Annotated in this window: 95 protein-coding genes and 2 pseudogenes (1 of these 97 running past the window's edge); 62 read left to right on the top strand and 35 right to left on the bottom strand. The window is 43.4% G+C overall.

The genetic code is table 11. The annotated features are described in order from the left end of the window. The 15 genes from nspC to Q8W40_RS00410 all read left to right on the top strand — a co-directional run. Positions 1-810: the 3' portion of a carboxynorspermidine decarboxylase gene (nspC, locus tag Q8W40_RS00480; RefSeq protein WP_305395413.1), read on the top strand. It extends 324 nt beyond the left edge of the window; the window shows 810 of its 1,134 coding nt (coding positions 325-1,134); its start codon lies beyond the left edge, outside the window; its stop codon occupies positions 808-810. Between the two features lie 147 nt (positions 811-957). Next, positions 958-1,977: a LacI family DNA-binding transcriptional regulator gene (locus Q8W40_RS00475; RefSeq protein WP_305395412.1), complete on the top strand. Its 1,020-nt coding sequence runs from the start codon at positions 958-960 to the stop codon at positions 1,975-1,977. Positions 1,978-2,295: 318 nt separating this feature from the next. Beyond that, the gene (locus Q8W40_RS00470) at positions 2,296-3,273 is read left to right on the top strand and encodes an ABC transporter substrate-binding protein (protein ID WP_101115513.1); all 978 of its coding nucleotides are present in this window, start codon (positions 2,296-2,298) and stop codon (positions 3,271-3,273) included. Positions 3,274-3,431: 158 nt separating this feature from the next. Then, on the top strand, positions 3,432-4,469 hold the full coding sequence (locus tag Q8W40_RS00465; protein ID WP_305395411.1) for an ABC transporter permease subunit: 1,038 nt from the start codon (positions 3,432-3,434) through the stop codon (positions 4,467-4,469). Beyond that, positions 4,462-5,223: an ATP-binding cassette domain-containing protein gene (locus Q8W40_RS00460; RefSeq protein ID WP_224055372.1), complete on the top strand. Its 762-nt coding sequence runs from the start codon at positions 4,462-4,464 to the stop codon at positions 5,221-5,223. Before Q8W40_RS00465 ends, Q8W40_RS00460 begins: the two co-directional genes overlap by 8 nt. 10 nt (positions 5,224-5,233) lie before the next feature. After that, a complete protein-coding gene (locus Q8W40_RS00455; protein ID WP_305395410.1) occupies positions 5,234-6,070 on the top strand; it encodes a class I fructose-bisphosphate aldolase in 837 nt (278 codons plus the stop codon). Next, on the top strand, positions 6,067-7,203 hold the full coding sequence (locus tag Q8W40_RS00450; RefSeq protein WP_305395409.1) for a Gfo/Idh/MocA family protein: 1,137 nt from the start codon (positions 6,067-6,069) through the stop codon (positions 7,201-7,203). The genes Q8W40_RS00455 and Q8W40_RS00450 overlap by 4 nt, the downstream gene beginning before the upstream one ends. Then, the gene (locus tag Q8W40_RS00445) at positions 7,200-7,868 is read left to right on the top strand and encodes a D-lyxose/D-mannose family sugar isomerase (RefSeq protein ID WP_305395408.1); all 669 of its coding nucleotides are present in this window, start codon (positions 7,200-7,202) and stop codon (positions 7,866-7,868) included. Before Q8W40_RS00450 ends, Q8W40_RS00445 begins: the two co-directional genes overlap by 4 nt. Before the next feature lie 6 nt (positions 7,869-7,874). Next, entirely contained in the window at positions 7,875-8,873 is a 999-nt protein-coding gene (locus Q8W40_RS00440) for a carbohydrate kinase family protein (protein ID WP_305395407.1), read from the top strand. Between the two features lie 333 nt (positions 8,874-9,206). Then, a complete protein-coding gene (locus Q8W40_RS00435) occupies positions 9,207-9,587 on the top strand; it encodes a PAAR domain-containing protein (protein WP_305395406.1) in 381 nt (126 codons plus the stop codon). A 3-nt stretch (positions 9,588-9,590) separates the two neighbouring features. Then, entirely contained in the window at positions 9,591-10,364 is a 774-nt protein-coding gene (locus Q8W40_RS00430; protein WP_305395405.1) for a DUF4123 domain-containing protein, read from the top strand. Beyond that, positions 10,357-14,427: a hypothetical protein gene (locus Q8W40_RS00425; protein ID WP_305395404.1), complete on the top strand. Its 4,071-nt coding sequence runs from the start codon at positions 10,357-10,359 to the stop codon at positions 14,425-14,427. Before Q8W40_RS00430 ends, Q8W40_RS00425 begins: the two co-directional genes overlap by 8 nt. A gap of 1 nt (position 14,428) precedes the next feature. Continuing rightward, a complete protein-coding gene (locus Q8W40_RS00420) occupies positions 14,429-14,746 on the top strand; it encodes a hypothetical protein (protein WP_305395403.1) in 318 nt (105 codons plus the stop codon). A 104-nt stretch (positions 14,747-14,850) separates the two neighbouring features. Then, positions 14,851-15,390, top strand: coding sequence for a hypothetical protein (locus Q8W40_RS00415; RefSeq protein ID WP_305395402.1), 540 nt, complete (start codon positions 14,851-14,853; stop codon positions 15,388-15,390). A gap of 10 nt (positions 15,391-15,400) precedes the next feature. Beyond that, complete coding sequence (locus Q8W40_RS00410; RefSeq protein ID WP_305395401.1) at positions 15,401-16,372, top strand: hypothetical protein; 972 nt, start codon at positions 15,401-15,403, stop codon at positions 16,370-16,372. Between the two features lie 74 nt (positions 16,373-16,446). Here Q8W40_RS00410 and Q8W40_RS00405 read toward each other — a convergent pair whose 3' ends face one another. Further along, positions 16,447-16,959, bottom strand: a complete 513-nt coding sequence (locus tag Q8W40_RS00405) for a glycine cleavage system protein R (RefSeq protein WP_305395400.1) — start codon at positions 16,957-16,959, stop codon at positions 16,447-16,449. 236 nt (positions 16,960-17,195) lie between these two features. Then, positions 17,196-18,098 (bottom strand): DUF3943 domain-containing protein, encoded by a 903-nt coding sequence (locus Q8W40_RS00400; RefSeq protein ID WP_370693351.1) that lies wholly within the window; start codon positions 18,096-18,098, stop codon positions 17,196-17,198. A gap of 201 nt (positions 18,099-18,299) precedes the next feature. On the opposite strand from Q8W40_RS00400, the gene Q8W40_RS00395 reads away from it, so the two are divergent. Together Q8W40_RS00395 and Q8W40_RS00390 are read left to right on the top strand one after the other, a co-directional pair. Next, positions 18,300-19,535 carry a CinA family nicotinamide mononucleotide deamidase-related protein gene (locus tag Q8W40_RS00395; protein ID WP_305395398.1) on the top strand — a complete coding sequence of 412 codons (1,236 nt, stop codon included), beginning with the start codon at positions 18,300-18,302 and terminating at the stop codon, positions 19,533-19,535. 219 nt (positions 19,536-19,754) lie between these two features. Further along, positions 19,755-20,021, top strand: a complete 267-nt coding sequence (locus Q8W40_RS00390; protein WP_305395397.1) for a hypothetical protein — start codon at positions 19,755-19,757, stop codon at positions 20,019-20,021. Positions 20,022-20,064: 43 nt separating this feature from the next. Here Q8W40_RS00390 and yfaE read toward each other — a convergent pair whose 3' ends face one another. From yfaE to ubiG, 4 genes are all read right to left on the bottom strand, one after another. Next, positions 20,065-20,343 carry a class I ribonucleotide reductase maintenance protein YfaE gene (yfaE, locus tag Q8W40_RS00385; protein ID WP_305395396.1) on the bottom strand — a complete coding sequence of 93 codons (279 nt, stop codon included), beginning with the start codon at positions 20,341-20,343 and terminating at the stop codon, positions 20,065-20,067. Further along, positions 20,343-21,476: a class Ia ribonucleoside-diphosphate reductase subunit beta gene (gene nrdB / locus Q8W40_RS00380; protein ID WP_305395395.1), complete on the bottom strand. Its 1,134-nt coding sequence runs from the start codon at positions 21,474-21,476 to the stop codon at positions 20,343-20,345. The genes yfaE and nrdB overlap by 1 nt, the downstream gene beginning before the upstream one ends. Before the next feature lie 79 nt (positions 21,477-21,555). Continuing rightward, positions 21,556-23,838, bottom strand: a complete 2,283-nt coding sequence (gene nrdA / locus Q8W40_RS00375) for a class 1a ribonucleoside-diphosphate reductase subunit alpha (protein ID WP_305395394.1) — start codon at positions 23,836-23,838, stop codon at positions 21,556-21,558. An 862-nt stretch (positions 23,839-24,700) separates the two neighbouring features. Continuing rightward, positions 24,701-25,411, bottom strand: coding sequence for a bifunctional 2-polyprenyl-6-hydroxyphenol methylase/3-demethylubiquinol 3-O-methyltransferase UbiG (gene ubiG / locus Q8W40_RS00370; protein WP_305395393.1), 711 nt, complete (start codon positions 25,409-25,411; stop codon positions 24,701-24,703). 275 nt (positions 25,412-25,686) lie between these two features. Here ubiG and gyrA point away from each other — a divergent pair, with 275 nt between their 5' ends. After that, a complete protein-coding gene (gene gyrA / locus Q8W40_RS00365; RefSeq protein ID WP_305395392.1) occupies positions 25,687-28,326 on the top strand; it encodes a DNA topoisomerase (ATP-hydrolyzing) subunit A in 2,640 nt (879 codons plus the stop codon). A 258-nt stretch (positions 28,327-28,584) separates the two neighbouring features. Here gyrA and Q8W40_RS00360 read toward each other — a convergent pair whose 3' ends face one another. From Q8W40_RS00360 to Q8W40_RS00325, 8 genes are all read right to left on the bottom strand, one after another. Then, positions 28,585-29,157: a TetR/AcrR family transcriptional regulator gene (locus Q8W40_RS00360; protein ID WP_305395391.1), complete on the bottom strand. Its 573-nt coding sequence runs from the start codon at positions 29,155-29,157 to the stop codon at positions 28,585-28,587. 284 nt (positions 29,158-29,441) lie between these two features. After that, entirely contained in the window at positions 29,442-29,837 is a 396-nt protein-coding gene (locus tag Q8W40_RS00355) for a phosphate ABC transporter substrate-binding protein (protein ID WP_305395390.1), read from the bottom strand. Positions 29,838-29,846: 9 nt separating this feature from the next. Next, positions 29,847-31,226, bottom strand: coding sequence for a hypothetical protein (locus Q8W40_RS00350; RefSeq protein WP_305395389.1), 1,380 nt, complete (start codon positions 31,224-31,226; stop codon positions 29,847-29,849). Between the two features lie 19 nt (positions 31,227-31,245). Next, complete coding sequence (locus Q8W40_RS00345; RefSeq protein ID WP_305395388.1) at positions 31,246-32,865, bottom strand: methyl-accepting chemotaxis protein; 1,620 nt, start codon at positions 32,863-32,865, stop codon at positions 31,246-31,248. A 138-nt stretch (positions 32,866-33,003) separates the two neighbouring features. Continuing rightward, on the bottom strand, positions 33,004-34,197 hold the full coding sequence (locus Q8W40_RS00340) for an EAL domain-containing response regulator (RefSeq protein WP_305395387.1): 1,194 nt from the start codon (positions 34,195-34,197) through the stop codon (positions 33,004-33,006). Between the two features lie 14 nt (positions 34,198-34,211). Next, entirely contained in the window at positions 34,212-35,504 is a 1,293-nt protein-coding gene (locus Q8W40_RS00335; protein ID WP_305395386.1) for a response regulator, read from the bottom strand. An 8-nt stretch (positions 35,505-35,512) separates the two neighbouring features. Continuing rightward, positions 35,513-35,812: an Hpt domain-containing protein gene (locus tag Q8W40_RS00330; protein ID WP_305395385.1), complete on the bottom strand. Its 300-nt coding sequence runs from the start codon at positions 35,810-35,812 to the stop codon at positions 35,513-35,515. Positions 35,813-35,913: 101 nt separating this feature from the next. Beyond that, positions 35,914-39,915, bottom strand: a complete 4,002-nt coding sequence (locus tag Q8W40_RS00325) for an ATP-binding protein (protein WP_305395384.1) — start codon at positions 39,913-39,915, stop codon at positions 35,914-35,916. A gap of 433 nt (positions 39,916-40,348) precedes the next feature. Between Q8W40_RS00325 and Q8W40_RS00320 the strand changes: the two genes are divergently transcribed. From Q8W40_RS00320 to Q8W40_RS00280, 9 genes are all read left to right on the top strand, one after another. Next, the gene (locus tag Q8W40_RS00320; protein WP_101115543.1) at positions 40,349-40,528 is read left to right on the top strand and encodes a hypothetical protein; all 180 of its coding nucleotides are present in this window, start codon (positions 40,349-40,351) and stop codon (positions 40,526-40,528) included. 303 nt (positions 40,529-40,831) lie between these two features. Then, entirely contained in the window at positions 40,832-41,428 is a 597-nt protein-coding gene (locus Q8W40_RS00315) for a GTP cyclohydrolase II (RefSeq protein ID WP_305395383.1), read from the top strand. A 166-nt stretch (positions 41,429-41,594) separates the two neighbouring features. Further along, positions 41,595-42,854, top strand: coding sequence for an imelysin family protein (locus Q8W40_RS00310; RefSeq protein WP_305395382.1), 1,260 nt, complete (start codon positions 41,595-41,597; stop codon positions 42,852-42,854). Between the two features lie 330 nt (positions 42,855-43,184). Beyond that, on the top strand, positions 43,185-44,570 hold the full coding sequence (locus tag Q8W40_RS00305; protein WP_305395381.1) for a di-heme oxidoreductase family protein: 1,386 nt from the start codon (positions 43,185-43,187) through the stop codon (positions 44,568-44,570). A gap of 12 nt (positions 44,571-44,582) precedes the next feature. After that, positions 44,583-45,668 (top strand): imelysin family protein, encoded by a 1,086-nt coding sequence (locus Q8W40_RS00300; protein ID WP_305395380.1) that lies wholly within the window; start codon positions 44,583-44,585, stop codon positions 45,666-45,668. Continuing rightward, positions 45,658-46,776 carry a DUF1513 domain-containing protein gene (locus Q8W40_RS00295; RefSeq protein WP_305395379.1) on the top strand — a complete coding sequence of 373 codons (1,119 nt, stop codon included), beginning with the start codon at positions 45,658-45,660 and terminating at the stop codon, positions 46,774-46,776. Before Q8W40_RS00300 ends, Q8W40_RS00295 begins: the two co-directional genes overlap by 11 nt. A gap of 81 nt (positions 46,777-46,857) precedes the next feature. Further along, positions 46,858-48,486: a L,D-transpeptidase family protein gene (locus Q8W40_RS00290; protein ID WP_305395378.1), complete on the top strand. Its 1,629-nt coding sequence runs from the start codon at positions 46,858-46,860 to the stop codon at positions 48,484-48,486. A 111-nt stretch (positions 48,487-48,597) separates the two neighbouring features. Next, positions 48,598-49,149, top strand: a complete 552-nt coding sequence (locus Q8W40_RS00285; protein ID WP_305395377.1) for a DUF882 domain-containing protein — start codon at positions 48,598-48,600, stop codon at positions 49,147-49,149. 88 nt (positions 49,150-49,237) lie between these two features. Continuing rightward, the gene (locus Q8W40_RS00280) at positions 49,238-49,891 is read left to right on the top strand and encodes an MBL fold metallo-hydrolase (RefSeq protein ID WP_305395376.1); all 654 of its coding nucleotides are present in this window, start codon (positions 49,238-49,240) and stop codon (positions 49,889-49,891) included. Between the two features lie 13 nt (positions 49,892-49,904). On the opposite strand, the gene Q8W40_RS00275 is transcribed toward Q8W40_RS00280, so the two are convergent. Beyond that, positions 49,905-50,579 (bottom strand): DUF2982 domain-containing protein, encoded by a 675-nt coding sequence (locus tag Q8W40_RS00275; protein WP_305395375.1) that lies wholly within the window; start codon positions 50,577-50,579, stop codon positions 49,905-49,907. 197 nt (positions 50,580-50,776) lie between these two features. On the opposite strand from Q8W40_RS00275, the gene Q8W40_RS00270 reads away from it, so the two are divergent. From Q8W40_RS00270 to Q8W40_RS00245, 6 genes are all read left to right on the top strand, one after another. Next, complete coding sequence (locus Q8W40_RS00270; RefSeq protein WP_126607546.1) at positions 50,777-51,145, top strand: MarR family transcriptional regulator; 369 nt, start codon at positions 50,777-50,779, stop codon at positions 51,143-51,145. A 522-nt stretch (positions 51,146-51,667) separates the two neighbouring features. Next, positions 51,668-52,765 (top strand): TRAP transporter substrate-binding protein, encoded by a 1,098-nt coding sequence (locus tag Q8W40_RS00265; RefSeq protein WP_305395374.1) that lies wholly within the window; start codon positions 51,668-51,670, stop codon positions 52,763-52,765. Between the two features lie 236 nt (positions 52,766-53,001). After that, positions 53,002-53,526, top strand: a complete 525-nt coding sequence (locus Q8W40_RS00260) for a TRAP transporter small permease subunit (RefSeq protein WP_101114668.1) — start codon at positions 53,002-53,004, stop codon at positions 53,524-53,526. 15 nt (positions 53,527-53,541) lie between these two features. Then, positions 53,542-54,825 (top strand): TRAP transporter large permease, encoded by a 1,284-nt coding sequence (locus tag Q8W40_RS00255; protein WP_104398921.1) that lies wholly within the window; start codon positions 53,542-53,544, stop codon positions 54,823-54,825. A 128-nt stretch (positions 54,826-54,953) separates the two neighbouring features. Next, positions 54,954-56,309 (top strand): cache domain-containing protein, encoded by a 1,356-nt coding sequence (locus Q8W40_RS00250; protein ID WP_305395372.1) that lies wholly within the window; start codon positions 54,954-54,956, stop codon positions 56,307-56,309. A gap of 74 nt (positions 56,310-56,383) precedes the next feature. Next, positions 56,384-57,040, top strand: a complete 657-nt coding sequence (locus Q8W40_RS00245) for a response regulator transcription factor (protein WP_101114671.1) — start codon at positions 56,384-56,386, stop codon at positions 57,038-57,040. A 71-nt stretch (positions 57,041-57,111) separates the two neighbouring features. On the opposite strand, the gene Q8W40_RS00240 is transcribed toward Q8W40_RS00245, so the two are convergent. Continuing rightward, positions 57,112-57,600, bottom strand: coding sequence for a MarR family winged helix-turn-helix transcriptional regulator (locus tag Q8W40_RS00240; protein WP_101114716.1), 489 nt, complete (start codon positions 57,598-57,600; stop codon positions 57,112-57,114). 480 nt (positions 57,601-58,080) lie between these two features. Between Q8W40_RS00240 and Q8W40_RS00235 the strand changes: the two genes are divergently transcribed. Continuing rightward, the gene (locus Q8W40_RS00235) at positions 58,081-59,658 is read left to right on the top strand and encodes a BCCT family transporter (RefSeq protein ID WP_305395371.1); all 1,578 of its coding nucleotides are present in this window, start codon (positions 58,081-58,083) and stop codon (positions 59,656-59,658) included. A gap of 87 nt (positions 59,659-59,745) precedes the next feature. Here the strand turns inward: Q8W40_RS00235 and Q8W40_RS00230 are convergent, their stop codons facing one another. From Q8W40_RS00230 to Q8W40_RS00205, 6 genes are all read right to left on the bottom strand, one after another. Continuing rightward, positions 59,746-60,486 carry a 3'-5' exonuclease gene (locus Q8W40_RS00230; protein WP_370693350.1) on the bottom strand — a complete coding sequence of 247 codons (741 nt, stop codon included), beginning with the start codon at positions 60,484-60,486 and terminating at the stop codon, positions 59,746-59,748. Next, positions 60,483-62,366: a DUF294 nucleotidyltransferase-like domain-containing protein gene (locus tag Q8W40_RS00225; protein ID WP_305395369.1), complete on the bottom strand. Its 1,884-nt coding sequence runs from the start codon at positions 62,364-62,366 to the stop codon at positions 60,483-60,485. Before Q8W40_RS00225 ends, Q8W40_RS00230 begins: the two co-directional genes overlap by 4 nt. A gap of 239 nt (positions 62,367-62,605) precedes the next feature. Next, positions 62,606-63,796: an amino acid aminotransferase gene (locus tag Q8W40_RS00220; protein WP_305395368.1), complete on the bottom strand. Its 1,191-nt coding sequence runs from the start codon at positions 63,794-63,796 to the stop codon at positions 62,606-62,608. Positions 63,797-64,053: 257 nt separating this feature from the next. Further along, positions 64,054-65,556, bottom strand: coding sequence for an HD-GYP domain-containing protein (locus tag Q8W40_RS00215; protein ID WP_305395367.1), 1,503 nt, complete (start codon positions 65,554-65,556; stop codon positions 64,054-64,056). Positions 65,557-65,809: 253 nt separating this feature from the next. Then, positions 65,810-67,210 (bottom strand): asparagine--tRNA ligase, encoded by a 1,401-nt coding sequence (asnS, locus tag Q8W40_RS00210; RefSeq protein WP_305395846.1) that lies wholly within the window; start codon positions 67,208-67,210, stop codon positions 65,810-65,812. A gap of 122 nt (positions 67,211-67,332) precedes the next feature. Beyond that, positions 67,333-68,952: a methyl-accepting chemotaxis protein gene (locus Q8W40_RS00205; protein WP_305395366.1), complete on the bottom strand. Its 1,620-nt coding sequence runs from the start codon at positions 68,950-68,952 to the stop codon at positions 67,333-67,335. A 474-nt stretch (positions 68,953-69,426) separates the two neighbouring features. Here Q8W40_RS00205 and Q8W40_RS00200 point away from each other — a divergent pair, with 474 nt between their 5' ends. From Q8W40_RS00200 to queD, 3 genes are all read left to right on the top strand, one after another. Continuing rightward, positions 69,427-70,008 carry a hypothetical protein gene (locus Q8W40_RS00200; RefSeq protein ID WP_305395365.1) on the top strand — a complete coding sequence of 194 codons (582 nt, stop codon included), beginning with the start codon at positions 69,427-69,429 and terminating at the stop codon, positions 70,006-70,008. After that, positions 70,005-71,186: a hypothetical protein gene (locus tag Q8W40_RS00195; protein WP_370693349.1), complete on the top strand. Its 1,182-nt coding sequence runs from the start codon at positions 70,005-70,007 to the stop codon at positions 71,184-71,186. The genes Q8W40_RS00200 and Q8W40_RS00195 overlap by 4 nt, the downstream gene beginning before the upstream one ends. A 144-nt stretch (positions 71,187-71,330) precedes the next feature. Beyond that, positions 71,331-71,693, top strand: a complete 363-nt coding sequence (gene queD / locus Q8W40_RS00190) for a 6-carboxytetrahydropterin synthase QueD (RefSeq protein ID WP_305395364.1) — start codon at positions 71,331-71,333, stop codon at positions 71,691-71,693. A gap of 167 nt (positions 71,694-71,860) precedes the next feature. Here the strand turns inward: queD and Q8W40_RS00185 are convergent, their stop codons facing one another. From Q8W40_RS00185 to Q8W40_RS00170, 4 genes are all read right to left on the bottom strand, one after another. Then, positions 71,861-72,256, bottom strand: coding sequence for a GNAT family N-acetyltransferase (locus tag Q8W40_RS00185; RefSeq protein ID WP_180958473.1), 396 nt, complete (start codon positions 72,254-72,256; stop codon positions 71,861-71,863). A gap of 146 nt (positions 72,257-72,402) precedes the next feature. Beyond that, complete coding sequence (locus Q8W40_RS00180) at positions 72,403-73,764, bottom strand: L-serine ammonia-lyase (RefSeq protein ID WP_305395363.1); 1,362 nt, start codon at positions 73,762-73,764, stop codon at positions 72,403-72,405. 81 nt (positions 73,765-73,845) lie between these two features. Next, positions 73,846-75,099: an aromatic amino acid transport family protein gene (locus Q8W40_RS00175; protein WP_305395362.1), complete on the bottom strand. Its 1,254-nt coding sequence runs from the start codon at positions 75,097-75,099 to the stop codon at positions 73,846-73,848. Positions 75,100-75,434: 335 nt separating this feature from the next. Next, entirely contained in the window at positions 75,435-76,025 is a 591-nt protein-coding gene (locus tag Q8W40_RS00170) for a CoA pyrophosphatase (protein WP_305395361.1), read from the bottom strand. A 118-nt stretch (positions 76,026-76,143) separates the two neighbouring features. On the opposite strand from Q8W40_RS00170, the gene Q8W40_RS00165 reads away from it, so the two are divergent. Both Q8W40_RS00165 and Q8W40_RS00160 read left to right on the top strand, forming a co-directional pair. Next, positions 76,144-76,683, top strand: a complete 540-nt coding sequence (locus Q8W40_RS00165) for a heme NO-binding domain-containing protein (protein WP_305395360.1) — start codon at positions 76,144-76,146, stop codon at positions 76,681-76,683. 10 nt (positions 76,684-76,693) lie between these two features. Next, the gene (locus Q8W40_RS00160; RefSeq protein WP_305395359.1) at positions 76,694-78,409 is read left to right on the top strand and encodes an ATP-binding protein; all 1,716 of its coding nucleotides are present in this window, start codon (positions 76,694-76,696) and stop codon (positions 78,407-78,409) included. A gap of 43 nt (positions 78,410-78,452) precedes the next feature. Here Q8W40_RS00160 and pabB read toward each other — a convergent pair whose 3' ends face one another. Then, positions 78,453-79,820: an aminodeoxychorismate synthase component 1 gene (gene pabB, locus Q8W40_RS00155; protein WP_305395358.1), complete on the bottom strand. Its 1,368-nt coding sequence runs from the start codon at positions 79,818-79,820 to the stop codon at positions 78,453-78,455. A gap of 238 nt (positions 79,821-80,058) precedes the next feature. Here pabB and Q8W40_RS00150 point away from each other — a divergent pair, with 238 nt between their 5' ends. From Q8W40_RS00150 to Q8W40_RS00095, 12 genes are all read left to right on the top strand, one after another. Further along, the gene (locus tag Q8W40_RS00150) at positions 80,059-81,579 is read left to right on the top strand and encodes a fumarate hydratase (RefSeq protein ID WP_101114689.1); all 1,521 of its coding nucleotides are present in this window, start codon (positions 80,059-80,061) and stop codon (positions 81,577-81,579) included. A 167-nt stretch (positions 81,580-81,746) separates the two neighbouring features. Next, positions 81,747-81,932, top strand: a complete 186-nt coding sequence (locus tag Q8W40_RS00145) for a hypothetical protein (RefSeq protein ID WP_101114690.1) — start codon at positions 81,747-81,749, stop codon at positions 81,930-81,932. Between the two features lie 69 nt (positions 81,933-82,001). Continuing rightward, positions 82,002-83,381, top strand: coding sequence for a YcjX family protein (locus Q8W40_RS00140; protein WP_305395357.1), 1,380 nt, complete (start codon positions 82,002-82,004; stop codon positions 83,379-83,381). Continuing rightward, positions 83,378-84,400, top strand: a complete 1,023-nt coding sequence (locus Q8W40_RS00135; RefSeq protein WP_305395356.1) for a YcjF family protein — start codon at positions 83,378-83,380, stop codon at positions 84,398-84,400. The genes Q8W40_RS00140 and Q8W40_RS00135 overlap by 4 nt, the downstream gene beginning before the upstream one ends. A gap of 181 nt (positions 84,401-84,581) precedes the next feature. Continuing rightward, positions 84,582-86,123 (top strand): transcriptional regulator TyrR, encoded by a 1,542-nt coding sequence (gene tyrR / locus Q8W40_RS00130; RefSeq protein ID WP_101114693.1) that lies wholly within the window; start codon positions 84,582-84,584, stop codon positions 86,121-86,123. 2 nt (positions 86,124-86,125) lie between these two features. Continuing rightward, positions 86,126-86,707 (top strand): ribosomal protein S5-alanine N-acetyltransferase, encoded by a 582-nt coding sequence (gene rimJ / locus Q8W40_RS00125; protein ID WP_305395355.1) that lies wholly within the window; start codon positions 86,126-86,128, stop codon positions 86,705-86,707. A gap of 12 nt (positions 86,708-86,719) precedes the next feature. Next, the gene (locus Q8W40_RS00120; RefSeq protein WP_305395354.1) at positions 86,720-87,199 is read left to right on the top strand and encodes a DUF2947 domain-containing protein; all 480 of its coding nucleotides are present in this window, start codon (positions 86,720-86,722) and stop codon (positions 87,197-87,199) included. Positions 87,200-87,457: 258 nt separating this feature from the next. Beyond that, a complete protein-coding gene (locus tag Q8W40_RS00115) occupies positions 87,458-88,651 on the top strand; it encodes an ABC transporter substrate-binding protein (protein WP_305395353.1) in 1,194 nt (397 codons plus the stop codon). A gap of 19 nt (positions 88,652-88,670) precedes the next feature. Beyond that, positions 88,671-90,824 (top strand): methyl-accepting chemotaxis protein, encoded by a 2,154-nt coding sequence (locus Q8W40_RS00110; RefSeq protein WP_305395352.1) that lies wholly within the window; start codon positions 88,671-88,673, stop codon positions 90,822-90,824. Positions 90,825-91,204: 380 nt separating this feature from the next. After that, positions 91,205-91,450, top strand: a complete 246-nt coding sequence (locus Q8W40_RS00105) for a hypothetical protein (protein WP_305395351.1) — start codon at positions 91,205-91,207, stop codon at positions 91,448-91,450. Between the two features lie 212 nt (positions 91,451-91,662). Next, positions 91,663-92,877 carry an iron-containing alcohol dehydrogenase gene (locus Q8W40_RS00100; RefSeq protein WP_305395350.1) on the top strand — a complete coding sequence of 405 codons (1,215 nt, stop codon included), beginning with the start codon at positions 91,663-91,665 and terminating at the stop codon, positions 92,875-92,877. Between the two features lie 304 nt (positions 92,878-93,181). Then, positions 93,182-93,778 carry an NADPH-dependent FMN reductase gene (locus tag Q8W40_RS00095; protein ID WP_305395349.1) on the top strand — a complete coding sequence of 199 codons (597 nt, stop codon included), beginning with the start codon at positions 93,182-93,184 and terminating at the stop codon, positions 93,776-93,778. Between the two features lie 49 nt (positions 93,779-93,827). Here the strand turns inward: Q8W40_RS00095 and Q8W40_RS00090 are convergent, their stop codons facing one another. Beyond that, positions 93,828-94,361 carry a Crp/Fnr family transcriptional regulator gene (locus tag Q8W40_RS00090; RefSeq protein ID WP_305395348.1) on the bottom strand — a complete coding sequence of 178 codons (534 nt, stop codon included), beginning with the start codon at positions 94,359-94,361 and terminating at the stop codon, positions 93,828-93,830. Positions 94,362-94,452: 91 nt separating this feature from the next. Here Q8W40_RS00090 and Q8W40_RS00085 point away from each other — a divergent pair, with 91 nt between their 5' ends. The 3 genes from Q8W40_RS00085 to Q8W40_RS00075 are packed head-to-tail and all read left to right on the top strand — an operon-like array spanning position 94,453 to position 96,281. Further along, positions 94,453-95,181, top strand: a complete 729-nt coding sequence (locus Q8W40_RS00085) for an SDR family oxidoreductase (RefSeq protein ID WP_305395347.1) — start codon at positions 94,453-94,455, stop codon at positions 95,179-95,181. A 2-nt stretch (positions 95,182-95,183) separates the two neighbouring features. Further along, the gene (locus Q8W40_RS00080; RefSeq protein ID WP_305395346.1) at positions 95,184-95,612 is read left to right on the top strand and encodes a DUF2141 domain-containing protein; all 429 of its coding nucleotides are present in this window, start codon (positions 95,184-95,186) and stop codon (positions 95,610-95,612) included. Positions 95,613-95,621: 9 nt separating this feature from the next. Beyond that, the gene (locus tag Q8W40_RS00075; protein WP_305395345.1) at positions 95,622-96,281 is read left to right on the top strand and encodes a TVP38/TMEM64 family protein; all 660 of its coding nucleotides are present in this window, start codon (positions 95,622-95,624) and stop codon (positions 96,279-96,281) included. Positions 96,282-96,602: 321 nt separating this feature from the next. Here Q8W40_RS00075 and Q8W40_RS00070 read toward each other — a convergent pair whose 3' ends face one another. Continuing rightward, on the bottom strand, positions 96,603-97,292 hold the full coding sequence (locus tag Q8W40_RS00070) for a DNA-3-methyladenine glycosylase I (protein WP_101114703.1): 690 nt from the start codon (positions 97,290-97,292) through the stop codon (positions 96,603-96,605). A gap of 184 nt (positions 97,293-97,476) precedes the next feature. Here Q8W40_RS00070 and Q8W40_RS00065 point away from each other — a divergent pair, with 184 nt between their 5' ends. Then, on the top strand, positions 97,477-98,118 hold the full coding sequence (locus Q8W40_RS00065; protein ID WP_305395344.1) for a DUF6796 family protein: 642 nt from the start codon (positions 97,477-97,479) through the stop codon (positions 98,116-98,118). A 119-nt stretch (positions 98,119-98,237) separates the two neighbouring features. Here the strand turns inward: Q8W40_RS00065 and Q8W40_RS00060 are convergent, their stop codons facing one another. Further along, positions 98,238-100,136, bottom strand: a complete 1,899-nt coding sequence (locus tag Q8W40_RS00060; RefSeq protein WP_305395343.1) for a PhoX family protein — start codon at positions 100,134-100,136, stop codon at positions 98,238-98,240. A 415-nt stretch (positions 100,137-100,551) separates the two neighbouring features. Between Q8W40_RS00060 and Q8W40_RS00055 the strand changes: the two genes are divergently transcribed. After that, entirely contained in the window at positions 100,552-100,872 is a 321-nt protein-coding gene (locus Q8W40_RS00055; protein WP_101114706.1) for a heavy metal-binding domain-containing protein, read from the top strand. Between the two features lie 124 nt (positions 100,873-100,996). Here Q8W40_RS00055 and Q8W40_RS28075 read toward each other — a convergent pair. From Q8W40_RS28075 to Q8W40_RS00040, 4 genes and pseudogenes are all read right to left on the bottom strand, one after another. Then, positions 100,997-102,631: pseudogene (locus Q8W40_RS28075) on the bottom strand (Hsp70 family protein); the annotation flags it as partial. A gap of 98 nt (positions 102,632-102,729) precedes the next feature. Continuing rightward, a pseudogene (locus Q8W40_RS28070) lies at positions 102,730-103,915 on the bottom strand (Hsp70 family protein); the annotation flags it as partial. A 79-nt stretch (positions 103,916-103,994) separates the two neighbouring features. Continuing rightward, positions 103,995-105,938 carry an Hsp70 family protein gene (locus Q8W40_RS00045; protein ID WP_305395341.1) on the bottom strand — a complete coding sequence of 648 codons (1,944 nt, stop codon included), beginning with the start codon at positions 105,936-105,938 and terminating at the stop codon, positions 103,995-103,997. Continuing rightward, positions 105,938-106,570 carry a DUF2760 domain-containing protein gene (locus tag Q8W40_RS00040; RefSeq protein ID WP_126610015.1) on the bottom strand — a complete coding sequence of 211 codons (633 nt, stop codon included), beginning with the start codon at positions 106,568-106,570 and terminating at the stop codon, positions 105,938-105,940. The genes Q8W40_RS00045 and Q8W40_RS00040 overlap by 1 nt, the downstream gene beginning before the upstream one ends. A 451-nt stretch (positions 106,571-107,021) precedes the next feature. On the opposite strand from Q8W40_RS00040, the gene Q8W40_RS00035 reads away from it, so the two are divergent. Together Q8W40_RS00035 and Q8W40_RS00030 are read left to right on the top strand one after the other, a co-directional pair. Then, positions 107,022-108,569, top strand: coding sequence for a sensor domain-containing diguanylate cyclase (locus Q8W40_RS00035; protein WP_305395340.1), 1,548 nt, complete (start codon positions 107,022-107,024; stop codon positions 108,567-108,569). Between the two features lie 193 nt (positions 108,570-108,762). Continuing rightward, positions 108,763-109,293: a 3'-5' exonuclease gene (locus Q8W40_RS00030; protein ID WP_126610013.1), complete on the top strand. Its 531-nt coding sequence runs from the start codon at positions 108,763-108,765 to the stop codon at positions 109,291-109,293. Between the two features lie 141 nt (positions 109,294-109,434). On the opposite strand, the gene Q8W40_RS00025 is transcribed toward Q8W40_RS00030, so the two are convergent. Beyond that, positions 109,435-110,328: a bile acid:sodium symporter family protein gene (locus Q8W40_RS00025; protein ID WP_305395339.1), complete on the bottom strand. Its 894-nt coding sequence runs from the start codon at positions 110,326-110,328 to the stop codon at positions 109,435-109,437. Positions 110,329-110,887: 559 nt separating this feature from the next. Here Q8W40_RS00025 and Q8W40_RS00020 point away from each other — a divergent pair. The 4 genes from Q8W40_RS00020 to Q8W40_RS00005 all read left to right on the top strand — a co-directional run bounded on the left by Q8W40_RS00020 (position 110,888) and on the right by Q8W40_RS00005 (position 115,131). Then, positions 110,888-112,612, top strand: a complete 1,725-nt coding sequence (locus Q8W40_RS00020; RefSeq protein ID WP_305395338.1) for a vWA domain-containing protein — start codon at positions 110,888-110,890, stop codon at positions 112,610-112,612. A 55-nt stretch (positions 112,613-112,667) separates the two neighbouring features. After that, the gene (locus tag Q8W40_RS00015) at positions 112,668-113,222 is read left to right on the top strand and encodes a sigma-70 family RNA polymerase sigma factor (RefSeq protein ID WP_305395337.1); all 555 of its coding nucleotides are present in this window, start codon (positions 112,668-112,670) and stop codon (positions 113,220-113,222) included. Then, on the top strand, positions 113,219-113,779 hold the full coding sequence (locus tag Q8W40_RS00010) for a hypothetical protein (protein WP_305395336.1): 561 nt from the start codon (positions 113,219-113,221) through the stop codon (positions 113,777-113,779). The genes Q8W40_RS00015 and Q8W40_RS00010 overlap by 4 nt, the downstream gene beginning before the upstream one ends. Positions 113,780-114,546: 767 nt before the next feature. Continuing rightward, positions 114,547-115,131 (top strand): hypothetical protein, encoded by a 585-nt coding sequence (locus Q8W40_RS00005; RefSeq protein ID WP_305395335.1) that lies wholly within the window; start codon positions 114,547-114,549, stop codon positions 115,129-115,131. Positions 115,132-115,343: the final 212 nt, after the last annotated feature.

Genomic DNA, 115,343 nt, shown 5'->3' with positions numbered 1-115,343 from the left:
GCTGCCTATTGCCACATGGTTGAAGGCAAAGCCTCGATTGGTTTGCGCCTTAACCCTGGTGTAAGTTATGCGGGGCAAGACTTAGCAAATCCGGCACGAAAATTTTCTCGCTTAGGCGTTCAGGCCAATCATATTAACCCAGAAGTATTCGATTCAATTGACGGTGTAATGTTCCACATGAACTGTGAGAACAAAGACGTAGACGCTTTCATTGGTTTACTGGACTCCATATCAGAGCAGTTTGGTGATTACCTAAACAAACTGGATTGGGTCAGTATGGGTGGCGGTGTATTTTTTACTTGGCCGGGTTACGACATAGAAAAACTGGGGCTGGCGCTGAAAGTATTCTCTGAGAGGCACGGCGTTCAGATGTACCTAGAGCCAGGCGAAGCCATCATCACCAAAACGACCGATTTAGTGGTTACTGTCGTCGATGTGGTTGAAAACCAAATGAAAACGGCCATCGTCGATTCTGCAACGGAAGCGCATCGATTGGATACCCTTATCTACGATGAACCCGCATCGATCCTTGAAGCGAATGAAAGTGGCGAGCACCAATACGTGATTGGCTCATGCTCCTGTTTGGCTGGCGACCAATTCTGCGTAGCGAACTTTGATGCACCGTTAGAAATTGGACAGAAGCTACACATCTTAGACAGCGCAGGCTACACCATGGTTAAGCTAAATTGGTTCAATGGGCTTAAAATGCCATCCATTTACTGTGAGCGCTCCGACGGGGAAATTCAAAAGCTGAATGAATTTGATTACTCCGATTTCAAACGCTCACTGTCTCAGTGGTCGGTTTCGTAACATTCGAAAGAGAATCAATAACGGGCGAATACGTGGTGTGTTCGCCCTTTTCATATCTTATCTATTGACTCGTGTAGAGAATACTGAAAAATTCGTAGGAGTTAGGGGAAATAAACCCTAGAGAGTTCACACACAGAAAGGAAACCTATGTCCAGTAAGCCGTCCAATACCGTTACTATGTCTGATGTTGCCAAGTTGGCGGGTGTTTCTCGGGCGTCGGCTTCTAAGTATTTCAATGGTGATATGTCACTAAAACAAGCCACCATTGCGCGTATTCAAGCAGCGTGCGAAGCGTTGCAATATGTGCCGAATCAACACGCGGTAAACCTAGTGAAAGGGCAGAGTTCGTTAATTGCCGCAGTTGTCCCTTCTACGACAGACAGCTTTTACTCCGGCACGCTCAAATACATCGAAGATTTTGCCAATGAAAAAGGCTTGAATCTCATTGTACAAAGTACTCATGGCGATCCAGAACGCGAACGCAAAATCATTCAATCACTCCGGAGTTTAAAGCCGAGATCGCTGATTCTTGTTCCAACCTCAAATGATGAAACATCCGTTCAGTTTTTTGAAGCGCTTCGACACGATATCCATATCGTTTGGTTGGATAACTGCTTACTCGAAAACGCCAGTTATGTGGTAAACGACAATCGTCACAGCTTAGAGATCATCACTGACTATTTTCTAGAAAAAGACATTCACCCATACTATTTGGATGTACCCAAAATTCTGGAAAAACCGTCGATTACGGCTAGGCGAAAAAGCTATCAAGATTGCCTTAAAAGAGTAGGGCTAGAACCTCGATTTATTGTCGACGAACATTCGGATATTACCTGGCCAGATGCTTCATATGGTTTCGAACTGATACACCAATGGTTAAACGAAACAAATTGGAAAGCGCAACCTTGCGGTATTATCTGTATGAACGACAACATTGCGGTGGGCGCTTTAAGTGCGCTGAATAATGCAGGAGTGAAAATCGGTAAACAAGTTCTACTAGCGGGTCACGATGATATTGAATTGGCGCCATACTTGAACCCACCATTGACTACGGTGAAGCAAAGCTGCAATCAAATGGCAAGAGCCGTTGTCGATGCTGTGTTGGAGCCAGAAATTATTCGTGAAGTGACGATCCATTCAAGATTAGTGAAAAGACTTTCGGCGTAATCCTTACTCAAAAAATGGATCTTTCGAGCCTATCTTTTGATTGAATTTCATACATGATCATTTTCAGTGTGGAAATTAAATCTACATAACTAACTGTATTTTAAAGATTCCATCTTTCCGCTTATTTCTAAACTGTTCACTAAATCACCTTTCTCATTTTTGATTATATACACGTGTCAAATTATAACATAAGGTTAACTTTAACGATTCGGTTTGAGAATCGGGCAAGGGTAAATCGGATGAATTACCTGCTTCTAGCGAAATCTTGTATTGCTAGAAATGCCCATGTCATCCCATCTGAAACAAGGAAGGAAAACGATGAAACATACCGTAAAAGTTGCCACCATGACGGCAATCATTGGTTTGTCTGCGATGTTTAGCCACATGACCAATGCCGCCGAAAAGTTGAAACTCGCCCTTATCCCGGGTGTGGTTGACCCATTTTATTTCACGATGCATCGCGGTGCTCAACATGCTGCCGATGCCATTGGCGCGGATTTGGCATTCCAAGTTCCAAGAGAATGGAATACCACCGCTCAAGTACCAATACTGAATGCGATCATTGCTAAAAAACCTGATGCGATACTGATCTCCCCCGTTGATAAGCAACAACTTATCGCTCCACTTAAACAGGCTGTAGATGCGGGCATTCGCGTTATTACTGTCGATACTTTCATTGACGATGGTAACTACCAAGATGGTTCGGGACCGGGTGATTTCGTAGACAGTTATATTGCATCCGACAATGTTTTAGGCGGTCGAATTGCAGCGCGCGCTCTCGCTGAATCCATTGGACACAAGGGAAAAGTGTACGTTGCCAGTGTTAAGCCTGGTATCTCTACTACAGACCAACGTGCTGAAGGCTTCATGGATGAAATGAAACGCTGGCCGGATGTTGAAGTTCTGAAAATTCAATACAACGAAGATGATTCCAATAAATCCGCATCTCAACTTCAAGCTGTTTATGCACGCAACCCTGATTTAGCGGGTGTGTTTGGCGCAAATACTTTCTCTGCTTTAGGCGCTGCGGAAGGCGTTAAAAAACTGGGTAAAGTTGGAAAAATCAAAGTTGTTGCATTTGATGCACTGCCAAGAATTGTGCAAGACATCAAGTCTGGTTTGGTCGATATCGCTGTCGCTCAACAACCTGCCACGATGGGGTATTACGGAGTGATGACGGCTCACGCACTTCTGACTGGGCAAGCCGTGCCTAACCAGATCGGTACAGGGTTTGTGGTGATGGATAAATCGAACATCGATTCTCCAGACATCCTGAAGTACGTGTACTCAGATTAAACCTCAAAGCGATGCCTCATAAATAGGTGTGTCACAGAGCAGTGGTTCATCGAGTTATGAGCCATAGAACTCAGTAAGGGTCTTCAACCCTAAGCATTCGCTTGAAACTAAGGGGCAGACGGATTCTGCCCCAGAAACTCCAAAAATAGGTGTTATTTATGTCTAGTGTTCCAACTACCACAAAGGCAGAGGACAGCTCATCTCAAGATACGGGATTTTCTTGGCTGGAATGGTTGAGTAAAGCGTGGCCTTGGTTATTTTTGAGCTTATTGCTGATCTTCTTCGAAGTGTGGTCTCAAATTATGTTTGAAACGACGTTTCTGGGTAACAGCTTTACCTTACAAAGCATCGCGTTGTTTGCGGCCGCGCCACTTTTACTTGGGATTGGTCAAACTTTTGTCATCATCGCGGCGGGAATCGATTTGTCGTTGGGTTTCATCATGGGCTTTGCGTCCGTGATCATGGCCACCACGATGAACTTAATGCCTGCGGATACCTTTATTGCCATTGTGGTTGGGTTTGCTGCTGCGCTATTTGCTTCCTTTATTCCTGGGGTTATTAATGGAACCTTGATCGCTCGGCTCGCTATTCCTCCTTTTATCGGAACTCTTGGCATGTATGGCGTGGCGCGAGGAATGGGTTTCATCTTTGCCGATGGCACCACAGTGCCTGTCAACAATACGTACTTGTACGCGTTTGGTAATGGCAAGTTACTTGGAATCCCTTACCCCGTTCTTCTTGCTCTCGCGGTGTTAATTGTTGCGCATTACATTCTTTCTCAAACTCGCTTTGGTCAATACACCTACGCAATAGGTGGTAACAGGCATGCGGCTATACGCTCAGGAATCAAAGTAAAACGACAGCTGACTTGGGTATATATCCTCGCGGCGTTATGTGCAGGGTTGGCTGGGGCGACTTACACGGCAAGGTTTTCTGCTGGTGCAGCACAGGCGGGTGAACCGATGCTTTTGGATTCCATTGCAGCAGTTGTTATTGGCGGTGCAAGTCTATTTGGTGGCTTTGGCACAGTGGTTGGTACATTAATCGGGGCGTTGATAATCGCGGTGATCCAGTTTGGTCTGGTATTCATAGACGTGGAGCCATTTTGGCAGTTTGTCGCCGTCGGGGTCGTGATTATTGTCTCTGTGTTCATTGACCAATCTAAATCTAAGCTGACAGGAGGCTCCGGTGATTAGTACTTCTGAAATGAAACCGATTCTTTCTGCTTCAAAGATTTGCAAAACATTTGGCGGTGTTGAAGCCCTTAAAGATGTGTCGTTTGAAGTTAAGCCAGGCGAAGTGATGGCGCTGGTGGGGGACAATGGAGCAGGAAAATCTACCCTAATTAAAACACTGTCTGGAGTATATATCCCCGATAGTGGAACCATGACGTACCAAGCGGAACAAATTGCGTTTGAAGACCCGTCGCAAGCACGAAGTTCAGGTATCGAAACCATTTATCAGGACTTGGCGCTCGCTGATAATTTGGATGTGGGCAGTAATATTTTCCTCGGTCGAGAACCCAAAACCAAACGCCTTGGTATTTTCCCTGTTCTCGACAGAACGTACATGACCAAAGTGGCAGAAGAAGTGATTAAGCCACTCGACATTATCATCCCTAAAGCTTCGTTGAAAAAGCCGGTATTAAGTTTGTCTGGTGGTCAGAGACAAGCGATAGCCATTGGTCGCGCAGTGTATTGGCAGGCAAAGGTTCTGATTATGGATGAACCGACAGCTGCACTCGGGGTGCCAGAGCAAAGAAAGGTGATGGAACTGATCTTAAAGCTCAAAGAGCAAGGGGTCGCGATCATTCTTATTTCTCACAACATGAATGATGTGTTCGCCGTATCCGACAGAATTACGGTCCTTCGTCGTGGTCAAGTGGTTGGAGTACGTGAGGCTTCAGAAACCAACAGCGAAGAACTTGTCCATTTAATGGTTGCAGGCTAAGGAAAATATCATGTTATCAGCAAGAATGAACCGATTGTTTGGAGAGTCAGGTCACTGTTTTGATGTGGCGATAGATCACGGAATGTTTAATCAGGGTGCGTTTCTACAAGGTATCGAGAATATGGAGCAAGCCATCTCTGCCATTGTGAAAGCCGACCCGGATGCCATCCAACTTCCGCCGGGCAGTGCTCGTTTACTGCAAGGCATGAATAAGCCTAAGAAGCCAGCATTGGTATTGAGAACAGATATTGCGAACTGCTATGGCACGGAGTTGGTGCCGCCTATATTCTCTGAAATGATCGAAAACCCAGTGGAAAGAGCACTTAGGTTAGATGCGGCTTGCGTGGTGGTGAACCTGTTGCAATTGCCGAACGAAACCGATTTGTATCGTCAGTGCTTAAAACGAATCAATGTGCTGCGCAAAGAATGTGAGATTTACGATATGCCCTTAATGGTCGAGCCTTTGGTAATGCAACCCAATAGCAGCGCCGGTGGGTATATGGTTGATGGTGACATCAGCAAAATTGTACCGTTGGTTCGTCAAGCGAGCGAGCTTGGGGCGGATATCATTAAAGCAGATCCTTGCGACGACGTGAGCCTATACCACAAAGTGATCGAAACTGCGCAGCAGGTGCCAGTTTTGGTTAGAGGGGGCGGTCGGGTGAGTGATGACGAAATTCTGAAAAGAACATCCGAGCTTATGGAGCAGGGGGCAAAGGGGATTGTGTATGGTCGCAATGTGATTCAACACCACGATCCTGCTGGAATTACGCGCGCTCTAATGAAAATCGTCCATGAAGGCGTAACGCCACAAGAGGCAAAATTGCTGATTGGGGGCGCATCATGAAAACTATCCGATTTGGGATTATTGGCGGTGGGATGATGGGCAAAGAATTTGCCTCGGCAGCCTCGCGTTGGTGTCATTTAACGAATGTTGCAGGCAAGCCTGAAATTGTTGCGCTGTGTGATACCAATACGTCAATACATGGCTGGTATCGAGATAATTTTCCATCCATCAGCACTTATACCGAAAACTATCAAGAGCTGCTTGACGATGAGTCCATCGATGCGATTTATTGCGCGGTGCCGCATCACTTACATGAAAAGCTCTATATAGACATCATCAAAGCAGGGAAGCACCTACTTGCTGAGAAGCCTTTCGGCATCGACAAATCGGCATCTGAAAAGATTTTAGTGTGCATTGACGATCACCCAGAGGTGTTTGTGCGTTGTACTTCAGAATTTCCATTTTACCCAGCGATGCAAGCCATGATTCGGGATATGGAAAACAGCGGCGAGAATACCTTTCTACATGCTGATATTGGATTCCTTCACTCCAGTGATATCAATCCGGATAAACCAATTAACTGGAAACGGCAGAAGCAATTTTGTGGTGAATACGGTTGTATGGGTGACTTGGGAATGCACATTCTGCATGTGCCACTAAAGCTGGGTTGGGCATTTGACAGCGTTTATGCCCAATTAAGCGATGTGGTGAAGAGAAGAAAGAATTCACAAGGAGAGTGGATAGACTGCGATACCTTTGAAAATGCCGACTTACATTGTATGACGAGTTGGCAAGGTCAGGTGTTTCCAACACGTTTGAAGACGTACCGAATAGCACCAGGTCACAATAATTCTTGGTACTTTGAGCTGCATGGAATCCATCGCAGTTTTCGATTTTCTACAGCAACCCCAAACCAGTACGAAAGAATGGATTATCAGGCTGGCGACACACAAATATGGCAAACCGTACCAGTGGGTTATTTGCCCGTTTACCCGACCATTTCAGGCGGGATCATGGAGTTTGGTTTTACCGATGCTGTATTACAAATGTGGGCATCTTTTATCGACGAGTTGGCTTCTGGCAGCGTGTCAGGCTTTCAATGTGTTACACCTCAAGAAGCCATGATCCAGCATCAAATTTTCACGGCAGCCTTGCTGTCTCATCAAAATAAATCTGTGGAGAAAATACAATGAAACGATCTCAGGTCAATCAAGCCATACGCGACGCTGAAGAATTGATGGAAGCATTTCATTTTAAACTTCCGCGTTGGGGTAATTGGAATAAAGAAGTATGGCAAGGTAATGGTGATCTAGCGGCTTACAATCATAAATACCAGCTAGGGTGGGATGTGACAGATTTCAATGAAGATCGATTTGATCAACGAGGGTTGGTTTTGTTTTGCATTCGCAATGGTGATCAGTCGGATAAAAACAGCGTGCCTTATGCCGAAAAAATCATGATGGTAAAAGAAGATCAGGAAACCCCCCTTCACTATCACAAGAAAAAAGTAGAAGACATCATAAACCGCGGTGGGGGTAATTTAGTGGTGGAATGTGTGAAAGTGAATGGTAAAGGTGAGCACTTAGACAAAGACATCGAAGTAACGGTGGATGGGGAAGTTGTAAGTGCGAAACCGTTCGAGAAAATCATCCTTGAGCCCGGGCAAAGCATTCGAATTCCTACAGGGTTAATGCATCGCTTTTACGGTGAAAAAGGCAAAGGTCCGGTACTGACTGGCGAAGTATCGATGGCAAACGACGATAATGGTGACAATTATTTTGATCAGCCACTTGGTCGCTTTTCAGATATTGTTGAAGACGAACCCGCGATTTACCCTCTTTGGAATGAACTTAAGTAGGTAAGCATGGCAGATAGAAAAGGCATTCTGTGCATAGGGAATTGGATCGTCGACTTGGTTCATTTTGTCTCCCCTTGGCCTGAAAAGTCTGGTCTAGGGCTGATTGAGCGACAAGTGAAAGGACCCGGTGGTTGCGCATTTAATGTGGCGATTGGTTTAAGCGTTCTAGATGAAACCTTACCCGTTTATGGGTGTGGTGTGGTGGGCGACGACGAATACGGTCAGTTTGCTTTGGATATCTGCCATCAATATGGGTTCGATTATTCGTGGATTAAGTCGGTTCCTGGCATTACAGCGCACACTCACGTTATGACGGATACCAGCACAGGCGAACGAACTTTTTTCTATCAGGACGGAGTATCGGCGGAGTTTTCCCCAGCCGATATTCCCTATACCGCCATTGGTATGCGAAACATAAAAATTGCACACTTTGGGTATTTATTGCTGCTTAGAACCATGGATACCTTAGACAGAAATGGTTTACCTTATGCCGCCAAAGCGCTAAAACAGTTGAAGATTCTGGGCTTAGAAACCAGCTTAGACATGGTTTCGACGGAAATTGAAAACGTTGAAAAGCAGGTTACTCCTTGCCTCAAATACGTCGACCACTTGATCATAAACGAACTTGAAGCAGGGTATTGCTTACAAAAAAAGCTACGAAAAAATGGAACAATAGATTCAGAAGAGATTTTGGAAGCAGGGAAGGCACTACTCGGCAAAGGCGTAAATAAAAACGTCATCATCCACATGCCAGAAGGCGCCGCGTGGGTTTCCAAATTTGGTGACTCTATTTGGGTAGAAAGCCTACAACTCAGCCCTGAAGATATTGTTTCTAGCGTAGGGGCGGGCGACGCGTTTTGCAGCGCTTGCCTTTGGGGAATTTACAATGAAGTCAGCCCAGTAAAAACACTTCATTTGGCTAACGCAAATGCTGCCGAGTGTCTGAAAGGTTTTACCAGTGTGGACTCTCTGGTATCTATTCAGACAATTCAAAAAAGACATTGATGATAAAATGTTGTAATTAAATCTAGGCTGTTTTTGTATAGCTATATCAACTTCATTTTTTGGGTACTTTCCATCACCGTTCACTATGCTTTGGTTCGCGCGTTGTTTTAATTCTTTCCGATATCCCTCCTTCCTATTATCTATCTGGATCGGTATTAAACTCTTAATGTGAGATCTTTCGCATATTGTGCAATCTACATTTCTGTTAATGACAGCAAATGCTTTTTAATTCAACCACTTTGTATGCTTAAGAAGTGTTGTTTCCATGTCTAAACCTGCTGCCCGAGTCGGTGATGCTCACACTTGTCCAGATAAAAGGGAAAAATCCCACATGTGGGGTGCCCTGTTGCCGCTGGTTCACCTAATGTACTGATCAATTCTATGCCCGCCGCCCGTCAGGGTGATATGGCTCCGTGTATTGGTCCTCCAGATCCAATCTCTGCTGGTTCATCAAGCGTCTTTATTAACGGAAAGCCCGCCGCTCGAATGGGTGATGGAACCGCTCACGGCTGCGTTATTGTAGGCGGTAGCGGCAATGTATTTATTGGAGACGCAGGTATTACTGTAAGCTCCGAAGTTGTAGCAATCAAAGAACGAGAGAAAGAAGAAGCAAGAACGGAATATCAAGCGACGGAGTTTGTTCCTATCAGAAGCTTAGTTGAAGCAGAAGAAATGTATTTACCCATGCTGAAGCTGTGTCCAGCAGGTCAATAGTATATGGGCTGGTTTAAAGAAAATGAAAATCTAAATATCTATTGGCTCAGTGGCTATGAGTCGCCAGAAAGTGAGAAGTGGAGCAACATGGATGTACCAGCATTTGCTCTGTTTGAGGATGACTGTTTTCCAAAACTTACTTCAATGTCCCCAGTTTTATGGGATGTGACAAGTGTTCACAGTATTACCGACTCTAAGGTTTGGGCGGGTGGAATTCTTGTCGCCACGCCATTTGCCTCTGATGATTTACTTAAACATCTTAGATCCTTGCTGATGGCGGGTTTTGAAGGCGAACGGGTGTTCTTTCGTTTTTACGATCCAAACGTGCTAGGCGGTATGCTTCCTAGCTTCAATAAAGGCGAAATTACGGAATTTCTCGGCTGTATTCACGCCATCTCGTTAACAAGTGAAGGGCGAGTGCTAAAAGAATCACACCTTCCCCCTGAAGGCTGGCAACCCAAAGATGAGCCTTGGTGGAGAATACACAAACATCATCTAAAGCATTGCTATTCGTTTACAGCACATGCCTCCAATATCGAAAAAGCCTGCTGGCAATGGATGCCAGAATTTGTTCAACGTTTTGAAGATCCTAAGTTAAAAATCACAGAACTTTTGAAATTTGCAAATTCTAAAGGCTTACGACCCAGCGACAGTGAATTGTATGTCTTTGCCCGCCTTATCCCTGTAGAGGTTAGTTCGGAATTACTGATAGAAAAAATGATGCTGGATGAAAGTTATTTACCCAAGTTGAACTCATGGAGAAAAAGTCATGTTTGAGTTTTGCGCACCTTGTATGCAAAATAAACATTGGATAGAGCTGACGTTTCGTGAAGAATTCAATCAACCTCTGAGTTGGGTATCGGGTCACCTAATCGCCGATAACGGCGAGAAAACACCATTCATGCTTGCTGAATCTCCTGTTTTAGTAAGAAAGCTAACGGCTGGTCGGTACAAAGTTGAGCTCGACTTTGACGAATGGGTACCGTTAGCGCAGTCGAGGAAGCCCCGTGAAGAAGGCACGTCTTCCAACGTAAAACAGGCGTGGGCGGGGGAGTTGGGCATGCAGTCTAACCCCGTTAATTATATCTTCGCTACCGCGGGGGATTTTGTAAATCTAGAAAAAGAAGAACAAAACCTCAGTAACGAAGATAAGCAAGAAAACCCAAATAAAGTAGAAGCATTTCACGCCTTTGATGAACACAAAAAGGGCGCGCAAGGTTCTTTTTCTATAGAAACCAACCAGAGTTATGTTTTCGAAATTAAGGGATTTAACGCACAGAGCGAAAAGGAAAAATTCTTAGTCGAAACCATCGGCTTATCGCATGGATCCGAACAAGACTTTGAATTTTATGACCTAACGGATATGAACCAAAAAACCACCATTGAAAGTAGAAAATTGGTGGATAGTGAAAATGAAATCTCGACAGTGTATGGGTGGGATTGGAAACCAGAAGTAGACAACGCCAATGTGTGGTTAAAGGTTGAAAGCGAAGGCGACCCCATTAAATTGCCTCTGTTTAACGATGTTTCCAGCACACCAGAGCGCTCAGATGAACAAGATTTTCAAGTGTGCGCTTTCTTACCATTCACTACGCTCCCAAGCTTTGATAGAGAAAAAAAGCAACAAGACTGCATCGCGTTGTCTCGCTCAGGGTACGTGTACCTGACTTATCGCGGCAAGTTTTGGCGCGAGATAGAAATTTCTACCGATGATAATGGCGAAATGGTTTACCGCGACGTTCACCTATACCAATACCGGGAAGGACGGGACAAACCCTTCCGATTGAAAGAGCGCCGGGAAGTCACAGGAAAGCCCATTAAAGATATTTGGTATCCGTCAAGAGAGTCGGGGAACGTAACCGACGTCCGAATCGCGTTTTCAGAAGTGCAGTGGAGTGCGGCTCGCCTTAACTATTTAGAAAATGATCAATCTGAGTTAGAACAACGGCTACAACCGCCAGAATTCTTGGAAGAAGATCTGGATACGCTGCCTGAAATGAGAGCAAGACAAGCGGATTTGGAATACTTACTGCCAGACCCAAGCTTATTGGTGCATGACTTATCCGGCGAATGGCTAAAAAACCGCTACGAACTTATTGAGAAAAATTTAGAACAATCGCTGAATGATCGATGGTTTTCTGGCAAACAATTTTTTAAGGAAACCGATCCCGATTATGTCGAGCGGTTAGAGTCCTATCTAAAATATCAAGCGATGATGTACATCAATCGCAAAGCAGGTTTTGTAGAGAGCGAAGAAGGTACAGAGCGCCCAGATTTTTCAATGCCGTCATGTCAAGATGTGCTACAGGATGCCAAGAGTCGAAAACTAAAAGGCATACTTTTATCCGATCCGCTGTTTGAGTTACGTCAGCACACCTATCTAATCAACTTCACTTCTTTGCTAGTGATGCAACTCAGTGAAAATGCGACCCACCAACCGCATTTTCGCAGCGCTGAACTCGTACACAATTTTATAATGCAAAAGAAGTTCGGAAACGAACCTAATCCCTACCACAAATACCGGGGTGCACTCAATACGAGCTATGACAGTAAGTATAGGCATACATTACGAGAGGTAGAAAGGTTCGCTGCTCGTTTTGCATTTATGCAGATCAAAGATAAATTAGCTCCAATTTTTGAAAAGGATGACTTATACCATGCCGCAAGGGATGTGAATTCCGGTGATGATCAAGACCCAACGTTAGTACATTTTTTGGCTGGTAGAGCGTTAAGCGCGCTTTCTCAGAACTATAAGAGTATCGATACCATTGGGATGCCCAATGATGATGGACTTTACAATCCCTATATCGAACGTGTGGAGCGCATATTAAGAAACGACAATAGCCACAAGCTCCACCGTGTACTGTTCCCCGAGTTAGATGACATTGTCGAAATCCAAGGGGAAGGTGATGAAAGGATGGTTCACCTAAAACCCTGTGTGGAAGGCATTGTTCCCCATAACGACGGCTCTGGGTTCACCACCTTAGCGCTGATTGCTCAGTGGGCAGATGAAAACCTGCTTTTGAATATCGAAAACATTAAATCGGAAGAACTCAAAGATGCCCTCACAGGGGAAATGATGGGCATGGATAACGAGCAAGGTGAGTATGGCACGGTTAGGCGTGTAACAGGGGCCATTAATGGGTTGTTTCAGGGGTATTTTGAATCACTCAATGCCGTAACCGCTTCAATGGTTGGCACGCAAACCACTTCATTCCTGATTAAAGCGTATCTATCGCCGTTAGCCATGTTGAAACATGGAGCGCCACCAGTGATGGGGCATATCAATCTTTATGAAGCTGGGCAACACCAGCTTTCCGGCGTGGTCGTCGGCTCGGCTGAAATGGGGGCGGACGGTATGCCTCAAAACCAATGGGGAACCACCAATGGTGAGCGTTTGCCTAGTCGTTCATCGAATCATGTGAATAAAGAGGTGTACCAACAGTTCGAAGACACGCAAGAGCTTGTCATGGCCAGTAAGAAGCGCACGGTTAAAAATATCGCTAGCCAACATAACATGGATTTTCAGCCCAATAAGAAAACGTGGTTGGTGAACATCGCACCAGAAGGGTCGGATTTAGCTAAATTGGCACAAGACCCTGAATACAATCGAGCGTTTAGAGATCTTGAAAGCGAAGGTATAGCCGGCAACAAACTGAGTAACACCTATTACAAACTTAGGCTACCTTACGCCATAACAGTTATTGAAGTGTTTAATTTGCATGCCAATACAGAGCATTTTAAGAATACATTTTCTAAAGATGCAAGCATGTATAGTTTTGCAAGTTCGATTAGTGCTGGACTTGATTTTGCTATTACGCTTGGGCATTCCGCGAATTTGTTTATGGGGCAAAATGCCCAAGCGCTGCAATGGATGAATAAGACACACAAAACACCGGAATTGTTTGTAAAAAAATTTGGTGTAGCTCAAGAAATATCAAGGCTTACTTACGCTGGGTGTATAGCGGGTCTTGTAACATCTGGCTTAGCACTAAGAGATGCTTTGATTTCATTTTCTGAAAATGATCACGATGCGGGGGCTGCCATGGGGCTGGTGGCGATTGGCTCCGCCCTATCCAGTTTTGCTTCTTTAGGAGCGAAAGGCTCACTATTAGCCATGCTGGGGTGGTGGGGATTAGGCTTTGCTGTGGTTGGTGGGCTACTTTACATCTGGCTAAAAGACAGTGAAATGGAGCGGTGGCTAAAAAACGGCCCCTTCTCCGACTCTCCGCCAGATAACCTAACGCAATTGCAAGATTCAGACATTGGCTACCGGCATTTAGTGAATTTGCTTTTAAATTTTGGTGTCAACCTTTCTACACTAGAACGTTTTATCGAAAACTCAGATATCGAGATTCCGCAAGAAGCACTTTTACAAGTACACAGCAGCGGTAGCACACATGTAATTTATTTAAGAAGTAATCTTCACCATATATTAAATACGGATCTGATCAACGAATCGCTCCATATTCGCGAATCGGCATTGCAAGAAATTAGAGAGGTGGATTCAGGAAATCTCTATGCTTCTCCTAAGTTTTTCTCTTTAAGCGCTGACAATATGGCAGTGCAATACGAGCATAATGTGTTGGATGGTAAGCTCTATTTCGTCACATTCACCAAACCTGTACCGCAAACGAAACAACAGCTTATCCCACAGACATACAAGATGCATGAATTCAGTTACCAACGAGCTATTACAGTGCGCGCGCAACTAACGGTAGATGAGCACAGTTTCCCACTGCCGCCCATGGATCAACCTATAGACTCCCCGGTTCGAGGTATTCCACTTTTTGATAACGATGATATTGGCTGGTTGCAAACATCATCGGTAGGTAAATAACATGAGCAAAGACCCATCAGTATTTGATAGTACTCAACCTCAACACCAAGACCGCCCAGAAACAAGAAAAAATAGATTTGGTCGGTTAAATACATCTGGGAAAAAGTTTGACTACACCCAAACTCAGGACGATGCACCCTTAAATTTGATTGAAAAGTTGAAGCCTTCATCAATAAAAACTGATGATGTGGGTTTTTGGGATGAAAATAATCTTTTGACTTCGGATTTTATAACAAGATATCAAGTTTTTTACTATATTTATATGATTTCCAAAGGAATGGTTATATTTTTTTTCCAACGGGGCTCTTTATATCTCTAGGCTCTTTTTTTGTTCACCCTTTTGATGATGCATTTGAAGTATTTGTTCACTTAAACAGTATGGGGATAACTTATTGTCTTATTCCATTTGGTATCGCTTGGGGAGTGACATTATTATTATTTCATCAATTCGCTCACAACATGGTCAGGAAGAAATACACGCTAAGTCGTCAAACTGGCATGGTGACCCTTTATGATAATGACGAGGATGTAATATACAGCCACCCCTTTGTTGAATTTGATTGCCAATTATTCAGTTCAACCAATCAATACGGTCACCTTTCTTTTGGCATCGCCCTTGTACACCGTTACAACGACTACAGCCAGCACGTCACCATTGGAGAAATGATTGGTTCAACCCACCCAGACGATCATAAACGCTTGTGGAACGTGATTCAGCAATATATGGACGTTAGCCAACCATTGCCCGACTTGCCTTTATTAGAAGCGTTCCGTAGCAAAGACCCAACAACAGCCGCCTACGACAAAGAAATAGGGCGTGACCCCAAATACTGGCGCAGTATGTCGGACAAAGAGTTTGATCAAGTGGTCGTACAAATGGCAGAAAACCAGAAACGCATTCCGCCACTCGGCAAGCCGATCAATATTTACGCGCAAACCCCAGAAGAAATTCATATTGTTTAGGGAAAATAAAATGCACCAAAAAGAAACGTCAGTATTTGATAGTAGGGAACCTCAAAGCCAAGAGGATCCTGAGAAAATTAAGAGAAGATTTAAGCCCCTTAACACGTTTGGAGATAAGATTCACCATACGTCTCCTCAAGATGATACACCTGTTGATCTAATTAGAAAACGAAATCTCGCAAAATCTAAAAGCGATAATATGTATTCTGCAGATCAAAATGAATTATCTAAAATTGAGCCAAAAAAGTTTTTCCTTTTAGTATTTCGTTTTCTTGAAAATTCGCCAGTATTTTTGGTTCCGATAGCTATTTTATATCATTTTATTATTCCTATACTTTCCAATCCAAATTATATCGATTCTGATATGATGAAGACTGCTACTATTAATATTTTTGGTTTTTTTGCCACTGTATTCATTGCTAGATGGTTTTTTACTTGGCTTATATTTGAAAAACTTCCCAAGCATCTGGTTCGTAATTTGGTGACAAAAACATACAGCCTAAATCGTAAGACAGGGATGGTCACTCTTTACGGTAGCAGTGACTATGTGGTCTACAGTCACCCATTTATAGAGTTTGATTGTCGAATGATAGAGGTGACCGACCAGAGTGGTAGCGCCAAGTTTAACGTGTTTCTATGTCATCGCTATAGTGATTACAGCCAACCTATTAATATAGGGGATTTGATTGATTCTGCCCGTTCAGATGATCAAAAGCGGTTGTGGAATGTGATTCAGCAATACATGGATATCAGTCAACCTTTGCCTGATCTACCTTTTCTAGAGCCTTTTCGAAGTGAAGACCTGACGACCGCTACATACGATAAAGAGATTGGTCGCGATCCTAATTATTGGCGCAGTATGTCGTATAGAGGTCTTGATAAAGCCATCATTAAAATGGCAAAAAACCAGAAACACATTCCGCCACTCGGCAAACCGATCAATATTTATGCGCAAACCCCAGAAGAAATTCACGCAGTTTAGCGAACGTAAGTAAGCAGAAAAGAGTATTTCAATATGGGTATGATGAGAGTATCAAGTGATACTCTCATCTTGTTTTAATCCTCCAACACGACACGCGTGTCTTCGCTCAGTGATTCCAACTCGTTAATGATATCGTTGATGTTGGATTCTTTAGTTATTTTTAATGCCATGGTCGAGCTGAAGAGGCTGGAACTGACACCGCCTCCGCCAGCAATAAATACGCGCTGGCAGTCCATGTCTAATATGCTGACTCCCTGTCCATCCAGCACATGGCTGATTTCATTCACGATGCCAGCTCTATCATTAGAGTCCAATCTGATTTGGTGGATGGTATCGGTTTCGTAGCTCAGATCGCTCGCTTGGCTGAATTGTACGATGAGGTCGGGGGTATTTAAGAAAGCATCTTTGACGGTATCTTCATTCTCAGATGGCAACTCAATTTTTATAACGGCTGCAACTTGGTGTTCAATGAAATTCACTTTGCTAAGAAGCCACTTTCCACCATTATCGTGTGTCGTTGACGCTAATTTCTTGATAGTGGTAGGGGTTGCAGTGCCGACAAAATTTACAATAAAAGTCGTGTACATATTACATCCTCCTGATCGCAGGGTGGCTATTAACTATACCCAAGTAACTTCAAGATGCTGAACTCTGCACCTTGAGGTCGCTTGGGTATTAGTGAGTATAGAAAATTAGCGGTAGGGAAATATGATAAGAATCAAGTTTATTAAAAGCGCAGTGGATATAGCTCTAAAAATCGAATAAAGCTCTAAAAATTGAAAAAGCGCCACGAAGGGCGCTTTGAACAAGGTAAAGAACAACGTTAAAAGGTTAACGTCAGTTCCATTCCGTAGAACTGTTTGTCTAGTGGACCTTGCGGGTTTACTGCCATATCGACTTCGGTTTGGTAACCTGTCCAAGGCTGAGTTCGGAAGTTAAACTTCGCATCGCCACCCCATGCGTCTGTCACCCAGTAATGAATGTGACCAACTGGGTTTAGGAAAAACAGCGAGACATCACCTAGGGTTTCAGACCCTAATACTTCACCACCATTGTGGGCAATTTTTTGTTCGCCTTCGAACATCAGTTCACCGACAACAGCGCCAAAGAAAGGTGTGATGAAAATATCTTGCCAAGAGGGGATCTCAGCAAACGCTTCTACGCCAAATTCCCAGAACAGTGTCGACATCGTCATTGAGTAGAGATAAGACTCAAATTCATTAAATCCTGCATGACGAGAAGCCGTGTAGTAAACACCACCAAAGTATGGGTGCATTATGTAGTTGAGGAAGTGCTCGTCTCTGTCCCATACAGGACCTTGGCTGACATTATCAGACCATTTTTTCCCAAGCTTACTCATATCACGGGCTTCAGCATCCCACTTGGTAATACTCTCTGGTAGGAGTGTCATTAAGCCCACTGTTGCAACACTGAGACCCAAAATCGTATAGGTTTGTTCTTTCAGGTAATTCCAGTCTCTTTCAGGCTGTACTTGAAGATACAATGGAAGAGGCGCTTCGAGTTTTGGTTCCGTCTCAATATTGTCATTTAAAGAGAGATAGAATGGATTTACATTTGTTTCAATGTTAAGACTGTAGCTTTGTTGATCATCGCCGCTATATAAGTCATAAGAGTAGTTGTTGATATCAAAATCAGCAGCTTGGGTTGACGTAGCAAATGCAAGCAATGCGGTAGACAGTGACTTCAGTCGCACAGAGATCTCCATTGAGAAAAACCAAAAATAGTGAGCTGAGCATTATTCTCTTTACGAATGATAGATGCAATCCCTTTAATCGTTAAAAAATTGAAAAATATCAGCTTGTAAGGCGGTCTAATTAGAATAGTTGAGCTGAATGTAGTTGACTATGAATTACTATTTTGCATCGAACAATTGTGATATCAGAAGAAAAAAGCAAAGGTTAAGTTTATGTTGAAAGTGGCAATGTTGAGTACAGGCGAAGAGGTACTTCACGGAGATATCGTGGATACCAATGCTTCATGGCTAGGTGAAATCCTGTATCAAAGTGGGTTTCAGCTTTCGGCACGTTCTACGGTTGGCGACCAGCTTGACGTATTAAAAGACGAGATTTTGCGTTTAAGCAAGTCCTTCGACGTTGTAATTGTAAATGGTGGGCTAGGTCCGACAACCGATGACCTAACGGCATCGGCCGCCGCGAAAGCATCGGGACAAAAACTCAGTTTGTTCCAAGAGTGGTTAACCGTTCTGGAAGAAAAATTTACTCGTCGCGGGCTCACTATGCCGGACAGTAATCTCAAACAGGCGATGCTCCCTGAAAAGGCCACTATCATCGATAATCCAATAGGGACAGCTTGCGGTTTTTCGATGACGCTCAATAAAGCCAAGTTATATTTTACACCGGGTGTACCGAGTGAGTTTAAGCGCATGGTAGAGGAGCAAATTATTCCGACACTAAGCGAGACATACCGCGATATCCTCCCGTCCGAATGCAGCAGGCTCTATACTATTGGGCTCTCTGAGTCAGGCATATCGGATAAGTTAGACCTGATAAAACTGCCCGATCAGTATGAACTGGGATACCGCTCTTATTTGCCTTTCATTGAAGTGAAGATATTTGGCCCTGCCGCAGATATGGAAAGGCGTTTGAAGCTCCTTCAAATTGTGTATGGGCACTTGAAAGATAACGTCGTGAGTGTAGATGAGCCCATGATTGACAATGTAGCGGCTCTTTTAGTTGAAGGCGGTACAACATTGTCACTCGCAGAGCAGGCGAGCGGTGGTTTCCTAACGAGTTGGCTGCACGAGAGTGAGCCAATGGCAAAACAGCTTAAACAAAGCTGGGTGATGAACACAGAAATGGATAAAAATTTGGTTGAGCAAGATCCACTGGCTGCATCTTTGGCGTTGGCTGCTGCAACGCGAGAAAACGGTAAAGCTACGTTTGGGTTATCTTGTGGGAAGTTGAAGGACAATGTGTTTGCGGTTGCTTTATCAACTGGAAATGGCGAGTGGGGTCAAGTGCTCGAGTTTGCGCGAAATTATGGAAAGCAGGATAAACGTAGCTTAATTGCCACAGTTATGCTGGACATGTTAAGGCGTCATTTAGAGGAAAAAGCTGTCTTTGGACATTACAGCTCTCTGGTTAGAAAAAAAGAGCTTTATGTGCCTAACTCTGCAGTGTAAAAGTTATAAGAGAATTCGTTGACTTTTAATTTGTCTTTATCTCTCAAAGAGTAAAGGCGAGTGAAAAATCACCAAGTATGTTTCATTTTTTATGCAAGGTATTTTTTGACCATTTTCTTTAATTTGAGGCTTGGGATCGGCTGAGAACTAGCTAATATAAGAAGGGTCAGAACAATTAAATGGCACACTGTTATCATCATTTATGATCTGGAGGGACCCATGATTACACAATCAATGATCAAAGTTTGGTACCGAGTATCCGGTGAAAAAGTGTTGTTAGGAGAAGCACATAGCGAACATGTCAGCGATTTAGTATCGGCTTGGTTAGCAGCACCTATAGCGGACAACGATACCCCGAATGGTGGTTATCGAATGTCATTGTTTGACGACGATGGCAAATCAATAGGTGAGAAGGATATCTCGTTCAAGACGGCTGAATATTTACTCGGAAAATATGCAAATTTAAGCAGATCTGAATGCGTTTAAGATGCAGAAAATTAGCGGGTAGCAAGGGTGATATTACGAAATATCAAGCGCTTTTGACCTTGAGCTGATAGTTTACTTTTTCTAATTCGACATCGGTTTTTGCCCTGCATATGCAGGGCAAAATTTCTTTTGACTGTGTAAATGCCATCGCAAAACCAACGTATTCGACCTCTCCCGACTTCAATTCACAGCGGCACGCACCACAATGACCATCTCGACAGTTGTATTCAGGTTCAAATCCCGCGCTCTCCATTTCCTCCAGCAGTGTCTTTTCGCTGCTGGCGACAATAGGGCTAAGTTCGTTGATTTTGATTTTTTGCATTACAGCTCAAAATCTCCAAAATCTTCAGCATCGACTTCGTTATCGATCTGACCAACAAGGTAAGAGCTGATTTCCGCTTCTTGAGGTGCTACCTGCACGTTATCTGAAGATAACCAAGCATTGATCCATGGGATTGGATTAGACGTTGCTTCAGGGTAAGCTGTACCCAGACCGACAGCTTGCATACGAATGTTGGTAATGTATTCGACGTACTGACACAGAATGTCTTTATTCAAACCAATCATAGAACCGTCTTTGAATAGGTACTCTGCCCACTCTTTTTCTTGCTCTGCTGCTTCTTTAAATAGGTCGAAACATTCTTGTTTACATTCTTCAGCGATTTGTAAGAACTCTAAATCATCTTGACCGTTACGAAGCAAGTTCAGCATGTGCTGAGTACCCGTTAAGTGCAGTGCCTCATCACGAGCGATAAGCTTGATGATTTTAGCGTTGCCTTCCATCAGTTCACGTTCTGCAAAAGCGAAGGAACATGCAAAGCTTACGTAAAATCGAATGGCTTCTAGCGCATTAACAGACATCAGACAAACGTACAGCTTTTTCTTAAGCTTGGTTAGATTGATATCTACGGTCTCTCCGTTGATGACGTGTTTACCTTCACCATAACGGTGGTAATCATTTGTCAGCTCGATTAAATCGTCATAGTAATGAGCAATGTCTTTCGCGCGCTTTAGGATATGTTCATTTTCAACGATGTCATCAAACACCAACCCTGGATCATTCACAATGTTACGAATGATGTGGGTGTATGAGCGTGAGTGAATTGTCTCAGAGAAAGACCAAGTCTCGATCCATGTTTCTACTTCAGGTAGAGATACAAGCGGAAGTAACGCAACGTTTGGGCTTCGACCTTGGATAGAATCAAGAAGTGTTTGGTACTTCAGGTTACTGATGAAAATATGCTTTTCATGATCGGGTAGCTTATTGTAGTCGATACGATCGCTTGACACATCCACTTCTTCTGGACGCCAGAAAAAAGAAAGCTGTTTTTCAATCAGCTTTTCAAAAATTTCAAACTTTTGTTGATCGTAACGCGCTACGTTCACTGACTGACCAAAAAACATTGGTTCTTTTAATTGGTCATTTTTCTTTTGAGAGAAAGTACTGTAAGCCATAAATGCCTCAAATCCATTAAAGCCTCTTTGAATTCAAAGAGGCCGTTTTAACTTTTACTCTGAGTCGATGCTCAAAGCTTTAAATCTTACAAGCGCCGCCTGCACAATCATCTTCTTGAGCCTTAGCGGCTTCTGATTGTTCATCACTCGCACCATCACGAGTGTTGTGGTAGTAAAGCGTCTTAAGACCGTACTTGTATGCGGTTAGCAAGTCTTGCATCAGAAGCTTCATCGGAACTTTACCGTTTGGCTGAACACTTGGGTCATAGTTAGTGTTCGCGGAAATAGCTTGGTCTACAAACTTCTGCATAACACCCACAAGTTGCAAATAGCCATTGTTTGATGGGATAGTCCAAAGCAACTCGTAGTTTGCTTTCAAATTGACGTAATCGGGTACTACTTGCTTCAAAATACCGTCTTTCGATGCTTTTACAGATACGAAACCACGTGGTGGTTCGATGCCGTTAGTCGCGTTAGAAATTTGCGAAGATGTTTCAGATGGCATTAGCGCCGATAACGTCGAGTTGCGCAGACCGTGTTTGACGATTTCTTGGCGCAATGTTCCCCAATCGTAATGCAAAGGTTCGTCGCAGATCTTGTCGAGATCTCGTTTATATGTGTCGATAGGCAACAAGCCTTTCGCGTAGTTGGTCTCGTTAAATAGAGGGCACGCGCCTTGCTCTTTTGCTAGGTTCATTGAGGCTTTCAGTAGGTAGTACTGAATCGCTTCAAATGTACGGTGTGTTAGACCATTTGCGCTACCGTCTGAATACTTCACACCATTTTTAGCGAGGTAATAAGCATAGTTGATCACACCTACACCCAATGTACGACGATTCATGGTTGACTTGCGAGCAGCCGGAAGTGGGTAATCTTGATAATCTAGCAATGCATCAAGAGCACGAACAACCAAGTCAGATAATTCTTCAAAATCATCAAGGCTTTCTATAGCGCCTAGGTTGAACGCAGAAAGCGTACAAAGTGCAATTTCACCTTGGTCGTCTTCAACATTGTTCAAAGGCTTAGTAGGAAGCGCGATTTCTAAACAAAGGTTAGACTGGCGAACTGGTGCTACAGCCGGATCAAACGGGCTGTGAGTATTACAGTGATCTACGTTTTGAATGTAGATACGCCCAGTAGAAGCACGCTCTTGCAGAAGAAGAGAGAACAAATCGACGGCTTTCACTGTTTCGCGTTTAATGGATTCATCGGCTTCGTACTTTTCGTACAGGCGATCAAACTCATCTTGGTTCTCAAAAAACGCATCGTACAGACCAGGCACATCCGAAGGAGAGAACAGAGAAACGTTTCCACCCTTGATCAAACGCGAGTACATCATTTTGTTGATCTGTACGCCGTAATCCATATGACGTACACGGTTTTCTTCTACACCGCGGTTGTTCTTTAATACCAACAAAGATTGAACTTCACGGTGCCAAAGTGGGTAGAACACTGTCGCTGCGCCGCCACGGACACCGCCTTGAGAACAGCATTTAACCGCAGTTTGGAAGTATTTGTAGAACGGAATACAACCAGTGTGAAAAGCTTCACCGTTGCGTATTTCAGAACCCAGAGCACGGATACGACCTGCATTAATACCGATACCTGCACGTTGAGAAACGTAACGCACGATCGCGCTAGAAGTCGCATTGATAGAATCGAGGCTGTCATCACACTCAATCAGTACACAAGAGCTGAACTGACGAGTAGGAGTACGTACACCAGACATAATTGGTGTAGGTAGGGAAATCTTAAATGTCGAAGCCGCGTCGTAGAAACGTTTGATGTAATCAAGACGCGTATCTTTCGGGTACTTAGCAAACAAACATGCTGCAACTAGTATGTAAAGGAACTGCGCGCTCTCATAGATTTCTTTGGTTACGCGGTTCTGAACAAAGTATTTACCTTCGAGTTGCTTCACGGCAGCGTAAGAGAAATTCATATCGCGGCTATGATCAATGAAGCTGTTCAGTTTTTCAAACTCAGATTGCGTGTAATCTTCGATTAGGTGTTTATCGTACTTGCCAGCATCAACCAACTCGGAAACGTGTTTATAAAGTGTTGGTGGCTCAAACTGTCCATACGCTTTTTTACGCAAATGGAATACAGCGAGTCGAGCAGCAAGGTATTGATAATCTGGAGACTCTTCAGAGATTAAGTCAGCAGCAGATTTGATAATGGTTTCATGAATGTCCGACGTTGTAATACCGTCGTAAAATTGAATGTGTGACTTTAATTCAACTTGAGAAACGGAAACATTGTCTAGTCCTTCTGCAGCCCATGCGATAACGCGATGGATCTTCTCCAAATCAATGTTTTCTTTGCGACCGTCCCTTTTTGTCACAGTTAGTTGTTGGTTCATTCTGGTAGATTTCCCTGACGAAACTGCTAAAAGCCGTATTTCTTTGGTAGTTCTTGTAAAAATGTAGTCGGCTTTGTGATCTATATCCACTACATATTGTGCGTCAAAACACTATATGTGGTGTTGTTCGGTTGAACGAGTTACAAGATAGTGCGCGGTGGGCTATTTTTCAAGTTGGATAAGTTGGAAGACTTGTGGATAAGTTGGGGGAATAAAAAAAATCGTAAGTAGGCACTAACCTATCATTTTAGGTAGAGATTACCTGTAAAAAAGATCCCATTCCAGAGTGTTTTAATTATGAGCAGAAGAAAAAATATTTTTCTTGATCTTTAGGAAAAAATCGACCTTAAAATTAAGCTGTACAAAGGTCACACAAGTCGTTGTCATATTGTGCGAAAAGGCGATGAATCTCTACTTTTTACAAAATTATAACTTTCTTGATTGGTGTCTCATTTTTTCAGAAATCTAGCAACAAATTATCTATGAAAATTTATTTCATATTGCGTAGTGAGATACGTTGCTTATAAGCGATTTAGAATAATTTGGCTGAGCGAAAAGCCTTGGCTGCCAGATTATTTCCATTCGTATTTTTTGGCGCTGACTAGCCGTGTGTAATCACATACAGGCGAGACATTAATTCGTCATTAATTTAACGCGTTTGAGTGCTCTATTGAGTATCTGGCGATAAAATAGAATGTGATTAATCTAAAGGTCTGCGGTGCTGACTTTCATCGTTAAGGTAGATGCTAAAGAGGACGCTATAAAAGTGAAATAGAAGAAATAAGAGATATAGAAAGTGAGCGGGAACAAAGACAGTTGCAAAAATGGCTGCCTGCACCAAAAGAAACAGGCAGTGCTGATACTAACTAAGACGTGTTGTGTGAACGATATAGTTTACGTCGACATTGTTGCCGAGAGAGTAAGTATCAGTCAGCGGGTTGTAATGCAATCCGGTTATCGACTGTTCGAACAAGTCAGTCTTATCGATCATTTTTAGAAGTTCTGCTGGGCGGATGAATTTCTCGTGGTCGTGCGTGCCTTTTGGTACTAGTTTCAAAAGGTGCTCTGCGCCAACAATTGCAAATAAGTAAGATTTGAAATTGCGGTTTAAAGTAGAGAAAAAGACCTTACCCCCAGGCTTCACCAGTTTGGCGCAGGACTGTATAACAGATAGTGGGTCGGGAACGTGTTCTAACATTTCCATACAAGTTACCACGTCGTATCTTTCTGGGTTTTCTGCCGCATGATCTTCTACAGTGCTTTGAATATATTCCAGCTTTGTACCCGTTTCTAATGCATGGAGTCGAGCCACTTCGAGCGGTTCTTTGCCCATGTCCAAACCTGTGACTTCAGCACCTTCTTTCGCCATGCTTTCGGCGAGTATTCCTCCGCCACAACCCACATCGAGCACTTTTTTTCCGAATAGACCCTGGCAATTATCCTGAACGTAATTCAGTCTTAATGGGTTGATCTGGTGGAGAGGCTTAAACTCACCCTCTAAATCCCACCATCTGGAAGCCATATCTTCAAACTTTTTGATTTCCGCAGGATCGACATTTTGTTGTTTGGTCATAACAATCACACTCAGGATTAGGATTGAAGCATTATAGCGACTGAAAAGCAGGAGAACACCAGAATTCCAATTTTGTGAAATTAGGCATCACAATATGACTGTAATTCATACAGATAAAGATTTTCTGTACGATTTCTCAACGATTGATCCACAACCAAGGTCACAACCTGATAAAACGAAGGGGAAAGAGATGCCGAACGGGGTATTTGTGTGTTATATTTTTGAACCTTGTACGTATCTAACATACGATCAAACTATAGAGGGATAATGGCTCTATGAGCGATCTAGCTAAAGAGATCACGCCCGTAAACATTGAAGATGAGCTCAGAGGTTCATACTTAGACTACGCGATGTCAGTTATCGTGGGTCGTGCTCTTCCAGATGTGCGTGATGGCCTAAAACCAGTACACCGCCGCGTTTTATTCGCGATGAATGTACTAGGCAATGATTGGAATAAATCATATAAAAAATCTGCCCGTGTGGTAGGTGATGTCATCGGTAAATATCACCCTCATGGTGATAGTGCAGTTTACGATACGATTGTGCGTATGGCACAACCGTTTTCACTTCGCTATATGCTCGTCGATGGTCAAGGTAACTTTGGCTCGATAGATGGCGACTCTGCAGCGGCAATGCGTTATACCGAAGTTCGTATGGCAAAAATTGCCCATGAACTGCTTGCTGACCTCGATAAAGAGACAGTGGATTACGTACCAAACTACGATGGTACAGAGCAGATCCCTGCAGTACTTCCTACAAAGGTTCCTAACTTGCTGGTAAACGGTGCCTCTGGTATCGCAGTAGGTATGGCAACGAATATTCCTCCTCACAACTTAACCGAAGTGATCGATGGATGCTTGGCATTCATTAATAATGAAGAAATCACAATCGATGAGTTGATGGATTACATTCCAGGACCTGACTTTCCTACGGCAGCATTGATTAGTGGTCGTAAAGGCATTGTTGACGCTTACAAGACCGGTCGTGGCAAGATCTACATGCGATCAAAAGCTGAGGTCGAAGCAGACAAAAATGGTAAAGAGACCATTATTGTCACTGAAATTCCATATCAGGTGAACAAAGCGCGTCTTATCGAAAAGATCGCTGAGTTAGTAAAAGATAAGAAAGTTGAAGGCATCAGTGCACTACGTGATGAGTCCGATAAAGACGGTATGCGTATTGTTATTGAATGTAAGCGTGACGCGGTAGGCGAAGTGGTTCTTAACAACCTTTACGCTCAAACTCAGTTGCAAACAACTTTCGGTATCAACATGGTTGCTCTGAACAACGGTCAGCCACAGTTGTTCAACCTGAAAGACATGCTTAAGTGCTTTGTCGATCACCGCCGTGAGGTTGTGACTCGTCGTACTATTTTTGAATTACGTAAAGCTCGCGATCGCGCGCACATCCTTGAAGCACTTGCGCTAGCATTAGCTAATATCGATGAAATCATAGAGCTTATCCGAAATGCAGCCACACCAGCAGAAGCGAAAGCAGGTCTTGTCGCTCGCGGTTGGGATTTGGGTAATGTTGCTGCCATGCTTGAAAGTGCAGGTAACGATGCAGCTCGTCCAGATTGGCTTGAGCCTGAATACGGTATTCGTGATGGTCAGTACTTCTTAACTGAAACGCAAGCGCAAGCGATTCTCGATCTTCGTCTACATAAGTTGACAGGTCTTGAGCATGAGAAGATTCTAGATGAATACAAAGAACTTCTAGAAGAAATCGCGGAATTGATGCACATCCTTGCGAGCACAGAGCGCTTGATGGAAGTTATCCGTGAAGAGCTTGAAGCAGTGCGTGAAGGCTTTGGCGATCAGCGCCGTACAGAAATTACTGCGGCTGTCCATGACATCGATATGGAAGAGCTCATTGCCCAAGAAGACGTAGTGGTTACTTTGTCTCACGAAGGCTATGTTAAGTACCAAATTCTAAGCGATTACGAAGCGCAGCGCCGCGGTGGTAAAGGTAAGAGCGCAACTAAGATGAAAGATGAAGATTACATCGAACGTCTATTGGTTGCGAACACGCACGATAATATCTTGTGCTTCTCTACTCGTGGTAAGACATATCGCTTGAAAGTTTATCAATTACCTCAAGCGAGCCGAAATGCTCGTGGTAAACCAATTGTAAACATTCTTCCTCTTGAGGATGGCGAGCGTATTACAGCGATCTTACCGGTATCTGAATACTCTGCAGACAAGTATATCTTCATGGCGACGGGTGACGGAACGGTTAAGAAGACGTCTCTAGACCAGTTTGCCAATGTACGTTCAAACGGTCTAATTGCTGTTAACCTACGTGACGATGATTCCTTGATTGGTGTAGACATTACTGACGGTGAAAGCGACATTATGTTGTTCTCCCAGCAAGGTAAAGTTGTACGCTTTGAAGAAGGTAAAGTACGTGCAATGGGTCGAACTGCTGCGGGTGTTCGTGGTATGAAGCTGGCAGAAGGCGACCAAGTGGTCTCGTTGATTGTTCCTTCAAATGAAGGTGACATTCTAACAGTTACGCAAAATGGTTATGGTAAACGTACGCCACTTGCCGAGTACCCTACGAAAGGTCGTGCGACTCAAGGTGTTGTTTCTATCAAAGTTTCAGACCGTAACGGCTGTGTAGTCGGTGCTGTACAAACGGAAGAAAACGACGAGTTCATGATGATCACCGATGCCGGTACGCTTGTTCGTACTCGCGTGTCTGAAGTAAGCCAGGTAGGTCGTAATACTCAGGGTGTAACCCTAATTAGAACGGCTGAAGACGAAAACGTTGTTGGTTTGCAACGTATCGAAGAAATCGAAGAGTCTGAATTGCCTGAAGGAGAAGAGACAGAAGCTACAGCTGAAAACAATGCTGAGCAACCTGAATCTGCTCCAGAGCAAGATGCACCAGAACAAAAAGATTCTGAAGAGTAATCTCAGTATCCAATAAGTTGAAAGCCATCAGTATCATACTGGTGGCTTTTTTATATCCCAGCATATAGGTTAATTGGATATAAAAATGCCTAAGTGAACTAACAACCAATGTTATTTTCACTTAGGCATTTTTTGTTTGCTGCACATTACTCTATTTTATATTATTTTTTATCTAAGATTGCAGTCATTTTTCAGATATTCTTTAATACAAGAAGGCATAACAATAATTATATCTATGCCTTTCTTACAAAAGCTTGATTAGCACATCGTAGGAGCAGAAAATTTCAAGTCTTCCAAAACACGGGTATAGTCCGTGATGTTAAATTTACTACAATCTTCGTTGTTATCGATATTTAAATATGGCTGAGTACTCAGAGAGGATACCAACATATAGTAATAATCGATGTTCATTTCATTACAACCGGGCACCTTCTTAAGAGCGGAATATAAAGTTTGCTTAGTGACATGATTGAAACGAGATTCTTCTAATTTCTTCCTAGATTCAAGGTCTTGACTTAACCCTCCCCGCGTTAGAAGAATTGGAATGTTAGGGTGGTTTTGCCAAAATTGAACGTATTTAACAATAATTTCAGATAGCTGAACTTGGCTCCTTGATTTGAAAGAGGAAAATTCTTTTGCAAGCCTAGGAGTATGCTCTTCAATTAATTGATCAAATAGCTGTTCTTTATTCTTAAAATAATAAACAACTAGTGCAGGACTAACCCCGGCCTTTTGAGCAATTAATCTAAATGTAACTCTTTTAAATGCATGGGTGAAAAATAACTCTTCAGCTGCTTTTAATATTGCTTCTCTATTTTCATTCATTGGCATAATTAATACCGCTCCCCCTAATTGATATGATTGATTCTATTGAGGATGCGAGCGATGTCAATTTACCCTATGTGCATGAGTACCTATAAAATACATATTGAAATATATATGTATGGAAATATAAAGATTTGTCACTAGTTATTAACAAAAAATATTATGCAAATTCAGTGAGATAAAGTAGGAAGGGATTATTTGTAAGTTTTGTAAGAAGGTTAATGATATTTGTAATGGTATGTAGAATGAAGGGCAATTTGGAGAAATCCTACAAATTGCCCGACAAATCGCTAAGGTTTTAGCAATACTTTCACACTGTCATCAACTTGGCTTTCATCAATGTAGCCTATGATGTTATTGCCTGTTTGAACCGTATTTTTTACCAGATCAGCGCTAGGCAGAGCTTTTGGTGGTTGCCCTTTACCTGTAAACACACGCTTTGCCCAGTAAGCTTGTAATTGTGCCTCTGTTTTCCCGGTGACTTTTTGGTGGAACTCGTCTTTGAGTGCCTCACCATCAGCGAGATCCACTACGTCGATATTGAGAGATTTGGCTTTGCCAAGATAGAGCTTCTTGACGGTTGCAGCATTAAGTGCATCCATTGAAGGGTTACCAATTACAACTACCGCAGCATTTGCGCTCGTACCCAGAGCTAATGCAGCTATAACGATTAACTTGTTCAACATATTTCTTCCTTAAAATACAACGTCAACTTTTAGCGTATAGAGTAGGTTAGTTTTATCCTGGCTTTCCGAGCTTAACCCACCAAATGTGTCACCAAAATCAGTCATGTAACTGACATCTCCCTTTAGTGCAACATTTGTCATTACGTCCCAGCGAGCACCAATGCTGTAGGTGGTGCGTTGGATGTTTTGAGCCGATTGGATTGCCTTTGCAGAACCTTCAACGCTGCCTGCGGCTTTTGCTGCGGCTGCTTTTTGTTGTGCTTGCGCCATAAGGATTGCAGCCCCAGCAGGATTGCTTGCCATCATCGCTTTCGCCTGTGTGAATAGTGTTTCAGCTTGAGCTGCAAGATTAGCAGTGCTTCCTTTTACCGACGCGTAATGCTTGTTTCTTACATCGTTATCTTTCGTACGCATATGCGAAACAGTGAGATATGGTGTTACTTCGTTAAGGCGGTATGCAGCGGTTAGGTAGGCAGAATCTACATCTGCGTAAAAACCTTCCACTTCTGTGCGGGTCAGTTCAGAGGACAGCATTAGGCTTCCGTTGTCGTATCGGGCACCTAAGCCGTAAAACTTAGCTGCATCGTTATCAAAGGTGGTGTTTGCGACAACGCCACCAAGTGGTTTCAGCGCTGCGCTAGTGCTGTTCCAATTAACGTCAGAAGAGACTTTTGCTTGGCCGTATACAGCGCGCAACGTCCATGTATCGTCAGTCCAGTTAACAACACCACCCATGATTTCATTGAATTCCGTTGGCGCATTATAAGAGTGCTTATTTGCAGTTAGCTTTTGTGAACCAGCAAAGCCTTGGAACGAAAGGGTACTATTCTCTAACTCGATATCGTAAATGAAGTCTCCACCCGTCAGCGACGTCACAACGACAGGACCATAAACTTCGGTAGGGACACGAACACCGACTTGCGCATAACCCACTTCAAGATAGTCAGAGTACATAAAGAGAGGTAGGCGAAGTTTACCGCCTCGAACTTTCAGGTTTGGCGTAAATTGATGGCTAACAAACGCCCACTCAATATCAGGGTTCCAACTTTCTTTCTTGGTTCCACGCGCAACCAACTGAACTGTCGCTGATGTTGAGTCATTGATTGCAAACTTACTTTGAAGACCGATTAGGGAGCCTTCGTCAAACTTGATTTTGTCTGTCGAGTAGGCGAAGCCATGATTGTTGTTTGCAACCTGCATATTGACTGAAGCAAAGCCATTGAAGCTGATTTTGTCAGCCATTGAAGACGACTTTTGTGCTTCCAATAGCTTAACTTGGTGCTCTAGTACTTCAATACGTTTTTCTGAATTAGCGTTCGCAGCTTGAGCTGAAAACGTAGCAGCGCAAATCGCCGCTAATGGTAGCAGGCGAAAAGTTTTGTTCGTCATTTTTATTCTCCGAAAGGGATTAGACTTTAAATTGAGAGGTGGATTGGCTCAGTTGAGCGACAATGTTGCTTAGCTCGTGACTGAGAGATTCAAGTTCGCTAGTAGAATGCGAGACTTGTTGAGAACAATCAGTAAAGTCATCCAGCCGTTGTTGGATCTGATTGGAAGTTTGATGTTGCAATTCAGTCGCCTGAGCAATTTGCTTATTCACCTGAGTGATACTTGCAACCTGCGTAGTGATTTCTGACAAGCTTTGCCCAGCTTCGCGCGCATTGTGTACACCGAGTGACGAGCTCTCTAAGCCTTGAGACATCGCTTCAACTGCGCCATGAGCTTCGTTTTGCAGTTCTACAAGAAGGGCATTTATTTCTGTTGCTGAACTTTGTGTATTGCTGGCAAGCACTCTTACCTCATCAGCTACAACAGCAAACCCACGACCATGCTCACCCGCTCGGGCAGCTTCGATAGCGGCATTGAGTGCCAGCAGGTTTGTTTGCTCCGCGACATTTTGAATGGTGCTCAAGATAGACCCCACGTTATTTGTATTCGATTCAAGTTCCGCTAGTTTGGCAGCGGTAGTTCGAATTTTTTCTGCGAGTAACTCTATTTGATTGGAAGTCTTGGTCACGACTTCTGCCCCTTGCTTTGCTTTTTGATTGGCAGATTGAGCTTGTCGATCGGCTTGTGAGGCGAAATCAACCACATGCTTGATAGAGTCCAGCATTTCGCCAATAGAGCGGGTAACATCTTCAATTTGTATTTGTTGTTGGTTATTTAAAGCCAGCGTGTTCTGAGCGCTGTATTCCATGCGAGTAGAGACTTTTTCAAGCATGTTGCTACTGTTCAGTGTGCTTTTTATGATTATTTGTAGCTTCTCGATGAACTGATTGACTCGACTAACCAGTAGTGAGATTTCATCTTTACCGTTGTATTCAATGCGCGCTGTTAGGTCGCCATCTCCACTGGCAATCTCTTTCATCTTTTGTGTCACTAAAGAAATCGACTTTGTAATGGAATGTTGAATGGCAAATGAAGTGAAACCAAGGGAAACAATAAGGATACCACCCAATAGTATGGAAACAGACGAAGCTTGGTTCGCTTCCGCTTCAGACGTTTGAATGGTCTCTACAACTTGCTTTCGTATACTTTCTCGAAGCTGATCGGAGATAGAGTGCAGCGCTTTAAGTTGTTTATCGATGAGTGTAGCGCGGTGGCTCAACTCGTCGAAAGTGCCATTCAGCTCAATAAAATCTAGGCTGAGCTGTTTTGCTTGCTGAGAGTATGTTTGTAGAGAAGAAGCGAAGTTCTCAAAGTTTTGGGCATACTCAGGCAGTACACGCGCCCCTTTTTGTGCATCGTTGAGTAGCGTTTGAGTGAGTTCATCTGCTGTGATCAGTGCGGATTCATCTTCCATTACAACAGCGGCATCAAATTGCTGTTTTAAGCTCGGAAGTAAAGAGTTCAGTTTTACTGCCCGCTCTAGTGCAGGGTAGTATCGACTTTCTAAAGCATTAAGGCGCTCACTGCTTTCTTTATGGATACTGACATTCATGAAAATGATGGTCAGCAAACTTGCAGATACAATAAGCAGCAACAAGATAAATTGATAGCGGATTGAAATGTAGCGGGACAGTAGCATGACTTCGACTTATATTCGCTGATCACATCGGACCATTTATGAGTTCTGATCATTTTATCGCGCTAGGCGAGTTCTACTGAGTTGTTACATTAAACAATCATCTATCGTTGTTTAGATTTTGAATATAATCCTCTTAAACTACAATAATTCCTCGATGATAATTCTTTTTTTCCAGTTTTTATGCCATTCATTGAGATGAGATACTGGCATTGGCCTAGCAATAAAGTACCCCTGTGCCAACCCATTTTCCCCTGATAGCCCTTGTAAACATGACCAAAGCGATTTGTCTTCGATTCCTTCAGCGACTGTATTGAAATTGAGTCGTTCAGCAAGGAAGAGGCTTGCTTCTACAATCGCTCTCGAAACGTTGCTGTTATTCACGTTTCTAACAAAGTCGACATCCAGTTTTAGTTCTGAAAAGGGCAACTCCTCTAATAATTTGAGAGAGGAATATCCTGTGCCAAAATCGTCAATTGCTAGTGCTACCCCCTTCATGCAGATTCGAGTGGCAGAGGCGAGTGCTTTACCGAGGTTTTGTATAATGTCGGACTCTGTGAGCTCAAGGCGAATGGAAGAAGCTGACAAGGTTCTCTCGTCAATCAGTGTGAACAAATGCTGGGTAAACTCGTCATTCATCAACTCATTCGCAGTGATGTTAAATGCAAACCGACGAAACTCAGTATTGGGTAAATCCCGAATGGCTTGGTTTAAGGTTTGTAATGCGATGGGATGCAACAACCCGAGTTCTTGTACTTTATCTAGGAAGAAATAGGGAGTGAGCACACCATATTCTGGATGGTTCCATCTAATGAGTGTCTCACTTTCTAGCCATTCTCCGGTCTTGAAACTAACAAGTGGTTGGTAGTAAAGCTCGAATTCATTGTTTGCGATTCCCTTAAGGATAGATTTTTCAGTCACAGAGACAGAAATAGATTCTGGAGAGGTTTTTGATGAGTCTTGAACTGAAGTATTGAGTAAGAAAGAAAGCTTTTCAGATGTAACGGGCTTCTCCATTAACCCGATAAGATTTAAACCATACTGTTGACACATTTTTTCGGCAGAATTGATCACGATTTCATTCTGAGCACTGGAAATGATAATTTCACCTTGATAATTCTCTTCTCCGAGCTTTTGAAGCAACTCTATGCCGTCCATTGTTGGCATGTTCAAATCGCAAATAAGTAAATTAGGATGATGTTTTGCGATGTAAACGAGAGCTTCGGTGCCACAAGACACTGAAGATATATGGTTCAATCCAGCTTTTTCCAGTTGTAAATGCAAGAATTTCCTTTGGAAATCATGGTCTTCAATTATTAGTACGTGTCTATTCATTTCGACTCCGGAAGCTATGCGAGCTGCATGCTTTGTGTTTCGATTGAGCGCTTTTCTGCTACGCACGTAACGACTGATCTTTTAAAAAAGCATAAGACCTTTTTACTCATAAGGTTAACTCGAACATGAACTTTATTGAGTTCCGTGTCATTTGAGGATTGCTCTAATACATCAAGAAGAAACAAGTTTGCTAATGACGAATGTTCAAATAACGGTGAGCTAATTAGAGTATTTACCGGATGGCTGGTATTGCTGCCGGATTTGCATTCACACCAAGCGGTAAACAACATTTCATAAGTATTGGAAAACCGATTGTTTGTTGGTAATGGAATCGAATTCCATGTTGCTTTGGGTTTGCTCCAATCACTTTTTGCTAATTGGGCACACAGCAAGAGCTTGTGTTCTTCATCGAACCATAAGTTTTTTCTAAGTCGCTGTTTTAGCCGGTGCAGCATGTTGTCACAAAGAAGGTTCGGCATAATGAATGAGGTCCATAAAAGGCTGGAAATCACTGATGGGTCGCAGCTCCTTTCACTCAATATAGAATTGGTCAGCTCTCTACTTGCACTTATCTCTCCTTTTGCCGTCGACAATGCGAGCTTGAAAGGGTAGCAGTCAGTAGGGCGGTAATCCGCCCGTTGAACAATTGCGTGTAATATCGATTCAGATTGTGAAATCTCTCCCTTTTGTAATAGCAGGAAAGCATAGATAAGCCCGATCTTCGTTGTCGGGTGTGACTTGAAAAATGCCTTAAGAACGATTAAACGATGCTCAAGTGGCACCTGGCTAAAGTGAGAAAACTGCTCAATGACATGGAGTGCCTTTTTGGAGGATGACGTGGACTTTAGCGCAGTCATAAATCCATTAAGCCCGGTCTCTTGGTAGGCATGAATAGCATTCTTACTCAATTTTTGAAGGTTGAGATTGGATTGGATACTTGTCGAGAGTGTATCCATTCTCAATGGTTTTATTATGTAGGCATTGGGGTTGTATGATGAAAAACCTTGTACAACATTCACCGAGTTGTCTGCTGTCGCAACAATCACAATGGTATCGTGAGATCGAAGATCTTGTAGATGTAAGGCTTGCAAAAACTCTAACCCGCTAGCACCGTTGCCTAGGTTCTGATCGATGATGATGACATCGAAAATATGTGTTTTACATAATGAAAGTGCACGGGTAGCACTGGAACACATGAAAATGTTTTCTGCCAAAAAGCCGATCTTTAGAATCATAATCCGCGACGTGTTTCGAATTAACTCGCAATCGTCGACAACGAGAATCTTTTTATTTTGAATGGTATTCATGGGTGCTTTTATGTGTACTCAAATTGGTTAAGAGCGTTTGTAATGGCGATAACTTCTGTCTGCAGCATGTCGTATTTTTGGCTGTCTTCATGTGTGGCGGCATGTTCGAAATCAGCTAGCACATTAGATAGTGCATGGCACTCCAGCATTCTTGCAGCACCTTTCATTCTATGGGTCACTTGCTTTATTTCGTTGTGATTGTCGTTTTCCATTGCAGCGCTGAGTTCTAATAAATCCTTGTTTTGGCTGTCGATGAATTCTTTAACGATTTGCTTGGCAATATCCATGTCACCAAATATGTCGCACACTTTCGTAATATCTATTAGAGGTGCTGCGAGTTGAGAATCTGTTTCGGGTATTTCTGTACTCGGTAACGTGTCAGTTGAGACTGCCTCTTCATCAGAGAAATCTAGAAATCTAGAAATCCAAAATCCAACTCGGTGTTTTCGGAATCCTCTTGCGGGATTTCTAGAGGGGAGAGGTCAGCAGGAAGCAAGCGAGTTATAGCCTCATCCATAATGGGCATTTTGGTCGGCTTAGAGAGGAAATCGTCCATTCCGAGGTCAAGGCACTTTTCGCGCTCTCCCTGAATAGCGTTCGCCGTGAGAGCGATGATAGGTGTCCGTTTTTTCTGAGTCTGGGACTCCAACTGTCTAACAGCACTGGTGAGGGCGTAACCATCCATTTCAGGCATATGGCAATCTGTGATGATAAGACCGTAGCTGTGTTGCTGAAATGCATTAAATGCTTCTTTGCCATCAACAAAAATATCTGCGTGATACCCCAGTTGCTTGAGCTGGCTAGCAATAACTTGACGATTTATAGGGTGATCTTCGGCTACGAGTATCAACCTATTTGAATCAACTGCTTCTTCTCGTGTTTGCTTGGAGGTGCAGCTAAGAGCATCGTGAACCACTTCATTAACTTCGTTGCGAACAGGCTGAGAGTCGATGCAATGTTTGAGCTGAGAAGGGATAATTGGGTTTGAAGACAGCAGCCAATGATCGTCTTTTGGGGTCGGTGAGAGCATGCCTTTCTCAGACAGCACCAAGCATTGAACAGAGTCATGGTTTGATGTCCACCAATCAGCAGTCAGACCTAGGTGAGCATAATCCATTTCTGAAATAAACAGGAAGTCACACTGATGCTTGCTGATCAAGAAATCCAGTTTTTCTTTGCTTTCCGTTTCTCCAAATTCGGTTGATATCCCCCAATCTTTTAAGTAGGCGCTTAGCACCTTTGATTGAAAGAAATCATTAATAATGAGCCCTTGTAGCGGCGCTTTATCCAAGTGCTCGGCAGCTTGAATGACTTCCACGGGCAGAATGATTTTGAATTGAGAGCCGCTGCCAATCTTGCTGCTTACTGCAATGTCGCCGCCCATTTGATTAATGAGCTGTTTACTGATGGTCAACCCTAGCCCAGAGCCTCCAAATTTCCGTGTTGTGCCTTCGTCAGCTTGAACAAATGGTTGAAACAAGCCCTTGAGGTTTTCTTTTTCAATGCCTATTCCGCTGTCCGTTACTTTTATCATGAGTGATTGCTGTTGAGCGGTTTCTTCTACTAGGCTAACGGATAAGTTAATCGTTCCATGTTCGGTGAATTTTACAGCGTTATTGAGTAAGTTATTGAGGACTTGCCCCAAGCGAACTTCATCAATACTAATGGTATGAGCAAGCTCTGGATCGAGCCACAAACCAAACTTGAGCCCTTTGGCGTGAGCATGTCTCGCTTGAAGTTGCGTGATGCGGATGATTAATGTTTCGAATACACAGGGTTGGGGGCTTAACGTCAGTTTACCTGCCTCAATTTTGGAAAAATCCAAAATGTCGTTCACGATGTGCAATAAGTTATTGGCAGACTGCGAAAGGCTACCGTGAATCTTTTCAACTTCTTCAACAACAGGGTATTGTTCGCAAAGTTCCAATAAGCTTACAATCCCTCCGATTGGAGTCCGGATCTCATGGCTCATATTTGCTAAGAAACGGGATTTGGCTTCTGTAGCAGAAATGGCTTTTTGCCTTGCTTCTCGCAATTCTTTTTGTTGCTTTTTAAGTTCGGTTATATCGGTTAGAACAGTATTCCAAATGTAGCTATCATCGGTTTCCGTAATCTTGCTTTGGATGTGTAACCATTTCTCTTCATTATCGATAAGCAGCCCGACATCCTGTGACATATAGCCTTCATTAATGGCTTGACGAACCTTGTGAATCAATTCCCTTTTGTCCTTTTGCCTCATTGGGCTAAAGAAGGTTCGAGGGGAATTCATAAGTTGGTCTGGCTCAATACCAATCAATTCACAAATACCGGCACTCACAAATGTAAAGTGGATGGAATGAAGGTTGCTTTTACTTTGAGTGTGTTGGAGCACAGCACCAATAACATTGTCTGCGAGCTTTTGAACCCTTTGTTCGGCATCACGCGCTCGTTTTCTTGTTAGGTGCAGCTCGGTGATGTCATCGAGTATGGTTACCGTGCCATCAATCTGGTGATCAGGGGTGACATAGGGGCATTTCCAGTAAGCGTAATATTTTTCGACGCCATCAATAACCACTTCATTTTCTAGCCTAGGAAGGGAATAGCCACTCAAAATCAAGTTATCTTCATCTTTGTTGTTAACAAGAGACTCGGTTAGGTAATTGAGGTACTTGAGATCGCTCGCGGACTTATTCGTGCTCTGGATAATGCCGTTAGCGTCGCGAACAACGATAGGAAAGGGAATCGCATCTAACAGCGAACGCTCATAGTTGACACGTTTTTGCAGTTCTTCTTCTGCTCTCTTTCTATGGAAAACTTCTTTTTTGAGTTTCCAGTTCCATGCGATAAACAGCAAAATAATAAAGCCAGCAATCCCAGCAACGGTGAGAAACCCATAAACAACATCTTTACTGTTGATTCCAGTTTCGTAGTTCGCATTACGCCACTTTTTATGGATGTCTTGAATCCGTTGTGGAGGAATCGCGTTCAACGCTTTGTTGATGATGTTGATTAAAAGCTGCTGATCTTTCTCGACTGAGAATGAAATGGGTACTTCCGCGTTTTTGTTCATCAGGCTAACAACTCGTAGCTGACCAGCGTACTTGGATTGAAGTTTGGGGGAGGCAATGAAGAGGGACATCATTGCTTTATCGACTTCTTTTTGATCAAGAGCTTCGAGAAGTTGGTCGCTGCTGTCGTAAAGAACGACGTTACATGCGGCACAATAGTCTCGAATTTTGTCTATTCCTACAGTGTCCTTTACTGTGCCGATCTTAGCGTTATCCAAATCTGAAAAAATCAGGTCACTTTTGTAGTTCTCACTCCGACCAATGAGTACCCATGGCTCCCGCATATAAGGGTGTGAAAACAAATGGTCGGCGTATTTGGCTTGCTCCGAAGAGCTCGCGGCGTGAATAAGGGGTAACGGATTGGAATGATGATAATCGATTGGCTCGTTTTCAATGGAATCGAGATTTAAGTATTCCAATTGCACCCCTGTGAGCCGAGATATCTCTTGCAAGATTTCCGCTGAGATACCCTGATGACCCACATTTGAATTAAAGAAATCGATAGGGGGCGTATTGCCCTTTGTGATGACTAATAATTGAGGGTTGTTAGCTAACCATTTTTGCTCTGCTTCGGTGAGAGCAAGCGTGTCACTTTTAACCAGTAAGAAACGTTCTTGTGTTTCATCTAGCCATTCTTTCAGGACTTCGGAATAGCGAGTACTTCGTTTGAAGCTGTCAATGGCTTTATTAAAATTATCGATCAGTTGGCTATTGCCACTTCTTGTCGCCAGATAATGGCTTTGCACAGGAAGATCATCGAACAGTGAAATTGACAAAAAATCAGCGTAAGGGCCGGATTGGAGCTGTTGATACAGCATGAGACCATCACCAACCGTTGCGTAGGATACTTCCATTGCCACGTTGAAAATGGCATCAGAGACCGAGTCGGACCTAATAAATTTCGCATTTGGGTACAACTCTTTAAGAAAGGCTTCTCCATTTATATAAGACAAAGTGTGTGTATTTAACTCATGGTGATACCCAATTTGTTCACGCGCTAAACCTATTTGCCGAGAAGATATCATGGGGTTTGAATACGAAAGCGACGTATCTTTGTAGTTTATGCCTTGTGTCGTTATTGCATCGATTTCTTTTTTAACAAGAGCTTGGTGGAGTGCTTTTGGGGATGTGTACGCCCTAAATTCTACATTTCCACGCATATAGTATTGGAATTCACGGATGATACTTGGCAAAAGACCGATGACATTACCATTCTCAACCAGCGAATACGGAGAAAGGTCATCACTGAGAAAACCAATGTGAAACGTTTCGTTGTATTTGTCTTCATCTGTTAGCTCTGCTTGCAGGGTAAAGCTTATAGCAAACAAACAAATCATCGATAGAGCATGGGTAATTGCTTTCATTTTTAAACTCAGTCATCGCAAGTTGTCAGATTTTAAAAAAAATGGAACAAGTTCGATATTTACCATGTTAAACAATGGGGTAGCTTTGTTTAGTAGTGAGAGAAAAGAATAAAAAAAGCGAGGGTGTTCGATGATTTTTTTAATGATACAAAGAAGAGAGACTAGTTTTTAACAAAAAGCTCACTGAGAGTATGTCGAGTTGGCAGTGTTTCTAGGCGTTATCTTTGTTTGGCTCTTTATATTAAGTAAAAAGCTCATAAAGTTTTGAGTTGTCTCATATTTTAGTAAATGGCTCATCGTGTCAAAATGGTTTTGTGACATTAAGCCAGAAAAACTGCTAAACGTTCCTTGTACTGTATAGCAAATGTTACTATCATTCTTATAAATTATTGTAGTTATATAGAAAAACGTTTCGCAATAAAGGTGATGTTTCGTGGAACCAACTATCTCCAGTTTACGGCAAATTTTTCAAAATAAGGTCCATTCCGCTTCTGGCGCGCAATCTTCCGTTTCCGGTTCTGCATCTACCTTATCTGTTTTAACAAAAGAAGAACTTTCAGAGCTTGAAAACCTCTGGGTTCAGCTTATTCTTTGGCAGAAGAAACAACATTAGGCGGTTTATTTTCAATCTAGTGCTGCTTTAACCACCCAAAGCAGGTGGTTCAACCTATTCTAATTCTCCTTTAAGCCCGCAAACGTTGCGGGCTTTTTCATTTTATTCACGTTTCAGGTGAAGGAGGTTTTGTGATTACTGTTAATTGTTATAATATAACAATTGTTAATCGGGGAGATAGGGAGTGATCGGTTGATTATCATATCTCGTATCCCCATCTAGTAGTCAGAATGCCTCTGTCATACAATATAGAGAGCGAATATAAGAGTGTGCAGAGCACATTCATCATAAATGGGAAGAGTTATGGCGGAAGTACGAGCCAGAGTAGAGTTGAAAGTTGGTTCTAAAAGTCACATCGACGCAGAATTATTGTCTTTTCACGGATTAGAAACAGATAAAGAACATGTCGCGATTATTTTCAAATCAGCCGATAAAGAAAGCAAAACACCGCTGGTTAGAATGCACTCCGAGTGTCTAACTGGTGATGTTTTTCACTCCTCACGTTGTGACTGTGGAGAACAGCTAGATGAAACCATTGAAAAAATGGGTGAGCTAGGCGGCATCATTCTTTATTTGCGTCAAGAAGGGCGTGGCATTGGCTTGTACAACAAAATTGATGCTTATCGTTTACAGAGTGAAGGTATGAACACGTATGAAGCAAACAATCATTTAGGCTTTGGTGATGATCTCAGAGATTTCACGGAAGCGGCTCAAATGCTTGAAGCATTAGACGTTAAAAAGATTCGCCTGATCACCAATAATCCAAAGAAGATAAAAGAGCTGCAAGATCATCGAATCGAGATAGAAGAAGTGGTGAACACCCATGCTCATATCAAACATGGAAACGAGAGCTATTTGAAAGCAAAAGTCTCGCATGGTAAGCACTTACTGGATTTGTGATAGATCTATTATTTGTTTGAAATAAACCCCACAAATGTGGGGTTTTTTCGTTTTTGTCGCTTGAAATTAAAATGTAAATTTGTATGATCGAAATCTAGGTGCAAATGATAATAATTAGCACTACTAATCACATATAATTTTTTTTTGCTCAACAAGGACGATTTCCATGATCTCAAAACGAATCATTGCTCGTGCCATTACTGCTTCACTTCTTGTGACCAGTGGTGCGTCAATTGCGGCTGTCACTAAAGGCCAAGTAGTAGAGCATTACGCAGACCTCGCTCACGCTGTTTTTTCTGATGCGACCATTACTGCCAAGAACCTCGATCAATCCATTGACCAATTCCTAGCAAACCCTTCTAAAACCTCTTTGGAATCTGTACGTCAAGCTTGGATCGATTCTCGTGTACCTTATCAACAAACAGAAGTATTCCGATTCGGAAATGCTGTTGTTGATGACTGGGAAGGTCAGTTGAATGCATGGCCATTAGATGAAGGCTTGATCGACTACGTGACAAGCGACTACCAATATGAATTAGGTAACGAAGGCGCGCAGGCTAACATCGTTGCGAATACTAAAATTCAGGTAGGTTCTCAAGTCGTTGACGCGAGTGAGATTACACCTCAGCTGATTGCCGATCTAAATGAGATTGGTGGATCTGAAGCAAACGTTGCATCTGGTTACCATGCCATTGAGTTTTTGCTTTGGGGTCAGGATCTAAACGGTACTAACTCTGGTGCTGGCGAACGTTCATACACCGATTTTGTTGACGGTTCCGGTTGTACCAACGGTAACTGTGACCGCCGCCGCGATTACTTGAAAGCAGCATCTCAGCTTCTCATCCAAGATCTTGAGTGGATGGAAAAGCAGTGGGCGCCAAATCAATCAGACAACTACCGTAAAGAACTTCTAGCAGGTTCAGCAGATAATGGCTTGCGCAAGATGCTATTCGGCATGGGTTCACTTTCTCTTGGTGAGCTTGCAGGTGAGCGCATGAAAGTTGCGTTAGAAGCAAACTCGACGGAAGACGAGCACGATTGTTTCTCAGATAATACTCACAACTCTCATTACTACAACGAACAAGGTATCTATAACGTTTTCACAGGCTTGTACAAGCGTGAAAATGGTCAGCTTGTTTCAGGTCCGAGTATTTATGACTTAGTTGCTCAAAAAGACAAACAAGCAGCGAAAGAAATCCAGAAGCAATTTGATATGGCGCGTGCTCAGGTTGGTCAATTAGTGGTTTCTGCAGAGAAAAACAACCAACACTTTGATCAGTTGATTGCATCTAATAATACACAAGGTAATGCACTGGTTAACGACACCATAATGTCTCTCGTAACGCAGACAGGTTCTATTGAGCGTGCTGCTAACATTATTGGCATCGATAGCCTTAACCCAGATACTGCTGACCACGAGTTTTAATCGCACATTATTATAAAAATATTAAAGGGCTCTATACCCAAGTGACCTCAAGATGCAGGATTCAGAGCCGCATATTCTGTTTCAGTTCAAGGAGAAGAACGCAGTGGAATGATAGATCCTTTCCAAGTTCTTTGACGATGAAATGGGGCAGAATATGGGCTCCCTTGGGCGAGTTTAACTGGCTTTCATACTGCGTTACCGATTCTTAATTTAGAATGACTAGATCTTCAAATCGGTGCCTTGTCTGAAAGCCAGTTAACTCTCGCTGAACCAAGCATCTTGAGGTCACATGGGTATGTTAGAGCCCTTTTTACACTTGAGAAGCCAAGAATGAAGCAGTTTTTAATTCCTACCATTGTTTCAAGCCTAATCGCAACGAGCGTCTATGCGTACGATACCAAGTCGGGTGGTAACACCAGTGTGAAGAAAGATGGCTCGAATGCCTTTTCTTTACCTGCCAACAACCTACCCATGACATCGCGTCTAGATTTCAGTGTCGGTAACAGCTTTTTCCGTAACCCGTGGGTTCAAGCGCCAGCTTCAACAGATGCTCGAGATGGCTTAGGTCCTTTGTTTAATACCAATGGTTGCCAAAATTGCCACATTAAAGATGGACGTGGCCACCCGCCAGAGCCTGGTGAAGAAAATGCTGTTTCCATGTTAGTTAGGTTAAGTATTCCGGCAATGACTCCAGAACAAAAACAACAGTTCATACGCGATGGTATTGTTCCTGAACCTACATACGGTGGGCAGTTACAAGATTTTGGTCTTCCTGACGCCAAGCCAGAAGGGAAAATCAAACTCACCTACAGTGATGTAGAAGTGGCGTTTTCCGATGGTGAAAAAGTGGTATTAAGAAAACCCAATCTAAGTATCACCAACCTAAATTATGGCCCAATGCACCCAGATACGCAGCTTTCTGCTCGTATTGCGCCTCCAATGATTGGCCTAGGGCTTTTAGAAGCGATTCCGGAAGAGACTATCCAAGCGATGGCTGATCCTGAAGACAAGAACAAAGATGGAATTTCAGGAAAAGCAAACCGCGTATGGGACGTCGCGGCAAACGATTATGCATTGGGTCGATTTGGCTGGAAAGCGGGTCAACCTAATCTTATGCAGCAGAATGCGGCCGCCTTTAACGGAGACTTAGGTCTAACGAGCGCGCTATTCCCAAATGAAAACTGCACCAGTGCACAGTCTATTTGTGCCGACTTACCTCATGGTGGAAAACCAGAAGTCAGTGAGAAAATCCTGAACTTTGTCGAATTTTATTCTCAACATTTAGCAGTACCAATTCGAAGAAATGTGAAAGATCCTCAAGTCATATTAGGTCAGGCTAAATTTGCTGAAGCGGGATGCCAATCTTGCCATGCTGTAAACATTAAAACGGCCAAAAATGATCGCCTGCCTGCATTATCAGAACAGACCATTCACCCTTATACTGATATGTTATTGCATGATATGGGCGAAGGGCTTGCAGATAACAGACCAGAGTATCTTGCAAATGGTCGTGAATGGAGAACGCCACCACTTTGGGGCATTGGTTATACACAAGAAGTGAATAAGCATACGAATTTCTTACATGATGGTCGCGCCAGAAATGTTATGGAGGCCGTACTTTGGCATGGTGGAGAAGCAAAACCAGCGCAAGAGAAAGTACTAAACATGTCGAAAAAAGAGCGTGAAGCTTTGGTCGCGTTCCTTAACTCACTGTAATTGAGGCGAATCATGAAAAAAACACTGAGTTTATGTCTACTCGCTTTGACGGGGTGCCAAGCCAACGATGCTGAGATTCCTCAAGCCGTTATGGTTCAGAGCGGCGATAACGGCTCAGCCGTTGCCTATGACCCAGCGACAAAAGATTACGCGGGTAGCCATGCAAGTGAAGCCGTTTATGAAGTTGAAAAAGAAGCGGCGTTTCTACTGCTTGCAGAAAGTAAACTTCAAGCACTCAGTTGGCAACAATACTGTCGTTCACAGGATTTGAGCGAGGACGCGCTTAAGTCTGTTTGGCATAGCACCATGATCAGCTGGATAGCATTACAAGGACAAGAACGAGGTCCTGAAGATGCATTAAATGAAAGTTGGAATATGCAGTTTTGGCCAGATAAAAAGAACACGACGGGCAGAAAAATGTCTGCATTAGTGAAGTCAAACCAAGTCTGGACAGCTGAACAAATCTCTACAAAAAGCGTGACTGTTCAAGGTTTAGGAGCCATTGAGTGGTTGCTGTATGATTCGGCGTCGCCGATTTCAACGGATAAAGCTAAGACTTGTCAGAGCGGTTTGGCGATCAGTGAAAACATTGCTAACCGAGCCCAAGTGATTGCACAGGCATGGGAAGAAAACCCGTGGCGATCATTGGATAGCAACAAGTGGAACTCTGAATACCTTAGCCTACTGTCGAACCAGTTGGAATATAGCTTGAAAAAGATGAGTAGACCGCTCGCTAAGATCGGCAATCCTCGACCGTACTTTTCGGAATCTTGGCGCTCACAAACGTCGCTATCAAACCTAAAAGCAAACGTAAAGGCTCTGCAGTCTCTTTACTTGGCGTATGGGTATGGTCTCGACAATCAATTGAGGCAACGTGGAAGAGAAGCACTGGCAAACGCGATTGTTGAGCAGTTTGAACTCACTCTTGATACATGGCCGGAGGATGCAAGCCTATTTGCACAACTAAAGTCGAAAGAAGGCTATCAAAGCACGTTAGCGCAATACAATAAATTGGATCATTTGAAATATCTGATCCATGAAGAGGTCGCGATTGAATTGGGTGTAGTAGTAGGGTTTAACGCAACTGATGGTGACTGATCACACACGTAGAAGGCTGCTCAAAGCAGCCTTATTTGGTGCTTCTGCGCCATTTTTAACGGTCGCTTGCTCATCAAGAGGGCAAACGCACGACTCTTCATCTGCCCTAAATTCGCCTGCATTGATAGGATGCTCCATTCTAAACCGCGATAAATACTTTGCGACGGTCGCAGATATAGAAGGCAGCCCAATCCACCAGATTCCGCTTCCTGCAAGAGGCCATGGTGTGGCAATCCACAAAATTGGATCACTGGCAGTGGTCTTTGGTCGCAGACCGGGTGCTTTCTTCCAGCCTTTTGATTTTCACACTGGTGACATGCTACCGATTGTGGCAGCGAAACCTGAGCGTCATTTTTACGGGCACGGCGTGTTTTCTCCTGATGGGCAATTATTGTATGCCACGGAAGGGGAAAAAAGCTCAAGTCGAGGGATCATCGGTGTTTATGACGTTGCTAGAAACTTCGAAAAGGTTTCAGAGTTCACAGGGTTTGGCTTAGGACCTCACGAAATCATCATGTTACCTAGCGGCAATTTAGCGGTGGGAGTCGGTGGGGTTCACACCAACGGGCGCACACCGTTGAACCTCGAAACAATGTCGCCATCGCTTAGCTATATAAGCGCTGAAGGCAAAATATTAGAGCAAGTATCGCTTCTAGATAACAAACTGAGTATTCGCCATTTGGCCTATGGAATTGATGATTCCACTCACTCTCAAGGTCTCGTTTTTTGTGGGCAACAGTATCGTGGTTCACCAGAAGATTATCCAGCTCTGCTCGCTGCCCATCGATTAGGGCAACCTATGGTTCAATTTAACGCAGAACCTGAGCAGTGGGCGCGCTTTAATCACTATATCGCAAGCATCGCGGTGGCGGGTGATTGGGTACTAGCTACATCTCCAAGAGGGAATTGCTATGGGATATGGCGCATATCAACTGGAGAATTATTGGAAATTGAATCACTTCCTGATGCTTCGGGGGTTGTTGTTAATAACAATTCTTTCAAAATAAGCTCAGGTGCAGGAAAGGTGATTTCACGACCAGTTCAAGGTGATGAAAAAAAATATTCATCCGGTATTCATTGGGATAACCACTGGTCGGCGATAATCTAAAAACTGATACAAGTTTTTACAGTATTTTTTGCCATACTTTAGGAACACATATATTAGAAACTAAAGTAAGTGAGGCTGGCTATGGGATTGAAGAAGTGCTGTTTTTTCATACTTATAGCTATGCTTCCGTACTTTTCGTCAGCGAACAATTACTACGCTGCAACATGGGTAAACAGCTCAACCCCAATAGGGGTGACTTTGTCGCATCAAGACGCCATCACTTCGCTTTACCACGAATATCAATACCAACCTATTTGGTTTCAATACGATGCGATCGTTGCGTTTGAATCTCAGTTAGAAAACCTAGCACTATCGGACGTAAGTGAGCTTTTTTATAAAAGGTTGATGGCACTCAAAGAAGCTCGTTATCACAATCGCTGGCAAGAGTTTGATGTTCTGGCGACAGACACTCTCTTGAATTACATCAGCTATACAGAGTTGGCTCAATCCATGGGGAAGGGGTGGTTTTTTGGAGGAAGAGTGCCTGCAACCCTGCCTCTTCCTTCTGAAATTAACTTGAATGCGTTTCGTGTGGCGTTATCTCAGGACAAGTTGGTTGAGTTTATTTCAGCTCTGGCGCCGCAGTCTCCTCTATATTCCAACTATCAATTTGCGATTCGTGAGCTCAAGCCATGGCTTAACATCTATTTGAGCGATTACACCCAAAAAAGACGATACGCTCGTCGTGGAGATAAGCTTTCACATAAACGCGTATTGCTTAATCGACTTGAGGTGTTGAGGTACGACGTATCGTCGGTAGATCTTTCAACCCAAAACAATGCAGATAAACGATACGACACCAACCTTGAAGTGTTGATCAAACAGTTTCAAACGCAGCATGGCCTAGAGCCTGATGGCATTATTGGACCTAAAACGATCAAATGGATTAACGTGTCGATTGAGGAACGCCTTCGACTCATCGCGTTGAATGCGCAGCGGTTGCGTATCTGGCCTCTTCAAAGAGATCGCATTGTGTTGGTCAACGTTCCTCAATATTCCATGTCGTACTGGTTAGATGGGAAAGAGACCTTTTCTTCCGATGTGATAGTCGGCCGGCCTTCTAGGAAGACGCCTTTGATTGACACCAGAATGGATTCAGTGATTGTGAATCCGAGTTGGAATGTGCCTCGTAAAATCATGGAGAAAGACATATTACCCAAGGTCATCAACGAGGAATCGTATTTGACCAGCCATAACTATGAGATTGTAGAAAGCTGGCACAATCGGACATTGATCGATCCAAAAGAGATCGATTGGGCGAGCATTGACCCCAAGCAATTTCCCTATCGCATGCGTCAAACCTCCGGACCATTTAATGCACTAGGGAAATACAAATTCAACACCCCAAATAAGAACGCGATCTTCTTGCATGATACGCCAGCTAAGTCGTTGTTTACTCAATCTCGGCGGGCATTCAGTTCTGGCTGTATTCGGATTGAGTCTGCAGAGAATTTTGCGCACCTTTTGTTAAACACCCATTCCAAAATGCGCCCCAGCCATCATGAAAGAATAAGCCGAGAAGAAACGGTTGCGGTTGCATTAAAAGAGAGGATACCAGTGTCCATCATTTACCAAACGGTTTGGACGGAAAACGGGCAAGTTCAATATCGCAGTGACGTTTACAAATACGACCAACTGAGTCGTAGTTCAAATTTTGACGCTAAACTTACAAATTTGATCAATTTAAATAAAAATCTTTCTGCTCAATAACTAACCACTACTATTAGGTCGAACCGTCAATAATTTGAGCTGCTGGCTAATTGACGGTTATATCAATTGTGGTTACTGTCGCGACTTTGCAAACCGCGCTAGACCATTGAGATGACAACACGAGAACTCACTCGCAGAGATTTTTTACGCAGTACCGTTTTAGTTGGTGCTGTGGCGACTCTTCCTTTTACTCCTTCAGTACTTGCAACATATGCAAATCAGCCGCGAACATTGGTACTCAATAACCTACATACGGGTGAATTGCTTGAGTCTTGCTACTTCGATGGCAAACAGTATGTGTCAGACGAGATGGCTCTTATAAACCGTTTGTGCCGCGATCATCGTCGAAATGAAGTGCATGCAATGGATAGAGCTTTATTCGATCAGATAAATGCCATTCAGCGCATCATTGGCAGTGAAGCGGAAGTTCAAATCATTTCCGGATACCGATCGCCAACAACGAATGAAGCGTTACGTAAAAAATCCAAAGCGGTCGCTAAAAAAAGTTACCACATGCAAGGAAGAGCGATCGATTTTAGATTGGATGGCGTTCGGTTGTCCGAAGTTAAAAAAGCGGCACTTTCCTTAAAAGCGGGCGGAGTAGGGTATTACCCTAAAAATAATTTTATCCATATTGATACTGGTCCCGTTCGAGCTTGGTAGCCTTCTTTTCAGCCCGTCTCTTTGCTTGTAAAAATTTAAGGTAAATGTCATAGTTCTTGGCAGTTTAAGTCTATACAAGGTAAGGAAAATGAGCCTTCAATATAGAGTGGTGCCTGTCACTTCTTTCCAACAAAATTGTTCCATTGTCTGGTGTGATGTAACCATGGAGGCCATTGTGGTTGATCCTGGGGGCGACGTGCCAAAACTGGAAGCGACAATCAGGGAGTTGGGCGTTAAAGTCGTAAAGATCGTTCTCACTCATGGTCATTTAGATCACGTTGGTGGCACTGAAGAGCTAGCACAGTCCCATAAGGTTGACATCATTGGACCGCACAAAGCCGATAACTTCTGGTTACAAGGTCTAGAAGGGCAAAGCCAAATGTTCGGGTTTCCATTAACTGAAGCATTTGAACCAACTGAATGGTTAAATGAGGGTGACACCGTCACCTTTGGTGAAGAGAAGCTTGATGTCTTCCATACCCCTGGTCACAGTCCAGGGCACGTTATTTTCCATAGCTACGCGTCTGAGACGGCATTTGTCGGCGACGTGTTGTTTAATGGTGGTGTAGGAAGAACGGATTTCCCACAAGGTGATTTCGATACTCTAATTCGTTCTGTTAAAGAGAAACTTTGGCCGCTTGGTAATGATGTGAAATTCGTACCGGGTCATGGTCCTGAATCAACATTTGGGCGTGAAAGAGCAACTAACCCGTTCGTAGCAGATGAAATGCCGCTCTATTAAGAGTGACGATTGCTTACACGCTTTCCTTGTCGGCGGCTGCTAGATACCGTCTAACTAAGCCGACAAATTCATCGCCACTTCTATCTAAATCCGACGTAGAAATAAAAATATCGTATCCAAAGTTTTCTCGTTGATACGCCATTCTATTTGCCAGCATGGCTTGTAACCCTTTGTACTTAAAGCCGCTGGGGGTGACAAAATGCTTGGAATCCAAGACCACATCTTCAAAGGGCGTATTCTCTTTTCCTGATTGTTTCATTCCTAAATAAAGCAAAGACCGTTGTTCCAAAAGCAACTGCGTGCTGATTCTTGGGCAAATGTTATCAAGATAGGGTTCGTAGTCTTTTAGCTTGATACCAATCCAAGGAATGGGTTGGTGCCACCCCTCTTTTTCGTAGGTGCAAATACCGACCTGAATAATGTTACTCCATTTAACAACCCAGCCCCCTTTGAACATGTGCTGTTGAAAATGGGTCGCTGTTAGGGTGAACGAGACTTTACTCTTTTCAATAAGAAAATGAGTGACAACAAAAAAGATTAGAAGACCAATAAGTGACAGTAAAGCTTGCTGAATACCTGGTGACAGCACGAGCAGAAAAAAGGCAATCAGTGTTGCCAGTGCCATCACTACTTTTCCAGTAGAAGAGTAGTAACTGAACGGTATGTTGGTTAGGTGCACGGTATTCATAACGTTGCTCTATTCAATCCCTTTGAGTGATAGCTCCGGCTTCAGGTTCTGCTTAAATAATAGCCTTTCGGCGGGTCTTCCCCCATTTTTACGTTGAAAGTTCCCGATAGGCTACAAATTAGTGTCAGATTTTGGTATAAATCGCGCTTCAAATTTTTCACCACTGCGCGGTATAGCAGTGAAATGGAGAAAACCCAATGAGACTCGCTCACAAACGTAAAGTGCAGGCTAAACTGCAAAAACGCATCAAAGCGACTTTAAATGTGGCTAAAGCAGCTCCTGAAGCAAAGAAGCCTGCTGCTAAGAAAGCCGTTGAAGCAAAAGTGGAAAAGCCTGCTGTAAAAGCGCAATCCACTGTTAGCTTAACGCCAAAACAACAAAGTGTTTTGGATATCGTTGCAAAGAACCCAGAAGGCATTAACCCTAAGGGGATTGGCCTAGAAGCTGGCCAAGAAGACGCAAAAGCGGCATCTTGGGCAACAGGTGCTCTGAAAAAACTTCTAGAAGAAAGCCTAGTAGTGAAAGAGCAATTGGCAGGCAACAAAGTTGTTTACAAGCCAGTATAAGTAACCTCAGTTCTGGATATACACTCAGTTTCGATTTAGCGCCATAAATTACGCTGTTCTTATCCAAAGCAGAGACTAATTAGCGATTCAATTCGTGATGAAGCCCCAGTTTTGGGGCTTTTTGCTTTCTCTGTTTTTAATTAATTTAACGTAAAAAACGCAACAGTTCGTACGTACATTTCCTAAATGCGTCAAATCCTACCTTGCTCAACCTATTGAAATAAAAAGTATTATAATTACGGATACCTATTGGATTACGTATATATACGTAATACTAAAGTTCTATATGCTCTCAGTGTAAATAATTACGTCCGTGCTCACCCTAATAGGTTAATGGGTTGTAATAGGGCATTGTTGTGTAATCCAAGTGAGATCCGGAAAGGTTCTAGCCTAACTTCTTAACGCTTTTGGTGAAGAGAAGGTAAGGGTAACAAGAATATCTGGATGTAGAGGTCACTTGGGTATATTCGCAACGCCATTCAGGGATGGTTTGTGAGCAAACACAACATAGGACGTGAAACAATGAGTCTCTTAAAAAAATCAATTCAACGCACTCTAAAAGGCACTTTAATCGCTGCTGCGGCATGTGCTGCAATGGTGACAGCTTCCGCAAGCGCGGCGGACAAAGTGTATCGACTAAAACTGGCTGAAACTTGGGGACCAAACTTCCCAGTATTCGGTGATGCGACTAAGAACATGGCGAAGATGGCCGAAGAAATGTCTAACGGTCGCCTGCAGATTCGTATTGACTCCGCGAACAAGCATAAAGCACCTCTTGGTGTTTTCGATATGGTGAAATCGGGTCAATATGATATGGGTCACTCTGGCTCGTACTATTGGAAAGGCAAAGTGCCTAACACTCTTTACTTTACGTCTATGCCTTTCGGTATGACACCAGCCGAGCAGTATGCTTGGTTCTACCATGGTGGTGGGATGGAGTTGATGGATAAGGTGTACTCACCGCACAACTTGATGTCTTTCCCTGGTGGTAACACAGATATTCAGATGGGTGGTTGGTTCCAAAAAGAGATCAACTCGGTTGATGACTTAAAAGGTCTGAAAATGCGTATCCCAGGTTTTGCTGGAGAAATCCTTGCAGAGCTAGGAGCTAAGCCTACAAACATTGCACCAGGTGAACTGTATACGTCATTGGAGCGCCGCACCATCGATGCGTTGGAGTGGGTTGGTCCATCGTTAGATTTACGTATGGGTTTCCACAAAATTGCACCTTACTACTACACAGGTTGGCATGAGCCAGGTTCAGAGCTTCAATTCCTTGTGAATAAGCGTACTTGGAAACGCCTACCAGATGACTTGAAAGCTATCCTTCAAGTGGCAATGAAAACAGCGGCGTACGATATGTACACGCAAGCAACGCATGAAAGTGGTAAGAACTGGTCAACAATCAAGTCTGAATATCCTAACGTTCAGGTGAAAGATTTCCCTGCATCAGTAATGAGCGCATTACGTGAAGCGAATGATCGTTTGTTAGCGAAACACGCAGAAAGTGATGAACTTGCAAAAGAGATTCAAAAATCTCAAGCGGATTACTTGAAGCAAGTTCGCTCATGGACTGACATTTCACACCGTGCTTACCTGAACAGTCAGGCACAACAATAATTCAGTCATTAGACTAAAAACAAGTAGGTCAAAGAACCTGCTGCTGGGTAAGTCATCCCCCAGCTTGTACCCAGTCATTTTAATTGAAAAATTCTTAGTGACTTGAGTACATAAGCCCAAGAAACATCAGGGTCTACTTTGATTCTACGCCCCCTTATATTGTCGGCGTAGTACTATTGTCGACGTAGAGATTTGTCAGACCCTGACCTCTCGTTTGTCTTTCCAAGGAGTATGGAATGAGAAGCCTCATTTACATGGAACGATTCTTTAACCGTATCAGCGATGTGCTGGGTTGGATCTCCAGTATATTATTTCTATTACTGCTGCTTAATGTCGTTTACGACGTTGTAATGCGGTATGCCTTTAACGATGTATCCATTGCGTTCCAAGAGATGGAATGGCATTTGTTTTCTGCTGTTTTCTTGCTGGGTGTACCTTATGCACTCAAGGCGGGTGGGCATGTTCGTGTCGATATTTTTTACGAGCGCCTTTCTTACCGAGCAAAAGCGATCATCGATATTTTGGGCACCCTCTTTTTCCTATTTCCCTTTTGTCTTCTTGTTGCGTGGTATGGCATCGACTTTGCCAAAGAATCTTATGCGCTAGGAGAGACATCAGGCGATCCCGGCGGATTGCCGTATCGATGGATCATTAAAGCAGTCATCCCAGTTTCTTTCTTCTTCATGGCGGTTAGCGGCATTGGTTTACTGCTTAACTCATTGAATAAGATTTTTAACCCAAGCCCAGCTCATACCAGATAACAAGGAAGTATTTTTATGATTGGAATTGTCATGTTTCTGGTTGCGCTGGTGGCTTTGCTATTAGGGTTCCCTGTCGCGTTTACCTTTGGTGGTATTGCTCTGCTCTTTGGTGTGTGGGCTGAAGGCGCAGAAATGTTTGCCTTTATGCCGTATCGCATAGAATCCATTATGCAGAACACGGTTTTGATGGCAGTACCGCTGTTCATCTTCATGGGGCTTGTTCTGCAAAAGACCAAATTGGCTGAGCAGCTACTTGAAGCCATGGGTCGCCTGTTTGGTACCGTACGCGGTGGTATCGCGATATCAACAGTGTTAGTTGGTGCATTGCTTGCAGCCTCTACCGGTGTGGTTGGTGCTTCTGTCGTGGCTATGGGGCTTATCTCTTTGCCTGTCATGCTTAAATATAAGTATGACAAGGGATTAGCTTGCGGAACCATTTGTGCTTCGGGCACGTTAGGTCAAATTATCCCACCTTCTATCGTATTGATTCTTCTTGGTGATGTGTTGGGGGTTCCAGTAGGGGATTTATTCCAAGCTGCTGTGATTCCTGGCTTAGTGCTGGTGGGCGCATATATTGTTTACATCTTAATTTACGCGAAAATGAACCCAGATGCGACGCAGCCTATTGATCGTGATGAATCTGTTTCTCGACGTGAAGAGGTGATCGAAGCGCTAAAAGCCGTTGTTCCTCCTTTGGCTCTCATCGTTGTTGTTCTAGGTTCGATTTTCGCGGGTGTGGCTACACCTACAGAATCTGCAGCGCTTGGTGGTGCTGGTGCGATAGTTTTGGCACTTTTATACCGTCAATTTAGTTGGAGTATGGTGTACGAGGCGTCGAAAGAAACCGTTAAAGTTACGGCGATGGTTTTCGCTATCTTACTCGGTGCAACGGCGTTTTCTATGGCGTTTACTTACACGGGTGGTGATTACTTAGTTGAAGAGTGGATGTTGCAAATTCCAGGTGAAAAATGGGGCTTCCTAATCATTACTATGTTGGTGATTCTGATTTTGGGCTTCTTCATCGATTTTGTAGAGATTTGTTTCATCATCGTTCCTATATTGGCTCCAGTTGCCGAGCTAATGGGCATCAACATGGTTTGGTTTGCTATCTTGATAGCGATGAACCTACAAACCTCTTTCCTTACTCCGCCATTTGGTTTTAGCCTATTCTATTTGAAAGGGGTTGCGCCGAAAGGAGTCACAACGAGGGATATATACCGCGGTGTGATGCCTTTTATCGCCATTCAAGTTGCGGTTTTAGGTTCAATTCTAGCTTTCCCTTCTTTCTACGGAATGTGATCTCACGATTATTGCTATCGCTTGATTCATTGAAAGAATGGGACTTAATACCTGCCTCTGATACAGTCAGAGGCAGGTTAAACGTTATCCCCAAATAGTTTCAACGCTTGGGTGAAAGAGGGAATAGAATGCCTCTTAGAGCCAAACTGATTTTGCTCACTTTATTACCACTAATCTTGGTTACAGCCAGCATTAGTTGGATCTCGATACATCAAACAAAAGCTTTGGGTTTGAAAGAGGTAGAAACTCTCCGCACAAGCCTTATCCGTTCTCGCGAAAACGCGTTGAAAGATAAACTCGACCTAGCGTTTGATGCTATTCATCATGTATACACCGACGAATCCTTAGACGACGACGATGCCAAAGAGCAGGTAAAAAAAATCCTAACCAGGCTAAGATACGGTTCGGATGGGTATTTCTTTGCATACGATAAAGAGGGCGTCAATTTAGTTCATCCGATCCTTCCTGAGTTGATCGGTCAAAATCTGATAGATATGCAAGATGAAAATGGCAATTTGCTGATTGTGTCTTTGATTGATCAAGCTCGCAACGGAGGTGGGTTCGCAAACTATTTGTGGCAGAAGCCTTCCACCAATGAAATTGTCCCTAAACTGAGTTACGCCGCTTGGCTGTCGAAGTGGGAATGGATGGTAGGAACAGGGTTATATATTGAAGATATCCATTTGGAAGTTGCTCAAATGGAAGCATCTATAAATGAAAATATAGAAGCAACGTTTATTAGTACCATTTCTATCTTGAGTGTCACAGTAGCTGTGATTGTAGTGCTGACGCTTGCGGTAAATTGGCATGAGCACCGTATAGCGGATAAAAACTTAAAAGAACTGGCACATAAAACCGTTATGTTTCAAGAGGACGAGAAAAAACACTTAGCAAGAGAGCTTCATGATGGTATTAACCAACTCTTGGTGTCTTGTAAGTGTCATCTAGAGTTGTTAGCGCACAAATTAAAACAAAAAGTCCCTGATATTGATGATAAAACTCTGGCACACTTAGAAAAATCACAGCTCTCGATGGTCACTGCCATTAATGAAGTTCGTCGTATTTCTCATAACCTGCGTCCAAGTTCTCTGGATGATATAGGGTTGCAGGCGGCGTTAGTCACTTTACTTCAGGATTTTAAAGATCATTCTGAGATTCAAGTGGAATACAATATCGACAATTCTTTGTCGAGAATGAACTCTGAGGTAACAACAACCTTGTACCGTGTTGTGCAAGAATCACTTATGAATATTGAGAAACATTCGTTTGCCACTAAAGTTGAAGTGATTGTCCACCAAATTGGTGATCAAATTCAGCTGATGATACGTGACGATGGACGCGGCTTTTCGGTGAGCGATACGATGAGAGCTAAAGGTATAGGGCTCCGAAATATGCGGGAAAGGGTTGAGTTTATTGGGGGAGATTTTGAACTCTTTAGCGAACCCAATTACGGTACAGAAATTACTGTGTTGGTCTTGATTTAAGTACTGTATAGCTTTAGCAGTGAAACTACCTTTAAGAGATATCAGAGCAACTTTAATTTATCTGGATGAATGGAATGCAAAAAGCAGTAAGCCAAGGTAAGGCTATTAACATTGTTATCGTTGATGACCACCAAGTAGTATTGGATGGTTTTTTGGCGCGTCTAGAAATGGAAGAAGAGATTAACGTGATTGCGACGGCAAGTAATGGTGTTGAAGCGATAGAAGCCGTCTCGCGCGAAAAACCAGATGTTGTCTTGATGGATGTAAGCATGCCCGTTATGAACGGCATAGAGGCCACCATGCTACTTAAGGAAGAATACCCTGATGTAAAAGTCTTGATGCTGACCATGCATGATAACCGCGAATACATCATGAAAGTCATGCAAGCTGGTGCGGTGGGGTACATGTTGAAAGAGATTTCAGCAGAAAAGATGGTACAGGCGATAAAAACGGTTTTTCAAGGTTCAACGTATTTTTGTGAGTCGGTTACTCAAACTTTGTTCACTCAGCCTATTATGCCTGCTAACCAAAAACCCAACCCTCTAAGTCGACGAGAAGAAGCCGTACTTAAGCTGGTAGCGGAAGGGCAGAGCAGCAAGAAAATAGCATCCGCACTAAACATTAGTTACCGAACTGTAGAAACGCATAGGCAAAATATTAAACACAAGCTGGATCTTCACTCGACAGCAGAGCTTGCCAAATATGCGTTAGAGAAAGGGTTGGTAGACTAGGTTGCGTAGGTAACATTTAGATATACAAAAGCGAGTGGAACCACTCGCTTCGACTTTGTAAATAATTCTGATTAACCGACTGGCTGTTCGTTTTTTGTGATACTGCCTAATTCAAGAACTGGGGCTACGTCGTAGCTTTCAGCATTCATCATTGATGAGATACGTTGAACAGAAGACAGCAATAGGCTTTGCTCCCACTCATCCAGCTTGTGGAACTGATCAATGAAGTTGTCCTGCAATGGGAGAGGGGCTTTTTCTAAAATTTCATTGCCTTCATTTGTGAGGTACGCATGCACTTTGCGTTTATCACTCACACTTCTCTTCCTTTCTACATAACCATTACGTTCTAAGCGATCAAGGATAGTCGTCGCTGTAGCTTGGCTCATGTTGGTATTGTTCGACAATTCGCGAATAGTGACTTCACCCAGCTCACGGATAGAACGCATAAGAATGAGTTGTGGTCCGGTTAACCCCAACTCTTTGCCAAGTTTTTTTGAATGTAAGTCGATCGCCCGAATGATTTGGCGCATCGCTATCAGAACTTCTTCGTGTTTTTCCAACTTATTCTTTCCGTTCCAGTGTAGTAGGGGAGAGTAAACTGCATTATCACCCAAATTTATACAGTGAGATATATCTATTTGCGACGTCTATTCGTCGTTATTAAAGGCGAGGACACCTTAAGGTTTTTAGCATAATTGTGTTGAGTATACCTAAGTTACGTCGCTTGGGTACGCCAAAATAAATGATAGAACACTCTTTTTGGGGATAAAGTACTGAACCCTCCATAATGTGATACGAGTACGAATGTTTAGACTACAAAACAAATAGCTGTATTGATTGGTTTAAAAATAAGCATTTGGAATGTGAAATCTGAGATTTTGGCAGGTTTTTCGAGTTATCTCTGGTTTTGAACGTTCAATTTGGTTAGGGTTTGTGAGATTTAAAATAATGAACTGTTCTGTTCACTAATCATTCCTGTTCTGAATGTTGGTGAATTGCGTTCTAATCTAACGAACCTGTTACAAGGTTAAAGAGGAGATATGACAAAAGGAATCGACAAGTACAGTATCGACAGTACCGACTACACCGTTGGGCAAGATAACGTACAGAAGTGGGGATTTGATGTTCATAATCCAGTTTTCGGCACCAGTGCCGGATTGATCATTCTATTTTTAATTGCTGTTTTAGTTTCTGATGCAGAAACTGCGAAATCAACACTTGATGGTTTTAAATGGCAAATCATCGGCATGTTTGACAAGCTGTTTATTTGGTCGGGTAACATTTTCTTAGTCTTCTGTCTTGCATTGATTGTTTCACCATTCGGTAAGATCCGTCTTGGTGGTGAAAATGCTTCAGCAGATTACTCCTTCATGTCTTGGCTCGCGATGCTATTTGCGGCAGGCATGGGCATCGGTTTGATGTTTTGGAGTGTAGCAGAACCCGTTGCGTATTTTACCGGTTGGTATGAAACACCTCTTGGCGTTGAACCAAATACTCCAGAAGCGGCTAAATTGGCGCTGGGTGCCACAATGTTCCATTGGGGTCTTCACCCTTGGGCTATTTACGGCATTGTAGCTCTTTCATTAGCTTTCTTTGCTTACAATAAAGGCTTACCTCTTTCTATTCGCTCAATTTTCTATCCTATTTTAGGCGACAGAGCATGGGGTTGGGCTGGCCACGTTGTTGATATTCTTGCCGTACTGGCGACCTTATTTGGCTTGGCGACATCGCTAGGTTTAGGGGCTCAACAGGCTGCAAGTGGTATTAATCATGTGTTTGGCATGGATGGCGGTATCGGCTTGCAAATCGCAGTGATCGTATTGGTTACGCTGCTTGCTGTTGTTTCTGTTTTTCGTGGTATTGATGGCGGCGTAAAAGTTATCAGTAACATCAACATGATTGTTGCTTTTGTACTGCTAATTTTTGTTGCTCTTCTGGGCTATGCTGTGGCGTTTGGGTCTATTCCAACAACGTTTATGGCGTATGTTGAAAACATCATTCCACTGAGTAACCCGCACGGTCGTGAAGACGAAGCTTGGTTCCAAGGCTGGACTGTTTTCTACTGGGCTTGGTGGATCTCTTGGTCGCCATTCGTAGGCATGTTCATCGCTCGTGTTTCAAAAGGTCGTACAGTTCGCGAATTCATGACCGCTGTATTGATCGTTCCAACCGTGGTGACTTTGATTTGGATGTCAGTTTTCGGCGGCTTGGCGATAGATCAAGTGATCAACGGTGTCGGTGCATTAGGCACAGATGGTTTGAAAGAAGTACCATTGGCAATGTTCCAGATGTTTGAAGAGCTTCCATTTAGTACTGTGCTTTCTGTGATTGCGATTGTCCTTGTTATGGTGTTCTTTATTACCTCTTCGGATTCAGGATCATTGGTTATCGACAGCATTACCGCTGGTGGTAAAGTGGATGCTCCTGTAATGCAACGTGTGTTCTGGGCATTTATGGAAGGTGCAATTGCTGCTGCGTTGCTTTGGGTGGGTGGTACACAAGCCATTCAAGCATTGCAAGCCGGTGCGATTTCGACTGCTCTACCGTTTACCTTTATCCTGCTGCTGATGTGTGTCAGCCTTGTGATGGGTATGAAAACGGAAAAAACGTATCGATAAGCTGATGTAAAATATCAGCATAAGAAATTAAAAAAGCTGCTTCGGCAGCTTTTTTTATGGAAATTTTATCTCTATTTGAGAAGCTGCTTAAAGCCAGATCTTTTCGATTGGAGTATCACCTGAAAAGTGATACTGAATTTGCGCTTGGAGCAATTCGGCCGTAGCCATTGCATCGGTTAGTGCGTGATGCGGAGGGTAGGTTGGCAACCCATATCGTTCTCTAGAAGAGCCGAGCCGAACCGATTGTCGCTTCGTTCCCTTAAAACGATTCATGATGCCAGCGGTGTAGTCATCTTGAACCTGAGATTCAATTTCCATGGTGTCAATGACTGGGAAAACGATGCCTTCCTTAATGCGCTCTTTCAATGCGATATCAAGGAACTCACGCTCTATTTTTCGGTAATGCACAACCACGACTTTACCAGCTAAAGCATCCAGCACTTCGTCAAGAACGCGTTTTAAGTCGGGTGCGCCCAATATGTCATTGTGAGTAATACCGTGGATCACAACCGACTCTTCTTCAAGAGGGGTGTTGGGTTGAACGATCCAGTGTCTTGCTTGACGGCAGAAAATTCGGTTTAAGTTAAAGGGAACCAATCCGATGCTGATGATATCGTCTTTTTCGGCATTCAACCCTGTGGTTTCGAAATCCAATGCAACCATTGGAACCTCTGAAAGCGGTGTCGTCCCATCAACAATGCTCGCTTCATAGAAACTTCGCAGCCGTTCATCACTGACGGTGTTTGCTTTATCTCTAAAGCGACCTACCCAGTTCTCAGAATGACCGAGCCGATCTTTTCTAAATAGATTCACAATGCTACCTATCATTTAAAGGTGTTTGCTTGGTAACGATATTTCAAAAAATTCTGAGCGTTGCTTAGAATCTGAAATGCATCTTTTAGGTTACGGCGTTCAAAATCAGACATATTGTCGGGTTCGATATTGTTATCTGGCTCTATCATGGCTTCAACATCCAGAGCTTGGTGTCGAATACGAACGGTTGAAATAAACTCCATTGCATCACGGAGATCTTCGCCTTTCCCCTTAGGCAGGATGCCGGCATCAATAATGTCGTCTAGGCGCTCAAAAGAGTTTTGAGAGCGTGAGCCTACCGCGAGAGCATGCACTCGAATCAGATCCGCGAGAGGAGCGGTACCACGCCTTTTTAGATTGATGGAGTTTTTGTGCTGACCATCTTTTTCCATCACAAAGCTTTTGAAGAAGCCTAATGGTGGCGTGCGATTGATGGCATTACGAGCCAAACACGCCAAGAAGCGGTTGTTTTTTCTTGCTCGTCGAACAATATATCCGTTGAGCTGCTCTGCCCATTTAGTGCGACCATGAACCCCGTCCAGGTCAAAGAATATGGAGCTGTTCAATAGTGCTTTAGGGCTGGGATCATCGATCCAATCATTGAAGCACTCTTCCCACTCTCGGCGTGTCATGCGCCACATTGGGTTGGTTGCCATGATATCGCCAGTGCAGAGGTTGTAACCACATTCGTTAAGCGCATCACATACAAACGTGGCAAGATTTTCGAAGTACTCACCGTGTTTTTCTGCGTCGTAGCTTTCATCGAGAATAATGGCGTTGTCTTGATCGGTCACTATGAGCTGTTCATCCCGCGCCATAGAGCCCAGTGCCAAGAAGCAGTAAGGAACAGGAGGAGCACCAAGTTCCTCTTCCGCCATCTCAATGATTCTTTGTTTAAAACTTCGTCCAATGACCGACATGGCGCTGCCCACCATATGGGAATTGGCGTCTTCGTTCACGAGCCTTACAAAACTGTCTTTAACTTGCTCGGAAAGGCTTTTTAACTCTTCTAATGTTTGTTGCTGGAAAATACTGCTAACAAGAAGGAGAGAGTTCTGGGATTCGTAGCGCACGATGTCCGTTGCTTCGATAATCCCGAGTGGCTGGTGGTTTTTCACAACAGGGAGGTGGTGCATATTGTATCTAAGCATGGTCAACATGGCTTCGTATACATAGGCATTGTGATCGAGAGAGACAACATCGGTCGACATAACATCAGCAACCGGGGAATCAGGAGAAAGCCCCGCAGCAAGTACTCTTGTGCACAGATCCCGGTCGGTGATAATGCCTTTTAAGGGGCTGTCATCTTCTTCGTTTTCAGCGGTTTCTTGATGGAACACCAATAAAGAGGAAACATTTTCTGCTGCCATGAGTTGTGCGGCTTCTTGAATGGATTGATCGCTGAAAATCGTTACGGGCTCTCTGGTTAGCAACGTTCTAACTTTAGAGGTTGTAAGATCGTTCGCGTCACTGTTGTTTGATACCGCTTGGCGCAATCTTGCTGAATCCTCTACTTCAACAAAATCTGCAAAGTTATCGTTTTCATCGTAAAGCGTTTGAAAGGTATCTTCCGGAATGCAGTACACAAGGGTATCTTCAATCGCGGTTACTGGGAATCGAACTTTGTTGTTGGTTAACAAGCCCATCTGCCCAAATACGTCCCCTTCATCTAGGCGGTTATAAAGCTCACCATTACGGCGGTAGACTTCGACTACACCACTTCGAACGAGGTACAAGTCATGGATGTGATCGCCAAAATGAATAATAGGTGTGCCTTGCCTGAAATAGGAGATTTCAATGCTGTTTGCAACACTATCGAGCAGGTCTTCTGTCAATACGTTGAACGGAGGGTATTGAGAGATGAAAGTTTTTATTTCTATAATTTCTGCTTGCATGATTCGCTCTTGGCTGACCTTCAATTACTGGTGTCGCTGACTTTTTAGAGTGCGTAACGAGGTCTAATGATGGAAATTTTTGCTGAACCCGAACCTAGAGGTGTCTCGGATATATTCATCGTATAGGAATCAATAAAAAAGACCAGCCACGAGGCTGGTCTTTTGAATCAGAGTTGTCCATTAAATCCATCTAGCTCATTAAAAAGACAAATCCAACGAAACAATGCAGTGCGAATTCATTAAAGAACCGCTGCAATACCTTTACAAAGTGGTCCCATGTTTTCTTTTGTCATACCAGCAACGCTGATGCGACCAGAACCCACGATGTAGATAGCGAACTCTTCTTTCAAGCGGGTAACTTGCTCTTTGGATAAACCAGAGAATGAGAACATGCCATTCTGGCGTTCAATGAAGCTGAAATCAGCCTCTACACCTTCAGATTTTAAAGTGGCTACGAAAAGCTCGCGCATCTCTTGAATACGGTCGCGCATTTCAGCGACTTCTTTTTCCCATTCAGCACGAAGATCAGCATCGTTAAGAATGTGAGTTACAACCGCAGAGCCGTGCGCTGGAGGATTAGAGTAGATAGAACGAATGATGCTTTTCACTTGAGAGAAAGCCGTTGCAGCAACATCTTCTTCTTTTGCCACAAGCGTAAATGCACCCACACGTTCGTTGTACAAACCGAAGTTTTTGGAGAAAGAGCTTGCCACTAGAATCTCTGAGTTGTGCTTCGCGAATACACGAAGACCTGCAGCATCTTCTTCTACACCTTTAGCAAAACCTTGGTATGCGAAATCGAATAGAGGAAGCAAACCTTTGTCGGCACAAAGCTTAGCCAGTGTTTCCCACTCATCCACAGTCGGGTCAATACCCGTTGGATTGTGACAACAACCGTGAAGAAGCACGATGTCGCCAGCACTTGCTGTTTCTAGATCAGCGACCATAGAAGCAAAATCTTTGTCTTTCGTTTCTGCGTTGTAGTAGCTGTATTGAGCCGTCTCAAGACCAGCCGCGGTAAATACGCCGTTGTGGTTAGCCCAAGTTGGGTTGCTGATCCAGATCTTAGGACTGTTAAGTTGACGTTTAATGAACTCGCCAGCAACACGTAATGCACCAGTACCACCTGGAGCCTGTGCTGTTTTTGCACGCTTAGACGCAACGACATCAGAATCCGCACCAAATAGTAACTTTTGTACCGCTAAACCGTACTCAGCTGTTCCTTCAATGGTCAGGTAAGATTTGGTTTTCTCTGTTTCAAGAAGCGCTGCTTCCGCTTTTTTAACTGTCGCCAGAACAGGAGTTTGACCTTGCTCATTTTTGTAGATACCAACACCTAGGTTAATTTTAGCTTCGCGGGTATCTTTTTTGAATTCTTCGGTTAGACCAAGGATTGGGTCAGCGGGGGCGGCATTGACTTTTTCAAACATAATCGGCGTCCGTTTTAATTAATGGGGAAAGGTTAAACTTGAGTATCGATATACGCTTATTTATACCTTTCCCCGACACGGGTTACAACCGGATTTCAACAGAAAGTGGTATTTTTATTTGTTAGCGGACCAGTGACCGTACAACGCTAGAAAAATCCCATTAATCTCCTGTAAATCTGGACGATTATCGCCAGTAAATCGAGCAAACCATACTTTGTTCTCGGGGTAGGGGAGCTCGAATACAAAACCGAACAAGTTTATGCAAATTGTAGGTTGTCGGCATCAGGCTTCTGCTCTTCGGATTCTTGCTTTTTGTCCTTATAGTGCGCGGCTATTTGTTTGAACTCTTCCTCTACACTTAAAAATGCGTCTACCACTTCAGGGTCAAAGTGTTGACCACGCCCTTCCAGAATGATGCCTTTCGCTTTCTCATGGCTGAAAGCAGGTTTGTATATACGTTTAGAAATTAGAGCGTCATAAACATCCGCCAGAGCCATTAAACGACCAGAGAGCGGAATGCTCTCTCCTGAAAGCGCATTTGGATAGCCACTGCCATCCCATTTTTCATGGTGTGACAATGAAATCTCACGGGCAAGCTTCAAAAATGATGAACTGCCCATGCGTCTTTCCGCAATGGATAAAGCATCTGCCCCTATTTGTGGATGCCCTTTCATAATGTCGAACTCGTCGTCTGTCAGTTTTCCTGGCTTCAATAATACGGCGTCGGGGATACCGACTTTACCTACATCGTGCAAAGGAGCTGACTTATAAAGAAGGTCAATATAGGAAGGGGTTAAGAGGCGACTGAATTTTTCCGAAGAAGAAAGATGAATAGCCAGCGCTTTCACGTATTCTTGGGTACGTAATATATGGGCTCCAGTCTCGTTATCACGCGACTCGGCGAGTGCGGCAAGGCTAACGATAGCGACATCACGTGTAGTTTGTACTTCATCCTGTGATTCTTGCAGTGAATCCAACATTTGGTTCGTTAAAGTGGCCATCGCGCCCAATTCGTCATTTTGCGCAATCGGAAGCCTAGCTGCGATATTTCCATTTGTTACTTGAATAAGCGCTTTTTCTTGGCTGAGTAGCACCTTTTTCATTAACTTTGCCCATAGCACCATGATGGTAATGGCATAACCGGTGAGCACAGCGGCAATGTAAATAAACTCTTTTAAGATACTGAGTTTTCCAGAACCGTCGTGCAGGGCTTCTGGTGTGTTTTCTAGCCAATGTATATCTTTAAATGCCACCATACTGAGCATTATGGCCAACGTGGAAAGTAACAAAACGACCAAAGTGATCATTTGTTTTACCATCGAATGCCGCTTGCCGATTAAGCTGATGCTCGTTTGATCTTGTTTAATTAAAGAGCTGAAATCTTTTATTTGATAGCTCAAATGTAAAATACTTCCGGTAAAGAATCCAAACAATGTCATACCAAAGAGAACTTTTAAATTGCTCTCGATGGGGAACTCATAAACAGAGTGGTAAAAATAAGCAAAAGGAAGGCTAATTAAGAAAAACAGTGCCGTATCTAAGCGAATGAAATTGGCATTTTGCTTGTTAATATAAAGGTTAGTGACCGTGAGTCTTATTGCAAAAAGAATGGCATAGACCACACCAGTATGAAAAAGCACTTCTTTAAGCGTTAGAGTCTCCAGCATTGGGCATACTCGCCCCCCGTAGATACCAAATAGCAGTCCTGCTATCGTATACAATTTAAAAGTAAGTGATGTATTGAAGTCCTTGGCGTTCATAGGACAATCCTTAATAGTTCTTTGGTCTATCTTATCTTTGTTTCAGTCTAGCACTTCGGCTGAGTTATATTCCTTAAAGGATAAGACCGACCTATTATTCTTTTCATTTCAGCTAACCCATTTCTTGAAGTTAATTGGATATACAGCAAGCAAAAGCTCAAAAAATGGTTTGGTTCCTAACTGAGATTGAGACAATTAAAACAAAAACGCCACTCATCTGAGTGGCGTTTGGATTCAGAAGGGTAGGCAGCTTCTAGAAGTTTGCACTACGTGGCGTACGTGGGAATGGAATCACGTCACGAACGTTACCCATACCTGTTACGTAAGACACTAAACGCTCGAAACCTAAACCGAAACCAGCGTGTGGAACCGTTCCGTATTTGCGTAAGTCGCGGTACCAGCTCATGTGCTCAGGATCGATGTTCATTGCGAGCATACGCTCGTCAAGAATATCTAGGCGCTCTTCACGTTGTGCACCACCAATGATTTCACCAATACCCGGCGCAAGTACATCCATTGCCGCTACTGTTTTACCATCATCGTTTAGACGCATGTAGAAAGCTTTAATGTCTTTCGGGTAGTTCTTAACGATTACTGGTGCCTTGAAGTGTTCTTCTGCAAGGTAACGTTCATGTTCAGAAGACATGTCGATACCCCATTCAACGTCAAATTCAAATTTCTTACCGGAATCAAGAAGAATTTGAATAGCATCTGTGTAGTCAACTTGCGCAAAGTCTGCGTCAACAAACTGCTCTAGGCGAGTAATTGCTTCTTTGTCGATACGTTGAGCAAAGAATTCTAGATCGTCACGACGCTCTGCAAGAACCGCTTTGAAAACATACTTAAGCATGTCTTCAGCCAGTTTTGCTACATCGTCTAGATCAGCGAATGCAACTTCAGGCTCAACCATCCAGAATTCCGCTAGGTGACGACTCGTGTTTGAATTTTCCGCGCGGAAAGTTGGACCAAATGTGTAAACTTTGCTGAGTGCACAAGCATAAGCTTCCGCATTAAGTTGACCAGAAACCGTTAGGAAAGTCTCTTTACCGAAGAAATCTTCGTTGTAGTCTACGTCGCCTTTTTCAGTACGAGGTAGGTTTTCCATGTCTAGTGTAGAAACACGGAACATTTCACCTGCGCCTTCTGCATCAGATGCAGTGATAAGTGGGGCAGATGTCCAGAAGAAACCTTCTTCGTGGTAGAAACGGTGAATAGCTTGAGATAAGCAGTTACGAACACGAGCCACTGCACCAATCACATTTGTACGTGGGCGTAAGTGCGCTACTTCGCGAAGGTATTCAATAGAGTGACGTGTCTTAGCCATTGGATAAGTGTCAGCATCTTCTACCCAGCCTACAACTTTAACGTCGGTTGCAGCGAGTTCGAAATCTTGACCTTTTGCAGGAGACTCAACAATCTTACCTGTTACTTCAACAGAGCAGCCTGTAGTTAGCTTTAATACTTCGTCTTCGTAATTATTAAGATTATTTGGGACCACGGCCTGAATCGGGTCGAAACAAGAGCCGTCATAAATGGCAAGGAAAGAGATTCCAGCTTTGGAATCACGACGTGAACGGATCCAACCGCGGACAGTGACTTCACTATCTACAGCCAGCTTACCGCTTAGTACGTCTGTTACAGGCGCGTAAGTCATGTTTGATATATTCTCCATAGAGGTCAAAATACAACCCGGTTGAGTGATTTGTGAACGCTCAATCGGGTTAGAAATCATTTCTTCAATTTCAACCTGACATATTACCTGTCAAATCATTAGCTTCAACCTTTAATGTCGTGTGGAAGCGTAAATTGATTAAGTAATGCCTCAAGTTGCTCGGACAAATGCTCAAGATTTAGACTGATCTCACGTGTTTGACTAGCGGAAGCGGAGGTTTGATCGGCATGTAAAGTGATGGTTTCCAGCTTGTGACTCACGTTGTTGCTAACAGAAGTTTGCAATCTCACCTGTTCCTGAATGCTATTGGCATGTTGATTCGCTTGCTGCATTTCCTCTACAACTTCTGCCAATGTTCGAGACAACAATTCAATAGACTCTGCTCTTGAGTGAGCTTGCTGACAGACATGATCCACGGATTCTAGGGATTGATCACTGCCTTGTTGAAAATTCGAGATGATGTTTTCGATGCTGGCTGTGGCTTCCTGGGTGCGGCTGGCGAGTTGGCGAACTTCGTCCGCAACGACGGCAAACCCTCTTCCTTGCTCACCTGCTCGGGCTGCTTCAATTGCAGCATTTAAAGCAAGCAAGTTGGTTTGTTCAGCAATGCCTTTGATGACCGCTAGAATGGAAGAGACTTGACCTGTTTGTTCATTTAAGTCGGTAATCATGCCTTTTACCGATTCAATATCGCCCACTAGGTTTTGAATGTCTTCACTTGCGTTGTGCGAACGTGAGGACCCAGATTTGGCCGTGTCTGTGGTGTGCGTAATTAAAGAGGAAGCTTCGATGGTCGCATTTTCAATTCTCTGCTGCTGCTCTTGCAGCTCGATAATGTTCTGATTGACTTCGATCGTTTCTATTTGCTGATTGTTCGCGGCATTGTCGTTGTCACGTGCAACGCCAGTAAGCTGCGTTGCAGATAGAGCCAAAGAATGAGAAGTTTTCTGTACTTGAGCTAAGCTGTCTGCAACGTTATCGAGCAGCGTGTTGATGTCTTCTGTGAGTTGACCCACTTCATCTTTCTTATGCGTTTTCAGCCGGATAGATAGGTCTTTTTTGGTGCTGACCTGCTTCATAAATAAAGACGTTTTCTTAAGAGGGTTGACGATAATTTTGCGTATAACACCGAGTGCGATGAAAAATCCTAAAGCAGCAATTCCAGTCATGATAGCGACGGCGATTAAAGTGCGTTGACTCACCAAGGTATTTAAATGGCTTAAGTTATATTCCAGCCGAATAGCGCCCAACACTTCACCATCTTGAGACATATGGCAGGCGATACAATTGGTGCCACGGTAGTTTTCTCTAGCCATCATCGGCAAAGCAACAACAATGCCTTTTCCCCATTCCGCCTCAATGGTTTCTATTACGGTTTCGCCTGCCAACGCGCGCTTATCAATCTCATCTCTTGGATTTTGATAGTCCGCGCCTGCTCCATAAAGTTTAGAAACGGCGTCAGCTCTCAACACCCTAACGTTTTCGATGCCATCTTGTGCTAATGCTTTTTCTCGTAATGTCTCTTTCTGCGACATTGTGCCTGTTAACATCATCATATTAAGGCTGTCAAAATAGTTCCCTGCTTTATCCATCAACTGTTCACTTAATACGGTATTGATTAAGTTGCGTTGCTGAAAGTACTGGTAGGTTGTTGATGAAGCTAATACCAGAGTGAAAACAGAAACCAATGTTAATAGTAGCTTAGATGTGATCGAAATTTGCATAATAAATGATGACTTCTAATGTTCGTTGTAGACGTCATGTATTTTATGTTAATAAATATCGATGACTCGTTCTTTTAAATTATTATTGTGAGGTCGATGTTAATAATTAATATAAAATTGATTTAGAACAAATAAAACCCGAATACTTGAGTTAACAACTAGGATATTAGTGAGCTTTATTTAATATTTTTTGAATTAAAATAAATATTAAGATTTCTGATAGATGAAAATACGATTTATTCCTAGAGTATTCGCATGCTATTAAGAGGTATTGGAATCCAGTTTATATTTATCAAATCTGGTCAATAGCATGTCTGTTAGCTGACTATAGGCTGACAATGATCCTGCGGGCGTAATGTAGAACTTAACCCTTCGATGAGCACACTATACCCAAGTGAACTCCGTATCTTGATGTTACTTGGGTATATAGAAGACAACAAACTTCAAAGGTGAATCTAACAAGGAGGTAAAAACGTGTCGAACTACGTGATTAAGGAGCAGGGCTCAAACAGTGATGGAGTTAAATTGAACAAGGGGCAAACGAGCACTCGTGTTTTCCTCTTTATACTGTTTTCCGTGCTTTCCTGTTACTACCTCTGGGTGTTGTACCTCATTGCCACCCCACAAGTGAGTCTATCTTACAAAACGTATTATATAGATAAAAAAACTCGCTACTGGGGACGAGATAGTGAAACCTTTAAGATACCTTCATCTGGTGTTGTCGATTTATCACAAAAATCACCTCTAATATCGAGAGAAGGCTGGACGAAGAAAACACAGCAGGGCTTTCGGACCTTAAAATCTGAAGGTGGAATCTATTTTTCTTCTATTCCACTGGGTAAGAAAACAATCGCCATAAAAATAAAAGAGTTAAACTTAGTGAGCAACGCTTCTTATTTTTTGAATGGAATTAAGTTGAGCTCATCCCGCACACTTGATGGAATTACGCTTTCAATTCCAAATGTGAATGGGTATTTAAATAGTTCAAATGATTTGAACTATTTAAAAATAAAATCACCTATTGAAATTAATATAAGCTCGGTGGTGTTTCAATGATGTCTAATGTTATACCTCGTCATGAAGGTATCTTAAATAAAGTACCGCAAAGACAAGAAATCGACATTTCGTTATCAAAAGAAGAATGGCTAACGATATTCTTTGCCGTAATTTTTAGCCGCGCTTTGTTGTATCTAGTCGGTTTTATAGGCGTTGATTCTTTCAATACTGTTGATACCAGTGACCTCACTGCTTGGCAGGTGATCTGCCGATTTGACTGCGTATGGTTTAGGAGAATGATGGATTATGGCTATGATCTATACCCGAAGTGGTTAAGTGGAAAAAATGCCGCAAACTGGGCATTCATGCCAGTTACACCGTACCTAGCTAAATTACTCTTGCCCATCATAGACGATGCTAGGCTAGCGTTGATTGTTGTTTCAAATCTCTCTTTTGCACTCAGTGTTCCTGTCTTCGTCATGGTGCTAAAACAAATGGGGATCAGTGCATCTGGGCAGAAAAACGCGGTATGGATTATGTGTTTTTGTCCTTTTACCGTCTATTCAATGGCTGGGTATGCCGAACCTTTGTTTATTGCGCTGGTTGCTGGTGTCTTTCTTTTTGCTTATCGAGAGCAGTGGCTATACGTTGCGTTACTGGGCCTTGTTGCCGCCATTACACGTAACTTAGGTGTGATGCTCGTATTTTCCATACTTATCATAGCCGTTCAGCACTACGGGGTTCGAGAGCTGATTCGTTTTAAAATGCCAGTAGCCAAAGCTCTGACGGCGATTTGGGTCGTGCCTTTGGGTTTTTTCGGGTTCATGACATTTTTGTATTTTCAAACGGGAGACGCGCTGGCGTTTGGGCATATACAGATCGCTTGGGGGCGTACTTTCTCTCACCCGTTCAATTGGATTGAATATGGGTTTGAAAGGGGAGGGGCCAAACTCTACCTCACGTTAATGGCTTTACTCGGGTTTGCGATGGTTGGATATCTATGTGTTAAACGCTACTTTGCGGAAGCGATTTTCATGTTCATTAACCTGTATCTGCCGTTTTCTTCTGGTGTAAACGCAATGCCCAGATACATCTTTGGCTTGTACCCTGCGTTTTTCTGCCTCGTATTGTTGTTAGAAAAATACCCCAAGGCGAGAACGCCTACGTTGTGTGCATTCAGCGCGCTATCGGTGATTATTACTATTGGTTTCTTTTCGCGTGTTTTCTTTACGGTTTAAAGTGCTGAGTCTTGTACTTTGAGGTGGCTTGCGTATATCGGTTGCAACGTATCCTCAACAATAAGATGTTACCGATCTTCCCTTGTCTATTGATGGGGATTTGAGTAGCATTGCCCCCTAATTAAGCTACTGCATAGTTAACTGATGAAAACTGAATTGTATAAAGAGTTCATGTTTGAAGCGGCGCACCGTCTTCCGCATGTTCCAGAAGGACACAAATGTGGCCGTTTGCATGGTCATTCGTTCCTTGTTCGCTTGTACGTTGAAGGTGAAGTGGACCAATATACTGGCTGGGTTATCGATTTCTCTGAGATAAAAGCAGCATTTAAGCCGATTTATGACCGCTTAGATCACTACTATTTGAACGACATTCCTGGTTTGGAAAATCCAACCAGCGAAGTATTGGCAAAATGGATATGGAATGAAATGAAACCGTCATTGCCTTTGCTGAGTAAAGTCGAAATCAAAGAAACTTGTACTGCGGGTTGTATCTATAAAGGTGAGTAATCGCCTTTATATCTCGAATATAAAAATCCCGAGCATGTCTCGGGATTTTTGTATTTGTATACCTAAGCACCTAAGCACCTAAACACCTAAGCACTTAAGTATCTTGAGATCACGTAGGTTCAATACCGAAAGATCAGCAGCCCTAGCGTGTTAGCGTGCCGGATTCTTCAGAAAGGTGCGGTTATCGCTTTTCTCAAAATTCTAAGTTGTTTGTTACCATCATAAAATGGTTTATTGGTGTCTTTAAAATCGGCACTTAAAAAACACTCATAAGCGGCTTCATTTTCCTTTTCCACGATGACGCATACAGAATCGTAATTCGCGTATGCCGTGTAAAGGTAAACGAATAGGCGCTCGAGTGTTGCCTTTGCTTTTCCTTGGCGTTGAAAACGTTGGTCTATTACCAGGTTTTTTAATCCAATTTCTCGGCTTTTTACAAAGGTAAACTTCTTTTCATATCCTTCATCAAGCGCAAAGAAACCAATTGGCTTACCATCTTCAGAAACCGAATAAATGACATCCTGCTTGTCTCTGTGTTCATACAGGTGGTCAAAGGTTTCCACAAATTGGCTCTGTTCTGACGTAACGTTCAATTCTATAAGCGAAGAAAAATGTTTAATTTTGGGGCGTTTAATCGCAATCATAATAGTTATATATACAAATAAGGGCATGGATATCCATGCCCTTAGTTTATTTCTAGATTACGTTATCAGCAAATAACTTTTACGGCCAATCCGCCTTGTGACGTTTCTCGGTACTTGGCGTTCATGTCTTTCCCCGTTTCCAGCATCGTCTCGATGACCTTATCAAGAGATACTCGTGGATCAGAAGAACGACGCAATGCCATGCGAGTAGCGTTAATGGCCTTTACTGCTGCAATACCATTACGTTCAATACAAGGTACCTGAACTTGACCAGCAACAGGGTCACAAGTTAGACCAAGGTTATGCTCCATTGCGATTTCCGCAGCCATACAGACTTGCTCTGGGCTTCCACCCATCAATTCAGCAAGACCAGCCGCAGCCATTGAGCAAGCTACGCCTACTTCACCTTGGCAGCCTACTTCAGCGCCAGAAATAGATGCGTTTTGTTTGAACAGACCACCCACAGCGCCAGATGCTGCGAAGTAGCGAGTGTATTCTTTCACGCCAACAGATTGGACGAATTTATCGTAGTACGCCAAAACGGCCGGAATTATGCCGCACGCGCCGTTTGTAGGGGCTGTCACCACACGTCCGCCGGCAGCGTTTTCTTCATTGACAGCAAAAGCGTACATGTTTACCCAATCAACAACCGTCATTGGATCGTTGGATAAGCGTTCGCCAGTTTTTAGTTGTTGGTGCAAAGCTGCCGCACGGCGTGGAACGCGAAGAGGTCCTGGTAGTACACCTTCGGTGTTCAACCCTCTATCCATACATGCTTGCATGGTGTTCCATATATGCTCAAATTCAACTTCGATCTTGTTTGTGTCTTTAACAACACGCTCGTTTGCCATTACCAAGGCGCTGATAGATAGGCAATTGTCTTTACAAAGGTCAACCAACTCTTTTGCGCTGTTGAATTCGTAAGGAACAATCACTTTGTCTTCAGGTTCTACACCAAAATTTTCCTCATCAACAATAAATCCACCGCCGATAGAGTAATACGTTTTAGTGTGAACCAATTCACCTTGGCTAAACGCGTGGATCTGCATTCCATTCTCGTGCAACGATAAGTTGCCTGTCTGAAATATCATGTCTACGTCGTAGTCAAACGCTGCTTCTTTTTGGTTCAGTGCAAGAGGTAAAATTTTTGAGGATTTTACCGTTTCGATAAAAGAGGGGATAGAATCAATATCTACACTCTCAGGAGAGTTACCAGCTAAGCCAAGAATAATGGCTATGTCCGTATGGTGGCCTTTCCCGGTTAAAGAAAGGGATCCATAAACATCCACTTTAATATGGTCAACATCCGCTAGACGACCTTGTTTAACAAGATCATCGACAAAAGATTGCCCGGCCTTCATTGGCCCTACCGTGTGTGAGCTCGAAGGCCCAATACCGATTTTATAGATGTCGAATACGCTGATCATATCTTTACCTTAGGTTGAGCCCCCGCAATTATAGGGAGGCTCTTTATTATCTTTATAGAATTGTATTCGCTTCAGCGAAATTTAAAGAGCGCCGTAGATTACAGAAGTTATAGATGCTAGACCACAAATTGCTGTGAATATTTGCACAAATGCTGATGTTTTGTACTTCGCCATTGCAGGGATTTTTTGCATTGCAAATACAGGCATAAGGAACAAAATAGCCGCAATCATAGGGGCACCCATTGTTTCAATCATACCCAGAATTGATGGGTTCACAATCGCAACAATCCAGGTTGTGATCACGATGAAGATCAAAGAGGTTTTTTCAATATGCTTAACTGACGCATCACTGCGAGATTTTATGAGACCCACCAATCCTTCTTGTGCACCTAAGAAGTGACCAAAGTAGCTAGAAGTGATAGCGGCAAACGCGACGAATGGACCAAGAATTGAAATCAGCGGTGATTCATGCACGTTCGCAAGGTAAGACAGTACGCTGATGTTCTGATCTTGTGCCGTGGCCAATTGCTCAGGTGACAGCGAAAGTACCACAGAGAATACGAAGAACATCACGAAACCCATCAGCATCATCGCGCCGCCGCCCGTGATCATGTCGGTTTTCTTTGCTGCGTCTTCACCGTATATGCGACGTTGTTCTTTCGCGAATTGGCTAATGATCGGGCTGTGGTTGAATGAAAATACGATAATTGGAATGGCTAGCCAAATAATGCCAGGCATGGCAGACCAATCTGGGCTCACAGACATCATAGACGTGTTCCAATCAGGAATCAGGTAGAACGATAATGCCAATAAAACGAAGACCAAAGGGTAAACCATCATTGACGTTGCTTTAAGCATCAGTTCTTTGCCGAAAACAACACCAGCAGTCATCAATGAGATCAGTGCACCAGAGAGCAACCAACGTGGCATGGATGCAAAACCGAGTTGGTTCACCATGAAAGAATCAACAGTGTTGGTGATGCCAACGCCGTAAATAAGAACGATAGGGTAAATGGCGAAGAAGTAAGCAAAAGTAATGATGTTTGCGCCAGTTTTACCAAAATGTTCTTCCACTGTATCTGTAATGTCTGCATTAGGGTTTTTAGCGGATAGAACAAATCGAGCAAGACCTTTGTGTGCGAACCAAGTCATTGGTGCAGCGAGTAAAGCAAGGATAACTAAAGGCCAAAAACCACCAGCACCGGCCTTAATAGGGAGAAACAAAACACCAGCACCAACAGCGGTGCCAAAAAGTGAAAGAGCCCAAGTGAAGTCTCTATAAGTCCATTTTGATTGAGTCCCTTCGGCGCGAGCCGTAGTAACGTTTGATTGCATATTTATTATCTCGTGTAATTTAGGGGAACAGGAATTACAGGTGCTATTGTCTCTGTTTTTGAGTGAAATATCAGGATCGGGATCAATAAATATTGCAAGTATGAAAGCAATGGTTAACAAAAGAGATATATGTCACGAAAAATACGTGCTACACATTACTTTTAATGTGACCATTCATTAGAAAAAATAATCCGAATCTAATTTGGCTATTCTTTGGTGGTAAGCAAACGTTTGCGCGCTTGGGTCTGAGCGGTCGTAGTTGAGGGTGATTTGTGATGGTATGTATGTGATGAATGAGAAAAAGTTAACTATTAATTTAGCGTATTCAACAAGAGTTATCTCGTGAGTTGTGTTTGAATCGTATGAATTATTTGCGCCGTGACTCCCCATATTAGGTGGTTTTTAAACGGGATGTTGTACACGACTCTGCGAGAACCATTAAAGTATCCACTTAAGGCGTGTATATTCGATTTATTGAATAAATATTCAACCGGAGCCTCGAACACAACATCCACTTCATTAGGGTCAGTTTGGGGTTGATAGCGATTGTCAGCAAAGGCAATGACAGGAGTAACTTCAAAACCACTGATGGTCTTAATTGGCTCGAGTTGACCGAGGTGATGGATTTGATTGGCGACTAGCCCAATTTCTTCATTCGCTTCTCGCATGGCGGTTTCAAATGGCGTTGTATCGCCTTTTTCTGTTTTCCCGCCAGGGAAGCTTATTTGCCCAGGGTGATGGCGAAGATGAGATGCGCGACGAGTAAATATAATGTTGAGACCCGACTCTCGCTCCACGAGACCTATCAGCACAGCCGCGGTACGAAAGGTATCGTGCTCTAAGTCATGGTGCCTTGTGAAGCTTTCTCTATGGTATTCCGAAGGTGGAGTGAATAGAAAACGTTTCAGAAACTCATCTTTATCCATAAATGCCTACTTTTCCTAACTATCTTATTAATTGTTAATGAAAATTGAAAAAATGACTAGTGTGGATCATGCTTTTATTACCAAAGTCGTAAATATGGTTACTTGATGAGGGGGGAGAATGAAGGGCTTAATATTTACCGAATTCCTTGAGTTGGTTGAAGAAAAGTTCGGTTTACCAACGTTGGATAAAATACTTGATATTACAGGAGACGATGGTGTTTATACGTCCGTAGGCAGCTACAATCACCAAGATTTGGTTAAGCTTATCGTTGCTTTGAGTAAAGAGACTGGAGTCGGCCCAGATGATCTTCAAGAAGTATTTGGGAAGGTAGTATTCGTCAAGCTCTTAAGTACATTACCGCCAGAAGACGCTTTAAACCACAGTAAAAGTACATTCCAGTTTCTTCGCCATGTAGAAGACTACATACATTTAGAGGTGAAAAAACTGTATCCCGATGCTCATCCACCCAAGTTTAAATTTCTGTCAGAAAACAAAACTGAGTTGGTGATGGATTATCAAAGTGCCCGATGTATGGGGAGTGTTTGCAAAGGATTGATTCTGGGGTGCGCTGATCATTTTCAAGAAAATTTAGTGGTGAAAATGAAAACTAAGTCTGACGATGCCAGTTTAGTGAGGTTTACCCTCACGCTTATTTAGCGAGGCGAGAATGAATTCCGAGATCGAACTACTGGAAAGAAAGCTGCGTAGAGAAGTGGCCGCAAGAAAACAGGCCGAAAAATTGCTCGAAGAAAAAGCGATTGAAATGTACAGCTTAAATCAGCAGTTGGATGAAAGCTTACAGCAGGCGAAAGCCCAGTCGGATGCACAGCTACTTAAAAAACAGTTTCATGAGCATATCTCTAGGATCCTGATTCGCTATGGCAGACAGTTTCTAAAACATGCACCAGATGAAGTCATTCTCAATAGTATGGTAAAGGAGCTTTGTAATAATGAATTGATGACTAGCGCGAAAGTTCTTTTACTTAAAAAAGACACGTTGGGCCTTTCAACAACCGAATTTGGCGGATTGGAGTACCACGTTATTCCGCTTCATGTTATCGAATATGCTGATAAATTTTGGGATGGGAAAGGTGTCTTGTGGTGGCCACTAATGGCAGAAGGCATGATGGTGGGTGTTCTGGCTGTAAACCCCGCTCCAAGTGTTGATGACAAGGGTTGGATCGAGAATCAAATAGTGTTGGTAGCAGAGTTGGTGAGCAGTGCCATTAGCCGTCAGTTGATACTGCGTAACGCAATTGATGAACGCGAGCGCGCAGAAGCCTCAGAGCGAGCGACAAGAGACTTCCTTGCCATGATCAACCACGAACTAAGAACGCCACTTAACGGTTTGCTAGGGACCGTTGAATTACTTTCAGACACCAAACTTACCAACGAACAGGGGAAGCTGCTCAATACACTGGATCAATCTGGGCAATTTTTAAGAGTGATCATTGATGATTTGCTCGACTACAGCAAAATCAGCGCGGGTATGATGCAGCTTCAAGAAAAAGCCTTTCGCTGGTCAGATATTCAAACAACGCTACTGAGTATCTTTTCTAATTTGGCGAAAGAGAAAAGAATCGATTTTCGTTTAGAAGGTTTTGACGGCATCCCAGCTATATTGATTGGCGACACGGAGCGAGTTAAGCAAGTGTTTGTCAATTTAATAGGAAATGCAATCAAGTTTACTGAATCTGGGTATGTGTCCGTAAATGCGTCTTGGGAGTGTGGTTGGTTAACATTTTACGTCCAAGATACGGGGTGTGGGATAGATGAAAAAGATCAATCCAATCTCTTTCAGCCCTTTATCCAAGCCGATATTTCAAGCAAAAGAAATCATGAAGGTACGGGGTTAGGTCTCGCCATATGTAAGCAGCTTATTTCTATGATGCAAGGGTCAATCCACCTGAAAAGTGAACTGGGTAAAGGGACCCGCTTTGACGTGTCATTGCGTTTACCTGAAGGAGACCTTAAAGATGTAGAGCCGGACAAATTGGAAAATCTAGCCCACGATGAAACGCTTGATACGCTCAAGGTTTTAGTGGTGGAAGATTTAAGAGTAAATCAATTTGTTATCAAGAAGATGCTGAAGAAGCTCGGTATTACCCCTGAGTTTGCCAATAATGGGCAAGAAGGTGTCGATGCAATGAGCAATGGGCATTATGACGTCGTTTTTATGGATTGCCGCATGCCTGTAATGGATGGGTTTGAAGCGACACTGACATTACGCGAGCGCAATATCCGAGTTCCTATCGTCGCTTTAACCGCAGGGACAACGTTGTTGGAGCGGGAGCGCTGTTTGAAAGTTGGAATGAACGATATTTTAAATAAGCCTTACACCAGCGCCGATCTCAAAAGTGCGCTTATTAAATGGGGGCTTTGATTCGCCCCTGTGCTAGAGGTTGATGCGGTCTAATCGGGACGAGCTAGCTAAGAGCGGGCAAGATTCGGCTGAGCTTATCGAACGTTTCTTGGTACTCAGCGTTTGCTTCACTGTCTGCCACTAATCCACCGCCTGCCCAAACGTACAGATTTTGATTTTCCGCCACCAACGTGCGAATGGTGATACTTGTGTCCATTTTCCCGCAGCGACTAATGTAACCAATACTACCGCAGTAAGCGTTGCGGCGGTGCGGTTCTAGCTCTTCTATGATTTCCATCGCTCTTACTTTTGGTGCCCCAGTAATCGAACCTCCAGGAAAACAAGCGCGTAATAAATCGGTTGCTGACTTGTCTTCAGCTAGCTCTGCCGTAACCGTACTTACCAAATGGTGGACAGCCGGAAAGCTCTCAATTGCAAACAGTTTTGGAACGGCAACGGAACCGGGTTTCGCCACCCTACCTATATCGTTTCTGAGTAAATCAACAATCATCAAGTTTTCTGCCTGATCTTTTTCTGCCAGTTTTAAAGATTGCGCTTGCGCTTCATCTTGTATTGGATCGTCCGATCTTGGTCTGGTGCCCTTTATAGGCTTAGTTTCGATTAGTCCGTTTTTAAGCTGTAAAAAGCGTTCAGGAGAAATGCTGATGATCGCGCTGCTTTCCATGCGGATAAAGGCAGAGAAAGGCGCTTTGTTTTGTTCTTCAAGTTTTAGGTAAGCAAGCCATTCGCTGCCTTCATAATTGGCTGAAAAACGTTGCGCCAAATTGATTTGGTAACAATCCCCAGCTTGCAAATAATCCTGAACTTGATTGAAGCGTGTAACGTACTCGCTTTTACTTAGGTTGGACTGCCAGGTGCTGACAAGTGAAAAGTCATCACGTTTTTGCACTTCAGTAATGCCAGACAACCATTCCCATTGGGATTGTGCAGAAACACCGATAAGCGTTGCTTTCTTTAATTGGTGATCACAAATCAATGCCCAATCATAAATGCCGACAGCCATGTCCGGAGAGCGGATATCTTTTTCGGCTTGCACGGGCAGTGACTCGACACGTCTTCCCAAGTCATAGCTAAAATAACCCAAAGCACCGCCTACAAATGGTAAATCATCGATAGGCTGTATTTTTGGAAGGCATTCCGATTGAAGAGTATCCAAAAGCAGAAAAGGGTCATCTTTGAATTCAAAAGACTCATCGCCTTTGGCAACCGTCGTATTGTCTCCAGACGTAATGATAGTTGCGACTGGGTTTGCTACAAGAATATCAAATCGACTATCTGGATGGCTTTCAGAAGCGGAACGCAGCAGCATGGACCAAGGTTGTGATTCGATTTTGCCGAATAGGTCTGATGCAAGCGAAGGTGAGTACTCAATAGAGACCGAAGATAGAGTTTTAATAGACTTGTTATTCATTTGTATAAATTTGTGACAAAGAGTTCGGAGACTACGTAGCGGATTATGGCGAGCAAGAGTATCATAAAAGAACACGAGAGGATGCATCCGTACTAACGGTCTGATTAAAAAGCATCCCATGTGGAAGCAATCGTTAAGACTTCTTGCTATACCTAAGCCACTTTGAGCTGTTTAACAAAGCCAAAAGTGCCTTTGGTATACAAAATGGAAGCATAAATTATAACAATCGAGGCAATGTATGACTGTCATTCGTAAGCAAGATGTTATCAGCAGTGTGGCTGATGCACTTCAATACATTTCTTATTATCACCCTATGGACTTTGTCCAAGCCCTAGATGAAGCCTACCAACGTGAAGAAAGCCAAGCAGCAAAAGATGCTATCGCTCAGATTCTGATCAACTCGCGCATGTCAGCCGAAGGTCACCGTCCTATTTGTCAGGATACGGGCATCGTGACGTGTTTTGTGAATATCGGAATGGGAGTGCAATGGGACTCTTCAGATCTAACCGTTCAACAAATGGTAGATGAAGGTGTACGCCAAGCTTACACCAATCCAGATAACCCTCTGCGTGCGTCGGTTCTGATGGACCCTGCTGGCAAGCGAATCAACACCAAAGACAATACCCCAGCTGTTGTTCATATTAATATGGTGCCGGGTGACAAAGTTGAAATTCAAATCGCAGCGAAAGGCGGCGGTAGTGAAAACAAAACCAAAATGGTAATGCTAAACCCATCTGACGATATCGCTGAATGGGTTGAGAAAACGTTGCCAACCATGGGCGCAGGCTGGTGCCCTCCGGGTATGTTGGGTATAGGCATAGGCGGTACAGCTGAAAAAGCCGCAGTATTAGCGAAAGAATCGCTCATGGAACATATAGATATTCATGAGTTGATCGAACGTGGTCCTGAAAATGCGGAAGAAGAGTTACGTTTGGACATCTTCAACCGTGTGAACCGACTTGGTATTGGTGCGCAAGGGTTAGGTGGATTGACTACAGTCGTCGATGTGAAAATCAAAACAGCGCCTACGCACGCTGCATCGAAACCAGTGTGCTTAATTCCTAACTGTGCCGCAACTCGACATGTTCACTTCACGTTGGATGGTACCGGTCCTGCTGAATTAACACCGCCTAAGTTAGAAGATTGGCCAGATATTACGTGGGAAGCGGGTGAAAATACACGTCGTGTTAATTTAGATACCGTTACTAAAGAAGATGTACAAAATTGGAAGACAGGCGAAACGGTACTGCTTTCAGGTAAGATCCTAACAGGTCGCGACGCAGCTCATAAACGCTTGCAAGGTATGCTTCAAAGTGGAGAAGGCTTACCAGAAGGGGTGGACCTGAAAGGTAAATTTATTTACTACGTTGGTCCTGTTGATGCGGTCGGTGATGAAGTTGTGGGACCAGCAGGTCCAACGACCTCGACGCGAATGGACAAATTCACGGACATGATGCTTGAAGAAACAGGCATCATGGGAATGATTGGTAAAGCGGAGCGTGGTCCTGCGACGGTAGAATCAATCAAAAATCACAAAGCGGTTTATCTAATGGCCGTTGGTGGCGCTGCTTACTTAGTGGCGAAAGCAATTAAGAAGGCGCGCGTTGTGGCATTTGAAGACTTAGGCATGGAAGCAATTTACGAATTTGAAGTTGAAGATATGCCGGTAACCGTCGCTGTTGATTCAACAGGCGCAAATGCGCATCAGATTGGCCCAGATACTTGGAAAGTAAAAATTGCCGAAGCCAACAAGGTTTAATGGGCTGGCATAGAGAATAGTTAGGTTTGAGTATAAGCCAAATCTCACTTTTCAAATATTGATTATAAAAACGCAGCTAAGGCTGCGTTTTTTGTGGTTTTTCATTTGGTAAGGGTTAGTATCGGTTTATATCGATCTCAGAAAGGCAAAAACTAAAAGGAGAAATGATGCCTCGCTTTGTTAAATTTCTACAAATTCTGATTGCTGTTATCGTCGGAGCGATCGTTGGTTACGACATGATCCTTCGTGGTATCGCCATTTTTCAGGAAACCTACGTAATCACCACAGTTGTTCTGACTTTACTACTGGAACTGGCGTTATTTGTTATCTACAAATTGATTGAAGACGATTAAGAAACAGTTCATCTGGTATTAATCCCATTTTTTGCATACTCTGGCTGCGGTTAGTACTGGAGTATGTGAATGAAACGAATCACCCAAGAAGTCAATGATTTAGTCCATCGCGGAATGGACAGGCATGTAAAGCTGGCGGTTACTGGTCTTTCGAGAGCAGGAAAAACAGCTTTTATCACTTCGTTGGTTAATCAACTGCTTCATTCGTCTACTCACGACAATCTTCCCTTATTGGCAGTTTCGCAAGAACATCGACTTGTTGGTGCCAAGCGCGTGCCTCAATCGAATCTCATGGTGCCTCGTTTTGGCTATGAAAATGCCATAGACTCGCTTCAATCCCTTCCTCCAGAATGGCCCAAACCGACACGAGACGTCAGTGAAATTCGCTTGGCCATTAAATATCGCCCGCATTCAGGTGTGATGAAATACCTTTCGAGTACGGCAACAATGTATTTGGATATTGTTGATTATCCGGGAGAATGGTTACTGGATTTACCGCTTCTTGAAATGAGTTTTGAAGAGTGGAGTCAGTCGCAGTTTGAATCGATGAAAAATGCTCGGAAAGCACTCGCGCAAGAATGGCTTAGCGCGATGGAAAGGTTTACACCTAATGCAGACGCTAATGAAAAGGAATTGGCTGAACTGAGTGCTAGCTATACCTCGTTTTTGCACCGATGCAAAGATGAAGGGTTTCATTGGGTGCAACCCGGGCGCTTCGTGTTACCTGGAGAATTAGCAGGCGCACCCGTATTACAATTTTTCCCTCTGCAAGACTTTTCCAACGTTGATGACACTTTGAAAGGCAGCCAATATTCCATGTTAAAGCAGCGTTATCAGGAATATCAGCAAAAAGTGGTGAAAGCGTTCTATAAAGAGCACTTTTCAACATTTGATAGGCAAATTGTACTAGTGGATTGCTTGCAACCCTTAAATGCGGGAAGAGAGTCTTTTAATGATATGAAAGGGGCGATTGAGCAGCTTCTTCGATCATTCAAATATGGCAGGAATAATCTACTAAGACGCCTTTTTTCGACCAAAATAGACAAAGTACTCTTTGCCGCAACAAAGTCTGATCACGTTACACCCGATCAGCATGCCAATTTAGCTTCATTGCTAAAACAAATGGTACACCCAGCATGGCAACACGCCGCATTCGAAAATATAGATATGAGTTGTATGACATTAGCATCGATACAAGCTACGCAAGCGGGGTTTGTTGGTACTGGTGACGACAACTGCCCTGCAATACAAGGCACGCTCCTTTCAGGTGAAGCGATGACGCTTTATCCCGGTGAAGTGCCACGTACTTTACCCGACGAGCGCTACTGGGCAACGCATTCCTTTGATTTTCAAAGTTTCAGACCTTCGCAGGTTGGGGAGGGCGAACCATTGAATCACGTTCGGATGGATAAAGCGTTGCAATACTTGATAGGGGACAAACTAGCATGAGTGAATTCAAACCCAAACGCGTTTTTAACGAATCTTTAGACGGTGAAAATGAGCAAGCAGAGAGGGAGCTCAATGCGCACCTTCAGTTTGATGAAAAATCCAAATTTGTGCCTGCTGAAGTGACGGTTGAATCAGAAAACGATGAGAACTTAGAATCTGTTATTAAGCCCTCGACTAAAGGGCGTTGGGGAGTCGCAGGGATACTCGCAGGGTTTACAGGGCTGGTTGCTTGGCAAACGGTCGATACCTTTTTAACGGCTTTTCAATCAGGAGACTGGTTGGCGTTTGGTTGGTCTGCCTTTGTTGCAGGACTCGCTTCAATAGGTATTGGTGTTATTGGAAAAGAGCTTTGGAGGCTGAAAAAGCTTCGCCAACGGTTCTCTACCCAAGATAATGCGCAGGCTATTTATGAAGCCGACCAAATTGGTAAAGCGAAACCATTTTGCACTTCTATCGCTAAGCAAGCTGGAATAGATGAACTTTCACCTTCGTATGATCGTTGGGTAAATGCGATTAACGCCAACCACAGTGATCAAGAAGTTCTGCAAATGTACGACAGTATTGTGCTTAAGGAACTGGATAAGAAAGGAAAAGATCTTATCACACGCTCTGCAAGTGAATCGGCATTGCTGGTTGCGGTGAGCCCGTTAGCAACCGCTGATATGCTTTTGGTGGCTTGGCGAAACTTTAAATTAATCGATGAGCTCGCAAAATTGTATGGTGTTGAGCTGGGGTATTGGTCGCGCATCAAATTACTAAAGCTCGTTCTAGTAAACATGGCTGCCGCAGGGGCAACGGAGCTCGTTGCCGACGCCAGTATGGATCTTCTTTCTATGGATTTAGCAGGGAAGGTTTCTACCCGTGCAGCCCAAGGTATTGGAGTCGGTTTACTGACTGCTAGGCTCGGTATTCGAGCTATGTCTTTACTGCGCCCAGTACGCTGGCAAGCGAGCGACAAGATCAAGCTCGGAGACGTGAGAAAAGGCATTGTTTCGCGTATTTCCAAATTGGCTTCTTAAGGATGTTCCCCCGGCGGCTGTCGATCTTTCGAGATGATTGTTGCGTTTTTTGTATATAGAACCAGCAAACAGCACCGCTAATTCCTTAAGAACTCTCAATTTTGGGGAGTCCTCTTGACTGTCTTTCGTGCTTGTCCCAGACTTGGTGTCAACTTTTCCTGACACCTTGATGGACTCCAGAGTGCGTTTAGAAGTTTTATGTGAAGATCGATTAGGTCTAACCCGTGAGTTGCTGGGTATCCTCGCGACCAAAGAAATCGACCTCAGAGGGATTGAGATCGATCGTCGTGGCATCATCTACCTCAATTGTCCTGAAATCGAATTTGATGATTTCCGTGATCTCATGGCACAAATCCGTTTAATTAGCGGCGTAACAGATGTGCGAAAAATCCAATTTATGCCAAGTGAAAGGCAAAGCACGGAACTCATGGCGTTGTTGGCTAATTTGCCTGATCCTGTTCTATCTGTGAGCTTAAAGGGCACCATAGACGTCGCAAACCACTCAGCCCATGACTTGTTTTTTCATCAAGGCGCAGAACTCATCGATGAACCGATAGGTCATTACATACCACAATTCAACTTTGCACGCTGGCTAGAAGAGAGCAGTGCGCGCTTTCGCGACTCGGTTGTCATCAATGGCCTAGATTACACGCTAGAAGTGATGCCGGTGTACATTACTGGCGAATCTAACGATACGGTTTTAGCCAGCGCGGTAGTCACGTTGAAAAACCAACAACCAAATGTGCAAAGCGATCCTTTCTTGTCGGAAAGTAATAACTTAGGTTTTGAGCATTTTGTAGGCAGCTCAAACCGACATAAAAGCTTAATGGCGCAAGCCAAAAAACTTGCCACTATGAGCCAACCATTACTAATTGAAGGTGAAACAGGTACTGGTAAAGAGATGCTGGCGCGAGCATGTCATAACCGCTCAGAAAGAGCGAGTCACCCCTTTCTTGTTTTAAGCTGCGCTTCAATGCCAGATGATGTAGCCGAAACAGAACTGTTTGGTCATGCTCCTGGGACGTTTAACAATCAAGCAGGGCACGTAGGCATATTTGAACAAGCCAATGGCGGAACGGTTTTTCTCGATGAAATTGGAGAAATGAGCGCGCATCTGCAAATTAAGCTTTTACGTTTTTTGCAAGATGGAACGTTTCGTCGTGTTGGTGAAGAAAAAGAAGTGCATGTCGATGTTCGAGTGATTGCTGCAACCAAACAAATGCTCGTTGAATTAACGGAAACAGGCGTCTTCCGTGAAGATTTGTATTATCGTCTTAACGTTTTAAGCTTGCATATCCCAGCCTTAAGAGAACGCAATGCGGATGTTGCCACCTTGTTGGATCTCTTTGTATCTAAATACGCTCATCAATTAGGGATTAACAAACCAGCCATTAGTGAAAGTGCACTCGACGAGCTCAGCCAGTATCCATGGCCGGGTAATATTCGTCAGCTCGACAATATGGTTCTAAGAGCGATGACTCGATTATCCGGCGATACGCTTCAAATTGATGATTTTGAACTTCCTTCAATTGAGCAATCTAATGCGTTTGTTGGCATTAATATGGATGGATCGCTCGACGAGATCATGAAGTCCTATGAGTCTCAAATTCTTCAAAACTTATACCAATCGTTCCCTTCCAGTCGTAAATTGGCCAAACGCTTGAATGTGTCACATACATCCATTGCTAACAAATTACGCGATTACGGAATTAGGAAGCCCTAGTCATGAGTTCATTCATAATGCATGCGTCTTGCAGCGGTGTGATTGTGCGTACAGCAGAACCCGGTGACGCAAAGAAAATCAGTGAATATTTCAGAAGAAATAAAGCGCATTTGAAACCGTGGGAGCCTAAGCGCGAAGAGGCATTCTTTCGTGAAGATGGGTGGGCACAGCGACTAATAAAACTCCACGAGCTTCACCGGATGGGATTGGCGTTTTACTTGCTTATCATCGACGAAGAAACGGACGAAATGATGGGGACAATTTCTTTTAGCAATATATCTCGTCACCCTTTTCATGCATGTAATGTTGGTTACTCTGTTGCAGAATATCATCAAGGAAAAGGCGTGATGAAAACCGCGCTCAAAATATCCTGCGATTGGCTATTTGAAAATCAAAATTTGCATCGTATTATGGCCGCTTATATCCCGACTAACCAGCGTAGTGAAGGGGTTTTGAAGCACCTAGGTTTTCAACTTGAAGGGAAGGCAAAAGATTATTTGCTCATTGATGGTAAGTGGCGAGACCACAACCTAACTTCATTGATTAACCCTAACTGGCGCGAAAAGCCAGATTACTCTAATTAATAAAGGAAACACATGTCCTATTTGTCCTTGGATGATTATCAACGCAAATGGATTTTTACCCATCAGTCGATGCCTGTTCCTGAAGCAGAACTGAGCCATATAAAGCCCATGACACAAGCGCGAGCTGCGCAGCTTTGGAAAGAAAATATCAGTGCTCAAAGCCCTGATTCTGAACGTCTTAGCTCTCAAGACTGGCCAATGAAAACAAGTAATTGGTTACATGAAGTCGATTGGATGCAAGATTGGGATTCCGATATAGAAGACCTGCCCGCTGAAGTTTTGGAACACATTGATTGGCAAGACGATGTCACCGTCTATTTCTGTTATGAGAAGTACAATATCATTGAAACGAAATGGGTATTCTTTAAGAGATATTGGAAGAACTTCCTTTTTTATGATGACGGACCGATCTTAATTGCTCGCCGTCGTAATGAAGCACTTTGGTTTAACGGGAATGGTAACGTAAAAGTGGGTTACCGTAATAAGCCGTGATGAACCTTTAGAGTTTGTACTTAAGAGACCGCCATGTATTCATGGCGGTTTTTTTTGCTTTGAAATTTCTCAATATGAAAGTTGGTGTAAGAAGTTGAGCTTTATAGTAAAAAACCCGAGAATCATAAAGTATTGATAAATCGAATGTAATGTAAAAAAATGATATTTGACTCGCAAAATGGTGGATCATCTTAGAAAGAGAACTAGCATTATTTTTAGGGTTGATTTTACCCATAATAAAAATAAGGGGATTAAAAAATGCTAGTTAGGAAACATTTTCTGTCCAAGTTAACGAGACTTGGCTCCATCTCTTCCGCTGTATCGTTAGGTTGTCTTCTGGTGGTATTTGGAAGTACCGCAGGTACCATAAAAGTGGGCATGTCTACAGCGTTGGAAGGTCCTGCAAGTGGCTTAGGTACCAATGTGAAAGCGGGTGTCGAAAGCTATTTTAAGATGGTTAATGATGCGGGTGGTGTTAACGGCAACAAACTGGAGTTAATCGCGATTAATGACGGTTATGAACCAGGAAAAGCAGCGAACAATACGCGAGCGCTGATAAACGACCATAATGTGGTTGCTATGATCGGCAATGTAGGTACACCAACTGCGGTTGTCACCGTACCCATTGCAAACGAATTGAAGGTGCCACTCATCGGAGCCGTAACCGGTGCTGGCTTACTCCGCCAAAGCCCTCCAGACCGATATATTATTAATTACCGTGCGAGTTATGCACAAGAAACAGCCGCAATGATTGACGGCTTACTCGGTAGCGGTATCAAGCCGGAAGAAATTGCATTTTTTACTCAAAAAGATGGGTATGGCGATGCGGGTTACAACGGCGGTGTGAGCGCACTTAAATCTCATGGTTTTACGGATATTGGCTCTATTGCCCATGGTCGTTATGAGCGAAATACCACAAACGTAGAAGATGGGTTAATCACGGTTTTAGATGCAGAAGTTGAACCGAAAGCCATCATTATGGTTGGTGCTTATAAGCCTTGTGCAGAGTTTATCTCCTTGGCTCAAGAAGAGTTACCCGATGCTTTGTTCCTAAACGTTTCGTTTGTCGGCAGTGTGTCCTTGATGAAAGAGCTAGGAGAGAAGTCTGAAGGCGTCATTATCACTCAGGTCGTACCGCACTACGAAGCTGATTTACCCACCGTCAATGAGTTTAGAGCATCCCTATCCAGTTACAACAATTCAGTTCCGCCTTCATTTTTGGCACTAGAAGGTTACCTTGCAGCAAAAATTCTTGTTGATGGAATAAAAAGCAAGTCAGGTATCTTGAATTCAGAAGACATCGTCAATGGTATCCAAAGTTTACGTAATTTTGATTTAGGCATCGGAACCAAAAACATGCTAGATGCAACTCATCATCAGGCGAGTAACGATGTTTGGCCGACTCAAATCAAAGGTGGTCAGTTTGTGAAACTGAACTGGAGCGAACTGTAAAGTGTAAGTGAGGTGGTTTATGTCTTCGAGTAAAGCGAATGCAAAGTTATCAATCAAGCTGCTTGTCTTTTTATTATCGGGAACCAGCTTGATCGCTATTGCTGTTTTGCTGATGATGTCCCTGTATTCAATGCAGCGAAGTGAAGTGGGGCAGCAAAAATTGGGTACGATGTCTACCTTGCAAGAATCTATGGGGCTCGCTCAAGAATCTGTGTTCACTTTACTTTCGAGGACGACCACCATCCTCTCTTCACTGAAAAGTGAGGAATTGACCAATCTACCTGATATCTCCAATGCAGACGAAGAATTTAAGCTTTTGTTGGATAAATTCGAAGCGTCTATGCCAGGGCTTATCGATCGTGCTTCTTTAGAGGCGTCGTTTAAGCACGATATTGAAGAAACAAATCTTTTGATGGAAGAAAAGCGCGATCAACTTAAAGATGAGTTTATGCTTCGCGAAAAGATCGCAACGTTCAGCGTTGTCCAGAAAGACCTGCAAAGTGCCATAGATAGCTTGGATGGGAAAATTGCGTTTGCGATCAAGCGTAACGAAAGGAAGTTAAAACGAACGCTAAAAAGTAAAACATTGGCAGACGACCCTAAAAAGGTCGCAGACTTGATCAAGTACTCTAATGAATCACTAAGTAGTAGTGCTGTCGTTGCAAAAAGTAATGTCTCTAAGCTTAGGTTTGATATTTCTGCATTAGGTGGGTTGGTTTGGAAAGCGGCAGCTGCCGAACAAGTGGATACCATTATTAGTATTCAGGCGAACCAAGTTAAGCAGATACTCGATGGCATTAACAAGAAAATGTCTTCGATTAATGGCTATGTTAATGAGATCAATAAATATCAAAAGGAATATCAAAAGCTGGAAGCGCTTTTGAACCAGTTTTTATTGATCGCATTTAATGACAAAGCATCCATATTTTACCTTAAGCGCCACATCATTGAACTCGGCGAGAAAATTCGCGGAGAAGTGATGGAAGTGAATAGCACAGGGGAAATTCTAAGCAGTAAGCTTCAAGATATTTCAAGCAGTGTTAATGACCTCAAGAATCAGGAGTTAGAATCCGTAACCCTCGTTCTACAAAGAAACAAGTTGATACTAAATGTGGTCAGTGGTGTGGTGATACTTTTCACTATTATCATCAGTATTACCGTCGTTCGACTTATATCAGGATCACTTAGGTCTTTGTCGGATGCATTAGAACAAATTGCGCAAGGTGAAGCGGACTTAACGGTTAGGCTAGAGAAATCCAAACTCAAAGAGCTCGGAAAGGTCGGCGATTTATTCAATCATTTTGTAAGTCGCATTGAGAAAGTGATTGTCGAAGTATCAAGCATGACCCAGCACCTAGATAAGTCGGTAAATACGTTAGTGGATGAGTCCAAGTATTCTCGTGACTTAGTGGTTCAACAGGATGTCGAAACCAAACAAGTCTCCTCCTCAATGGAGAAAATGCTCTTGGTCGTCGAGCATGTTAAAACCAATATTAGTTCGGCAGATGAAGCATCAAACGTCGCCCGTGAAAACGGAAAATCGTCTTCAAATGAATTGGAAAGTGTGGTGACCAATATCCAGCGACTTGATGACGTTATGGGTAATGCCGATCAAGTCATGCGAGAACTGAAAACTCGATCTGATTCGATTAGCTCTGTATTGGGGGTTATCTCTGAAATAGCAGAGCAAACCAATTTACTGGCACTTAATGCGGCAATTGAATCGGCTCGTGCCGGAGAGCACGGAAGGGGTTTTGCCGTTGTTGCCGATGAAGTAAGAAGTTTGGCAGGACGTACTCAGCAGTCGACACAAGAAATCGGAACCATTATTGAAGACTTACAGCAAGGAACAATGAATGCCGCAAAAGAAATCGATGAAGCGGTCAAAATGGCGGATGAGGTTAGTAAGTTAGTCAATCAAGCTAACGATTCAGTGAACGTCAGTGTCGATTCAATTACAGAAATTGCCCATCGTTCGTCGGATATTTCCCGAGCAGTGGACGAACAGGTCACCGCCTCTGAAAGTGTCCAAGACAGCATCAGTGTGATGCAAGGGAACACAGAAAAATCACTGGTGAGCGCAGGTAATGTGGACGAGTTGAGTGAGAGCCTAAATCAACTCAGCGGATCATTAAGAGATCTTGTCGGTCAGTTTAAGTGCCAAGCGTCTTAATATATACCCAAGTAACCTCAAGATGCTAGGTTCAGCGAGAGTTAACTGGCTTTCAGGCAAGGCATCGATTTGAAGATCTAGTGGTTCTAAATCAAGAATCGATAACGCAGTATGAAAGCCAGTTAAACTCGCCCTTGGGAGCTCATATTCTGCCCCACTTCATCGTCAAAGAACTTGGAAAGGACTTGTCATTCCGCTGCGTTCTTTTCCTTGAATTGAAACAGAATATGAGGCTCTGAATCCTGTACCTTGAGGTTACTTGGGTATAGCAGCGTATTACGCATACTGACTTTTACTGTATAAAAAAACAGCTTTTTCTTGACTCGTACTTTTAAACTTCTATACTGTATGTGTATACAGTTTTTATAGGAGGGCTGAGTATGTTGTGGGAAACAATGGAAAGGGTGAACAAATTACGTCAGCAAGCATTGGCTGACCCCGAATTTATCAAGGCTGCAAAAGAGCATGAAGACGTATTGAAAGCAATGGCGAAAGAAGAAGCGATTGTTCGAAAGAAACGCTTGAAAGCAGCGCAGGAAAACAAACTAAATCGTGGACCTAAATTGTTGTCAGATATTTATAGTGAGTCAGTATTTGGTGCCAACCCAACGGGTGAACAGCACTGATTCAAGTATCAATCTTACTTTTAGGCGTATTACTATATTAATGAATAAAACCAGCTTACGAAGATAGCTGGTTTTTTTCTTTCTCAACACAGCGAAACCTATACCCAACCTCCATTCTTATTGCATCTCTCTCTCGAATTTAACTTTTCTATGTAGAGATAACTGACTGTATTGCCTAGACTTGTCATAAAGCTTCCAAATTAGGCAATCTCATGCGTTCCCAGTTACTACTTTTAATGCACAAAGCATACATAAAAGCACTGAAACTCGCGGCAGACATTATTCCGATCCCAAAGCCGACTCTGTTTCAAGGAAAGGATTCGCACAAGCAGCTGTGCCACTCTATTTCATTACTGGGTATCAAGCGTGTTCTTATCGTTACTGATGAGGGGATTTGTTCATCTGGTCTACTGGAAAAGTTGGAATCGGAATTAGTGCGAGCCAGCGTCGAATACTCGGTGTTTAAAAAAGTTACACCGGATCCAACATACGATCAGGTTGAACTCGGTTTGGAACAATATCGACGTGACCACTGCCAAGGAATATTGGCATTGGGAGGAGGGTCCCCAATCGACTGTGGGAAAGTCATCGCGGCGAGGGTGACCAATAAAAAATCCATCAAGCGCTTAACTGGGTTACTCAAAGTTTGGCGTGCGCCAGCCCCACTTTTTGTTGTGCCCACAACGTCGGGCACCGGGTCTGAAGTTACGGTTGCAGCGGTGGTATCCGATCCGTTTTCTCATCAAAAAACACCACTAATGGATCCGAAATTGGTTCCTATGCTGGTTTCGTTGGATCCTGCTTTCTCAATGGGATTGCCTCCACATATTACCGCTCATACCGGTATGGATGCGTTAACCCATGCCATTGAAGCGTACATATCAGTAAATGCGAGCCCTGAAACGAATGGGTACGCAAAAGCTGCCATCACCTTAATTCACGAGAACCTAGAAAAAGCCTTTATTTATGGTCAGAACAGTGCGGTTCGCCAGAATATGTCGCTTGCTTCATACTATGCTGGTTTAGCCTTTACGAAAGCAAGCCTTGGCTATGTTCACGCCATCTCACATAACATTGGGGCTAAGTACGGTACACCTCACGGGTTAGCGAATGCCGTGATATTGCCGCATGTCTTAGAGTTTTCTAAACCCGCGGTGACCAAGCAGCTGGCCGAACTTGCGGATCTTATTCATGTCAGTGAGCCCAAAAGCACCGAGAGGATGAAAGCCCAAGCGTTTATACAGTATGTCCAAAGCCTTCAGTCAAAACTTCATATCCCTGAAAAGCTGGATAAGCTGGTGGATGAAGATATTCCGGAGATCGCAAAAGCGGCATTGTACGAGGCGCAATGGAATTACCCTATACCTAAACAGATGAACCAGCATCAGTGCGAATTGCTTATTCATAAACTTCTCCCATCGACTTAGAAGCGTTTTCCTAAGCACAAGCTTGAGTATAGTTGTTGCCGATTCCAGAATTTGGTTTGTGCTTAGTTCTAAAGCCAACCCAACTCCTATTCCATTTCCCATTCGAAGTTGCACTCGCTACCTCGCACCTTTAGGTGATTGAGGTATAAGCTCGTGTTTCACTCTTTCACAAGGCTTCTTTTCCATATTTTAAATAAAACTTGTAAAGGGAGTTGATCTGATTGAATAATTAAATTAACGTAAACAATCTTAATGTGAAGATAAATTAATCCAATTAGAATCAGAAAATGTTTAGGAGAGAAGCATGAAACTAGCAATCATATCTGGAAGCCATCGAGCACAGTCGCAAAGTTTGAAAGTAGGGAAGTTTCTTAAATCTCTCAGCCAGCAGCATGACTTTGAAGAAGCTAAAGTGTATGACCTTCATGCACTCAATTTTCCTATGTGGAATGAAGGCGTATGGCAGGGTAGCGAAGAGTGGCAAACGTGGCGAGACGTTGCTTCTGAACTAAAAGAAGCGGACGCATTTGTATTTATTACACCTGAATGGCATGGAATGGCGACCCCAGCAATAAAGAACTTTTTAATGCTGACAACAGCCAATGAATTGGATCATAAACCCGCGTTACTTGTTAGCGTCACCGTGAGCATTAATGGTGTGTATCCCATCAGTGAACTGAGGCTGAGCGGGAGCAAAAACAATCATGTCTGCTTTTTGCCTGATCACCTTATCTTTAGAAATAGCCAAGAACTTTTAGATGAAGAGAATCACTGCACCGATGAAGCGTTTAGTAAGCGTGCGAATTACACCATGTCTCTACTTTCTGCATACTCACATGCTTTAGCGCCAATCCATCGAGATATGTTAGAAGCAGGCAAAGAGTTTACCTACGGCATGTAGATAAGGTCTAGAATCAAACGAGTTTAGCTCTCCAGCCCAAAGCATGGCGTTATGTACTTTCTATAACGCGATGCTTAATCCGGCTAAGTCCTACAGGGGTGACGCCAAGGTATCGGGCAATATCATTTTGTGTCACTTTTTCAATCAACTCAGGTGAAGTTTCAAGAAGCTTTTCATAACGTTGCTGTGCGGATAAACACAGTAAATCCCTTTCACGTTGCTCTTTTTTCATTGCGAACTTTAGCAATATCTCTATGACATCTTTAGACAGCTCTTGATCGGTCAAACTGGCAGAATGCAGCGCTTTAAAATCAAATCGGACTAATGTACACGGCTCTAAGCAAATCAAGCTAAAAGTATTTTGCATCTGTGCATACGCCGCCGACATACTCCCAATAACATCTCCTATCTGCAGAAAGGATTTTATCGTCTCTTTGCCTTCACTTGTTATGTAGTAGGCCTTAAGCATCCCCTCTTTGATGACGTACATAGAAGAATCGGAATCTCCTTGCCTAAATAAGTGGTCACCCATTTCTTTGTGCAGTGCTGTACCGTTTTGCTCAATAAAACTCAAAAAATTCATCACTTTTAACCCAGGTTAACGCTCGCCTGCTGGCAAAGCTCTAAAGTCCTTTTCATGAAGCTTAATGCATTCAGTTGAATTGGAGAAGTAAATGGAATTAACAAATAAAAAGATCATCATTACTGGCGGAACATCGGGTATTGGGCTCGATTTAGTGCGTATGTTGAGTAAGCAAAACAGGTTGATAGTCATTGGTCGAGATGCGGCAAAACTAGCGAAGTTATCGGCAGACTTTAACGTAGTAACGTATCAGGCTGAGCTATCAGATATCAGTTCCGTTGAATGGATCGCCAGCTCCATCATCAAAGACCATAAAAAGATTGATGTGCTCATCAACAATGCTGCTGTGCAATATACCCCGAGTTTTATAAGTCAGAATTTCAAATACGAAAATATTCAGCGAGAGATCACCACAAATTTCACCTCTGTATGTTGTTTAACCTCTTTGCTTTTGCCAAGCCTAATGAACGCCCCTAAGGCGGTCATTCTCAACGTCAATTCCGGCTTGGCTCTCATGCCTAAAACAACATCCGCCATATATTGCGCCACTAAGAGCGCGTTGAATTCTTTTTCTCGGTCGCTTCGATACCAACTAGAGGATACCAATGTTCGAGTGTTGCAAGCGCTCATGCCTTTGGTCGAAACCAAGATGACGGATGGTCGAGGGAGCGGAAAACTGACTTCGGAAGATGCAGCTAATCGGTTAATTGAAGGGATAGAGAAGCAAATAGAAGACAACGATATTGGAAAAGTAAAACTGCTTCGGTGGTTAATGCGCTTGTCGCCAGGAGCTGCGGCAAATTTGATGAAGCGAGCATAACCATGAAAGCAATGATAGGGCTGATAGGAGGCTTAACAATGGGACCCATTTCAGAGGCAAGTGGTATCGAGATAAACGTAACTGGTATAGATGTGGATAGGGGAGGGAACCTTATTGTCTTCATTTTTGGTGAAGATGGTTTCCCTAAAATTCACGCAAAGGCTTTGCAAACTCAAACCCAATCGCAGCTTAGTACGGCTATGTCTTTTACGTTCGATATTCCGCAGCAAGAAATCGCGATCAAAATACTCCACGATGAGGACGAAGATGGAAAAGTGACGAAAAATTGGACAGGTATTTACCCCGCTGAAGGGTTGGGTTTTTCAAAGAAGCAAAAGGTGTCGCTAACTGGTGCCCCTGTATATAAGAAATCCAAGCTAGTGAGATCCGAGTTCGAGTCGGGTGTGAACATTGAAATGGTGTATCCATAGGAGGTTTAAATGACATCTTTAATCAAAGTTATGCTGATTGTGGCAAGTATATTTGCCTCTACTTTTATCATTTTAAAAGTCGCGGGTGTACTCAGTATTGAGCAAATTGAATCTTGGCTAACGTACGCGAAATCCTTGTCGCCCATTTACGTAGGAGGAATGACAATATTACTGCTCTTTGCTGATTTGTTTGTCGCGATGCCGACGCTGACGATCACCATACTGTCTGGCTACTTTTTAGGTCAGTGGTATGGCGCGCTCGCTGCCGTGCTTGGGATGATGCTCGCGGGTTGTATTGGTTTTGTTTTGGGAAGACGATACGGCCATCGAATATTGGCTTTTATTGTCAAAGATGAGGAAAAAATTCTAGAAGTGAGAGCCGCATTTCAGAGCCACGGTTTTACTATGATTTTGTTATCAAGAGCGGTGCCGATATTGCCAGAGGTGACAGCGTGTCTAGCTGGAATGACTGGAATGTCATTCTCACGTTTTATTACAGCTTGGTCACTCAGCACCATTCCATATTGCTTGATTGCGGTTTATTCGGGATCTATCAGCTCTCTGGATAACCCTAAGCCTGCCATTATTACCGCCGCATTACTCACGTCTGGTTTATGGCTAGGCTGGTATTTGTTCCGAAGGTTCAAACTTCGTAGTGCGGCTACTTAACAATGTACAGAATTTAGCAATGCATGGTATTTAGGGTCTGTTGATCTTTCGTGGTTAAATTTTGTTCGATTTCTATGCCTTTTAATCGCGGCGCAAGGTGTGTAGCCTAGTCATTCTAAGCAAATACCTTGCAACAAAGAGTAAAAGGCATGGGAACGGGGACGCCTAGTTGAACCCTTCGGGCAGCATTTGTGGCTTACTTCTACTGCGTTATCGCTCATTGATGTAGAGCGACTACACCGAATAAGCTCTGCCTTGTATAAATCACCCACAAATTGCTGCAAAAATCATCTCGAAAGGTCAACAGACCCTAGTCATGGACTAAATCACACGATTATCGCCGCAGCTATAAGCAATGATTTGGCTTATCTCAGTTAGGCTGCGTCCACTTTCTTGCTGCCACTGTGCAAAGGCATGGTTGGCGGCTTTTAAGGCGCTTTTCGTGTGGTTTCCGCTGGTTACAACCCCCGTATTCCTTAGGTGTGATTCAACATCTGAAGATAGGATAAAAGTATCTACACCGAGCTGACGCAAAGCATAAGGACCCGTGTTACCACCTAGGCGTTTTCCATGCTTTTTAAGGTAAATCCAAAGATCGGTGATGCATTCGCTTTTCGTGTTAGCGACCATTTCTGCAAAGGAGCCATATTCGTGTCTGGCTTCGTATATCATTTGAGCATTAGCTGGGATGGACATCACTTTCGTTAGATGGCGAATAATACGCGGATCTTGAGCTTTTTGTTCCCAAACGTCGTCCGATAACATCAATAAAGGCTCAACTCTGAACTGAAAGAAAATGTCCTCAAAGTTTTCCCATTTACTTTTAACAACCTTCCAGGAAATCCCACATTGGAATACTTTTAACGTGAATTCTGCCAGCCAACGATCGTCAGGAATAAGAGCAATCTCCTCTGGGCTTAGGGGCTTAGAAAGTAAGCTCTCGAGATTACTAGCACCGCCTTTTCTTTCCTTTGCACGTTCATAAATATTTTGGAACTTCTCTCTAGGCATTTAAATATCCTTAAATATCATGCTGGTATGGTCAAATCATGCCGTGTAGTTTTGTAAAACACCTGTACAAATGATAACTATTCGCATTTAATGTTGCGTAATGAGGTAAGACTACACAGCTTAGTAAGGGTCTTTGACCTGTCGTTAGAGGTCAAGATCTTCATGCAAAGAAAAGGGTAAAAATATGAAAGGGTCGACGTATCTTATTTTGGGGATGATAGGTGCAGTGCTTATGTACATAGGCGACATGCTTTTGTATTTTACAGCGGAACCGCTTTCTGATTCGCCTTATGCCTTGTTGATGGTAATGAAAGACGTTAGCGATACACGCCTGATATTGGGTGGCTTGATTGGACCAGTCGCGGCATTCTTTTACCTGTTTGGTTTTATTGGTGTATTTCTTAAGTTGGACGCAGGAAAAATGCGCAACACGATACTTGCTATATTCTCACTGGCTATTGTTATTGGTGGCGCATACCACAGTCAGTTTACCAATATCGGTGTGGTGGGAAAAATCAGTGAAGAAGCCTTAAAACAAAGCTGGGATGTTAGCGTGATTTATATGTACCTTGTATTTTGCATGTACGCAATTGGCGGTATTTTGTATATCTACATGGTGCTCAGAAAGCAAAGCCTTCTATCACGTAAAGTCGTTTTATTCTCTCCTTTTCCTCTCATGTTTGTTGGAACAGCATTAATGAATGTGATGCCTCAACCGTTCATGATCATCATTGGTGGAGGCTGGTACAACATAATGATGCTGATATTCTTTATGTCCGTTTATGTGGGTAACAAGCAATATGTAGCGGAACAGGCGACAGCGTAAGTTAAAAGAATCGAGAAGAGTTATAAGTATCAAAGCCTTGCAATGCAAGGCTTTGATGTTTTTAGAGACGGATGAATTACACTTCTTTAGGAAGCTTGACACTTTGATGCTATAGGCGACTAAGCGCCAATTACACCACCGTCTTTTTTCGTAATCATAATGACAGACGAGCGAGGGATACTCTTTCCACCGTCTGGGAAATGTGACGGCGCCAAATCTTCCCCTGGGTGCTGAACGCCAATAAACATGGTTTTATGATCTGGCGAGAAGGTCAAACCTGTGATTTCGCAGGCAATTGGTCCAGTTAAGAAGCGGCGGATCTCCCCAGTTTCAGGGTCACTGCACAGCATTTGGTTATTTCCCATACCTGCAAAGTTACCTTCATTTGAGTATTTACCGTCCGTTTGAATCCAAAGTCGACCAGCTACATCAAACCCAATACCATCTGGACTATTGAACATATTGTCTTTATTGATGTTGTCCGATCCAGCCATTAAGCCGGATTGATGCACTTCTGGATTACCTGCCAGTACGTAAATATCCCAGTTAAATGTCTCTGATGTGTGGTCGCCACCAGTTGGTCGCCAGCGGATTATGTGACCATAGGGGTTCTTTTCTCGTGGGTTTGCCACGTTCAACGGTTGGTTTTCTCTCACGCCACGGTACTTGTTATTGGTTAAGGTGCAAAATACCGATTTCTGGTCAGCGTGAACCGCTACCCATTCAGGGCGATCCATGGTGGTTGCTCCGACTTGGGTTGCCGCCATACGTGCAAAGATCATAACGGATGCAGCATCTGGAAATCCATTTTCAGGTGTTAGCCCGTTTTTGCCCCACGTCAATTCTAGCCACTGACCTTGCCCGTCGGTTTCACCCTCTTTGCCATTAAATTTCGCGACATACAGGGTACCGTCTTCCAGCAGATCTTTATTGGCATCGGAGCCTTTTACATATTTGTTCTTTGACACAAACTTGTAGAGGTGTTCGCCTCGTTCATCATCACCAAGGTAAACAACAGCATGTCCGTCATCGTTGATCATTAGCGCGGCATTTTCATGCTTAAAGCGACCGAGTGCGCTGCGCTTTTTTGGAGTGGAATTTGGGTTCATAGGATCAATTTCGACTACCCACCCAAAGCGATGTGGCTCATTTGGGTGCTTACTTACGTCAAAACGCTCATCGTGTTTAAACCAATCGTAACCCCAGTCTTTGTCACGTACGCCATAACGCTTGTAAGTATCACCCAGTTTGGTTTCTTTTTTGGCAGCAAAATACCCATTGAAGTTTTCTTCACAGGTAAGGTAAGTGCCCCATGGTGTTTGACCATTTGCGCAGTTGTTGTAAGTCCCTAGTATTTTCTTGCCCGATTTGTCTGCAGCCGTTTTAAGTAAACTGTGTCCAGCGGCAGGTCCGGTCATTTCCATTTCAGTAAACGCGGTGATTCTGCGGTTCAGCCGACCTTCTACGTTGATTTGCCACTTACCATCTCTTTTCATTAACTCGACAATAGAGACACCGTGCGCTGCTTGTGATTTTCTAGCGTCATCAGCGGTAATGCTTTTACCTTGGTGGGGGTAGAGATATTCGTTATTGGTATATTCATTATTCACCGCAAGTACAGCACGTGTATCCGACAGCGGGAAAAACGTCATGCCATCGTTGTTGTCACCAAACTGCATCTCTTGTGCTTTGGATCCATTGCTTTGGCTAAATTCAGGGGCATTTTTGAATATAGGATCCCCCCAAGACACGAGTACATCCGCTTGGTAGCCTTTGGGTACTTCAATGGTATCTGCGGTGGAAATAGGAATGGCATCAAAGCCCATTTTAGTCGAGTGTTTAGAAGAAGCGTTTGCCATGGCTTGGCTTAACGGTGTTGCCGCAAAAAAGCCGACAGTACCTGCCGCTCCTGTTGCTTTCAAAAATCGACGGCGAGAGAGGGCGGTTTCAACGATCTTGTTGAATTCAGGCTCTTCATCCAGTGTGCGTTGGTCGTGGTGTTGGTCAAATTGAGTCACAGTGCTTCCTTACTTTCAGTTTTTATCCCCAATGCGTCCGCTCTAAATATGTGCTTAAATGCTTGAGCGAGCTGACGGAGGTTCTTATTGAGTCGCTATAGTGAGTAGTGAGCGTTGCAGATTCTTGACAGTTTTCTGACGCTATTGTGTAACTCATCAGAATTGTGATGTTGTGGAGGCTTTTAGCTGAAAATGAAAGGTATTTGGGGTTTAAGTATCCATCTATCTAATTGATTGGTTTGCTGTTATATTGAAATCGTCTAGTAGGGAAATACTCAATATGAGTTTTTACTCACTTATCAAACAACTTTTCGAGCACCTTTGATTTTTAGAGAGTTCTTATAAACTCAGAGGACTTTTATTTCAAAAAGCATGTGTCGCTCAGAGCACTTTGGTATAGATAAGGAGAACACCTATGATATTCACAACTACTGAGACCATCCCAGGTAAAGAAATTGAATCTGTTGTTGGTGTGGTGACTGGTAATGTTGTCCAGTCTAAGCATATTGGTCGTGACATTATGGCAGGCTTAAAAGGGATCGTTGGCGGAGAGTTAAAAGGGTATACAGAAATGTTGTCTGAATCTCGTGATACTGCGATCGAAAGGCTTGTCCAGCAGGCAAGAGAATTGAATGCAGACGCCATTGTGGGCATTCGCTTTACCACCAGTTCCATTATGGACGGTTCGTCAGAAATCTTGGTTTTCGGCACTGCCGTTAAAATCAAACAGGATTGAATTTGATTTTTATGGAGTATGAGTAACGTTCAACTCAAAGCATGAACAGAGCTCGATTCCAAATATTGTAAAGCCAGCTTAAGGTTAAAACCTAAGCTGGCTTTTTTGTTGGGTATATTAGTTACTAATTGCTTATGAGTGTTAGCCCACTTGGCAATGCATCACCGAATACGCGCTTGGACTCGTTCTCTGAGAGTTCTTTTACTTCCTCTACAAGAGAAATCCAAGACTCTGGAACTTTGCTTTGCTTTAGTTTGCTGCAAACTTGCTCTCGGTAATCGTCTGACACATCGAACAGTCGGTCGCCTGTTTTACGGCACATCATAACGACGGCAAAGGCAATCATTTGTTCTTTCTGCCAATTCAGCTCCAATAGTTTAGGTAACCATTGCTCAATTTGTTCTCTTGGAATGGCGTTATGCTGACTGCCGTACAACGGCGTACGCGATGCCAACCTGCCCAGAGCCCACCAGTGCGCTTGCTCGAATTGGTTATGATTCATCGCCTTACTCAAGTACCAAGTCGCCAGCAATACCTTGTCTTCAACGTCTAGGTTTTCGAGTGACGCAGAAAGCCTAACCATGGACTCATACCCCATATCCTGAGCGGCTTTTGCCGATTGCGGGTTTTTCATCGCGCCGGGGTGAAGGTATTTAGCGATATCTGCCAAGATGGTTTCTTGTTGTTCTTGGTTTAAGCCGCCAGCCACTCTGCGCCAAAATACCCACCAGTCCGTCCAGCCTTGATGGTTTTTGAACTGAATGCTTTGTTGATACAGGCGCCATATTTGTTCGATGCGCCAAGAGTCGGTAGGGTCACCAAATCCAGGTCGCATACTGAACCCTGCTAGGCGTAGCCAGTTTTTCTCATGTTGTTCAGAGCGACGTCGGCGTTTCCGACCTTGAGAAAAAGCATCGAAGAGTTGGCGAAGTGTGGCGAAATCCCACTCTTCACGTTTGCCTAATTTTTTCTCAAGATCTTTTGGTAGTGTTTTTATTTCCTTGCCTTCAGCGCTCTTTTTATTACCACTGTAAATTCGGCTGATTAGCGTTTTGCATTCGTCGAGATTTGGATGGAAGCGGGTGTTTTCTTGATCGTCCGCTTGTTGGTTTCGTACTTCAAACTCGAGCTCCCAGCGCTTGCTGTCGTTTTCAGTGCTGTCGTCTTCTGTGCTAACGCATTCCATCTTAAGCGTTCCGACTTCCGTTAGCTGACAAGCCAGTTGAACCTCAACTCTTTCTTTTTGATTCGCTTGTAGCGTCGCTCCTTCGCTTTCTAACGTTGAGATGTAAGGAGGTAGAGGCGCAAAAATGTCCGGATCGACATCCACCATCATCCCATTTTGTATCGAAGCATTGCTACCCGAAGTCGTGTTGCCAAACGAATCATGAGTTGAGGTGAGTAGGTTAAATTTGACGGGCTCGCCAAGTGTCAGCGAGAACCGTCGGCCGCTTAACCGAATCTCGTGACCTTCTTCGGTTCCTTTTGCCAGCAAGCATAAGGCTTTACCCATTTTGTTCTTTTCAGGTAAATGAAGAAAGTAGGAGCGAGCAGCACCACCACCAATTTTAAGCTGTGCGCCTCGTCTTGCTTTGCCAAATGCAATGGCTCCTAATGCCACAGACCAATCTGGATGTGGGTTATCCAGCACCGTGATAGGCGTTCCTTTCCAGTTTCCTAAAAGTTGAGTGATACGTTCAGTAACGAGTTCACTGTTGAACACACCACCATTCAGAAGCAAACCAACGGGAATGGCAGGTTTTTCTGTTCCTTCGCCGTTTTCGAGGTTTTGGCTGCTTTCGAGGTCTTGGTTACTTTCGATGTTTTGGTTGCTTTCAAGGTATAGCTTGTTGGCTCTATTTAGCGCCGCATAAGATACTTGCTGGTGCTGGGTAAGAAACTCGGCTATATGTTTGCTGACAGCAGGATCGGCGACATAAGGCAGACCAAACTCAACAACGGCACTTCGCCTTTTATCAGGCACCTCGTCAAATCCGGAAAGCGGAAAAAATCCATCAAGTGCTATTTGATGAACTTCTTGCTTGGAAAGCTGCACACTTTTTGTTCCGCCAAGCAGTTTGGATCCACTGCCAAGCATGGTGATTTTAACTTCTTCTGGTGCGTTTACTGAGAGTAGGTTCTCTTTCGCCTTACGAGTTTGTTGGATTAGCTTGGTAAGGTTCGCTGCATTGAGCTTTTTGGATTGGCTAAACCGTTGTTCGGCAAGATGCGCTAACGCTAAATCGAGGTTATCGCCTCCAAGCATTAAGTGTTCACCAACGCCGATGCGATCCAAAGCAAGCTCATCGGAATCAAATTTCGCTTCTATCAAACTCAAATCCGTTGTACCACCGCCGACATCACACACCAGAATCAGTGGTAAGGTTTTGAGCTCGTCGGATGCGGTGTGCTGGTGGCGAGCATACCAGTCGTAGCAGACGGCTTGCGGCTCTTCTAGCAGCACTATTTTGCCTAACCCCGCCTGTTCAGCGGCTTCCAGCGTTAACTTACGAGCCGTTTCATCGAACGATGCAGGAACAGTGACAACAACATCTTGATCTTCGAGTTTATTACTAGGGTGTCGATAGTTCCAAGATTGGCGAATGTGGTTTAAGTAACTCGCACTAGCCGTAACGGGGGAGACTTTTTCGACGTCTGCCGCACCAGCCCAAGGCAGGATCTCGGAGCGGCGATCGACCGCTTGATGAGATAGCCAACTTTTCGCACTCGACACTTGTCGCCCTTCCACTTTCGCTCCGAGCTCTCTTGCCCATTCACCCACAATGACATTGTCGATGTCGCCTTCAGTGCGCACCGCTTCCCATGGGAGAATAAGATCGGAGGGAGATATTTGCCCGTCGGCTGGGTGATATCGAAAAGAAGGAAGAAGAGGTTTACGGACGACTTCACCAGGACCGATTAACTGGTCGATATCGAAAAGCGTCACATTGGATTGTTCTAGATTGTCGGTAATTTCACAGAATGCTACGACGGTATTGGTCGTACCTAAATCGATTCCGACTAGAAAACGAGGAGATGTCATATAACAAAACCTTCTGTTAATTTTAATGAGTCAACAGACCTGAGAAAACGGCACCCATTGGATGCCGTTTTGTTGTTTCTTATTGGTTCGATGGGCTTGTGGACGTTCCGTCTTCACGTACATCGAACTCAACATGCCACTTCTGACCGTTATCTGCTGCGATGGCCTCGAGATATAAGGTGCCCAATTCCGTCACTCTAGACGCCAAAGTGACGGGAACCACTTCGCCTTCTCGTCTGCCGTCCGACACAGGAAGCGTTACTTGAATTTCTGGTAGCTCATCCAATTCTTCTGGTGCCCAGTAATCCAGATGTGTTCCAGCCTGATCGTCGCGGCGAACGGTTGAACCAAAGAATTGGAAATGAACTGGCTGACCGATGACCAAACCAAACTCTTGGCTTGGTACTTGAACACTGGAGCCTTCTTCCATACCGAACGGAGCAACACACAGCGCTTCCATTGGCGGTGCCATACCCGGAATCGCAGGCATCGCGCTTTCGATACCAACATAATAAGACGTCGCGATACCACCGCGGATACGAACACCTTGACCACGACGCACTGCGCCATAGTATGAGGCACCACTCGCCACCGCCAAGTCAAGATCGACACCAGTTAAGCGTTTGGCGTATTCAGAATCTGCTTCAATCAGCCATTCGTTAATGGTTTCTTCCAAGCGCTCGGCGAGAAGAGGGGATTTAAGCACACCACCATTGAACAAAATAACCGATGGCTTAATAAAGTCGGCTACTTGCCCAGCGTTTCCAGCATCTGGCATACCGGGCATGTTTGCGAAAGGGTTAAAATCTTGAGCAGCGGGTTGCTCAGACGAAGCATCGGTTTGTAGAGCGTTAGCTTGCTTAGAAAGAAACGCGGCAATATGGCGAGTGATGCCCGTATCCTGTGCGTATGGCAAACCCATCTGCGTTAATGCACCGCGAGTTTTCTGAACCGGATGTTCCGTTACCGCCACTTTCGGGAAAAATCCATCAACCAGCGTTTGCTGCACTTCTTGTTGAGTCAGTTCCGTTTTTAATGTCGCGCCCAGCAATTTTGAGCCGCGGCTTGGTACAACAATCGGTACCGATTGTAATTCAGCGTCGTTCAGCAGCGCTTCTTTCGCATCACGGCAAGCGTGAGTCATGGCTTGTACTTGCCAAGGCTGAAGTTCTTTCCCTTCTTGCGCCAGCTTCATTTTCAAGCGATACGCAAGTGCTAAGTCCATGTTGTCGCCACCCAGCAAAATATGCTCACCAACGGCGATACGATTGAGAGATAAGTTGCCGTCTTCTTGTGTTACTTCAACCAATGAAAGGTCTGTTGTACCACCACCAATATCAACCACAAGAACAATGTCACCCACACTGACTTCATCACGCCATGCATCGTTACTGTTATCTATCCAGTTATAGAGCGCCGCTTGGGGTTCTTCCAAAAGCGTAAGATGAGCAAAACCGACATTACGAGCCGCTTCTGCAGTGAGGTCTCGCGCTGCCGGATCAAAAGAAGCCGGTACGGTGATGGTCACATCTTGCTGAGCTAAAGGTTGGCTTGGGTTCGCGTGATCCCAAGCTTCCTTAAGGTGTTCAAGATACAGCTCGGTAGCGCGAAGCGGCGATACTTTTGCCACTTCTTCAGGGCTGCCTGCCGGTAGAAACGCTTCTCTGCGGTTTACCCCGCCATGGCAAAGCCATGATTTAGCACTCGCAATTAAACGGATGGGGGTTTTCGACCCGAGATTACGTGCAATAGCACCTACAAGCGCTGTTGGCTCTGACGACCAAGGAAGCACGCGTGATGCGGGGTTCATTTCATGATCGTGAGGTTGGTATAAAAATGAACCGAGCTGGCTGCGATTTTCAACCGTGCCAGGTGCGGTCAGTTGCGGAATGTCCAACACATGAACACGAGCATCTTCATCCGTAATATCGACATAAGACAACACGCAGTGCGTTGTTCCTAAATCGATTCCAACACTGAAAGTGGGGGATGTTTGATTCGAAGGTGAATGATGGTTGTCCATTACAGCTCCACCTCAGCTGGGGCGATAACCGTAGCATCATAGTTTTCTGCCAATTTAGGCAAATTCATTGATTCTGCTTTCCAGCCTTTGTGTACCAAAGTGCCGTTAAACGGAGCGTTACCTGTTACGTTACCGGTTAGGCGTACTTGCTGTGGGTTGAACCCTTCTTCAATGGTGATACGCGTTTCTTCATCTTCATTGCGTATGTGCGTCAGTGAAACATATTCGTTCAGTACTTTTTGGCCACCGGTGTGGATAACACGAGCGGCTGCTCCAACTTCCTCATCGGAGAAAGAAGTCAGGTCTTCTTGTAGGAAGTCTATCAAGCGCGCTTCTTGTTGCATGATAGAAAGCAACTGCATGGCAGAATCGGTCGACGCGGTGGCGAGTTTCGATTCCACTTCAACCACTTTCTCTATGACTTTCTCTACTTCTACAACTTTTTCTACTTCGACGATTTTCTCGACAGGTTTTTCAACTTCAACGATTTTTTCTACAGGTTTCTCGATCACTTTTTCGATGACTTGCGATCTTCTTCCTACTGCGATTAAAAGTAATAAAACACTGGATGCTGCGAGACCGGTATGCAGCATGTCGAAAGTTTGAGGAACTAAATTGATGTCAAAGTTCATATTGGAATTCTCTGTATAAGCAATAGGCATTCAGGTAATGATAGCGTGTGGTTCATTAGAGACCAGAATACCGAGATATAGCGGAAAAATTGGGGCGAACTGTAACATATTCAAGGGTGCCGGAAGGAAGAAAAAGGGTGAAAAAGCACGAAAAAAAGCGTGCTTGTTGAATTTTTGCGCTATGCAATACTTTGTTACACATCAAAGTGAGTGCTTCTGAGTTAAAAATATTATTAGAACCTCATTCTGTATATGTGTGTGGTACGATATTCAACCGTATCCAGTTTGCTTCGAGCCTTATTAGGTAACGTGTTATCTTGCAGGAAAATGCTTTTTTGCACATAAAGTGTTCTTTTGCAGATAAAATGCTCTTCTAAAGACAAAGCGCTCTTCAGCAGATAATGCTCTTATGCAAATAAAGAACCGGGCGATAATTGTCCATGGAGATTTTATGCCGCTAAGTAACCAGAGACACAATCAACCCAAAGGCAGTTTCTTACCTTGGTTAACGTTTGGTGTTATCGCTTTCGTGACTCTGTTGTTTGTTTATTTAGCCGCATTAAGCCAACAAAACCATACGTTTCGGTTGTTTGATAATCTTGCCGAGCGGCAAAGCCAAATGCTTAAAGTTCTGGTTGAGAAAGACATTGATTTTATTGGCGCTGCTGCGAATTTTTTCCATTCTGTTGAATCCGAGGATTGGGGGCAATTCCCCGTTTTTGCAGAAGAAATAATTAAAGATTCTTCCAGCTTGATTGGGCTACAGTGGATGCCAAGAGTAAAGGAAGAGAATATTACTGCTCACCTCGATCATCTTCGTAAACTGAACCCCGATGTAAAGCTTCATACCGTCCCTAAAGACCAGCCAAAAACGTTCGGTTTCATACTACCGAAAGGAGAAGATGCATACATTGTTTCTGACATTTACCCGAGAAATGAACAAAACGAAAAGCTGCTTGGCTTCTATTCGTCTCGGGAACGTTTTCGAGTCATATTAAAAGACATTGTAAAAACCGGTGATTCCAACATCTCAGATAAGATTCGATTGCTTCAGGATGGTGAGGACAAAACGTTACCTAAAACGGGAATGCTGGCTTATCATCCTGTTTTTTCACATGAAGATCAGAGCTTACTGGGGGTAATGGTGGGTGTGGTGCGTACCACCCGTTATTTTGAAGATTTGATGCTAAGAACTGCGGCAGAACAAGAGCTTGTTATTCAAGTGAAAGATGTTGGTTTTGATGCCGAAGATGCGCCTATTTTGTTTGAAAGTGCCGAATGGGCGGAAACCGAAGGGCTTAAAATTCGAAAGACGATTCGTTTACAAAATCGCGAATGGGTATTGAAGTTCAGGCTGATGTCGCCGATGACCGCAAACGATAAATGGACATTGGCCAGTATTGCGTTGTGCGGCTTAGTGGTTGCGTCTTTGGCGGCATTTGTTGTGAACCTAATCTCAAGAGAAAAGTACCGCTTAGCACAAAAAGTTGAAGAGCAAACAAGCGAGTTACGATATTTGGTGGACCACGATACCTTAACGGGCGTTTATAATCGGAGAGCGTTTAACCAGATGTTTGCGACGGTGATGGAGAAAAACGCTCCGTTTTCTTTAGTCGGCTTTGATATCGATAAATTTAAAGTGATCAATGATAAATATGGTCACGCTGCGGGCGATGCGGCACTCATGCATGTGGCGACCATTATTTCGGAAGAACTCAATGATGGCGACTTCTTTGCTCGGGTTGGAGGTGATGAGTTCTGTATTCTAACGTACGATACTAATGAGGATATTCTTTCGGCGTATGTGAGTCGATTGATTCGTCGTGTTTCATGTTCTCCCGTCAAGTTTGGTCGCTTGAGTATCGATATTACCCTAAGTGCCGGCGCTAAACCTAGAGCGGGTGAATCGAGCGAGGAGCTAATGAGAGCCGTTGACGCTCTGATGTATTCAAGTAAGCAAGCGGGCAGGAATTGCGTTTCTGTCGGGAATTGTTCGTGAGTTGTTATTTACATGTCGCTAAGTTTTATAGAGCTATGCCTTCTATAGCTTAAATTACATGGAGCTAAGCCACCTTGAGTTGTGCTGCATAGAGCGTAAAGCACGTATGGAACCTAGAATTTATAGGTGACTTGGGTATACAATGCCGCCTCGAATATATCTCCCTCAAAAATCTCCTAACGAAAGGTAAAAAATGAACCACAATCGCGTTGTTTGCTTCGATTTGGAAATGTGCTGCTGGAACAAAGATGGCGTCGGTACGACCGGTGAAATCATCGAAATAGGGTTAGCAGAAATCGATTTACACAAAGGTGAAGTGGTGAAAAGAGCACAGTATTATGTGAAGCCCGAACATGATGAAGTGTCTCTTTTCTGCAGTGAGCTGACAGGCATTACTCCTCGCAAGATTGAAAAGCAGGGGCGTCCACTGGCAGAGGTGATTCAGTCCATGATCAAGAACTTCGGCGGTGCGAATAAGATTTATGCTTCGTGGGGAAGAGATGACCTGATTCTTATGTCGGAATGCAAGGAAAAGGGGATTGACCTGCCTTTTAAAGAGTTTTTAAATCTCGCGACAATTTATCGAATTCAATATCGCTTAAAAGACAAGCGTATTGGTCATAAGGCAGCCCAAGAAGCACGCGGTATCGAATGGGAAGGTAGGCAGCATTCAGGCTTCGTTGATGCCTACAATTTAGCGAAGCTGGCATTGGTTATGCTTTAGGGTCAACAGACCCTAGCAAATGAACCGAATAAAAAGGCACGGCTTCGTGCCTTTTTTCGTTTTGAGTGAAGCGGTTTTTGTTTCGGCATCGCTATTTTTGTTTAAGTGGTGCTGCTTTCAATTACGGCATACTGCTTTCTATTACGGTATAGCAACCGTTGGTGTTCTGTATCTCCCATAAAGGATAAGCGCTAAAGCCGGAATGTTCATCAATAAACCGTACATCAAGGGTACAGTCGCTAAAGCGGGTGATTGCAATAACGCCAGAGCAATGAACATTCCTGTTCCAGCATTTTGAACGCTGGTTTCTATCATAAGCGTAAGCTGATTCTTTTCTTCTAACTGCGCTTTGATTGAAACGAAGTAAGAGACGATCATTGCTATAAAGCTCAAACTCAAACAGATAGCGGCTACCAGCCAGCCTGAATCGAACAATTTATCCCAGTTCACAGCCGTCAGCGCTACAACCATCGTTAAAAATAAGAGAGTGGACGCTTTGCGAATTCCTTTTTCGTAACGCTGAGCCCAATTAGGGCATTTTGCTTTTAGCACCATAGCCAGCGCTACAGGAATAACGGTAACCACGATGAGCTGCATTAGCGTTTTTACAACGGGCAGAGCAAGCGCCGTTCCTTGCCCATCATTTAACAGCGACAATTGGAAGGAAAGTGTAATAGGCAATATAAAAGGCGTAAGAAGGCTGACTATCGCTGTCATGCTAATGGATAATGCGCCATTGCCACCTGCGATATGAGAGATAATGTTAGACGTAGCGCCGCCAGGGCATGCCGCCAAAATGATCAACCCACTCGCGACAATAAGGGGAACAGCTGTAAATAAACCAAACAGCCCCAACAGTGCCCATGCCAACACAGGCAATATTATCAATTGAAGGCATACTCCTATACCAAAGGCTTTGGGGTGCTTGACGACACGGGTGAAATCTTTGATGGTCAAACTGATACCCATCGCAAACATCATCAATGCTAAACAAATTGGCAACGCGACTTGCGAAACCCACTGTGCTAAATCCATATCTTCTCTCTACTCGGTCAGCTATTGAAAGCCATCAATTCAGATCAACTAGCCCATAGTTTACGCACCTTTTGTTTTAATTTTCATGAACATCATGGCGTTTTGAGAGCAATATTCCTTATACCCAAGTAACCTCAAGATGCTAGGTTCAGCGAGAGTTAACTGGCTTTCAGGCAAGGCATCGATTTGAATATCTAGTGGTTCTAAATTAAAAATCGATAACGCAGTATGAAAGTCAGTTAAACTCGCCCTTGGGAGCCCATATTCTGTCTCACTTCATCGTCTAAGAACTTGGAAAGGACTCGTCATTCCGCTGCGTTCTTTTCCTTGAATTGAAACAGAATATGAGGCTCTGAATCCTGCACCTTGAGGTCACTTGGGTATATATCGTATTTTAAATACTCCCAGTTTGTATTCCAGCTTATCTATGAGGTCCTAATAGACACACAAAAAAATCGAAAATTTTTCACCCCATTTTTTATCTCGTCCGTTTATAACTTTCATCCAAACACGATTAGTCAAAATAAAGGTTAATCAAATAACGAATAGGACGAACATTATGAAACTCACTAAGAGCTGTATTGCTGTAATAATTGCTTTGGGTTTAGTCACTGCATGCACTGAAAATGCAGGTACGACCCAACAACTAGGTACTTCAAGTCAAGCAGACCAAACAGATGAGGTGGCTAGAAATCACAAGGCTCCCGAAGAAGATAAAATGGTAAGTGAGGCGGCAATTGCCGACGCTAGTGCTCCTCAATATGAAATCGCGCAAGAGCATTCGGTCTCTTTTGTTGCTCCAAGTACTCGCATGACGAAATCTATGATTGCTCACCCTATGCCCAGCATTGAGCCTTCGCCATTTATTGGTAATAGAGACAACTACCTAGATACCCCCAGTAATGGAGTCAAACAAGTGGCTACTGCGCCGCTTTCGACTTTCTCTATCGACGTGGATACAGGTAGCTACGCGAACATAAGAAGCTATATCAATATGGGGCAAAAACCGCCCTCTGATGCAATTCGGGAAGAGGCTTTCATCAACTACTTTGACTACCAATACAACACGCCAAAAAGTAAAAGCCAGCCTTTCTCTCTTGAATCTGAAGTTGCTCCTTCTCCTTGGAATGCAGAACGTCACCTGCTCCGGATTGCTCTAAAAGGCTATGACATTCCTAATTCTGAACGTAAGGCTTCGAATCTAGTTTTCTTAGTGGATGTATCTGGTTCTATGGGAGAGCCCAACAAATTGCCTTTATTGGTACAGAGTTTGTCTTTACTAGTAAAAGAGTTAGGTAGCAATGATAGGGTTAGCCTTGTGACTTATGCTGGTCATTCCTCTGTTGTGCTAGAACCTACAAAAGGGGACAGCAATCAAGCGATTTTAACGGCGCTGAAGCAACTTCAAGCGGGTGGAGGAACCTACGGTGAAAGCGGTATTAAGTTGGCTTATCAGCAAGCCCAAAAAGGGTTTATCAAAGGTGGGGTAAATCGAGTGATTCTAGCCACCGACGGCGATTTTAATGTCGGTGTGAGTAATATCAATGACCTTAAAACGATCATTAAAGATGAGAAAGAAAAAGGCATATCTTTAACCACGCTTGGGTTTGGGCGCGGTAACTATAATGACGGTTTAATGGAGCAACTGGCCAATATAGGGGATGGCAACCATGCGTATATCGATACCTTACATGAAGCGAAAAAAGTTCTGTTAAGACAGATGAGTGGGACTTTGCAAAGCATCGCACACGATGTGAAAATTCAGGTGGAGTTTAACCCTAATAACGTGAAAGAGTATCGATTGATTGGGTATCAAAACCGAATGTTAAAGGATGAAGATTTTAACAACGATGCCGTTGATGCAGGCGAAATCGGAGCAGGGCATTCGGTTACCGCGTTGTATGAACTGACACTGAAGAACAGCAAGGGGCAAATTGACGACTTGCGATATCAGAAGGACGAACCTGCACAAGTAGTGAAGGCTCACCGTGACGAATTGGTTCAAATAAAAGTTCGATATAAATTACCTCGAGAGAATGAAAGCGCGGTGGTGCAACAAGTGATTTTGAAAGAGAGTGTTCGTTCTGCTTTTTCTCAAGCGAGTTCAGATTTCCAGTTTGCTACCGCTGTTGCGGCTTTTGCACAAAAACTGAAGGATAATAACTACCTAAATAACGTTAAGTATGATGATATTGCAGGTATTGCGCGCTCCAATCGAGGTGACGACCCGCACAATTATCGTGGGGAATTTGTCAAACTCGTAGAGATGGCACAAAGCCTCTGAATGGAATAATTTGAGAGTGTGTTAACGCATTTCATTACGTGGATAACGGGGATAAATGCAAGAAAAAACGGATGAACAGTTGATGGTGATGTTCAGCAAAGGTGACCACCCCGCCTTTGCTGTTCTTTATGCTCGCCACAAAGATCCTCTATATCGATATTTTAGGCGTCAGCTAAAACTTGAGCAGCAGGTCATGGCTGAAGAGTTGTTTCAAGAGGTCTGGTTTAAAGTTATCGATGCTCGTGAAAGTTACGAGCCGACAGCAAAGTTCACAACTTGGGTCTATCAAATTGCCCATAATTTGATGGTTGATGTTTATAGAAAGCGTCTTTCCGAAAAGGATTACCTTGCACAGCTAGATGAGTGCAATACCGAGCATACGGATGAAAATGCACTTGCGATACGAAGTAAAAATGCCATTAGAACTTGCATGGACGGGCTTGCCCCGCTTCAGCTAGAAGCGTTTATGTTAAAGCACGAATCCGGTTTTTCTCTGAAGCAGATCTGTGACATTGTCGCGTCTAAACCTGAGACCATCAAAACTCGTCTTCGTTATGCGATGGAAAATTTAAGAGAGTGCCTAACAGGTAAATTGGGAGGTAGACAATGACGCCACCATTAAACGATGAAGAGGTTGTGAAAATGTACAAAGAAAGTGCAATTGAAGCACCCTCTAAAGAGACTGATGATGCCATTTTGAAGTACGCAAAGAACAGCAGAACCGTTGTTACAAAGCCGCATTATACCGCTAACTGGAAGCCCATATTTGGTCTTGCTGCGACGATTGTATTCGTTACGCTATTAACCCCGTGGGATTGGGTTGAAGAGCCAAATATTATTCACGAAGAAATGCAGCTAGAGTCAATTTCTCCTGAGAGCTTTGAAGATACTATGGAAGTACAAACCGACGCGGTACCTACATTTTCAAGCCCAGCTCCTGCCGCTTCTAAGATGAAAGAGCACAAAAACGTGAAAAGCCATGAAAGAATGATGGCGGATATTCCTGAATTAGAGGCGCAATTGAATCCATTTGCTCAAATCGAGACGCTTGTTCTTGAAGGTAAGAAAGAAGAAGCGACAGAAATGCTGAAAAGGCTTTTGGAGGAAAACCCAGCCCTGGAAGAAATCCTGCCAGACCACTTAGCTGAGTTATTACAAAGTGAGTAGAAACGTACGTGCATTCTTTACATGTGTACTTATACAGGCTGATACTTTTTTGAACAATCTGGTTTTAGAGTGAAGAAATACATCTTTCGTGAGTGTGAAAAAGTAAAACTACACCTTTGTATTTGATATTTATGGGTTTAGTTTTTACGAGTAGGATTGTTATATGGAATGCTGCTGGTAGGATATCCGGATAGTATCTGTATAATAAGTTGTTATGTACTAGGAGTTAATTATCGATACTTACATTAAATTGAACTTTAGAAAGTATGTCTTATCTGAGTTTGTATTTATCATAACTTTATTGGGTTTTTTGTATTTATTATCGGGCGGTTATTTTCAACAACTTCACCTGTTTGTTATGGTGTTTAGTGTTGGAACGGTTATTAAAATTTCAATGTTATGGATGAAATTTAAAAGTGTGTCACTAAAAGTATCTAATAATCATGTTTTTCTGAATAATTCAGGTTGTGACATAACTTTATGGCGTAGTTTTCTTCCTTATGAAATAGGGTCGGTATTAAAGGTTTCATATTCAGTGGGTGTTATGCAGAAACGTAATATTTACCTCCCTAAAAGTGTATTGAACGCTGTTGATTGGAAGCTAATTTCGGAACATCGTACATAACAAGCAATTCAAGCAGACTGTCAACGCTTGGTATTTTCAACTCGGTTTAGCTGTAGTGATTTAGGTGGTAAATTTGAGTGTATTGGTAGCGTTGTCAGCTACTTAATTGGGCGTTATGAAAATCGAATAAATAAGGAATGCGATGTTTGAACCAGCAGAAATAGATGTGGATGAATTGCAATTAGCTATTTCACTTCCGAAGTTGGATTCGGTGTCAAATGGAAGCTTTATTCCTCATGAAAATATCGAATCTTCTCTTTTATTGAATTCTGAATTTGATGCGTTCTTTGTATCAGGTTTATTTCCTGAACAAACTACAACGTTGTCTCAACTCTGTGAGAATTACAGTCTTGAAATGGTTGTTTTTGAAAGTCCATCAAATGATTTAGCAGTTATCCATGATGTTGTCTTAAATATTGCCGATAAGCTGTTCTCTGATGAAATGCCAAATAATATCGATATAGCTGACATTAGGAATCTTAACCAATCCTCAGGGTATCTATTTGCTTTTAATAGTAAGAATTTGGCACTCGACTTTATGGAAGCTCAGGAGTTGGGTGTTGTTATTGGAGGTATTTATCTCGCTCATGGTAATGCCGATTTAAATGAGTATGAAACCACAAATAAAAAGTTAATGGCTCACATTTCAGAAAATGGTTTTCTGTGCTCAAGTTTTCATTTTCCTGGTCGTTCAGAATGTACAATATTACTGGGTGTTAAGAGGTAATGTGGGCGTGGTGAGTATTTTCATAACAAGCAATTTAAGCAGACTGTCAACGTTTGGCATTTTCAACTCGGTTTAGCTTCAGTGATTGAGGTGGTAAGTTTGAGTATGTTGGTAGCGTTGTCAGCTACTTAATTGGGCGTTATAGCGCTTTGATAATTCGAGGTTTGTAAGGTTTTCGAAAGTTGCTGGCTTCAGTGTTTCTGAGTTCGATT

Origin of the sequence: Vibrio penaeicida, assembly GCF_030689305.1 — a bacterium.
Taxonomy (GTDB): Bacteria; Pseudomonadota; Gammaproteobacteria; order Enterobacterales; family Vibrionaceae; genus Vibrio; species Vibrio penaeicida_B.
Note: the sequence above shows the minus strand (reverse complement) of the source record. Positions and strands in the feature narration are given on the sequence as shown.

Coding starts and splice junctions, on each gene's coding strand:
- Q8W40_RS00475 (WP_305395412.1), top strand. CDS start 958: ATGTCCAGTAAGCCGTCCAATACCGTTACTATGTCTGATGTTGCCAAG.
- Q8W40_RS00470 (WP_101115513.1), top strand. CDS start 2,296: ATGAAACATACCGTAAAAGTTGCCACCATGACGGCAATCATTGGTTTG.
- Q8W40_RS00465 (WP_305395411.1), top strand. CDS start 3,432: ATGTCTAGTGTTCCAACTACCACAAAGGCAGAGGACAGCTCATCTCAA.
- Q8W40_RS00455 (WP_305395410.1), top strand. CDS start 5,234: ATGTTATCAGCAAGAATGAACCGATTGTTTGGAGAGTCAGGTCACTGT.
- Q8W40_RS00450 (WP_305395409.1), top strand. CDS start 6,067: ATGAAAACTATCCGATTTGGGATTATTGGCGGTGGGATGATGGGCAAA.
- Q8W40_RS00445 (WP_305395408.1), top strand. CDS start 7,200: ATGAAACGATCTCAGGTCAATCAAGCCATACGCGACGCTGAAGAATTG.
- Q8W40_RS00440 (WP_305395407.1), top strand. CDS start 7,875: ATGGCAGATAGAAAAGGCATTCTGTGCATAGGGAATTGGATCGTCGAC.
- Q8W40_RS00430 (WP_305395405.1), top strand. CDS start 9,591: ATGGGCTGGTTTAAAGAAAATGAAAATCTAAATATCTATTGGCTCAGT.
- Q8W40_RS00425 (WP_305395404.1), top strand. CDS start 10,357: ATGTTTGAGTTTTGCGCACCTTGTATGCAAAATAAACATTGGATAGAG.
- Q8W40_RS00420 (WP_305395403.1), top strand. CDS start 14,429: ATGAGCAAAGACCCATCAGTATTTGATAGTACTCAACCTCAACACCAA.
- Q8W40_RS00410 (WP_305395401.1), top strand. CDS start 15,401: ATGCACCAAAAAGAAACGTCAGTATTTGATAGTAGGGAACCTCAAAGC.
- Q8W40_RS00405 (WP_305395400.1), bottom strand. CDS start 16,959: ATGTACACGACTTTTATTGTAAATTTTGTCGGCACTGCAACCCCTACC.
- Q8W40_RS00400 (WP_370693351.1), bottom strand. CDS start 18,098: ATGGAGATCTCTGTGCGACTGAAGTCACTGTCTACCGCATTGCTTGCA.
- Q8W40_RS00395 (WP_305395398.1), top strand. CDS start 18,300: ATGTTGAAAGTGGCAATGTTGAGTACAGGCGAAGAGGTACTTCACGGA.
- Q8W40_RS00390 (WP_305395397.1), top strand. CDS start 19,755: ATGATTACACAATCAATGATCAAAGTTTGGTACCGAGTATCCGGTGAA.
- yfaE (WP_305395396.1), bottom strand. CDS start 20,343: ATGCAAAAAATCAAAATCAACGAACTTAGCCCTATTGTCGCCAGCAGC.
- nrdB (WP_305395395.1), bottom strand. CDS start 21,476: ATGGCTTACAGTACTTTCTCTCAAAAGAAAAATGACCAATTAAAAGAA.
- nrdA (WP_305395394.1), bottom strand. CDS start 23,838: ATGAACCAACAACTAACTGTGACAAAAAGGGACGGTCGCAAAGAAAAC.
- ubiG (WP_305395393.1), bottom strand. CDS start 25,411: ATGACCAAACAACAAAATGTCGATCCTGCGGAAATCAAAAAGTTTGAA.
- gyrA (WP_305395392.1), top strand. CDS start 25,687: ATGAGCGATCTAGCTAAAGAGATCACGCCCGTAAACATTGAAGATGAG.
- Q8W40_RS00360 (WP_305395391.1), bottom strand. CDS start 29,157: ATGCCAATGAATGAAAATAGAGAAGCAATATTAAAAGCAGCTGAAGAG.
- Q8W40_RS00355 (WP_305395390.1), bottom strand. CDS start 29,837: ATGTTGAACAAGTTAATCGTTATAGCTGCATTAGCTCTGGGTACGAGC.
- Q8W40_RS00350 (WP_305395389.1), bottom strand. CDS start 31,226: ATGACGAACAAAACTTTTCGCCTGCTACCATTAGCGGCGATTTGCGCT.
- Q8W40_RS00345 (WP_305395388.1), bottom strand. CDS start 32,865: ATGCTACTGTCCCGCTACATTTCAATCCGCTATCAATTTATCTTGTTG.
- Q8W40_RS00340 (WP_305395387.1), bottom strand. CDS start 34,197: ATGAATAGACACGTACTAATAATTGAAGACCATGATTTCCAAAGGAAA.
- Q8W40_RS00335 (WP_305395386.1), bottom strand. CDS start 35,504: ATGAATACCATTCAAAATAAAAAGATTCTCGTTGTCGACGATTGCGAG.
- Q8W40_RS00325 (WP_305395384.1), bottom strand. CDS start 39,915: ATGAAAGCAATTACCCATGCTCTATCGATGATTTGTTTGTTTGCTATA.
- Q8W40_RS00315 (WP_305395383.1), top strand. CDS start 40,832: ATGGCGGAAGTACGAGCCAGAGTAGAGTTGAAAGTTGGTTCTAAAAGT.
- Q8W40_RS00310 (WP_305395382.1), top strand. CDS start 41,595: ATGATCTCAAAACGAATCATTGCTCGTGCCATTACTGCTTCACTTCTT.
- Q8W40_RS00305 (WP_305395381.1), top strand. CDS start 43,185: ATGAAGCAGTTTTTAATTCCTACCATTGTTTCAAGCCTAATCGCAACG.
- Q8W40_RS00300 (WP_305395380.1), top strand. CDS start 44,583: ATGAAAAAAACACTGAGTTTATGTCTACTCGCTTTGACGGGGTGCCAA.
- Q8W40_RS00295 (WP_305395379.1), top strand. CDS start 45,658: ATGGTGACTGATCACACACGTAGAAGGCTGCTCAAAGCAGCCTTATTT.
- Q8W40_RS00290 (WP_305395378.1), top strand. CDS start 46,858: ATGGGATTGAAGAAGTGCTGTTTTTTCATACTTATAGCTATGCTTCCG.
- Q8W40_RS00285 (WP_305395377.1), top strand. CDS start 48,598: ATGACAACACGAGAACTCACTCGCAGAGATTTTTTACGCAGTACCGTT.
- Q8W40_RS00280 (WP_305395376.1), top strand. CDS start 49,238: ATGAGCCTTCAATATAGAGTGGTGCCTGTCACTTCTTTCCAACAAAAT.
- Q8W40_RS00275 (WP_305395375.1), bottom strand. CDS start 50,579: ATGAATACCGTGCACCTAACCAACATACCGTTCAGTTACTACTCTTCT.
- Q8W40_RS00270 (WP_126607546.1), top strand. CDS start 50,777: ATGAGACTCGCTCACAAACGTAAAGTGCAGGCTAAACTGCAAAAACGC.
- Q8W40_RS00265 (WP_305395374.1), top strand. CDS start 51,668: ATGAGTCTCTTAAAAAAATCAATTCAACGCACTCTAAAAGGCACTTTA.
- Q8W40_RS00260 (WP_101114668.1), top strand. CDS start 53,002: ATGAGAAGCCTCATTTACATGGAACGATTCTTTAACCGTATCAGCGAT.
- Q8W40_RS00255 (WP_104398921.1), top strand. CDS start 53,542: ATGATTGGAATTGTCATGTTTCTGGTTGCGCTGGTGGCTTTGCTATTA.
- Q8W40_RS00250 (WP_305395372.1), top strand. CDS start 54,954: ATGCCTCTTAGAGCCAAACTGATTTTGCTCACTTTATTACCACTAATC.
- Q8W40_RS00245 (WP_101114671.1), top strand. CDS start 56,384: ATGCAAAAAGCAGTAAGCCAAGGTAAGGCTATTAACATTGTTATCGTT.
- Q8W40_RS00235 (WP_305395371.1), top strand. CDS start 58,081: ATGACAAAAGGAATCGACAAGTACAGTATCGACAGTACCGACTACACC.
- Q8W40_RS00230 (WP_370693350.1), bottom strand. CDS start 60,486: ATGATAGGTAGCATTGTGAATCTATTTAGAAAAGATCGGCTCGGTCAT.
- Q8W40_RS00225 (WP_305395369.1), bottom strand. CDS start 62,366: ATGCAAGCAGAAATTATAGAAATAAAAACTTTCATCTCTCAATACCCT.
- Q8W40_RS00220 (WP_305395368.1), bottom strand. CDS start 63,796: ATGTTTGAAAAAGTCAATGCCGCCCCCGCTGACCCAATCCTTGGTCTA.
- Q8W40_RS00215 (WP_305395367.1), bottom strand. CDS start 65,556: ATGAACGCCAAGGACTTCAATACATCACTTACTTTTAAATTGTATACG.
- asnS (WP_305395846.1), bottom strand. CDS start 67,210: ATGACTTACGCGCCTGTAACAGACGTACTAAGCGGTAAGCTGGCTGTA.
- Q8W40_RS00205 (WP_305395366.1), bottom strand. CDS start 68,952: ATGCAAATTTCGATCACATCTAAGCTACTATTAACATTGGTTTCTGTT.
- Q8W40_RS00195 (WP_370693349.1), top strand. CDS start 70,005: ATGATGTCTAATGTTATACCTCGTCATGAAGGTATCTTAAATAAAGTA.
- queD (WP_305395364.1), top strand. CDS start 71,331: ATGAAAACTGAATTGTATAAAGAGTTCATGTTTGAAGCGGCGCACCGT.
- Q8W40_RS00180 (WP_305395363.1), bottom strand. CDS start 73,764: ATGATCAGCGTATTCGACATCTATAAAATCGGTATTGGGCCTTCGAGC.
- Q8W40_RS00175 (WP_305395362.1), bottom strand. CDS start 75,099: ATGCAATCAAACGTTACTACGGCTCGCGCCGAAGGGACTCAATCAAAA.
- Q8W40_RS00170 (WP_305395361.1), bottom strand. CDS start 76,025: ATGGATAAAGATGAGTTTCTGAAACGTTTTCTATTCACTCCACCTTCG.
- Q8W40_RS00165 (WP_305395360.1), top strand. CDS start 76,144: ATGAAGGGCTTAATATTTACCGAATTCCTTGAGTTGGTTGAAGAAAAG.
- Q8W40_RS00160 (WP_305395359.1), top strand. CDS start 76,694: ATGAATTCCGAGATCGAACTACTGGAAAGAAAGCTGCGTAGAGAAGTG.
- pabB (WP_305395358.1), bottom strand. CDS start 79,820: ATGAATAACAAGTCTATTAAAACTCTATCTTCGGTCTCTATTGAGTAC.
- Q8W40_RS00150 (WP_101114689.1), top strand. CDS start 80,059: ATGACTGTCATTCGTAAGCAAGATGTTATCAGCAGTGTGGCTGATGCA.
- Q8W40_RS00145 (WP_101114690.1), top strand. CDS start 81,747: ATGCCTCGCTTTGTTAAATTTCTACAAATTCTGATTGCTGTTATCGTC.
- Q8W40_RS00140 (WP_305395357.1), top strand. CDS start 82,002: ATGAAACGAATCACCCAAGAAGTCAATGATTTAGTCCATCGCGGAATG.
- Q8W40_RS00135 (WP_305395356.1), top strand. CDS start 83,378: ATGAGTGAATTCAAACCCAAACGCGTTTTTAACGAATCTTTAGACGGT.
- rimJ (WP_305395355.1), top strand. CDS start 86,126: ATGAGTTCATTCATAATGCATGCGTCTTGCAGCGGTGTGATTGTGCGT.
- Q8W40_RS00120 (WP_305395354.1), top strand. CDS start 86,720: ATGTCCTATTTGTCCTTGGATGATTATCAACGCAAATGGATTTTTACC.
- Q8W40_RS00115 (WP_305395353.1), top strand. CDS start 87,458: ATGCTAGTTAGGAAACATTTTCTGTCCAAGTTAACGAGACTTGGCTCC.
- Q8W40_RS00110 (WP_305395352.1), top strand. CDS start 88,671: ATGTCTTCGAGTAAAGCGAATGCAAAGTTATCAATCAAGCTGCTTGTC.
- Q8W40_RS00105 (WP_305395351.1), top strand. CDS start 91,205: ATGTTGTGGGAAACAATGGAAAGGGTGAACAAATTACGTCAGCAAGCA.
- Q8W40_RS00100 (WP_305395350.1), top strand. CDS start 91,663: ATGCGTTCCCAGTTACTACTTTTAATGCACAAAGCATACATAAAAGCA.
- Q8W40_RS00095 (WP_305395349.1), top strand. CDS start 93,182: ATGAAACTAGCAATCATATCTGGAAGCCATCGAGCACAGTCGCAAAGT.
- Q8W40_RS00090 (WP_305395348.1), bottom strand. CDS start 94,361: ATGAATTTTTTGAGTTTTATTGAGCAAAACGGTACAGCACTGCACAAA.
- Q8W40_RS00085 (WP_305395347.1), top strand. CDS start 94,453: ATGGAATTAACAAATAAAAAGATCATCATTACTGGCGGAACATCGGGT.
- Q8W40_RS00080 (WP_305395346.1), top strand. CDS start 95,184: ATGAAAGCAATGATAGGGCTGATAGGAGGCTTAACAATGGGACCCATT.
- Q8W40_RS00075 (WP_305395345.1), top strand. CDS start 95,622: ATGACATCTTTAATCAAAGTTATGCTGATTGTGGCAAGTATATTTGCC.
- Q8W40_RS00070 (WP_101114703.1), bottom strand. CDS start 97,292: ATGCCTAGAGAGAAGTTCCAAAATATTTATGAACGTGCAAAGGAAAGA.
- Q8W40_RS00065 (WP_305395344.1), top strand. CDS start 97,477: ATGAAAGGGTCGACGTATCTTATTTTGGGGATGATAGGTGCAGTGCTT.
- Q8W40_RS00055 (WP_101114706.1), top strand. CDS start 100,552: ATGATATTCACAACTACTGAGACCATCCCAGGTAAAGAAATTGAATCT.
- Q8W40_RS00045 (WP_305395341.1), bottom strand. CDS start 105,938: ATGGACAACCATCATTCACCTTCGAATCAAACATCCCCCACTTTCAGT.
- Q8W40_RS00040 (WP_126610015.1), bottom strand. CDS start 106,570: ATGAACTTTGACATCAATTTAGTTCCTCAAACTTTCGACATGCTGCAT.
- Q8W40_RS00035 (WP_305395340.1), top strand. CDS start 107,022: ATGCCGCTAAGTAACCAGAGACACAATCAACCCAAAGGCAGTTTCTTA.
- Q8W40_RS00030 (WP_126610013.1), top strand. CDS start 108,763: ATGAACCACAATCGCGTTGTTTGCTTCGATTTGGAAATGTGCTGCTGG.
- Q8W40_RS00025 (WP_305395339.1), bottom strand. CDS start 110,328: ATGGATTTAGCACAGTGGGTTTCGCAAGTCGCGTTGCCAATTTGTTTA.
- Q8W40_RS00020 (WP_305395338.1), top strand. CDS start 110,888: ATGAAACTCACTAAGAGCTGTATTGCTGTAATAATTGCTTTGGGTTTA.
- Q8W40_RS00015 (WP_305395337.1), top strand. CDS start 112,668: ATGCAAGAAAAAACGGATGAACAGTTGATGGTGATGTTCAGCAAAGGT.
- Q8W40_RS00010 (WP_305395336.1), top strand. CDS start 113,219: ATGACGCCACCATTAAACGATGAAGAGGTTGTGAAAATGTACAAAGAA.
- Q8W40_RS00005 (WP_305395335.1), top strand. CDS start 114,547: ATGTTTGAACCAGCAGAAATAGATGTGGATGAATTGCAATTAGCTATT.